Raw genomic sequence first — 92,887 nt, forward strand, 5'->3', positions numbered from 1 at the left:
GTCCGCGCGGGTCTGGGGGGGGGGGAGAGGGGAAAAAGAGACAGGCCCGTGTCCGTTTGCTCGACCTGACCCCGAATTGCTGGCTGCAAGGGAGGTGCGATGAGGCGCTCGTTTGCGGCTTGGCTGTTCCTTGCGCCGGCATTGGTGTTGCTGGCGGTGTTTGCGTTCTGGCCGGTGCTGTTTGGGTCGGTGCTGGCTTTCACCGATTTCTCGCTGGTGCGGCCTACGCATTGGGTGGGGCTGGATAATTTCCGCTATATCTTCAACAACGAGATGTTCGTCACCGGCCTGAAAAACTCGCTGGTGTTCTTGCTGATCGTCCCTTGCGTGCAACTGGGCGCGATCGCGCTGGCGGTGATGGTGAATAACCGGCTTCCGGGCATCCGCTTGTTCCGGGCTGCTTATTATGTGCCGGTGGTGACGACCGTTTCCGTGGTCGGCATCATGTGGGGATTCATGTTCCATGAGCAGGGTGCGCTGAATGCCATCCTCGGCACGCGCGTCGGCTGGCTGCAGGATGATACTTTCGCGCTCGCGGCCATCATGTTCGTCACGCTGTGGCGGGGGCTTGGCTGGTATATGGTGATGTACCTGGCCGCGCTGCAATCTGTGCCGCAGGAGATGCAGGAAGCGGCCATCCTCGATGGCGCGAATCGCTGGCAGCGCTTCTGGCACATCACTGTGCCGATGCTGCGCCCTACCATCATGGTCTGCACCATCCTGTCCGTGCTGGGCGCGCTGAAAGCCTACCAGGAGGTGGACGTGCTGACGCAAGGCGGGCCGATGAACTCCACCTTCACCGCTTTGTATTACGCCTACGACCAGGGCTTGAAGCACCTGAAGCTGCCGCGCGCCCTGGCCGCCAGCTTCATCGTTTCCCTCGTCTGCATCGGCATCGCCCTGCTTTGCCTGCGTCATCTGAAGCCGAAGCACCGATGAAAAAGACCGCACATTACCTGCTGCTGGCCGCCATCGCGCTGCTGTGCATCTTTCCATTCTGGTGGACGCTGGTGACTGCGCTCTCCACCGAAGGCAGTATCTTCGGCAATGCGCCTTCGTTCTGGCCGCAGCAGCCGTCACTGGAGAACTTCGCGGAAGTGTTCCGTGTGATCCCGATCTGGTCCTTCCTGAAAAACTCAGTCCTGATCACTGTCTTTACCGTGCTGTGGAAGCTGGTGATGTGCTCTATGGCCGCCTATCCGCTCGCACGGTTGCATTTCAAAGGCAGGAAGCTGGTGTTCGGCCTGATCGTCACGACAATGGTGCTGCCGTCGGAGGTGAATTTCCTCGTCAACTTCATTACGGTGACGGAGCTGGGCCTGGTGGATACTTATTCCGGCGTGATCCTGCCGAATATCGTGAACGCGGTCGCGATCCTGCTGCTGAAGCAAGCCTTTGAAGAAGTCCCGCAAGACCTGGTCGATGCCGCGCGCGTGGATGGCGCGTCTGAATGGGTCATCTTCACGAAAATCATGCTGCCGCTGATTGCGCCCTGGCTGGCGACGGTCGGCATTCTCACCGCCGTCGAAGCATGGAACGAATACATCTGGCCTTCGATCGTCATGAGCAAGCCTGACCAGTTTCCGCTCTCGGTCGGCGTGCTTTATCTACGGGGCACCTTTGGCAGCAGCACGCGCGTGATCGCGGCTGGCACCATCATCACCATTGTGCCGACCCTGGCGGCATTCCTTTTCACCCAACGTTACTTCATGCGCGGCATGGACGGAGCAGTTAAATGAGCACACAAGAACTACGACAAATTGCGGGACAACTGATCATGATCCGCTTTCCCGGCACTGTGCTGGACGAAGCCACGGCCGATTTCATCCGCACCAACGGCATCCGCGGCGTGTGTCTTTTCCGCGGCAATATGACCGACTCCGTGCAGTTGGCCAAGCTGACGGCCGATTTGCGCGACGTCATGGGCCCTAACGCCTTGATCGCCATCGACCAGGAAGGCGGCGCCGTGGTGCGTTCCACCTGGGTGCCTGCGCCGCCAGCCGCCATGGGCCTGGGCGCAGCCGACGATACCGACCTGGCCTACCGCACCGGCGCCGCCGTGGCGCGTGCCGCCAAATCGCTCGGCTTCAACTGGAACTTCGCGCCGGTGCTGGACTTGAACAACAACCCGAACAACCCGGTCATCGCCGAGCGTTCCTTCGGCGCCGAGCCAAATCGCGCAGTGGAACTGGCGATGGCCTGGATGGCCGGCAGCCATGCCGAGGGCGTGGCCTGCTGCGTCAAGCATTTCCCCGGCCACGGCGACACCCACGTCGATTCGCATCGCGACCTGCCGACCGTCGACAAGGCGTTGCCGGAGCTGGATGTCCTGGAACTGGCGCCCTTCCGCGCCGCCGCACCTGTGGCGCCGGCCATGATGACGGCCCATATCGTCTACCCTGCCATTGACCCTGACAATCCGGCTACCATGTCGCCTGCGATCCTGGATGGCATCCTGCGCAAGCAGTGGAATTACAAAGGCATCATCATCACCGACGGCATGGACATGCACGCCATCGCCGGCCGCTATGGCGTGGGCAACGCCGCCGTGCGCGCCCTGCTGGCCGGCGCCGACATGGTGATGGCCCTCGGCACACCCGAAACCCAAAACGAAACGCTGGACGCCATTACCGCATCCCTGGCCGACGGCTCGCTGTCGCAAGCGGCTGTAGATGAACGCCTGGCCCGCCTCAACGCGCTGGCGCAAGCCTACCCATGCCAGCAGCGCTCCTACAAGGAAGATGCCGCCGACCGCGTCATCATGGCCGAAGGCTGGCGCCGCGCCCTGACCGCACGCGGCAATCCCCAGCGCCCAGCACCGGGCAGCAAGCTGCGCCTCATCGTGCGTCAGGACGTGGTGAGCGACGGCGTATCCGAAGCTGGCGTGCCGGCAGCCTCCGTCGCCGCCTCGCTGGGCAAGCTGTTCGACGTGGAGCTGGTCACCTTTGCCGACGCCAATACCTTCGACTGGTCGGCGCTGCCGCAGGACGGCCGCTTTACGGTACTGGCCTCCACCTCGCGCCTGCGTTACGGCGACAACGCCCGCAACAACTGGACGCCGGACCTGCACCTGGCCCTGTGGAACCCTTACCAGGCGCTCGACATCCAGTCGCCCGCCCTCATGACCTATGGCTTCGCCGCGCCAGCGCTGGAAGCCGTCAACGCCTGGCTGTCAGGCGAACTGGAAGCCACCGGCCGCTGCCCGGTACCCGGCTTTGCTTGAAGCATAAGGAGACAAGATGGACGCCGCACGCCATAACCCGTTGAAGTGGATCCCCACGCTGTACCTGGCACAGGGCCTGCCCTACTTCGCAATCGCCCTGGTCTTCGGTCAGATGATGAAGAGCATGGGTATGCAAAACGCCGAAATCACGCACTGGCTGGCCTTCCTCGGCGGCGCCTGGATTTTCAAGCCACTGTGGAGTCCCTTCCTGGAACTGGCGCCGAGCAAGAAACTGGTGGTGGTGAGCCTGCAGCTGCTTGGCGGCGTATGCCTTGGCCTGGTCGCTTTGGCGCTGCACTTCCCGTTCTGGCTCAGCGCCAGCATCGGCGTGCTGTTCCTGGTGTCGATCGCCTCGGCCACGCACGATATTTCTTGCGACGGCCTGTATATCGCCAGCCTGACCAAGAAAGAGCAGGCGGTGTATGCCGGCTGGACCGGCACCTTCTTTAACGCCGGGCGCTTCCTGGCGCAAGGCGGCTTGCTGATGCTGGCCGGCTACCTGGAGAAGACGCAGGGAGTCACCTCCGCCTGGACCGTCATCTTCGGCATCCTCGGCCTGACCATGTGCGCGCTGGGCGCCTACAACTTCTGGGCGCTGCCGCTTAGCCCCAATGCACGCTTAGAGGACCACACCGTTGCCGGTGTCGCGCTCACGCTGAAAGAAGTGATCATCGACTACTTCCGCAAGCCGGGCATCTGGATCTCGATCATCTTCATTATCCTGTTCCGCGCCGGTGAGGCGCAGGTGCAGACCATCGGCCCGCTATTCCTGCGCGACGTGCGAGAAGCCGGCGGCCTGGGACTGAGCACGGCCGAAGTAGGCGCCGTGTATGGCACCAGCGGCACCATCGCCTTCATCATCGGCTCCATTGCCGGCGGCTACTTCACTTCCTGGCTGTCGCTGCGCCGCGCGATCCTGTTCCTGATCCTGGCGATGAACCTGCCCAACGCGGTGTTCTACTTCCTGTCCCATTCCCTGCCGACCGACCTGACCACCATCGGCGTTGCGCTGAGCGTGGAAATGTTCGGCTACGGCTTCGGCTTCGTGGGCGTGATCCTGTACATGATGCAGGTGGTCGCACCCGGCAAGTACACCACTGCACACTACGCCTTCTCCACCGGCGTGATGCAGCTTGGCTTTGTGCTGTTCCGCTGGATCAGCGGCGATATTCAGACCGCCCTGGGCTACAAAAACTTCTTCGTCTGGGTGCTGCTGGCGGCGATCCCTGTCGCCATCCTGTCCCAGTTCATTCCGATGGAGTCGCGCGAGAAGAGCGAAGCCGACGCCGTGCCCGAGGCGGCCTGACAGATGGCCTCTGTTTCGCTGCGCAATATCGCCAAGCGTTACGGCGACAATGCCCCGGTCATCCGCGGTATCGACCTTGATATCGCGGATGGCGAATTCACCGTCTTCGTCGGTCCTTCAGGCTGCGGAAAGTCGACGCTATTGCGCATGATCGCAGGGCTGGAAGAGATCAGCAGCGGCGAGCTGCATATCGGGGGCAAACTAGCCAATAGCGTGCCGCCGGCCCAGCGCGGGCTGGCCATGGTGTTCCAGTCATATGCGCTGTACCCGCATATGACGGTGTACGAGAACATGGCCTTCGGCCTTAAGCTGGCCGGCACGCCTACGGCCGAACTGCACGCAGCAGTCGAACGCGCGGCCGCCACGCTGCAAATCGGCCACCTGCTCGAACGCAAACCGAAAGAACTGTCCGGCGGCCAGCGCCAGCGCGTCGCCATCGGCCGCGCCATTGTGCGCAAGCCGCAGCTCTTCCTGTTCGATGAGCCACTGTCCAACCTGGACGCCGGCCTGCGCGTGCAGATGCGGCTGGAAATCGGCCGCCTGCACAAGGAACTGGGCACCACTACCATCTACGTAACGCACGACCAGGTGGAAGCAATGACGCTGGGCCAGCGCATCGTGGTCTTCAACGGCGGCAAGATAGAGCAAGCGGGCACACCGCAGCAGCTGTATAACGCCCCAGCCAATATATTCGTGGCGGGCTTCCTCGGCGCGCCGCGCATGAACTTCATACCCGCCGAAGTGATTGCGCTGGGCGCCACCCATGTAGCGGTGCTGCTGCCCGGCGGCGCCATCGTGGAAGTAGCCGCCCTGCCGGGCGAAGTCGAACGAGGAACGCGCGTGACGCTGGGCGTACGACCGGAACACTTGCAATTGCGCGAAGAAGCTTACAATGCGGCAACTGTCGCGGTCAGTCACGTAGAATATCTTGGCGACCAGTCAATTGTGTACGCCAACCTGCCCGGCATGGCGGAATCATTGGCGGTGAAACTGGCGCCTGATGCCCCGCCGCCGGCGCCAGAAACGCAGGCCGCTCTATTCCTGCCCCCCGAACGTTGCATGCTGTTCGATGCAGAAGGCTGCGCGTTCGGTCGTCCGTGAGATTTCGTTACAATTACCCCCTTCAGAAAAACGGTCCCGTGACGAAATTATGGGAAAATAGACGTTTGCCTCAACCAAAAGAAGGATCACATACCATGACCCAATTCCGTTTCGCACGTATCGGCCTGCTGCTGGCAGCCATCGGCCTGGGTGCCGTTCCGGCCCTGGTGCAGACCGCACACGCGCAAGACAAGAAAGCCGAAGCGCAACCTGAGACCGTGCGCAAGGAAATGGCCAAGCTGCTGGACGGTAAAGTTATCGGTCCACTGCTGGAAGCCAAGAAATTCGGCGAAGCTTCGGCACTGCTGGACCAGGCAGACGCCCTGCCGAACAAATCCCCTTACGAACAGTATTTCATTAACCGCATGCGCCTGGCGATTGCCTTGGGCATGGACGACAAGCCAAAGCTGATCGCGATGCTGGAAACGGTAATTGCCTCCGGCCGCCTGGAGAAAGACGAAAAAGCCAAGTTCACGCAAGCGCTGGCTGGCTATTACCAGGAGGCGAAGAACTGGCCTAAGACCATCGAAAACCTGCAGAAGTATGGCGAGATGACCGGCGACCCTAAAGCGCAGCGCCAGATCATGGCGATCCGCTTCGAATCGGGCGATTACAAAGGCGTTCAGACCGACCTGCTGAAAAAGCTGGAAGACGGCATCAAGAACAACCAGCCGATGACCCGCGAAGAGCTGCATATGCTGGCCGACGCGTCGCACCGCCTGAAAGACAAGAACAACTATCTGGTTGCCCTGGAAGGCCTGGTACGCTGGCATCCACGTGACCGCTACTGGTCGGACATGCTGTACCGCACCCGCGGCAAAGAAAACTACAACATCCGCTTCTCGTCCGACATCGTGCGCCTGCAGAAGGTCGCGACCACCAAGATGGAAGAGCAGGACTATATCGAGCTGGCAGAAGTCGACCAGCTGGAAGGCCAGTTCATCGAAGGCAAAGCAGTGCTGGACGCCGGCATCGCGAACGGTGCTGTAACCCAGAACGCCAAGGTCAAGAAGCTGAAGTCCGAACTGGATAAACAAGCTGCCGACGACATGAAGAACATCGCTTCCAGCGAATCTTCGGCACGTAAGGCCAAGAACGGCACCGGCCTGGTTAACCTGGGCTACGCCTTCGTGACCATGGGCCAGTACGATAAGGGCCTGGGCCTGATCCAGGAAGGTATCGCGAAGGGCGGCCTGAAAAACGCCGACGACGCCAAGCTGCGCCTGGGCTACTCCTACGCTATGGCCGGCAAGAAGGAAGAAGCGATCAAGATCCTGGAAACCGTGCAAGGCGCCGATGGCCGTGCCGACCTGGCTCGCTACTGGATCCTGTGGATCAACCGTCCATACCCAGCGACCGCTGGCGACGACGACAAGAAGGGTTAATCCTGCAGTCCCTGGCTTAGGGACGGCAAAAAAGGCGGGAATGGCTTTCGGGCCTTCCCGCCTTTTTTACGCCTGCTTTACCACGGTGACGGGCCATTCAATTGAATCACTCTTGCAGCCAGCGATTTTCTAGGCTGTAATGTTGGTTTGCCCCGGTTACCGAAAGTGCATCACGCCATGCCAGACTGCCAGCCAGCGGACAGGTTTCACCAAAGCTTCCGCGAGCCACTACTGCAATTCGACGTCTATCAGGAGAATTTCTGCGCCCAGCTTGAGACTTTCGAGCATGTGCGCGAACGCTTGGCACAGGCGCCGGAACTGGTCGCGCAGATTCCCCTGTTTAACCTGATGCACGCCACGCAGCGCCTTGCGACGGATGCCTGCAACCATCTGGCCAACTGCTACAGCGGCGGCCATGACATCGGCGAACTGCAGGCGTTTTACGAACAGGCGGTCGAATACTGGGAGACTTACGCCCACTACAACCAGGCATACAACGAAAGCGGCAAGCGCGATACTCCGTGGGCCCACATTGCGCTCGCGGGACCGGATTACCGCTTCGCGCTGGCCATGGTTTGCTTCGGCATCCTGCTCGGCAAACAGCATTTGGTGCCTCGGCTTGTGCCCCTGATCGACTACTGCAACGAAAAGCGCGACGCACTGCTCGAACGCCTGCTCGATCACTGCATTGGCGGACGCGATCCGGCAGCCACCATTTGCCGCCGCAACCTGCCCTATTCCAATGCGCTGCCGGTGTTTGCCGCCACTCCTTCTGAACGCCCCGCCTTGATGGCGAACTATCTTGCCGCGTGGTACCAGGCCAGCCGCCGAGAAGACTATTTCGACCGCCACACCTCGGGCTACCAGTTCGTCGGCTATTGGTCATGGGAGGCCGCCGCCATCACGCAAGTGCTGGGCATCGACGATGCGAGCTATCGCGAACTGCCCTACTATCCGAAGGACATGGCCGACTTCGCGCAGCAGGCTAATGCCTGCAAGCTGGCGGCGTATGTGGCTCCTACCGCACGATTCCCCAGTGACTTGTGTTTTGCAAGGATAGCGATTCAATTGAATCACTCTTGCCTCTAGAGAATTTCTAAGCTGTAATGGCGGTCCGTATGGTTATCGAAAACACAATGACATGCTGGATCGCCTCACCCAAGATACGCGCCTGCTGCGACTGACCACGCCGCAAGGCGCAGCGCAGTTACTGGTCGAATGCGTGCGCGGCGAAGAGGCAATCGGCAAACCCTCCGCCTTCGACATTTCGACCCTTTCCACCGACGCCTCGATTCCGCTCAAATCCCTGCTTGGCCAGCCCGCATTGCTGGAACTGGTGACTGCTGGCGGGCCAGCGGCGCTGCGCCCTTTTCACGGCCACATCACGGCGATTGAACTGAGCGCCTCCAACGGCGGCCTGGCGCGATATGCTTTGCGGCTCGAACCATGGACGGCCTTCCTCGCGCATAACCGCGACAGCCGCATCTTCCAGGACATGTCGGTGTGCGACATCCTCGACGCGGTGTTGGGCAGCTGGCAGGGCCAGGGCAAGCTGGTGCCCGAATGGCGCTTCGAACTTGCCGACCGCACGATCTATCCAAAACGCAGCCTGTGCACCCAATACCAGGAAAGCGACTGGGCCTTCGCCGAACGCCTGATGGCGGAGGAAGGCCTTTTCTACTATTACGAACACCGCAGCGATGGCCACGTACTGGTGATCGCCGACCACAATGGCGCCTTCAAGCCGAATGCGCAGGCAATGGTGCGCTTCACCCAGCCCGGCGCCGTCATGCGCGAAGACAGCATGGACCGCTGGCGCATGCAGGCCAGCCTGCTCACCGGAGAAGTCGCGCTGCAAAGCTGGGACTACCGCACGCTCGACCGGCGCGCAGCCAACGCCGGCGGCGCCGGCGACGAAGGCATTTCACTGGCCGCGCGCGATGTAGCCGGCGCATATGCCTACAGCAGCCGCGACCACGGACAACGCCTGGCCGAACGCCGCCTGCAGGCGCTCGACGTCGCCCGCGCCAATGTGACCGGCGCCGGCACCGTGCGCACCATGGCGCCGGCAACGCGCTTCGCCCTGCTTGGCGAACCGGTGACGGGCGATAGCGGCGACTTCATCGCGGTGCGCGTGCTGCACCTGATGCATAACAACCTGGCCGCGCAAATGCGCTCGAATATCCAGCGGGAGCTGGGTCACGCCGCGTTACAGCTGCTGAACGATGCCGACCTGGCAGAAAGCCGCCACGCAGTCGGCAAGGCCATCGCCGAGCGCCCGCTGTACCGCAACCGCATCGACGCCATCGAAGCCGCCCTGCCCTACCGCAGCGCCGCGCCCTGGAAGCGTCCTACCGTGCAGGGGCAGCAGACCGCCATCGTCGTGGGGCCATCGGGCTCGCCCATCCACACCGACCGCGACCACCGCGTCAAAGTGCAGTTCCACTGGCAGCGCGGCGACAATAGCCATAGCCGCCTGGCCCCATCGCTGCAAGCTGGCGACAGCGGCGCGCCCGCCGACGACAGCGCAGGCACCTGGGTGCGCGTCGCCACGCCGCTGGCGCCAATTGCCGGCGCCAACTGGGGCAGCAACACCTTGCCGCGCGTGGGCCAGGAAGTGCTGATCGATTTCCTCGAAGGCGATATCGACCGGCCCGTGATCATCGGCGCCTTGTACAACGGTGAAGGCCAGGCCGACGCCCAGCACAATATGGTTGGCATCGGCACTGGCGCCGCAACCGGGAATGCACCTGCATGGTTCCCCGGCGAATCCGGCGGTCACGCCCACCCTGCTGCGCTGTCCGGGCTGAAAAGCCAAGCCATGCAAAGCAGCCAGTCCGGCGCTGGCGCATACAGCCAGCTGGTGTTCGACGACACGCCCGGCCAAGCCCGCGTGGCCCTCCAGCGCCACGCCAAGCCGCACCAGGGCACGGCGGAACTGAACATGGGCCACCTGCGCCACCAGAGCGACAACCAGCGCCTGCATCCCGTCGGCTTTGGCGCAGAGCTGAAGACCGAGCACGCCCTCGCCGTACGCGCTGGTGATGGCCTCCTGATTTCCTCCCATACAGCGCGTGGTGCACGCGGCAACCTGCTCGATTCCCGTCCTGCGCAAAGCCAGGTAGCTACCAACCAGCAGCGCCAGCAAGCACTCGCAGAGCAGGCAAAGACGCATAAAGCCGACCTTCCGAATGAGAAGGAATCGGACAAGCTGCCCGCGATCCAGGGCATGCAGCGCACCGCCGAAACGCTCGACGCCAGTATCAATGGCGTCGATGCCTACAACGCTCCCCTTTTGCAAGTGGACAGCCCTTCCGGCATTGCGGCGGCCACGCCAGCCAATGCCATCCTGACCTCCGATGCCAGCAGCTCCATCACCGTCGGTCACGCGATCAATTTTGCAGCGCAAGCCAACTTGCTGCATTCCGCCGTCGGCGGCATTAGTCTTTTCACCTACGGCAAAGACGGCGGCATGCACCTGCATGCCGCCTGCGGAAAAGTCAGCAGCCAAAGCCAGGAAGCCGCGACAACACTGACCGCCGACAAGGCCGTCGCTTTCGCCAGCATAAACGCTGAAGTGAACATCGCCGCCAAACAACACGTGCTGCTTACGTCCCAGGGCGCCGCCATCCGCCTCGAAGGCGGAAATATCACACTGAACGCGCCGGGCAAGGTCGACTTCAAGGCAAGCAAGAAAGAGCTCTCCGGCCCAGCCAGCGGTGAAGCCAGCTTGCCCGCCCTGCCAAAGCCTGGCCAGGCAAAAAATGACATTGACCTGCTGTTCCACTACGAAGACCTGGACGCGGTACCCGGCGCTCCGTACAAAGTGCGCTTCGCCGATGGCACGATACGCGAAGGCACATTGGATAAGCAGGGCCAGGCGCGATTGCTCAGCGTACCGTACGGCGAATACACCGTCGAATTCGGCGAAGACCCGCGCGAATGGGAAGCGCCGCCGCTTCCGCCCGGCGAACACAAAGACCCGCAAGTGCGCGAGCAAGGCAGGCTCGCGGTCGAACAAGCGCGCCTCGAATATGAAAGGAAGCAAGCGTGAGCATTATCGACGACTGCGTCCAGTTCCTTGAAGACCTGATCCTGGGCGACTTCAACGAAGAACAAATGGTGTCGGCGCAAGTGATCGGCGGCCTCATTTCGCTGATTCCCGTGGTCGACCAGGTGATGGACGTACGCGATGTCAGCGGCAGCCTGTATCGCATCAACAAGGCAGGTGGCATGGCCAAGGCCACGCTGGACCAAAAGGTCGGCCTGGGCTTCGCAGCTTTCGGCGTCATTCCGGAAGTAGGCAGCGCCTTCAAGACCGTCTTCAAGCCGCTGTACAAGGAACGCAAGGCGCTCAAAGGCACGTTTAATGGCGGCGTCGCCATGATCGAACGCATGCTGGGCGCCAAAAAAGGCGGCGCCGTCAAATGGGTACGCACGCTGGACTGGGCCGGCAATACGCAAGCTGCCATCACCCAGGCGAACCTCGCACTCGAAAGCAGCATCCAGCTGCTCGAATACATCGCCATCGGCCACTGGTGGTGCCCCGACCACCTCGAACAACTCGCTCGCGACGTCGCGCCATCGATGAAATCCATGCGCGGCAAGTTCGCCGGCCCGATCAACGAAGCTTCCAAGGAAATCAGGAAGTTCCTGGAAGAGATGCTGGGCGAACACGCCGCCGCTGTCGCGATGGCAGTCGCCCAAAACGCCGCAGCTACGCCGCGCGCCGCACATGGCGGTCACACGCAAAGCCATGCCGTCACGCCATCGGCGTCACGCGGTCGCCATCATGAATCCGTATCTGAAAAACCGCGCACGCAAGCGAAGGTTACAGCTTCGAAGACAGCAACCGTCACCCAAAGGTTGGCTTACGAAGGCTATAAGGCGCTTAACTTCGCGGTCAAAGGCCTGATGGGCGAACACATAGTCGACCACTACGTCATCGAAAAAAAACACTGGGGTCTCGATTGGAACGGCCACGATATGGTTGGTAGCACCAAAAGAGGCAAAAAGCCTGGCTGGCAAGGCGAGCCTAAGAAGATCAATGACAACGAAACACCGCTCTACCTGTGCACACCGAGCGCACACGTGCTCACAAGCGGCATCGACTCAGCTTGGCTGACCAATCGCGCCAAACCACAACAATTCGCGATCGTCGAAGCGAAAGCCAATATGAATCCAGCCGTCGACTTATTGCAATTGCTCGGCGAGGCCAACGATGCAAATGCTGGTGGAAGAAGGCAACAACGTGGCCGTAAACGAGCAGGTGCTCAACAAACCGAGTCCGTAAAATCCGAAAAGGTCCTTCAGATGAGCACAGCATGGGTCGATTTCCGAATTAACCGTGATATGCGGCTTTGGAAAGCTCGAATGAATGACAATTACACACGCCACGTCTTTCTCGTCACGCCAATCCAAGCGGCCGACCATACAATTGCGATGTCGAAAATCCTGGAGGAAGGCTTGGTAAACAACCCTTCTGCCGCGCAGCGCTTCGCGAAAGATCACGCAGAACATGACGTCCAGCGTGAATTCTCGGCCGCAGACATTGATGCGGCTGACGCAAGATATCGGGAGCAAGGAAAGCCCAAGAAAAACATCCCAAACAAGAAGTCTACGAAATGATCACAAACGAATTCAATGAACGGCGCCGTCAGACATTCCTCGACGAGCAAAGTTATGAAAACACCCTTAAATGGTTTGACAACGACGAATTGATCCTACGAGAAAAACTCGAAGATCAAACAAATCGGCCTCGCGCCAAGAGCGTGACATTAAGTATGTTGGCCTATCAGCTGTGGAATACGTTCCAAATGCGCTACACGGCAGGAGACAGTGTAGAAACCCTAGCGTCAAGCTTGACTCAAGTGGTTGAAGCCTTCGAGCGCTACGTTGAGGCATGCGACGAGGTCCCAGAGTCTGATTATTATTCGCCGTTCGTTTTGGACGACATGATCGACACTTACGTCGACTATCTGAACCTACTTTCCGCCGCGATCTTGCTGCACCGCGAGGATCTTATCCCACGCATCGCGGCGTTCAACGAAGGTACTCCGTATGAGAAGTCAGATGCAGTTATTGAAGATCTGTTGAGCTTTTATCTAAATGGACGCCCTACCTTAGACAGTTGGTTTTGGAAGGCATATACGCCACTACTAAACGCGATAGATGGCGATACCTCGAGCGACAGACAGAAAGGTATGGCCAAATATGTAAAGGGTTGGTACAAGTCGATGAAAGGTATTGCCCATTTCTGGGGTAAGCACGAGCAAATTAAACCTGAATTCTCGCCATATGACGGCTATTGGGCAATGTGTGCAGCTGCCTTCAGTTACCTATACGACATTGACGATAGCAAGTACCGCGACGAAATGGTCTACCCAAAAGATATGATCGACTACGCGCGCAGCAAGCCCCGCCAGCCGGTTAAGCTTCTGGACGGCAGTCAGATTCTTCGCGTACTTGGTGGTCAGTCATGCCCTGTAGAAGGTCAGTGGTTCAGTCCAGCGAAGCCAGACAGCGCTCGGCACTTCAAAAAAGGCAATCTGATGCCGGTCTTCGAGTCCGAATACGGACTTACGGTTTGGCAGATGCAATCCTAAAACATGAACAACTTCATGCAGCGGCGCCGCCAACCTTTTCTTGACGAGCAAAGCTATAAAAATACGCTTGAACACTTCGCCGGTAGCTACGATATCCTAAGCGCGAAGATTGTCGAACAAGCAGAGAACCCCCGCGACAAAGCGGCATTGCTAAATGCATGGGCCGAGCAGTTGTGGTGCACTTTTCAGCTACGATTTACAGCTGGCGATAACCTTGAAGACCTTGCGCTATATTTGAGCCAAGTCGTCGAAGCCTACGAGCGCTTCGTGGAAGAGCTTAATGGCGTTCCTGAAAGCGAATATCGCCCCCCTTTCATCCTCGATTACGCGATAGACATCTACGTTGACTTCCTTAACTTACTGTCCGCGGCGGTTCTGCTACATCGTGAGGACTTGATCTCTCGAATATGTGCACTCAATGAAAATACCGCCTACGACAAGTCAGATGCCGTGATTGAAGAGCTATTGGGCTTTTACTTACCTGACCGCCCGACACTCGATGGATGGTATTGGAAGGAGTACACGCCATTGCTAGACGCAATTGATCAGGACTCACCCACCGACCGTGCTAAGTCGATGGGAAAGCTCGTCAAAGGCTGGTATAAGTCGATGAAGGGAGTTGCCCACTTTTGGGGTAAGCACGAGCAGATCGAGTCTGACTTCTCTCCTTACTATGGTTATTGGGCGATGTGTGCAGCAGCATTTACGTACCTGTACGATATCGACGACCGTTCATATCGCGACGAGTTGGTCTATCCGAAAGATATGGTCGACTACGCGCGTAGCTTGCCGCGTAAGGCGGTCAGGCTGGAGGGCGGCGGGAAGTAAGTATCCTGCCGCCCTCGGTCAAAACGGATCAAGCCCCTGACGCGGCTTTCTCTAACTTGCTGCGGTTGTACACGCGGCATTCGTTTTTCTTCCAGCGACCTTCGCAAACCCGGATGCGGCAAAGGGCTGCATCCTGTTTTTCCTGCTTCTTGCATTGCTCGAGCGCTTTAGGCAGCGACTGACGGGCGTTCGCGGAAGTGTCGAATTTGGCGTGGGCGACCAGTGCCGCCAGCAGTTCAACGTCGGTGTCCTGCTCCGGTGCTGCGGCTGCAATCGCCTTGTCTGGGACCCTGGACGACTTTTCCTTGACCGGTTTGCGGACCGGCTTTGCAGGCGCGGGTTTGGCTGCGGGCGGCACGCCGCTTTCCAGCATCTGCGCCAGCGATTCTTTCGGTTTGGCTTCGAGTGGTGGCGGTGCTTCGTCGATGATGGCGGCAGCCGTCGGCGCTGCATCGGGGACTTGCGCAACAGCGGGGACGGTGACAGGCGCGGGCGCTGCCGGCGCGGGCGTCGCTGCGGACACGGGCGCGGCTGCCGCAAGTGCGGCGGGTGGCTCGGCCTGGCCATCGCCGAATTGCACGACCGCGAATGCGGCGGCGATGGCCATCAAACTAAAACCACCAACCAGCCACAGATGCTTGCGGCGCGGCGCGTTCTCCTCCGCTTGCGGCAGTACCGCAGCGAGGACAGGTTGAGTCTCCAGAGCATTTTGCTGCTCGGTCGAAAGCAGGCTCGGGCGGCCTGCCGGCTTTCGGGTTTCATTGCTTTGTGACAAGGTATTGCTCCTGATTAAGGTTGTCAATACTTTACTTTATCTCTGGAAAAAGGCGCGCACTATTCAGCGGAATCCCTTTAACAGAGGGGCGCACGATTGAAATCCAAGCGAACGCGGCTTATCAGAAGTTCAAGATATACTTTCCCGCAATAATTTATTGCTAAGGCGATACACGCCTTTCGTGTTATCAATTTAGTAATTTCAATTCCTGAGGTCAACGTGGTTTTCGTCGCTGTCGTGCTGTATTTCCTGCTGGCTTGCGCATTGAGCTGGATGGTGCTGTTCCCATCCGGACGGGCGTATGTCGCACGCCGCATGGAGCTGGCCGGCACGCGCTGGCAGCGCCGCGTGCAGCACATCGCACGCCGCAGCGGCGCGCAGGCTGGCGCGCTGGGATCGGAATCGGCGATGGCGATGCGCCAGGGCGGCAACTTCCTGCGCGAACATCTTTGGGCTGCTGTGGCGGCCCTGCTCATCATGCTTTTACCGGCGGTGGTGGCCTGGATGGCGAGCAGCCGCACCATGGTTGGCGGCTTCGATGCGCCAACGCGCGAAGCGAACCAGCAGGTGGCGGAACTGCTGCATGGTGAGCAGCTGGTGCCGCCGCCTCCCCTGCCGCCGATGCTGTTCATGACGCCGGAGGTGGAAATCGTGCGTCCTGGCCTGGTATCTGCGAGCCGCGATTGGAGCCTGCTTGAAAAAGAATATTCGCAGCGGCTGCTGCAAGCCTTCCGCATCATGAAGGAGCGCCATGGTTACGACATGGCGCTGCTGGAGGGCTATCGCAGCCCTGAACGCCAGGATGCGCTGGCCGCACAGGGCAGCAACGTCACCAATGCGAAGGCCTTCCAGAGCTGGCACCAGTATGGCCTTGCCGCCGATTGCGCTTTCCTGCGTGACGGGAAGCTGGTGATCTCGGAGCGCGACCCCTGGGCCATGCGCGGCTACCAGTTGTTTGGCGAAGTGGCGGAGAGCCTGGGCCTGACCTGGGGCGGCCGCTGGAAGATGATGGATTTCGGCCACACCGAGTTGCGTGTGGACGGCGTGAGAAAGAAATAGGAGTACGAAATGCCTGGAGCACTGATCCTGTTGGGCGATAAGACATCACATAAAGGCACCGTGCTGGAAGCTTCGCAAATGAGCGATAGCGGCGGCAAGCCGATTGCACGCATGGGCGACAAGGTGTCCTGCCCTATTCATGGCGATACCACCATCAGCAGCGGCGACCAGACCATGATCGTCGACGGCAAGCCTGTGGCGCGCCATGGGGACAAGACCGCCTGCGGCGCGACCCTGATCGCGAGCCAGCAGAATTCCATGGACGCGGTGTGAGGCGGGCATGCAGAACTGGTTGAAACGCAGCTTGCTGGTGATTGGCGTATTTGGTTTATGCTGGATCGGCGCGGTGTGGTACTGGCGCAGCACAACGCGCATGCCCGATACGGGCGATTTGGCGCTGGCCATGCTGGTCACTCCCCTGACGCTTGTCGCCGGCTATTGGTTGGCGAAGAAGACTTTCGGCGGTAGCGTCGAATCGGCGCCTGCAAGTGCGCCATCAGCTCCCTCCGTGCCTGCGGCCGATTCGCAAGATGCCCCAGCGACCAATGCGCAGGCGGCACCGTGGCTGCCCTTCCGCGTCGTTGGCGCCGCACTGCGCATGGCGCACGGGGATTCGCCGGCCGAACTGGCGGCGGCCTTTGCCGAAGGCCAGGCGCGGCTTGACCTCGACCCCGAACTGACAGATGTGCAGGGCTTCCCCCTGCTCGCTGGCCGCGTGCCTGAAGTCGACCTGGCGCCGCTCGAAGAATGGCTGTCTTCCCAGCAGCCAGCGCCAAGCACGTCGGCCGCGCAGCATCTGCGCGCCATAGCGATGGGCGGCGAAATCACGGGCCAGCTGGCCGCGCTTGCATCGGATTCCGGCAGCGATGGCTTGCTGCAGTTGCTGCCGCTGATACCCGCCGATTGGCCGCAATCCACGCAGGACATGGCCGCGCGCTGGCTGGCGCACTGCGCAATCGTTGAAGGCTGGCCGCAAGAGCGCCTCAAACTGCGGCTTGCGACGCCGGCGACACCGCTTGCGGGGCTGCGGGCCTTGTCTACGCAGGCCTCAGGGCCAGCGGCTGCGGTACCGCTTCTCAGCGCAGTAATCGCTTTCGATTCCAGCATCGATGCAGATGCAGTGGAAAACCTCGCCATCAACGGCAAGCTGTATGGCCCTCGCAATCCAAACGGACGCATGCCTGCGGAAGGTGCGGCGGGCATCCTGCTGCAGCCGCCCGGCCAGCCCGGCGACGGGCTTCACCTGCTCGCGCTCGAAGCCAAGGATTCCGCGACGCTCAACGAGCTCGGGCTAGAGGCCCTGGCGCAGGCGCATGGTGCGCCGCCTGCGTATGTTGCCGCCGACACCGATCACCGCGCGGCATGCATGTCGGACCTGATGCAATGCGTCGAAGCGTCCGCGCCGGCGCTGGACACCAACACTTCGCTGGCCTGCATCGGCGCGGCCTGCGGCCACACCGGCGCTGTCGGCGCCCTGGCCGCGATTGCGCTGGCCAATGAACAAGCCACGGACAGCGGCGGCTTCGCGCTCGCCCTGTCGAACACTGAACCAACCCAACGTTTCGCACTGCTGGTCGGCCCTCTCCCGGCCCCGGCCAGCAAAGCGCCATCCCTTAGCTAACCTTGCAAGAGTAGAAAAATGATGCAAAGAATCCGGGACATCCTGACTTCGCGCACCGCCTTCCTGATTTATGGATGGACTGCCTTCGCGGCATTCCTGCTGCTGGCGGCAGCGCTGCTGGAATTGCCTTACACCCTGGCGTTCGCCGTACTAGGCGGGGCGTTGCTCCTTGGCATAATGGTCTGGTCGTGGCGGCGCTACCGCGCGCGCCGCGCCGCCCGCCAGCTGGGCGGCATGCTGGAACAGCAGGCCGTTGCGCCGGCCAAGGCTGATACCGCGCCGCGCCACGAAACCGAAGCGCTGCGCAAGCGCATGCTTGATGCAATCCAGACCATCAAGACGTCCAAGCTCGGACTGCGCTCCGGCAGCGCAGCGCTGTATGAGCTGCCCTGGTACATGATCATCGGTAATCCGGCCGCAGGTAAAAGCACGGCGATCGCCAATTCCGGCCTGCAATTCCCGCTGGCCGGCAGCCGCATCGTGCAGGGCGTGGGCGGTACCCGTAACTGCGACTGGTTCTTCACCACCGACGGCATCCTGCTCGATACCGCGGGCCGCTACGCAGTCAACGACGAAGACCGCGCCGAATGGTTCGGCTTCCTCGGACTGCTCAAGAAATACCGAAAGAAGGCGCCGATCAACGGCATCATCATCGCCGTCAGCATCGCCGAACTGACCGGCAAGCGCCCGGAGTTCGCCATTGAACTCGCCAAGAACCTGCGCCAGCGCGTACAGGAGCTGACGGAAAAACTGGAAGTGCATGCGCCGGTCTATATAGTCTTCACCAAGGCGGACCTGATCAACGGCTTCACCGAATTCTTCCACGATTGCGAAATCGGTGAGCGAGACCGCGTGTGGGGCGCTACCCTGCCCTACCGCAAGAACCAGCAGAACGAAGACCTGCTGCAGCAGTTCGACGCCCGCTTTGAAGAGCTGTACGACGGCCTGAAGGAAATGAGCCTGGCCAATATGGCCCTGCAATGGCGCGAGCGCCTGCCGTCCGGCGTGTTCACCTTCCCGCTCGAATTCAATTCGGTGAAGGCGCCGCTGCGTACCTTCATCGCGACCCTGTTCGAGGAAAACCCGTTCCAGTTCAAGCCTGTGTTCCGCGGCTTCTACTTCACCAGCGCGCTGCAGGAAGGTGAAGGCGTTTCGGCTACGTCGCACCGCGTGGCGCAGCGTTTCGATTTGAGCCTGCAACGACAGGAACATCACGACAGCGAGCAGCAGCATGGCTACTTCCTGCTCAAGCTGTTCCGCAACGTGATCTTCGCAGACAAGAACCTGGTGGCGCAATACGCCAGCCCGGCCAAGACACGCATGCGCTATGCGGCCTTCTTCGGCGCGGTAGCGCTGAGCGGCCTGTTGCTGGGTGGCTGGAGCTGGTCCTATATGGGTAACCGCCAGCTGGTGGCCAATGTGCAGGCCGACCTGGATAAGGCGGTCAAGCTGCAGAAACAGCGCCCCGACCTGGCGGCGCGAATCGAAGCGCTGGAAATCATGCAGGACCGTATCGAACAGCTGGCGCGCTTCCGCGACGACCGCCCACTGTCGGTCAGCCTGGGCCTGTACCAGGGCGGCCTGCTGGAACGTAAGCTGCGCGAGGAATATTTCGCCGGCGTGCGCGAAGTCATGCTGAAGCCTGTCGGGCAATCGCTGGAGTCCTTCCTCGGCGAAGTGAATGCCAATGCGGACCGTCTGCAACCACTGGTGCGCAATGCTCCCGCAGCCGCCGCCGGGGCGACGTCCGCTCCTGCCGTTGCACAGGCTGCGGCGCCGCAGCAGTTCAAGGATGCTTCGCCGGAAAACGTCGAAGACGCGTACAACGCCCTGAAGGCTTACCTGATGCTGGGCGATAAATCGCGCGCCGAAGCGAGCCACCTGAACGACCAGCTGACGCGCTTCTGGCGCGTTTGGCTGGAATCGAACCGTGGCAGCATGCCGCGCGAACAGATGATCCGCAGCGCCGAACGCCTGATCGGCTTCTACCTTTCCGAAATCAACGATCCATCCTGGCCGCAGATCGAGAACCGCCTGGCCCTGGTGGACCAGTCGCGCAATACCCTGCGCGGCGTGGTGCGCGGCATGCCGGCGCGCGAACGCGTATATGCCGACGTCAAGGCCCGCGCAGCGACGCGCTTCCCGGCCATGACAGTGGCGCGCATCGTCGGTGAACAGGACCGCGAACTGGTCCTGGGCAGCTATTCGATTTCCGGCGCCTTTACCCGCGCCGCGTGGGAAGGCTATGTGCGCGACGCATTCAAGGAAGCCGCCAACCGCGAACTGCAAAGCGCCGACTGGGTGCTGAAAACCGCCACCCGCGACGACCTGACGCTGGAAGGCAGCCCCGAACAGATCCAGAAAGCCCTGGTGGACGCCTACAAGAACGACTACGCCAAGGAATGGCAGAAATTCATGCAGGGCGTGGCTATCAAGGACCTGGAAGGCTTTGAATCGGCCGCTGCGGCCATGAACCGCCTGGGCGACCCGCAATCCTCGCCAATCTCCAAGCTGGTGAACACCGTCTACCAGGAAACCTCGTGGGACAACCCTTCCCTGCTGGATTCCGGCCTGCAGCGCGCCCAGCGCAGCGTCGGCGACTGGTTCCGCGAAATGATCTTGCGCCAGAAACCATCGCAAGTGAACGTCAACCTGCCGACCAGCACCACGCCGGGCGCCCCGCTGCCGCTGGGCCCTGTCGGCCGCGAGTTCTCCGGCGTTGCACAACTGGTGGTCGCCAAGGACAAGGACGCCTCGCTGATGCGCGGCTATATGGATAGCATGGGCAAGCTGCGCGCACGCTTCAACCAGATCCGCAACCAGGGCGATCCCGGCCCCGGAGCCAAGCAGCTGATGCAGCAAACGCTGGATGGCAGCGGATCCGAACTGGCGGACGCCCTGCGCTACGTGGACGAGCAAATGCTGGTCGGCATGAACGACCAGCAGAAGCAAGCGATCCGTCCGTTGCTGGTGCGTCCATTGATGCAAACCTTCGCCGTCATCGTGCAGCCGACCGAGACCGAAATCAACAAGGTGTGGGCCGCGCAGGTGCTGGAGCCATTCCGCAAGGACCTGCAAGCCAAGTATCCGTTCGCAGCCGATTCGCGCGTCGAGGCAAGCAATGCCGAAATCGGCCTGGTCTTCGGCCCGGATGGCGCCGTGGCGAAATTCTTCAACACCACCATCGGCCCGTTGGTCGTACGCCGCGGCGACGCATTGAGCGCCAAGACCTGGGCCAATATGGGCATTACCCTGACGCCTGCGGTGGCCAACGCATTCCCTGGCTGGATCGCCCCGCTCAGCGCCAACGGCGTTGCCAACCAGGCCGCCAGCAGCGAAGAAGCACAGACCCGCTTCGAACTGCAAACCGTGGCCGTCACCGGCGTCAGCGAGTACACCATCGAGATCGATGGCCAGTCCGTGCGCTGGAAAGGCCAGCAGCAGCCGTGGGTGCCGATGGTTTGGCCTAACCCGCAAGGCGTGCCTGGTTCGCGCATCACCGCCTTCACGCCGGACGGCAAGAAGGTTGTGGTGCTGGAAGAACTCGGCCACTTCGGCCTGAAGAAAATGATCGACGCCGCAGACCGCAAGCGCCGTCCAGATGGCAGCTTTGAGTTGAACTGGACCGCCGGCGGCGTGACCGTCGCTGCAAACCTGCGCCTGCTGCCTTCCGCTCCGGCAGCTCCTGCCGCAGCGCCGGTACAGGCCAGCCAGGGCTTCCGCAAGCTGCGCCTGCCGGACACCGTGGTCGGTGAGCCAGCCGCCGTGTCGGCAGCTGCGACACCTGCCATCGCCGCTGCGGGAGGTGCGCAATGATCCGCCCTGCCACTTCCAGCGCGGCCATCGGCTACTTTGGGAAGATCCCGAGCCGCGCCGACTTCGTGAAAGGCGGCAGCGACCCGAAAGTGCTGCAGGTACTGGACGACTGGCTGGCGCGCTCTATGGACATGTTGAGCACCGACGTACGCTGGAAGCTGACGTATGACGCCGTGCAGCCGCTGCATTTCGCCCTGTTCGGGCCGCGCCGCCGCGCCGCCATCGCCGGCCATATTTCGGCCAGTAGCGACCAGTCCAGCCGCCGCTTCCCCTTCCTGATGGCGGGTAGCGTTGATGTCGACGAGCCTTCGGCGTTTGCCGCCAACAGTCCGCTGGTGCTGACCCGCTTGTGGAATCGGCTGGAAAACCTAAGCGGCGGCGTGCTCGGCGCGGAGGATGCTGCCGCACCGCTGCAGGCCCTGAACGGCAATACAGTGGAACTGGACTTGCGCGCCACCGCCTACGACGCCGCCTTCGCCGACTTCCTGGAACTGCAAACGATAGGCGGGCTGGATGCCATGCTGTCGCAAGCCGGCTTTACGGGCAGCGTGCGGCAGGTGTTGCTCGCCTTGGGCATGCTGCTGCAGCCGGTCATGGCCAGCAGTTCGAGCCGATTGGAGAAAAGCCTGGTGCTGCCCTTGCCGACCGACCCGATGTACCGCTACCTGGTGGCGGCGTTCTGGATGCATGTGGTCACGCCGTTCCTGGCGCGCGCCGACTTCGAACTATCGCTGTTCGTGACGCGGCTGGAAGAGAAACCCGTGCTGGTACTGGGTTTCAGCGGCGCTTCGCCACAGACCCTGCTGGGCATCATGGACCCGCGCGTCGGCGAAGACCACCACATCAGCTTTGACCATCTCGATTGGGTCGAAGACCAGGTCAACGAGGACTACGCGATTCAAAAGGTATCCGCTTACCTCGACCAGCCCGGCCTTTCCCTGAAATCTGCGCGCGACTCGCTGCGCACTTCCTTTATTGGAAACTGATATGCGTTACCTCCCCCTCCTCCTGCTTTGCGCCGCCAGCTCGGTGCACGCGCAAATGCCAGGACAGATCGTCGCCAGCGGCACCGTGGCCGACGAGGCAAGCAAGACCGCCGTCCTGTCCAAGCTGCGCGAAATCTACGGCGCCGACAAGGTACTGGACCAGATCACCATCGGCCAGGTCACCACGCCGGCCAACTGGAGCAGCAATGTGCAAAAGCTGATCACGCCGGAGCTGAAACAGGTCAGCAAAGGCACGCTCAAGATCGACGGCACCTCCGTCAGCGTGCGCGGTGAAGTCGCCAACGAGGCGACCCGCCAGCGTATCGCCAGCGATTTCGCGACCAGCCTGAATCCAACTTACACGGTCAACAACGGCCTGCGCGTGTCGGCCGCCGACCAGGGCGTGCTGGACCGTACCCTGGCCAACCGCATCGTCGAATTCGAAAGCGGCCAGGCGGTGCTGACACCTACCGGCAAGGCCATCCTGGATGAAATGAGCGCCGCCATGCTGAAGCTGAAGGGCCAGAAGTTTGAAGTGATCGGCCACACCGATAACGTCGGTCTGCGCGCCAGCAACCAGAACCTGTCACAGGCGCGCGCCGAAGCTGTGCGCAACTACCTGTCCGGCAAGGGCATTCCCGTCGAGACCCTGGTGGCATCGGGCCAGGGTCCGGACCGTCCGATCGCCAGCAACGACACGGTGGAAGGACGCGCGCGCAACCGCCGTATTGAATTCCGCATGGCGCAATAAACGAGGAGAACACGATGTTTAACGCAGAAACCCTGCTGGCGCCGATTTCGCCGGCCCAACCGTCGGGCGCCGACCTTTCCTTCTCCAGCGATTTCGACGCCATCGCACAGGCACGCCGTTTTGACGATCCCTCGCTGGAACAGGGCGAATGGGTGACGGAACTGAAGGAGGCCGACTGGTCCTTCGTGGTAGCGCGCTGCAGCGCCATCCTGGGCGAAAAGACCAAGGACTTGCGCGTGGCTGTCTGGCTGGCGGAAGCCGCCGCCAAGCAGCATCGCATGCAGGGCCTGGGCGAAGCATTCCGCCTGCTGGCGGGCCTGTGCCGCGAATTCTGGGACAGGGGCCTGTACCCGGAGCCGGACGGCGACGATATGGAACAACGCATCGGCAACCTGGCCTGGATCCTGGGCCGCACCCCAACCCTGCTGCGCGAAATGCCGCTGACCGAAGGCCAAGGTACGGCGTTTTCCGCGATTGACTTTGAGATGGCGCGCAAGCAGGCCAGCTTGCCCGAGCATGCGCGCAATTCGGACTGGCCCAAGCTGGCGGATATGGAAACGGCACGCTCGCGCAACTCGCCGCGCTTCCGCGAACAGTTCGCGACAGATGCGCGTTATTGCATGGATGCCTTGCGGGAGCTGGAACAGGCAGCTGACGAATGCCTGGGCAACGACAGCCCCGGGTTCGCCGCTGCGCGCGACGCAGTGCAGGCAATGATCGATGCCATGCCTTCGCATGCGGGGCTGCCGGCGACAGTCAGCGCGCCGCTTGGTGCGGCGCCTGCCGGCGAGCAGATCATCATTGCGCAGCCGATGAGTGCAGGCGTCCAGGCCGGCGGGCCAGTCAACTCCCGTGCCCAGGCGATTTCGCAATTGCGCGAGATCGCCAGCTTCTTCCGCCGTACGGAGCCGCACAGCCCTGTCTCCTACTTCGCCGACAAGGCTGCGGATGCGGGCGAGCAGGACTTGCATACCTGGCTGCGCAGCGTCGTGAAAGACGCCGGCTCCCTGCAGCATATCGAGGAGATGCTGGGCATCCCCCCGAACAATTAAATGACGCTGTAGCTGAAATTCCCCTGCTGGTCGGCCGCCACTTCGATGCGGCCGATCGCACTTCCCTCCGCCATCTTCGCCAGCACCGCTTCCGCAATCTCAGGCAGCAGCGTGCCATTCAGGATATTGTCCACATTGCGGGCGCCGGAATCGACTTCCGTGCAGCGCGCCAGGACGGCTTCCACCAGCGTGTCGTCGTAGTGAAAGGCCGCTTTGTGGTTGGCGGCTACACGCTGGCCGATGCGGTCCAGCTTCAGGGTGATGATACTGGCCAGGACATCGTCGCCCAGCGGGTAATACGGCACCACTTTCAGGCGGCCAAGGAAGGCAGGCTTGAAGGCTTTCACCAGCTGCGGGCGGATGGTCGCTTCCAGCTCCTCCGGGGTCGGCATCTCTTCCGCTTCCTTGTTCAGGCATGCTTGCATCATGGTGGACGAGCCTACATTCGACGTCAGGATGATGATGGTGTTGCGGAAGTCGATTTCGCGGCCTTCTGCGTCGTCCATCACGCCTTTATCGAAGACCTGGAAGAACAGTTCGAGCACGTCCGGGTGGGCTTTTTCCACTTCATCGAGCAGGACGACGCTGTATGGGTTGCGGCGCACGGCTTCAGTCAGCACGCCGCCTTCGCCGTAGCCAACGTAGCCTGGCGGCGAGCCTTTCAGGCCGGAGACGCTGTGCGCTTCCTGGTATTCGCTCATGTTGACGGTGACCATCTTGCGCTCGCCGCCATAGAGCGCGTCCGCCAAAGCCAGTGCGGTCTCGGTCTTGCCGATGCCGGATGGACCGACAAAGAGAAAAACGCCTTTTGGCTTGTTCGGGTCGTCCAGGTTGGCGCGCGAGGTGCGTACACGTTGGGCCACCGCCTCAATGGCGTGCGGCTGCCCGATGACTCGCTCTTCCAGCGCCGGGCGCAATTTCAGCACGGCCTGGATTTCGTCTTTGACCATTTTGCCGAGCGGGATACCGGTCCAGCCGGCGACGATTTCCGCCACGACGTTCCCGTCCACCTGCACCGGAACCATCGGCGCCTCGCCTTGCAGCGCGCGCAGCTCTTTCAGCAGCGCCTGGATGTCGTGCGCCTGGCTCGCAGCACCGCCGTCTTGCGCGGCCGATTCCGCCTCGACGCTGGCGCGGGCCTCGCCGATTTGGACGGCCAACGCCTTTTCCTGCTCCCAGCGCGCTTGCAGCGCCGCCAGCTCATCCTGCGCCGCGGCGCGACTGTCGGCCAATTCCTGCAAACGCTCTTCATGCGCACCGCCCGCCGCCAGTTCACGCTCCAGCGCGCCCGTTTCGGCCGCCATGCGCTCCAGGCGCCGCTGCAGCGATTCGATCAAAGCAGGCGTCGCGCTCTGGCCCAGCGCCACCTTGGCGCAAGCGGTATCAAGCACGCTGATCGCCTTGTCCGGCAGTTGGCGTCCCATGATGTAGCGATGCGACAGGCGCACAGCCTCGGTGATTGCTTCGTCGAAAATACGCACGTTGAAATGCCGCTCCATCAACGGCGACATGCCGCGCAGCATGGCGCAAGCCAGTTCCTCGCTCGGCTCTTCCACTTTGATGACCTGGAAGCGACGCGCCAGCGCCGCATCTTTTTCGAAATACTTTTTGTACTCGCCCCAGGTAGTAGCTGCGATGGTGCGCAGTTCGCCGCGCGCCAAGGCAGGTTTGAGCAGGTTGGCAGCATCATTCTGGCCGGCCTGGCCGCCAGCGCCAATCATGGTGTGCGCCTCGTCGATGAACAGGATGATCGGCGTTGGGCTGCGGCGCACTTCGTCGATCACATTTTTCAGGCGGTTCTCGAACTCGCCCTTCACGCTGGCGCCGGCTTGCAGCAGCCCCATGTCCAGCGTGTGGATCGCCACACCCTTCAGCACGTCCGGCACGTCGCCCTCCGCGATGCGCAGGGCCAGGCCCTCCACCACCGCAGTCTTGCCGACGCCAGCTTCGCCGGTCAGGATTGGATTGTTCTGGCGGCGGCGCATCAGGATATCGATGGCCTGGCGGATCTCGGCATCGCGGCCGATCACCGGATCAACCTTGCCGGCGCGTGCGCGTTCTGTCAGGTTGGTGGTGAACTGGTCCAGTGCAGGCGTCTTGCCAGCCGGTTGCCGCATCTCGCCGACCGGATCGCCGCCCAACGCGCCGTCGCCGCCCGCCGCCGCTGCCTGCGTGGCTGCCGCAGCTTCGGATTCCTCCGAATTAGCCGCCAGTTTGTCCAGGTGATGCTTGATGTCGTCCGCCTGGAAGCGATGGAACAACGGCGAGCTGCGGTAAGCCAGCTGCGACAGCTCAGCATCCGTCAACATCGCCTGCAGCAGGTGGCCGCTGCGGATAAACACTTGCTGCCCCGCCTGCAAGTCGAGCGAAGCAATCAGCCAGGCGTGTTCGAACAGTTTTGGCAGGCGCGCAGAAAAGACCGGCGTGCGCGCATTGCCACTGCGGAAGCGGGCAATCTCGGCCTGCAGGTCCGCCTGCAAGCGGCTGGTATCGACTTCGAAATGGCGCGCCAGCAGCACCATATCGCTGCGCGGATTTTCCAGCAGCGCGAGGAGCACGTGCTCCTGGTCCACCTCATACTGGCCCAGGCCGACGCAGATGCTCGCGGCACGGGTTGCCGCGTTGCGGCAGGTGTCGTTCAGTTTCCCGATCAGGGTCTTCAGGTTGATGCTCATCGAGCTTTCCTTATGCAGTTAATCCGTGAATGAAGTAGCGGACGTCGGTGCGGTCTTCCCCCGCACTGTCGCCCGGCATGAAACTGTCCCAGCCCAGGCGCGCACCGGCGCCGAGCGAAGCGCCGCCAACGTCCTCGGCGCGCAACACCAGGCAGATTTCGTATTCCAGCGATACGCCGGTGAACATCGTCAGCAGCTTGTCCAGCGCCAGCGCCGCACTGCCGCCAGGCAGGAAGGCGTCGAAATCGCTGCGCCGCAGCGGGCCGACCGTCAGGCGCATGCGAAGGTCACGCTGCCAAACGCGTGAACCGATCATGGCGGTGGCGCCCAACTGCGCCTGCTCGCCGCCCAGCATGGTCTGCTGCTGCGCAGGCACCTCGCACCAGCAACCGACAAACTGCGTTGCAACCATCGGCACGCGGAAGTATTCGCCCAGCACACGCGCCATGGTTGTCGCCGACGCTGGACGCTGGCGCAACGCGGTGGCGAAATAGGCCAGCGATTCGTCGCGCACGGCGCCCGAAGGTCCGCCCGACCCGCCGCCCCCCAGCCTTTGCATCAGCCCCTTGCTGCCAAGCCCGCCCAGAGCCAGCAGCAAAGGCAGGAAGCGGTCCTGGCCGTCCACCTGGTATTTCAGCTCAAGACGATATTTGCGCCACGCCTCGTAAAACAACGACAGCGAGCGCGTGGAAAAAGCGTCAAGGAAGGCACGCGGCCCCTCGTCCTTTTCGTACAGCTGGTGGGCAGCAATGGTCTCGGTGTAATGCGCCGGCAAGGCGCCGGCGCTACCCAGGAAGCCCATGAAATTTGGCGTCATGCGCAGGTAGCGCAATTGCTTGCCGTGCAGCGCTTCGGCCAGCGCAGGCGCCGTCGGGAGGATTTCGCGCGGCTCCGGGCGCAGCGAATCAAGCTGGCTGGCCGGGAAACGCAGCGTCAGCGAATTCTGGAAACGCATGAAGTTCGCAATGGCGCCTTCCTGCTCCACGCCATTACGCCGCAGCCATAGCTCCACCATTCGCACCGCCTGGAAGAACTGGAAGCGGAACGGCTCGGCGAACAGGCGCTCGATTACAGCAGGCTCAAATCGCCGCTTCGCGGTGTGCATCGCAGCAGCTCCTCCCCTGACTTCGCGGCCGCCACGACCAGTTGCGTAAAGCTGTTGGCATGCACGTACAGGCCAAGGAAGCGTTCGATCACCTGGGCGAAAGCATGGATGCCGCTGCCGACGAAAGCTTCCTCATCGACCGACAGCCGTACTTCCATGCCGCGTACGACGCAAGCAAACGGATTACCCGCCAGCCAGGCATTGGCCGGTTTGTACGCCACAGCCTCCAGTCCACGGATCTGGCGCTGGGTCGCGGCGGAACGCGGCAGGTCATACAACGCCAGCATTTCCTGGAACGCTTCCAGGCCGCCGCCGGACAGCGACAAATGGTTCAGCGACAGGTGCGACACCAGGCGCCAATGCGCGCCGTGCCCACGCTCGAATCGTTGCGACAGCGTGGGTTTGCGCAGGAATGCGATGCTGCGCACGCTGGAGCCGCCCTCCAGGAACAAGTCGCCACCGCGCATGCCGTAGGCAAGCGACGCCGGCAAATCACGGTTAGTGCAGGTCAGCTGCAGGCTCAGGGTGTCTGTTTCCACGGCAGCCGGATCGAAGTCGATGTCGACAATGGTGATCTCGGTTTCATAACCCGGGCTTTTCTGCGCCATCTGTTCATCGCGCCGCATCACCCAATAGTGGCCATGCTTTTCCGGCGTCTCACCGTGGCGCAGCGAGTAGAAGGGCCGGAATTCCACGATGGATTCACCCTGCGGCGTCTGTCGCACCATGCGCACCGCATCGATGGCATACACCTCGTAGGCATAGGCGCGGCGCGCATCGGCCAGTACGGGGTAGCTGGCAGCGGTATGTGTGATGCGGATCGGCTCCCCGCGCTGGCGGAACAGGTTGACCACGGGCGTGCAGCCAAGAAGCAGGTTGTTGGTCGACAGCGTGGACAGCATTCGCGCCGCATGGGTGTCTGGACGCAGGCCGGTCATGGCGATGTGCAGCGTCAGGCGCTTGCAACCCGTAGGCAACAACGCGCACAGGGCCGCCAGGTCGATGTCGAAGAAATTGAACTTCTCGGGGAAGCAGAAATATTCCGTCAGCAGGCGATAGGCCTGATGCGAACGCGCGGAAAAGTCGATCAGCGCATCGTCTTCCTCAAAGCCCGCGGCGGCTACGGGAATACGCGCCAGCGGCAGCCAGCGTCCATTGCCGTCGCACTCGACCCAGGCCTTGGCGCCGCGCATGAACAGCGCATCGCGCAAGGCGGCGCAGAACGAAGGCTCGCCGTCGATGAACACGCGCAGGCTGGATACACCCATCGCCGGTAAGCCGATCTGCTCGGACAACGAATCAATGGTGATCGCCAGGCCGGCGCCTGCGCCCGGCGGCAATTGCACAGACTCCGGCGCCGCCAATGCGGCCGTGAACGAGGCCTTACTCAGCTCCAGCGGCGCAATGGTCACGGGATAAGAGGTGCGGAATGTGCACGCGACCCCGTTGACAGGCCGCGTATTCAGCACCGTGCCGCGTGCGATCTCGCTGGCCGCCGTCAGCTGGGCCGCGGTGGCGGCGTAGTCCATGCGCGCGATCGAGCACGATGGAAACGGCCGCAGGTAATGCGGATAAAGCACTTCGAAAAGTGCTTCGGTAAATTCGGGGTAATCGTCGTCCAACCGCTTCGACACGCGCGAATTCAGCAGGGCGAAGGACTGGATCATGCGTTCGATATGCGGGTCTTCGCATACCTCGCCGCCAATCAGCAGGCGGCCGGCAATCTTAGGATAGCGCTCGGCAAACTCGCGCGCGTAGCGCCGCAGGAAACCCAGTTCGCGCTCGTAATACGGCAGTAACTCTTCCAAATCAAGCTCCCGGCACAGCGCGGCGTGCCTTGCTAATCGTGTAATGCAGGCTGGATGGCTGCAGCACCGCGTCGAAATTGACCGGTTCCTGTGCCGCATGCAGCACCAGCAGCGCCGTAATGGCGAAATTCAAGCGGTCGATGCCGCCCTCTTGCACTTCCAGCGAAGCCCGTACATTGCGCAGGCGCGGTTCATGCCTTGCGATGGCGCGCTCCAGGCCCTGGCAAATGGCAGCGCGGTCGTCCGGGCTCGCCAGCGACATGCCGGCGAAATCGTTCAGCCCATAGCTGACGATGGAACGGCCGCACTCCGGAAAACGCTTGAGCAAATGCTCAGGGATGACGGTACGGGTATTCAGCAGCGCTTCCAGGTCGCGCGCGACGGAATCTTTCATCTCGTCGAGCGACATCCTGTACACAGCCGCACTGCTACCGGCTTCGCCAGGCTGCAGCAGCCGGTCCATCAGGCCCGGCGCGAATCCCCTCACCGTCATCAAGTCCCCGCTTAAGCTACCTTGTTGGACGACAGGTCCCAGCCGCCGGAGGTGTTACCACCGGAGCCGCCGCCGACTTTCTGCTGGGTGTACTTCCACTTTACTTTGGAGTACTTCAGAGCCACGTCTTCGGCCAGGATGTCGCCTGGCTTGACTTCTGGAGCGACGCTGGAGATCAGCACGTTTTCCAGTTCGATTTCGAAGTACTTGACGCGGTCGCCCTGGCCGTCAGCGCGCATGAATTCCAGTTTTGCTTTCGGCAGGGTTTTGCCGGAGGAGCAATTCTGCAGCAGCAGTGGCGAGGCCAGGTCGGCCAGCTTGGAAACTACGATATCGCGGTGCTCAGTGCGTTCCGCGGTGTGGCCGCCGCCGGTCGATGCGGTGGCCGACTTAGGCTGCAGGACTTCCCACTGGACGGACTTGACTTCGATCCAATCCTTGTGGGTGGTATCGGTGGACTCGCCTTTGATACCATCAATTTGCAGGTAAACGTCGATTGCCATGGTGTTCCTTTCTGTTTCAGTGAAAAAAAAATAAAAATTAAGACTTGGTCGATTGCGGCAGCTCCGCGACCAAACGGAGTGAAACGGACAGCTCGTCGAGCTGGAAATGCGGACGCAGGAAGGACACGGCGCGGTACACGCCAGGACGGCCTGGCACCTCAGACACTTGAACGCTTGCTTCGCGCAGCGGGAACTGCGCTTTTTGCTCCTGGCTGGCGTTATCGTCCAACAGCACATACTGGGTCAGCCAGCGGTTCAGGTAATCCTCGACGTTCGAAGCAGCGGCGAAGCTGCCGATCTTGTCGCGCATCATGGCCTTCATGTAGTGGGCGATGCGGGACACGGCGAAGATGTACTGCAGCTGGGCCGACAGCACGGCGTTGGCATTGGCAGCATCGGTGTTGTACTTGCGCGCCTTCTGCGCGGACTGCGCGCCGAAGAAGGCGGCGTAGTCGGTGTTCTTGCAGTGCACCAGCGAGATGAAGCCAAGGTCGCTCAGCTCTTTCTCGCGGCGGTCGGTGATGGCGATTTCGGTCGGGCACTTCAGCGCCACTTCGCCTTCATCGGTCTTGAAGGTGTGGGTCGGCAGGTCTTCCACCAGGCCGCCGCCTTCCACGCCGCGGATCGCAGCGCACCAGCCGAAATCCTCGAAGGCGCGGGTCAGGCGCACGCCGAAAGCATAGGCTGCGTTGCACCACAGGTATTTGTGGTGGTCGGTGCCGTCCACATCTTCCACGAAGTTGAAGCCTTCCACCGTGGCGCCGTCGGCCGGGTTGAACGGCAGGCGGCCCAGGAAGCGCGGCAGGGTCAGGCCGACATAGCGCGAATCCTCGGACTCACGGAAGGACTTCCACTTGGCGTATTCCACGGTGTCGAATACTTTCGACAGGTCGCGCGGCTTGCCCAGGTCGGAGTAGGTCTCCAGGCCGAACAGCTCCGGCGACGCGGCGCTGATGAACGGCGCGTGGGCGGCTGCGGCCACGTGCGACATCTGCTCGACGAAATACATGTCTTCCGGCTGGCGGGTGAATTCGAAGTCGCCGATCAGGGCGCCGAATGGCGCACCGCCGAAGGTGCCGAATTCTTCTTCGTACACCTTGCGGAACATGGCGCTCTGGTCGAATTCCAGTGCGCCCTGGAAGTCCTTGACCAGCTCCTTTTTGGTTGCGTTCAGCAGCTTGATTTTCAGGCCGGTGCCGGTGGCGCTGTTCTTCACCAGGTAATTCAGGCCGGTCCAGCTGCTTTCCAGCTTCTGGAATTCCGGCGCATGCATGATCGAGGACAGCTGCGAAGAAATCAGGCGGTCCAGCTCCGCCACGCGGGCGTCGATGGTGGCGGCCAGGTTGTCCGACACCACCACGGTGCCGGCCATGACTTGCTGCGCCAGTTCGGAGATGATGTCCTTCGCACGTGCATGCTCGGTGGTCGACTTGGCGACCTTGCTTTGCTCGACGATCTGGTCGAGCAAATTGACTTCTGCGGTGGCCAGCGCACCGCCGGCGTTCAGTTGTGCCGACATTTCATTCTCCTTTTTCTGGCTTCTGGCCCAATTCGGCCAGTTTCTCGGTGCTGCGCAGCACGTCGTTCAGCAGGTCTTCCAGCTTGTCGTTGCCGGCCAGCTTGTTGCGCAGGTCGGCCAGCTTGTTGCGCGCTTCCAGCAGTTGGCGCAGCGGTTCCACCTGCTGCACCACCGACTCAGGACGGAAGTCCGACATAGCCTTGAATTTCAGGTCGACGCCGAACTGGCCTTCGCCACCCAGCTCATTCGGCACGCGGAAGGTGGCGCGCGGTTCCACGCCTTTCAGCACTTCGTCGAAGTTATCGCGGTCGATGTTGACGAACTTGCGTTCCTTCAGGCGCTTCTGCTCCACCTCCGAATTGCCGCCGAAATCGCCGACGACACCCATCACAAAGGGCAGCTCCTTGTTTTCGACCGCATCGCCGATCTCCACGTCATAGGTCATCTGGACCCGCGGCGGACGGATTTTCTGCAGGCGCTTCTGGACGCTTTCGCTCTTGGACATGGCTTCTCCTTGTTTGAACTAGTGGGTTATTTCAGGGCGCCGAAAGGATCGGCGCTTGGGGTGGATGCCTTAGCTGCTGCAGGTGCAGCAGAAGCGGCAGGCTTGCGTGCTGCGGCGGTACGCACTGGCTTGGCCGGCTTTTCAGCGGCAGCCGGTACCAGCACGGTCTCGCCCAGGCTCTCGCGCAGCAGCTTGGCCAGGTCTTGCGATTCGGTGCGGATGGAGCCGGACAGGTTGTTCTGTCGGCTCAGGTCTGCCAGCGCGCGGGTCGACAGACGCAGGCCGGAAATGGCGATGATGCTGTTGGCCAGCTGGTCGGACGGATCGCGCACCAGGATCTCCTGTGCGCTCACGATAGCTTCGCCATACTGCCCTGCGTCATAACGGGACTGGGCGATGTTCACCCACGGCTGTTTGTCGGCCGGATAGACCTGCGCAGTTTCCTTCCACAGCGTAATGGCCTGTTCTTGCTTGCCTGCGGCCTTGGCTTCGCTGGCCTTGGCCAGCAAGTCTTCCAGCTTCGGCTTGGCCGGCACCGCGGCCACCTTGGGAGCGCTCATGGTGGAGCAAGCGGACAACGAAGCAGCGAATGCTGCGACGCACAAAATACGGGAGATAACAGTGATTTTCTTCATAACTAACCTCGTAGGACGGACAAATAGCTTTTTTACAATAGTTGCATCCGACGAACGTTAGCAGAAAAAAAATATTACCCCCGCACAATTGAATCTCTCCAAAATTCACACCCCCGCGCACGATTGAGCCTTTAAGTACAAGGTTTTTTCGGAAGTGTTATTGTTCTGGCACTTACCAGAAAACAATTATCAGAAGGATCAGAGATGGCCAGCAAGGTGTTATGGGGCGAGGGATTGTTCCTGCGCCCTCAGCATTTCCAGCAGCAAGACCGCTACCATGAGCATCGTGTGCATCGCAGCGTAAAAGCCGTGCATCCGTACGCATGGGGCGTAGACCGGCTGGCGATCGATATGGAGGCGCTGGCGCATAACACCCTGCGCCTGCTCGAACTTTCACTGGTATTGCCGGATGGGGAATTGGTCGAAGCGCCGGGCAGCGACAACCTGCCGGAGGCGATCGACCTTGGCCAGCTGGCACAATCGCAGCACAGCGTGACGTGGTATGCCGCCCTGCCCGTGTTCAAACATTTCGGCGGCAATTTCGCGCAGGCCGGCCAGCCGGTCAACGGCGCCCGCTTCGCCCAGGCGAATGTCGACACACCCGACCTGTACACGCAAGCCGCGCAAGCAGAACTGGCCTACCTGAAAAAAACCCTGCGCCTGGTGTCCGACGCCGAGCCGCGCGAAGGCTATGTGTGCTTGCCGCTGCTGCGCCTGCGCCGCCTGTCAACCGGCGGCTTCGAACTCGATCCGGCTTTCGTGCCGCCCAGCCTGACCATCCGCAGCGCACAGCCCTTGTTCCTGCAGTTGCGCCGCCTGCTCGATGCGCTGCAGGCCAAGGTCAATGCGCTGTATGGCCACCACCGCGAGCCAAGCCGCAACGTGATCGAATTCCGCAGCGGCGATATGTCGACCTTCTGGCTGCTGCATACCGCAAGCACGGCGTTCGCTTCGCTGTCGCACTACTACCATAACCCTGAGCTGCATCCGGAACGCCTGTACGAACAGCTGCTGTCTCTGGCCGGCGCGCTGATGACGTATTCGCGCAGCTGGTCGCTGTCCGACCTGCCGCCGTACCGCCACGACGATCCCGGCCCGTCCTTCACTCAGCTGTACATGATCGTACGCGAGCTGCTCGACACCGTGATTTCGTCGCGCTACTTCGCCATCGCACTGTCGCAGCCAAAGCCGGCCCACCACCGCGGCATGCTCGATTCCGGCAAGATCAGCGAAGCCACCACCTTCTACCTGGCCGTCGGCGCCGACATGCCGGCCGTCGAACTGGTGGACGTGGTGCCGCTGCGTTTCAAGGTCGGCGCGCCGGACGACGTGGAAAAACTCGTGCTGTCCGCCATGCCGGGCGTACGCCTGGCGCACGCGCCGCAAGTACCGGCAGCCGTGCCGGTACGTCCCGACACTTGCTACTTCACGCTGGACGCCAAAGGCCCGCTGTACGAACGCATGCTGCAGGCCCAGTCCATCGAAATCTACGCGCCGTCCGGCATGCGCGAATTGCGACTCGAATTGATTGCTGTGAACTCCTGAACTAGAGCAGAACATGAATACCATCGCCCCGCCTTCCCTGATTGCCGAAACGGCCTCCGCTCCCGCCAGCAATGCCACCCTGCTGGATCTGATGTACGACGGCTTCTACGCCCTTTTCATGCTGAAGAACGGCAGCGCCCCGCAAGACCATACCGAATTCCAGTCGCGCATGACGCGCTTCCTCGACGACTTCGGCCGCAACGCGCGCAAGAAAGGCGCATCGGCCGACGACATCGACGCATCGAAGTACGCCTTCTGCGCCGCAGTGGACGAGATCATCCTGCGCTCCCATTTCTCGATCCGCGACGCCTGGGAAATGAGGCCGCTGCAACTGACGCTGTTCGGCGACCAGTTGGCCGGCGAAAACTTCTTCAACCGCCTGGACGCACTGCGCACGCGCAGCAGCGAACACATTGAAGCGCTCGAGGTGTTCCATATGTGCCTGCTGCTTGGCTTCCAGGGCCGCTACATTCTGGAAGGTTCGGAAAAACTGGGCTACCTCACCAGCCGCCTGGGCGACGAAATCGCCCATATGAAAGGCCGCCGTCCAGGCTTCGCACCGCACGCCGAACGTCCGGACCAGGTCATGCACAAGCTGCGCAGCGACCTTCCGCTGTGGGTGCTCTGCTCCGTATTCGCGCTGATTTCCGCACTGGCCTATATCGGCCTGCGCACCTCGCTGTCCCACCATACCGAGCAGCAGGTAAGCGCCTATAACGACGTTGTGCGCATGGCGCCGCGCCAGGCCAATATCACCATCACACTGCCGTGATGCGCACGTTGTTCGGCACTGGCCTAAGCCAGCATGGCCGCCTGTTGACGCTCTCCAGCGCCCAGGAGTCCGGCCTGCCGGAAAGCCTGATGGCAGAGCGCTTCGTTGGCCGCGAAGGCGTCAATGAGCTGTTCCGCTTCGACGTCGATGCGCTCAGCACCTCCAGCAGCCTTGAGCTGGGCAAGTTCATCGGCGAAGAACTCACGATCCGCCTGCTTCAGCCAGACGGCAGCATGCGCTCGTGGCATGGCCTGTGCACGCAAGCGAGCTGGCTTGGCGCCGACGGCGGCGTTGCGCGCTACCGCCTGCGCCTGGAACCTGCCCTGGCCCTGCTGCGCCTGCGCCGCGACAACTACATCTTCCAGGAAAAGTCCGCGCACGACATTGCACAGGAATTGCTGGCCGATTATCCGCAAGTGCGGCTCGATTTCGACACCACGCAGGAACTCGCGCCGCGCGCCACCTGCACGCAGTACCGCGAAAGCGACTTCGACTTCCTGTGCCGCATTTTGGCCTCAGAAGGCTTGAACTGGCGCTTCGAGCATGACCAGGAGGAGCTGGCAACGCCGGACGGCCACGCGCGCCACCGCGTCGTGATCTTCGACAGCCAGGCCAGACGACCCGCAGTACAAGCGCTGCGCTTCCACGGCGTACGCGCGACGGAACGCGACGACGCCATCGACCAGTTCTCCGCCCGCCGCGCAATTTCCGCCAACGCCGTCAGCATCGCCAGCTGGGACCCGGCACAAGTGGCCGCGCCGGCCGCCGAACACGCCAGTAACCTTAATGCCGGCGAGCTGCCGTCCATGTCCATCTACGACGGCAGCGAGGAGCGCTGCTACACAGAAAACGGCGCTGCAGATAGCCATGGCCTGCTGATGCTGCAAGCGGCAGAACTGGCGAACAAACAATTCACCGGCGAAGGCTCCGCACGCCGACTGGCTGCCGGAAGCAATTTCGCGCTGACCGGGCATGAACGTTTTGATGGCGACGAATTCACTGCACTGTGGGTCGAACATGAAGCCCGCAACAACTTCACGCCATCGCTGAAGGCCGGCCCCGGCGTCGCACCCGGCACTTACCGCAACCGCTTCGCCTGCGTGCGCGCCGCAGTCCCGCTTGTGCCGCCCGCCGCAGCTTTACGCGTGCGAGGCGCAGCACTCGGCGCACAGACCGCCCTGGTAGTCGGCCTGCCCGAGGCGGCCAACACCACGCAACGCGGCCAGCAAATCCGCATCCAGTTCCCCTGGCAGCGCGGCGCGGGCGCCAATCCCGGCGGCATCCAGCACGACACCGAGGCCGGAGGCAACGCGCCCGGCGACGACAGCTCCGGCACCTGGGTGCGCGTGGCGGAAGCACTGGCCGGACCGAACTTCGGCAGCCAGTTCACGCCGCGCATCGGCACCGAAGTGCTGGTGGACTTTATCGAAGGCGATATCGACCGCCCCATCGTGGTGTCCCAGCTTTACACCGGCAGCGATATGCCGCCCTTCTCCGCCGGCGTCAACTCAGGCGCCAATCACGCTGGCGTGATCTCCGGCATGCATAGCCACGGCCTGGATGGCGGCGGCTACAACCAATGGGTGCTAGACGACACCAGCCAGCAACTGCGCATGCGTCTCGCCAGCAGCACCGCCGCCAGCCAGCTGAACCTGGGCCACATCGTGCAACAGGCGCCCGACTCCGCCATGCGTGGCGCGCATCGCGGCACCGGTTTCGAACTGCGCACCGATGCCTGGGCCGTACTGCGATCCGGCGAAGGCCTGCTGCTGACAACCAGCCGGCGCGGCGCACAAGGCAGCGGCATCACTTCCACGCAGCTCGAAGCCGACGACGCGGTGGAACGCCTGCGTGCCGGCCAGAAGCTGGCCGAAGGGCTGGCTAAGCCTGCCGAACAGCAGCATGCCCTGTACAGCGCCGACGCCATCAAGGCCCAGCAAGACCTGCTTAAACAGCTCGACCCGAAACAGGACGGCAAGTACGACAGCGTCGTCAACGGCCATGCAGCCCAACGCAGCAAGTCCGGCGCACGCGAACTCGAATCAGCCAAGCCCGTCGAACGCTTCGGCAACGCCATCGCCCTGATCGACAGCGTGGACAGCATCAACCTCGCCACGCCAGCCTCCACCCTCCTATTCGCAGGCGAACAATTGCACTGGACCAGCGGCTCGGACTTGCACCTGACAGCCGGCGCAAGCTACTCCAGCGTCGCCTCCAATGCCGCGACACTGTTCACGCGCGAAGGCGGCATCAAGGCCATCGCCGGCAACGGCGACGTCACGCTGCAAGCCAATACCGGCGAGCTGGAAATCCTGGCGGACAAGGAAGTGGTGGTCCTGTCGGTCAACGACGGCATCGAGATCAAGGCCAGTAAAAAAATCGTCTTGCACGCTGGCCAATCCTCGATTGTGCTCGAGGGCGGCAATATCACCTTCGCCTGTCCAGGCAACTTCACGGTGAAATCGGCCAAGCACGAATTCCAAGGAGGCGCGTCGAAGCCAGCTCTGTTGCCGGGGCTCCCGACCAAGCTCTCTAAATTTGCGCCAGTAGAGCCGGATAAGCCAGGCCCACACGAAATTACGATTCTGGGCTTCAGTGCCGAAGGTGAAGCATTAAATGACGCCTGCGTAACCTTTTACGACCCGAAGAACGGTTCAATTTTCCATAAGAATTCAATTGATGGTTCTGGTAAAGCGCCGGTCTTCGCTCAATCCGAAAGCAAGGCGTTCTTAGCGCTCGTCGGCTATGAAGGCTGGTCAGCTCAATTTGAGGAGATCAAGGGCGACGAGGAAAGTGAAGAAGAATCCTTTGATCCGGGCGAACTGGACGAAGATCGCAACACAGAGCATCTGTAGAAAGATTTTAAATGCGACAATATTTGGTTAAGCCACACGACACATTATGGAAAATTGCACGCAAAAAAAGCACTACCGTTGAAGCAATTGCGGTCCTAAACAAACTCAAAGGCAGGCAAATCCATTCACTGAAAGTAGACCAATTACTTTATCTACCGGATGACTCAGATAGCCAACCGGACAGCAAAGTAACACTGCATTTCCGCGGTCTGGACTTTAAGTCGATCACTCCGAAAAAAGTAAGAGCCGCGTATGACGGACGAGATCATTTTTATGATTTGCCATCAAACCACAACATCCTGCTCTTTATTGAAGACCATGCACGAGGTCTCAAGGTTTGGATTGAAGGTCTTGATAAATCGATGGAACTGGTGCTTGAACGAGACGTCCTCCCACTTGGCAATTGGAACGTCAACGTAGACTCACGCAGAGCAAAAACTGATGGCAGCTTGCAACCGAAAAAGGGGACGCAAAGCACCTCGACCGCGAGTGTCAAAGACAGTACCACCCACAATGCGCAGGTGACCAATGGGAACACCGCTGTAGAGGGCGCGCGTGTAGAAGGCGGGCAGCCCGTACAAGCACTCGCAACGATATTTACAGGTAAAAATCTTCGCCTGAGCGCCGGGAATGAAAAATATCGCCAATATCTGATTTCTTCTGCCGAGAGGCATGGGCTGACGCCACAAGCTCTGGCCGCTTTAGTCGATGCGGAAGCGGGAAAGATCGCAGGGGTTTGGGATGAGAATTCGAATAAGGGTCATCCTAAAAGGGCCCAAGGCCTCGCACAGTTCTTTCCGCCAGCGTGGGCCGACGTTTTCAACTATTCGAAGTCCCTTCTCCATCAAGACTGCCAAAAGCTGAGTGAAAGCGCTCGCTTAAATAAGCGTTACGAAGCCAAATACGCGATCGATGGCGCAGCAAGTTACGCAATCCTTAACTTGCGAAATTTCGGAAAGCTAACAAAGTACGCTATAGACAGCTTGCCTGCCGAAGAAAAGGCCAAACTCGCCTATTTCCTGCACCACGAAGGTGTCGGTGGCGCACTGTGGTTTGTTGGAAAGGCAGACCCTCCGTCCAAAAGGCAGGCTCGAGAAAAACTTTTGGGTCAGCTTAACGACGACGACAAAAGGGTTGAAAAACTGATCGCACAATATGGGGGCAACCCTATCGATGCTTACAAGGGCTGGCTATTTACGTACGTTGACTCAAAAATCAATATCAGCAATTTCGTCGTTAAGGACCAGCAGTCATTTACCTCACCAGCGAAGGGCTGTGGGGATATTCTCTCTTCACTTTCGGCAAACGGGGCTGCACCGGCAGTGCAACCAAAGCCAACTGCAAAGCCCAGCCCCCAACCGAGTCCTCAAGCCAAAACTGAAGTGCCAGAGCCTAAAGCCCAAGCTGAAACTGCGAAGCCAACAGAGGCTATCGCTCCTGCGGGGAATGCGAACGGCCACTGGCATGATCCCCTTGGCATTTGTACGCTTCGTTCAGCAGGGTTATCCGGAAAAACCGGGGCGACCTTTGGAATGGTACGAAAAAATGGGACAAAAGCACATCAAGGAATCGACTTGATTGCAGTACCAGGAACTCCCATTTATGCTGTCGCCGATGGTACCGTGCACACTGCAAAGGCAAAGAATCCGGAATATGCGTATGGCGACACGTTGATCTTAGAAGTATCAATCAATGATTTACCGCCGTCTCAGGCCGAGTACTTCCGCAAGATTAATCCCAAAGGCAACACCATTGGCTTTTTCTATGCCCATCTTAGCGATATGCCGAAAGAAAAAACTTCGATCGTTGTCGCCGGTCAGATGATTGGAAAGACAGGCGACTCCGGCAATGCCAAGGGCATGAACACTATTGAAAAAGGAGCGCATTTGCATTTTGAAGTCCGTCTTGACGCGATGAAACTCGCGACTGGCCTGAACAATCGCGCAAATCCTTTACCATTTATTCAAAATTGTACTAACCGATAGCCTCAGAATGATGAAAACACTTTTAGCCGTCTGTCTTCTTGTCGCAACGACGAGCCATGCCCGCGCATCGGATGATCCTAAGTCGAAGCCACGGTGCACCAGCACCCCTTGTGCCAACACGCTCACTGGTGAAGACCCTGGCGAAATCGCGCAGCGACATGCCGATGAACTTAACGCTACGATACGAGCCAGCGACGACGACCGAAAGCGATGGTCTCGTTTTGTGCTTTACGCGGACTCGACAGCGCCAGAGGATCTCAAGCTCGAAATACATAAGAAGAGTGGGCTGGCGATAGAACTCTCCCCGACTAAGGGAGACTTAAAATTCAGCCGCCCAGGATTAACCCAGACCTTTCATATTGCAGCACCTAGAAAAAGTGCAAACGATCCCTGCCCTGAATATGATTTGAAGGTCATGGACGCCTCGGCTGATCATGCTGTCATCAGAAAAACTTGCCCGATTTTCGAATACCGACCGGGAAGAAAGTATCGTGGCTACGAATATTATTTGTATGATCAAAAAAGTGCGACGATGCAGCAAATTTGGGCTGCGTCCGCCATGGAAAATGTCCAGCAACTGCTGCTACCAAAACCCGAGCCAGTAGTCGCGAAGACTCCAGATGGATTCAGTTTTAAATGGAAGAGCGAAACGCCAGGATCAACCGGAGCAGGAACTACCTATAACAACGTATACGCGCGCGTTCGAGCAAAAAATGGTGAGCTCTTACTCTCATGCAGAGATCTTTCCGCTCCGAAAGGTGAAGAAGCGGGTGGAACTTGTGAAGGCGGGGTGCTTCCACTAATCAAGTAGAGATTCGGAATCGGCGACCGCGTGAATCGCTGGACTGCCACGAGCAAAGTAGACATTCCTGATCTGATTTGAATCGCCATGTGATCCGAAGTTCAAAATACGAACTGATATTGCATGCGAATCTGGGAAGGCTCCTCCGCGAACAGGCGTCTATGTCGCCGGAGGCATGCCAGAAGCGGCGCTGCAATTTGCAGTTGCGGGTGATGGTGGATTCAGATTAAAGGAAACAAGCACATTTAGCGCGATCGGCAAGGAAGCTCTGGACTGGGTCGGACGGCAAAAGCTTTGGTTCGATGAGGTAGCAATGCTCGACTTCGCCACCAAGTCAAAGCAAGCTTCCCCCTTTGCGAAGTGGATCGGCATCTCCGGCGTTTTGGACGCCGAATTAGCCCCGCAAGGAGCTTGCACTGATTCGCAAAACTTGTCCGAAGTTCGAGTACAAGCCGGGGCGTTCCTTCAAATCGTATGACCACTATCTATATGACCGCGGTGTATTACCACTCGTGCCGAATTAAGACGTATCTCTCATTGTGGCAGGCGTAATGTCCTGCCATACATTCAATTCCAGATGAAGAACTCACTCATTACAATCCTGGCGGTTGCATCGCTGAATGCCCCCCTAGCGCATGCCCTCTCCCAAGGAATCAATAAATGGGACACGCCTAACGGAAAGCTGATTCTCGTGCTTGGAACTTACCAGGATGAGATCAAATACCGCCGTAACTATACTTTCTACTTCCAGCATGGAGCGTCGGATGATTGGCATCAGGTGCCAATCATGAATCAGAAAGGGATTCCAAGTATCGGATGGGACAGTGCCTCCCACGGTGAAATTACGCTCGCAGATGGCATTGTCGTACAGCGGGTAGATGGCGTGTACTTTGTGACTGCTAGCAAGCGGGCAGACAAAGGCAGTTATTATGACCCGGGAGACGTGACGGTCACTTGGTATAAATTGCTGGATGCCGGCGACAACGACCACGATGGCGCCGCGCAGCAGTTCTCCCCTATCTCAACCCGTATCGTTCACGCCGTCCCAAACGGTGTGACCGAGATTATTACGAAAGAATCTAAGCTTCCGCTGGCACAAAAACAGTCCGCGGATATTCTAAGGTTTGAGAAAATTACGCCATTGGGTAAAGTCGTCAGCGTGCAGCGCATAGTCGGAAAGGCCGACGAGAAGATCCTGGTCTTGACCGAGACGCCGACAAAATCCGCCAGCGGCCGCGTCGAGAGAATTAATCTAAACGCGACCTATTACGCCAAGGCGGGCCAGCAGTGGAAACGCGACTGGGCTATCAATGATTTCGTCAACTGCCCTGGTCTGGACAGCAAAGCATCATTCTTCCCAAATGCCACCACAATCACCGACATTGACGACGACGGCAACCCGGAAATCACCGTTGCCTATCAGTTGTTTTGCGGCGGCGGCGTTGATCCGTCAACGGTGAAGGTGATCCTTCGTCAAGGCGAAACCAAATACGCGATCAGAGGTGAATCCCTGATCCGCCTGCCGGGCCAGGCTCCGATCGGCGGGAGTCGGACTCCAGATCCAGCTTTACAGCAACCGACAAACGCGCGCTTCCTCATGCATCTTGAATCGGTATGGAATGAAGTCTACGTTGAAAAACGCTAGCATCCTGATGTTTCTCTCGGCGTGCGTATCGTCGCACGCCGCAACGCCCGCCATTGACGTTCTGCTAGGTGAATACAATCTCACATCGTCTTCCACCGCGCCAGTAAGTAACTGGGTTTATAGCAAAGCGCATGTCTCCGTCAGGAAGCTGGACGACCGGCATCTCGTGATTCTGTTCGCCTGCGAGTGGAAGCGCGAGCCCAAGGCGGCTTGCGACGACTATTACTTCGCGCAGTGGCGTGACGGCGGCCTTTATTTGCAGGATATGAATACGGACGCCCTGCGTATCTATTTCGATCCAGCCACGCGCGCATTGACCTTGATTTCCCGCGCTGTCAATGCGACGGCAAGTGTGCGGCGCGATGTATTTTCCCCAGTCAGCAGTGCGCCCGAAGACGCGGCACTTGCACGGCGTCTTAAGCGATCTGAAAAGAACTACGTTCATCCGGAGGCCATGCGCGTCTTCGGGCCATACAGTAAATGGAAGTACGAAAACAATCGCATTGAGTTCCAAAACGCTACACCTTGATGTAGATTTTCCTTTTGTCCAGCCAATAGCCAACCAGCCACGTGGCGAACAAGAACAGAAGTGCAAATTCCAGGGAGGCCGCTTTCGGGCTACCGATTGGCTCCAGCGTGGCGGCAAGCGGGCCATAGGCGCCAGCCTTATCAAGCACGATCACCGCGATTTGCGAAAGCATGTAAATGAACAAGGTGTTCTTTCCGAATACCTCGAAAAAGTACGTCCACCGGCGAACGCCGCGCATTTCGATGATCCACGCCAGAGTCGCCAGCACAAGCAGCGCGAAACCGGTTGCAAGCAGAACATAACTGCCCGTCCAGAGTTTCTTGTTAATCGGGAGAAGCGGCGCCCAGCAGAGCGCCAGCACGACAAGTGCGGCACCTGCGGCTACCAGCACACTTAAGCTGCGCATAGTTGCGCCATGTTCGCGCAGATACCGGCCCGCGAAATATCCAGCAATCACGTTCACGGTGGCGGGCAAGGTGCCGAGCAAGCCTTCCGGATCGAAGGGAATGCCCTCACCTTTGTACAGGTGTCCCGGCCCGAATACCCAGAGATCTACCGCGCGGCCTGCGTTGCCTTCCAGGCTGAAGTCGCCGAAGAGTGCCAGCACCAGCCAGTGCCCCGCCAGTGCGGCAACGCTGAACACGAGCGCGCCGCGCTCGCCCAGGTAGTGCAGAACAATTGCCGCGATGCCGAAGCACAGGCCAATCCTTTGCAGCACGCCGGGCAGGCGCACCTCGCTGAGCGGTCCGCCAAGCTTTGGCAGCAGACAGAGTAGCAGGCCGAGGCCGATAATAATTGCGCTGCGCTTGCCGATCTTGACAAGGGCGGCACGTCCTCCCATGCCTTCGTACCGCGGCAGCGTGAAGGCCAGCGCATTGCCGACCACGAACAGGAAGCTTGGGAAGACCCAGTCGGTGAGCGTGAAGCCATGCCATGGCGCGTGCAGGAGCGGCGCGTAGACGTGGCTCCAGTTGCCGGGCGTGTTCACGATGATCATCAGTGCGACAGTCAGCCCGCGCAGCACGTCAAGCGATGGATAGCGGCCAGCCGGAGCTGTCATCGGCCAGCCCCGCCTTGTGCTCTCATCGCCCGATGATAGGCCGCTGCGGGCACGCCAGGCATCGTACTGCAATTGCCATCGGCGCCCGTGACCGGCTGGCTGCACGGCTTGTCCCGGTCCAGCGACCAGAAATGCAGCCCTGCCATGCCAAGGTCTCGTACAGCTTGCGCGGTGGCCTCCGCGTCAGCCAGCGTGAAGACATTTTCCACCACATCATTCACGCCAACCATCGGCGTCAGTGCAATCTGCGACAGCGGCAGCTTGTACTTGCGTTCGACGTTGCGCGCCGCCTGGATAGCGGAGGATCCCATATCGCACCGGCCGTCGCGCAGCACGCAGGCGGACGCGCTGGCAGGCCCGTAATCCATCGCCATCAAATTCAACACGAAGTCGCGAACGCCTTGGCGACGCAGGGCCGCCAGCACAGTCTCGCCGGTTTTGTTCAGGCTATGATTGCTGCCATCCGATGCTGCGTGCGTCGCAACTGTAAAGCTGTAGCGCAGCTTGGGATACTTGCGCTGTGCATAGCGCACGCGCTTGATCAGCGACTCAATCTGCGCAAGGCTTTGTTCAGCCTCGATGTCGAAATCAAAGCCCACCAGCCGTGGCGACATATAGCGCGCTACAAAGCGCTCCATGCCCGCATCGCTGGAACAGGTGAACACCCCGCCCTGCCCGCCCGTCGAAATAATGTAGTCAGTCGCGGCGCTGGCGACATTCTCGTCGGCCACCGCCTGCCCCGGCACCTTGCCCGGCCAGGTCTCTTCCCCGCATTCGCCGTTTGCGAAAGCCCAGCTCAGTACAGTGCCCGCAGCGAACGGTTCGCCATCGGGCGCCACGGTGCTGGCGCGCGGAACGGCGCCGCCTAGCGCCAGGCCGAAAAACTGGTATGGGCCAAAAGCCGCGCGCGGCGCTGCCCCGGCCACATTAGCGACGAGCCCCAGGCAGGCCATCGCGATCAAACGTTTCATAAATTATTCCCCATAGCGGCCAGCGCCAGCACGGAAGCCTTGTCCAGCCCCGGCGCAGCCGGTGCATTCCACCAATAATTGACCATCACATTGAACACCCCGATCGACTCCACGTGGTGCCACCAGAATGAGGGAAGGTACAGCGCGTCGCCAGGCTCCAGTTCAATCACGATCGCATGCCGCATCGCCTCGAGGAAGCGCGGAAAGCGCTGAAAGTCGGGGGCACGGAAATCCACCAGGCTGATAGGCGTCGGCGTCGGCGCAAAGTCCAGCGGCCCGATATACAAATTGCTCGCCTGGTCCGGCGGGAACAGCGTAAAGCGCCGGCGGCCGCTCACGACGCAAGCCAGGTTATGCGACTCATCGAAATGCGCGGGCGTCACCACTTCGTTGCCTAGCCAAAGGCGCGGTTTCACGGTGGCATCCAGCACCGGCTGCGGATTGGCGGCAGCAAATCCAGGCAGGCACTCCTCCAGCAAGGCGCTCTGCATCGCCACCGACGGCGCGCTCTCGAACTGCGAATAGCGCGCCACCTGTTCGATTACCTGCGACACTGTGCGCTTGCTGCGTACGAAATTGAAGGCTTGCATATCCGGCGTGTAGAACAGACGCCCGCGCGCTTCCGGAGGCATCATTACAGCGTCACAAGCGCCACCGCGATCAAAGTGCATCAGGTAGTCGCACAGCGACTCCGGCCCCTGCTGCGAAGCACGCACCGCCGGCCATTCGCGCACCAGGCCGCGCAGGACCGCCGGCATCTGCCGAGCTACAATCTCTTGCTGGAAGCGCTCTGCATCCATCTCCATCCCCTCATGAAAAAACCCCGCCGTAGCGGGGTTCCGGTCTTGCATCAAGCGTTCAATACTTGAAGCGCAGGCCTGCGTAGTACTGCACGCCGTTGGCGTAGAAACGAGCCGGCTGGTCTTTATTGTAGACGTAGTTCTTCAGGATCGGGTTGTTCAGGTTTTGGCCGCTGAACGTGAAGGTCAGGTTCTTCGTGATCTGATAGTTCAACGACGCCGACAGCTGGCCGATCGCATCCATGTACAGCGGCGTGCCACGGTCCTGGGCAGCCAGGAAGGACGAACGCCATGCATAGCTCACACGCACGTTGAACTTATCGTTCTCATAGAACGCGCCGATGTTCGCAGTGGTCTTCGACGCGCCCAGCATATCGCATGGGTCAGCCGAAGTGGAGGTCTGGGTAGCCGGGCAGCTGCCAAACTTCTGCTTCGAGTCCGCGAGGGTCACGTTGGCATCCCAGCCGAAGCCCATACCCAGCGGCATCTGCAGGTTCATTTCCACGCCCTTCACGTCCGCATCGACGTTGGTCGGCGAAGTGATCACGTACTGTGCGAACACTGGCTTGCCGGTCTGCTGCGATGCGCGGCTGTCGATGAAGGTGCCGGTGCTGGAACCGTAGCCCACGTAGTCCTTCAGGCCCATGTAGAACAGGCCGACAGAAGCCAGTGCACGCGGTGCGAAGTACCATTGCAGGGTTGCGTCGATGTTGTTCGACTTGGTTGGCTTCAGAGCCGCGTTACCGCCGTTACCGGTGTGGGTTTCGTCGGTCAGCGACACGGTGCCGCCCAGGGCGCCGAAGTCAGGACGGGTCATGGTGCGCGAGATACCGAAGCGCGCCACAACATCCTTGCTCACGTCAATACGCAGGTTGGCGCTTGGCAGGACTTCAGTGCCATTGTTTTCGATACGGGTCTGCTGCACGAAACCGCCCCATGGGAAGGCTGGCAGGTTACCGCCTGGCAGTTGGTTCGGCAGGATCTGGTAGCCATTCGATTCGCCTTCGGTGCGCACGATACGCACGCCTGCATTACCGCTCCACATATCGCCTTCGAATTCACCCATGGCGTAGACGGCCTTGGTCTTTTCGGTCAGGTTGAACATGTCCGGGTAGTAGGTGCGGGTTTCGCTGCGGTTGGAGTGCACATTACCCCACTCTTGCAGCACGGAGCGATCCAGTTCCCACACATTGGTAGGGAAGTTGCCGCCCAGGTCCTTGCCGAAGTCGCTCGGATAGGTGTTGCCATTCCATGCCGGGTTGGTATTGGCGGTGCCTGGCTCGGTGTTGGCCCAGTTAGGGCCTTGCGCCACGGCGAAGTTACTGCGCTTATGGTTGGTAGCGCGGGCGCCGAACTTGATTTCACGCAGAGGACCCGCTTCCAGCTTGAACGCAGCATCCAGCTGGCCGTAGGTTTCCTCGTCCTTGGTGGTGGCAGGGCTATAGCCGAACACCCAGTCCAGGATAGTGCCGGTGAACTTGGAAGTATCGATGCTTGGGAACTTCACGGTCGCAGGCGAACCGAGGCCGTTCAGCTGGTAGCTCACGCCGGAGTTGTTCACGTCACCTTCGTACACGCCTTGCGATGGAGTCTCGCCGGTGCCCTTGGTCTTACCGATCGAACCGCTCAGGGTCAGGTCGTTAGTTGGACGCCATTTGGCGGCGATGTCGCCGAACTGGGTCTTGGCGAAGGCGCCTTCACGCACGATGTCGTCCACGATGCCGTAGCGCAGGGGAGCAGCCGCGGTGCCCTTATTCGGGAACACGACGGAAGTCAGGGTGCCGTTGCGAACGGTGTAGGACTCAGGAACCACGTTACCGCCGATGGCGCCATTGGCGTTCATGTCGGTCATGTAGTTACGGTTGTAGTTCGACGCTTCCAGCTTGGAGTTGAAGTAAGTCGCTTCCAGGGAGAAGTCGCGGCTAGGCTTGACCTGCACGCTCAGCATGCCGCCCTTACGCTTACGTTCCTGTTCGAACAGCGAGGAACCTATCAGGCGTGGGAACCATACATTTGCCAGGTCAGGCTTGGCTTTAGCCAGGTCGCTGGTCGGCGAAATCTGGGTCCATTGCAGCAGTTCCTGGCCATCGCGGCGCAGACTGCGTTTTTCGGAGAACAGCTGGACCAGGGCGCCCAGGGTGCCGGTCTCGTTCTTCCAGTTACCCAGCAGGGAAATTTGCGGGTCGGTTTTCTTGGCCAGCGTGGAGTATACGGCCTGCACGGAACCTTCCAGAACCAGCGGCTCTTTGAAGTCCAGCGGCTTACGGGTGATCACGTCCACGGTACCGGCGGCACCGCCTTCAACCAGGTCGGCGGTCGGCGATTTGCGCACAACTACCTGGCCCACGATCTCGGAAGGCAGCAGCGAGTAGGAAGCAGTACGGCCAACGGCGCCGCCCACCTGGTCCAGCACGAACCAGTCGCCCGACGAAATGCCGTGGCCATTGATGGTGGTCTGGGTCAGCGAAGGCGCAGTGCCGCGCAGGCTGACACGGTCGTTTTCGTCAAAGCCGCCGGAGCCGGCTGCGGAGGTGGAGATGTTCACACCTGGCAGACGTTGCAGCGAGTCGGCCACGTTCTTGTCCGGCATCTTGCCCACGTCTTCGGCGGTGATCACTTCAACGTTGGCGGCGGCATTACGCTTCACCGACAGCGACTGCTGCAGCGAACCGCGAATACCAGTAACGACCACCACGTTTTCATCTTTGGTTTCCTGCTGCTGTGCGTAAGCTGGGGCGGACATGCCCAGTACCAGCACGGCGGTCGCGGCTGCGATCGGCGTCAGGACGGTGAGGTTACGCGGTTTGACTGCTTCCTGATTGTGTTTCATTTACTCCCCCAATGGTGTGGATCCTTGGCGGATCCGGTCTCAACTTAAAAAGCTACTCCACTACAAAACCAATCGAGCGCCAATATACCCCGGATGAATACCAGAACACTACCAATTTTCATATTTTTTTCACATGTTGTACTGAAAAGACATACCACTTTGTAACGTACTGCGCATAGTTAACGTTACCAAAGGGGCTAAACAGGAAATGTGGTTTGCATACCTCTGGATGGAAGGTCTTTTTTTGGTATTATCGGCCGCACCACAAAGGGAGACCCAATGGCATCGCTCGCGCAGATCATGCAGGAACTGGTGCAGACCAGTAGCCAACCGCTTTACCAGCTTCTGCAACGCGCCTTACGCGAGGCGATCAATCTCCACGTCTTCGGCCCGGACGAAGCGCTGCCCGCCGAACGAGTATTGGCCGCGGACTTGAACATCTCCCGCATCACAGTGCGCAAGGCCATCGATGGCCTGGTCGAAGAAGGCTTGCTGGTGCGCCGCCCCGGCTCCGGCAATTTCATCAACACCCGCATAGAAAAGAATTTCGCCAAGCTCACGTCCTTCTCCGAGGACATGCGCTCGCGCGGACGCACGCCGCGCAGCGTGTGGCTGAAAAAGGCTGAAGGAACGGTGACGCCCGAAGAAGCGCTACGCCTGCGGCTTAGCCCCGGCGCACCGGTCTACCGCTACCACCGCATCCGCTTCGCAGACGAAGTGCCAATGTGCGTGGAATACGCGACCATCGTGGCCGATGCCCTGCCCTCGCTGGAAGCAGTTGACGTCTCAATGTATGAAGCGCTCGAAGCGGCTGGACACCGCCCGGTACGCGCGCTGCAGCGCCTGTCTGCCCTGCTGCTGACAGGCGAACAAGCCAAGCTGTTGCAAGCTAAGGAAGGCGACGCCGGCCTCGCCGTCGAACGCCTCGGCTTCCTGCGTGACGGCCGCGCAGTTGAATTCTGCCGCTCGATCTTCCGCGGCGACATGTACGACTTCGTCGCCGAGCTCAGTACACCATAGCAGTTCTTACTCCGCCTTAACCTGCAGATACGTTTACGAATCAGACCGCTTCCGCCCCAACTCGGACCTTCGCTTCTAATATCGAATTCGTCCCGGTGCGGACGTTCACAGTTCTACAAAGCGGCGTTCAACGTGCGAGTTCAGCAGGCGCCAAAGGCGATTCGCTGGAATTTAAGGTTGGGCGGAAATACCTCATGCATCAACCCCGCCAATCTTGGTGGCGTCAACCTCGGCCAAAAGGAGCAAATCTTCTAAGTTCAGAGCTACAAATTCAGCATCTTCCAACGTAAGCGAACCATAGCCTACTTTGTATATTCCGCGCTCCGGGTGCGGAAGAAAAATCATCACTTCGCCACCGCCATTATCTCCCACAGGAATTGCGCCAGGAATTCTTTTTGAAATTTCGTATGCATCGTTCATCTCAATGCATTTTGCAGGGCCATACAGCCGAAGGTACTTACCTTTGTACGACATCTCAATTTCAGTGGCTTCGGCAAGAAGCTCTGTAAAGGACAACGGCAACTCGGGGAAGCAACTTTGCAATCCCCGAATTTCTCGCGGCCTTGCACCTTCTTTTTGCGCCAGTACTTGAACTGTAGGGTGTAAGGAACTGATCATGCCTTTTGTGCATATCAAGGTTCAAAATCACCGGACTGCGCAGCTTTTCGCGCAGGTCCGGTGGATTGCATAGTAAGCGCAGTTAGACATATAGCGCCCTGACTCCTGGTGTGGCCGCCTTCACCCGCTCGGCGAAGCCTTGGTAAAAGAACGGAATATTGTCGCTCTTATCGCCCCTCAGGCGCCCCCGAACCTTATCAAAGGTGGCTAGCGCAACATGAAACTTCGGTTCGCCAACCACAAGAACAGGTTGATCACCTTGATCGAGCCATTTGAAGGAGCCCCCGTACTTGCGGCGAGCAACCTCAAGAATGTAGGAGCCGAATAGTTGAACAATCGCGTCTGTATCTTTCTTTGGCATTTGCGCTGAATAGTGGGATGCTTCATCAAGCATTTCCTCGACAACGGTCAAGCTTTTTTCAGAATAGTCTAACCGTCCACCAGCGCGTTTCTGAAACTGAGAAATAGCCAATTCGGCTTTTGCTTGAACCTGAGGAGCCATATCATTTGCAAACGAGACTAAGGGGAGCGCTAGGCCTAGCGCGCATATGAACCAACGAATTAGTGAGAGGTGTTTCATGAGTGCTAACGGGTTATATATCGCAAATTAGCAATATAACATGGGTGCCTGTGATATAACATTGGCCTGCCATCGAGGCAAGAGTCCTTGTCCCGCCTGGGTCCGTGCTATTTTTCTGTGCGCTTATCCTGTACTAACAAAACCGACAAAAACACGCAAGTGGCCAGCGTTGGAAAATGGATAGAAACAGCTGCGGTCGAAGGGCAGCTCATGGCCGGTTGCGCCCCCACCATTTGGCTAGAGCTTCGATATAGCGGATAGCACTTCGTCAGACGCATCGAAGCGTAACGCACATGCCGTCAACGCCTCTTTGTCCTCCGATGTAACGGCTGTGAGGTGAAAAACACAGTGGCTTAGCGCCATTTCCCACTCACCATGCGAATTCAAACTATCGCATGTCTCCCAGATTTTGGGCGGCAATGAACTTCGCAATTTTGACAATGCTAAGCTCATTTGTTCGGTCTCATCCATGCATTGCTTTCATTGTAAATCTGACCGGCAGCTGCTGGCCGGTAGAAGTGCTTAGCACACTATCTTACAGGCGCAGACTCCGCTGGCAGCGGAGTGCTTGTACTCGCCGATGGCGGGGGCTCTGATGGCGGACTCGGCATTGACTTAACGCACTTCCATTTCCCTGCCGTTAGCTTTCCTAAATGCTTCTTCATTTCATCAAACAAGGGATGCTGCTTATCCAGGATAAGCATCGCACCACCATGTGTGGACTCCGTCGAGAACAGGTTTAATTGAATGCTGCCGACCTCATCAACCGACGCGTATCCAATACACTGCGTGTTCTTCGCTCTATCTGCAGAATATGCCTGGGTGCACGACAGGCTCGCTACAACGAAAAACAAAATCGGCAAATACTGCATTCTCTGTTCTTCGCATTCAGGCATAACACTTGACCTTTTCATCGCTATCAGGGAACCCCAAAAACTGAAATTTTCGACCGACTCCTCTTGGCCGATTGTACTCGGTCACCTGGCTGGCGCATCCGCCCCACTGCGGAGTTTGTGCATTGTCTCCTGAGACGATTGCTTTTCTTCTATTGAAAACAGAACATCGATTCGGAAAGCTTTACCCAGCATACCCCGTTGGCCTTGCCTTATCGAACGGGTACGCAATCAGTGCCGATCTCGCGCAAGTCAATTTGATTTTCAAGGTAATTTCGCTGGCTTGCCAACGTTGGCACCTCACCTATTATCGATTTAGCTCGTTCGGAGAATGCGTGAGTGTCGAATGGCCCCATTGCCTTCTCAGCATCCAAATCAATGATCCAGAAAGCGTCATTGTTCGTGTATTTAGTGGCGATAACTGGTTTTCCATTGTGCGATTTGCATTCATATGAGATCGCAACCTTCTGAAGTACAAAGGCATAGCTGCCTACTGTCTTCTCATCGACAACCATTTGATCTATCACGACAACCCAATGCCCGTCTTTATTGTGGGAAATGTAGATATGGGAATCATCAGAATCGTCCAGGAAATAATTACTCATCCCAATCCTGCTTCCAGGGTTGCTTCGTGTACATCCCAAAAGAAGAGAAAACATGAAGAACAACGAAAATCGAATAACTTTTTCGGTCGTTCGTTGGATTCTATTTATTACCATTTTAATATTAACATGAAATTACCGAGAAGGCCGAAAGTGCAACAGCTTGCCAGGTCGGATCCTTGAGCTCGCAGCCTGAATGCCTGCGTCGGTTACCAATTCGCTTCCCATAAAGATTTGACCGACGGCAGCCGCATTTAGCCATTCAGCTTAGAGCTGAATATCGCGTTCGACGTAGGCAAGTTGCAGTCCAAAATCACATACTCGCAATCCAATTTTCGAATTCCTTTGTCATGCCAGGCGGATTTGCGCGGCAAGTCTGCATGGCAATTTCGTCATAGTATTCAAGTTCATGTACGATGATGGGGATTGGTGTAGAGAACTTTCGTTCGATTATCCCAGTTTCATGCAGCGCCTGAGCTATCCGTACACAGGCCTCAACGAAGTAGGCGGTAATCCTGCCCGCGATCTGCATACATTGATCAAAGTCAGCTTCCTCATCCTCATCCGAGTACCAGAGGCCGCTTGCTTTCAAATACTCTTCCAACAGCATTCCGCCTTGAGTCCCCGGTTCGCCAATGAACCTCAGTTCGTTCTGAAGCCAAAAAGCGAAATTCCATTTCGCTTCCTCAGCGCTTGAAGCTGACTGTGCGCATGCTCTCGCGTGTGCCAGGGTGTTATAGCCTAGCTGAAGAACGGGATATCGAGGATCGTCGTTAATGTCGAAAACATAGAACGAAAGCGCATAGATATCCGTATCAACACCTGTGTCGACATTCGCCAATACCGTGCAAATTTGGTCGTAAGCGAATTTTTCAAAATCATTCATAAGCATGTGGTGGTTACAAAGTTGCAGCAATGTTGGATGTCCGCAGTTGGCCGATTTCAGGCCGTCGTCGTCGGCTGGCTCCGCGAATTCATCATTGGCCACGCCATTCCGACCACATTGAACCCTTGGGATGATTTGCAATGCCACGTTCCACCGACTTCTCGTTCCAGCGCTCTACAGGTTCAGCAAAATCTCCCCTATGCTTCAACAATTCGGGGGTCCCGATGAGGTAAATCGCTTGGGCTTCCCCTCTCCCGAAGCGCTGTAGGACGCTGTAGTGTTCCTTCATACCAGGCATCCACACCGTGACCGTCAGTATGTCAATTGCACTTCCGTCAGGCTCCCTGTACAAGCCTTCACGCCCGAACGCCCACGAGACCTTCATTGACTTTGCCTCACCTAGACTGGCCCACCCCTTAGACACGGCTTCCTCCTGAGTTTCGGACTCAAAGTCGACTACCTGTCTCCCGTCATCACCTTCGAGAACGGCGAATGGACAAATCAGCTCACCGGCTCGATTTGAGTCAGCAATTGCTGCAGTATGGGCGAGAACGAAGCCCGCAAATTCAAGTGCTTCGTTTGAAACGAAAGACCGGAAAAGAGAACCGAACATTAAAATTCGCCTAACACGTGAGTTAAGCCGCGCCACAAATCGGCGTCGGCTGGATTCGATGGCTGCTTTTGGCCGCTAGACGTCATGGTGCTCATTGATCGAGCTTTCCAGCAGCACCCGACAAGCCACAAAGATATCATCCACGCAGTCGACGGCTGAAATTCCAACGTGTTCATGCCCAGATTGGTCATGAGCTAAAGCGAAAAATACTTCCAACGAATCGGGATAGCGAAGCTTCGCAGCGATAGATGCAATCAGTGCGCAACCAACGTTTGCATCCAGCCTGTTCGAAAGGATTTCTTGGGCCAAAAGCTTCGCGTCCTCGAGGGACTCATAAGTTCTCATTTCAACATCCAAATTCGCCGTGCCAATTTCGAAGGTCTGCATCTGGCCGATTGTACCCGGTCGCATCGATCACCAAGTCAATGCCATAGCCCCGAAGCAGACCACTATGGCGTTGATTTCCGAACGAGCTGTTTTCCCGTTTTGACGTAAGCAGAACGCATTACGTTGACTAGTCCCGCAGGGGAAACTGAATCTGAATTCAGCTTCGTTTTGCCAAAACTCTCAATCGCTTTAACAACACCTGAACTGGTATCCCAACCCTCGAATAACCAAGCAGCAGCACTGCCGCCGCTCAACTGGCCCACTAGACAAGTGTGTTCATCTGGCTGATAAGCTCCCAGCACGGCGCTGCTTTGGGCTTTTGCGATCTCCTTCACGTCCTGCGTCGCGATCACCTTTTGATCGAAATTGAGAATACAGATCGGGTGATGAGCCGAACACTTTTTTACCAAAGCCACGGACTCTGCGGGAATGAACATGTTCTCAATTTGAAACTCGGCGTCAGCAATCTCGCATGCGCGCTTTGCTGCAGAATGCGATGGCAACGAAATGAACAACGCCAAACATACAATTAGGAACTTGATTTTCATGATTCTTTAGAAGAGTTGTGCACTTGTTGTAGAGATGATCAATCAGTTCATGCGGACAATCAGCTTAGCGCTTGACCTTGGAAGCGTCGCTGGCAAGCACCACCGACAGCTTGGCCGGGTCGATGTGTTTGCGGAAGGCTGCACTCACCTGTTCCGGAGTAAGGGCCATCAGCTTCGCTTCGTACTCCTTACTCCACACGAAGGTGCGGTCCAGGTAGCGGAAATGCGACCATGCGCCGGCTACCACGTCGTCCTTGGAACGGTTCTGCACGCGCTGCTGCATCAAGCCAGACTTGGCGCCGGCCACTTCCGCGGCGGTGAAGCCATTCTTCACGGCGCGTTCAAGCTCCTGGCGGACGGCTGCTTCCAGCTTGACCATATTCTGCGGTGCTGCAATCGCTTCGATCGTGAAGCCGCCTGCATTATCGCGGTCGCCGGCATCGAGCGAGGAACCGCCGCCGTAGGACAGGCCATCCTTCTGGCGAATGCGGTCCATCAGGCGCGATTTCAGGCCGCCGTTACCGAAGATGAAGTTCGCGACTTCCAGCGCAGCATAATCAGCATCATCGGTACGCAGAGGCATTGCGATGCGCGCGGCGAACATGCCGTTCTCCTTGTCCGGCGTATCGAGCGTGATGCGATTCGCAGCCTTGTCTGCGTGCTTGTCCAGGATTGGCGCGTAGGCAGCCTTGCTTTGCCAGCCCGCCAGTTCCTCGCTCACAACCTTCACCAGTTCGGCCTTGTCGAAGTCGCCGACTACCGACAGCTCGCCGTGGGAAGCGCCGTAGAACTCAGCGTGGTAGGCCTTCAGATCTTCCAGCTTCAGCGCCTTGACTGCATCGATTTGTTCATCGAGCGTCATCACGCTGCGCGGGTCGCCTTTCGGCCAGTGGTTGAAGTATTCGGCCAGCGCGCGACCTGCCATCGACTGCGGGTCATTGCGCGAAGCCTCAATGCCAACAATCCACTGCTGGCGCATCTGTTCGAACTCCGCTTGCGGGAATGTGGCCTCCTTCAGCACATGCGCCACCAGGCGCACGGCTGCTGGCAGGAACTCGCGTGTGGTTTCGAAGTGATACAGGCCGCCCGACATCTTCAGCTTCGACATGACATCGGCCAGCTGCGCACGCGAATATTTGCTCGTGCCGCGCGCCAGCATCTGGTCGGTAGCCGCCGCCAGGACCTGCTTGCCGAATTCGTTCTTTTCATCGCCCCAGTGCAGGCGCATGTCCAGCGCCACGGTCTCGCCGCGGTTCTTCTTCGGCAGCAGCGACAGCTTCAGGCCACCGACTTCTTTAAGCTCGGTGCGCGCCATGATGTTGTCCTGGCTCGGATTGAAGTTCTCCGAAGTCAGCACACTGGCCTTGCCCTTGAAATCCTTGAGCAGTTCAGCCGCCGTCGGCGCCGCACCAATGTCCGCGCGCTGCGGGGCGTCGTCCGGAACGAATACGCCTACAGTGCGGTTATCCCGCTTCATATAGCGCCCCGCTGCTTCCGCCACTTGTGCGGAAGTGATCGCTGCCAGCCCATCGCGGCCCTGGAACAGCAAACGCCAGTCGCCCAGCGCGATATGCTCGCTCAGCGCCACGCCCACCTGCTGCGGATTATTCAGCGACTTCTCGATCGCGTTGCTGTAATCGCGGCGCGTACGCTCCATCTCTTCTTCGGTCGGAGGTGCTTTTGCAAAGCCCTCCACCGTCGCGATCAGTTCATCGCGCACCGGTTCGACCGGCTGGCCCAACTTCACGACGGCACCGAATACCTGCAGGCTTGGCGCGATGCCCGGCTGGCTGATCGCAAACACCTGCGCCGCCTTGCCTGTTTCGACCAGTTGCTTGTGCAGGCGGCCATTTGGCGTGTCGGTCAGCACCTGGCCCATGAAGGCCAGCGGATCCGCGTCGCCATGCAGGCCCGATGGAATCTTGTAACCCACCAGCACGATCTGCACGTCGCCCTTGCGGTGCACCGAGTACTGGCGCTCGCCGTCCTGGGCTGGCTCCACGGTCCAGAACTGCGGCAGCTTGCGCTTCGGTTTCGGAATCACGCCGAAGGTCTTGCCGATCCACGCCAGCGTTTGCGAAGGATCGAACTTACCGGCCACCAGCAGCACGGCGTTATCCGGCTGGTAGTAGGTGTGATAGAAGGCTTGCAGGTTCTCGATCTTGACGTTTTCGATGTCGCTGCGGTTGCCGATGGTCGAACGACCGTAGCTGTGCCAGTCGTAAGCAATGCTCTCCATGCGCTTGTACAGTACTTCGAACGGACTGTTTTCGCCGCTCTCGTACTCATTGCGCACCACGGTCATTTCCGAGTCCAGGTCCTTCTTCGCGATGAAGGACTTCGTCATGCGCTCAGCTTCCATATCCAGCGCCCACTTCAGGTTTTCCGGACTGGCCTGGAAAACCTCGTAGTAGTTGGTGCGGTCCATCGACGTTGTGCCGTTGAACTCCATGCCGCGTTCGGAAAACTGCTGCGGAATATTGCGATGGTTCGGCGCGCCCTTGAACATCAGGTGCTCCAGCAAGTGCGCCATGCCGGTCTCGCCATAGTTCTCATGGCGCGAGCCAACCAGGTAGGTGACGTTGACGGTCACCGTCGGTTTCGACGCATCGGGGAACAGCAGGACTTTGAGCCCGTTGGGCAGTCGGTATTCGGTGATGCCTTCTACAGAAGGTCCTTTGGCGACACCGGCAGGAAGAGTTTGCGCGAACGCAGAAGAAGCGGTCAGCAGCAGCGCTGCGACATATCGGATTTGCATAGGATTCTGCTCACGTTGGCAAAACCCTATCCTACCACTTAGGACTTTTCGTCAGGTAGCAGGCAAGCCTCTACGACCTGCAACTTGTTATCCTTGGCGAACTCTTTAACGAAGTTATAAGCCATCGGCTGGATTTCGCGCAGGCCTTCGTTGACCACGACGGCTTTTACGCCATTGACGACGGTGGGGGTGACATAGGGCGAGAACTGCAGATGGGCATGGCGCCCGCCGGAGCCTTCCGGGCGGAAGCACGCTAATACACCGGCCAGTCGTTCCGCCCAGTCGCTTGGACGGAATTGTTTGCCGTCGGTCGTAAGCCCAAGAATGAAGAACTCGCTGGCCATATACCTGAAACCCAGTTGCTGTGAGGAACCCCAGTATTATATCTTATAGAAGACTTGAACGGGGCCCCGGGATCAGGTCATTTTAGCCGAGCCACACTGCTCCGGACAGCAGCAACAGCAACATCATCCACAACAACAACGCGCGCCACACCAGGCCGATCGTGCTTTGCAGGGCGCGTACGCCCGGCTCGTCACCCGGCAACTGGTCCACTTCCATATCGCTGATATCGACCGTGGCAGCATCCGAAGGAATGATCTTGGCCGCATTTTCATTCGGGGTGCCCAGGCGCACGCCCATGGCGCCGCCGCCGGCCGCCAGGATGATGCCGGTCGCCTCATCCTTCCAGCGGTGGGCGAAGTTACGCCAGGCGTAGATCGCGTCTTCGAAATTGCCGACCACGGCGAAGGCCACGGCCGTCAGGCGGGCAGGAATCCAGTCGATCCAGTAGAAGGCCTTGGCGGCGAACTCGCCGAACGCCTCCTGGCGCATATGTTCAGGCTCATTCCAGGCGCGGGCCAGGTATTCGGACACACGGTACAAGATGGCGCCGCAAGGACCCAGCGGCATCAGGAACCAGAAGAACACGCCGAACACATTGCGGTGAGTCGTGACCAGCGCCTTCTCCACGGCGATACGGGAAATCTCGGTCACTTCCATGCCCACGGTGTCGATCTTGCACCATTCGGCCAGCAGTGTGCGTGCCTGGCTTTCGTCGCCGGCATTCAGTGCCAGCTGGATCGAGGTGAAATAATGGCTGTAATGGCGGAAGCCCAGCGTCAGGTAGACGATCAGGACATTCCAAGCGAACGCGGCCAGCATGAAGTTATTGCGCACCAGCAGCCAGTACACCAGGCCGGCCGGCAGCGTCAGCGCGCCCACCAGCAGGAACCAGCCCATGCGTCCATGGCTCGCGTGCCCGGCGTTGAACCACTGCTCCATGCGTACCGCCAGGCGCTTGAACTCCGCCCAGATCGGGTTGTCCGCGCGCAGGGGCTTCAGTTGCTCAAACAGCAAGGCGACGAGAATAGAGAGAAAAGTCATCCAAATCCTTTGATTAGCAGTACCACAATGCCCGCTACGATAGCTTATGCGCGCAAGAAATGAAACAGGTTGCGCAGCATGCCGGCTGTTGCACCCCAGATAAAATAGTTTTGGTATGGCATTGCGTAAAAAGTGCGCCTGCCATTCGGCAGCTCGGCTGCCAGGCGCTGGTGGTTGGCGCCGTCCATCAGGAACTGGAACGGCACTTCGAAGATCTCCGCCACCTCAAACGGGTCGGCCTTCATCTCAAACGGCGGCGTAACCAGGCCCACCACCGGAGTCACCGCGTAACCGGTGCCTGTGTAGTAAATAGGCAGTGTGCCGATCACGTCGATGTGGCGGCGATCGAGGCCAATCTCCTCCTCCGTTTCGCGCAGCGCCGTATCGACCGCATCGACATCGGTCGGCTCGGCGCGGCCGCCGGGGAAAGCCACCTGCCCCGCATGATCGTTCAAATGCGCGGTGCGCATGGTCAGCAGCAGGTAGATGCCGTCTTCACGCAACACAAGCGGCACCAGGACGGAAGCCGGCGTCGGCTCGCCGCGGTGCAAGCCAAGCGATTGCTCGGATGGTTCGGGCACCCACTCAGGCGGTTCGGCGAAGCGCCGGCGCAACCATTCCGGCGCGAGATGCTCCAGCAGGACGGCGGCTTCGCCGGCAATCGCCTCAATCGGAAGCAGGGTCGGGTCAAAAGCAGTTTTTGGCATAGGCGGCATTGTACCAAGCTGAAAAAAAAGGACGCCCGAAGGCGTCCTTTCCGAATCCGATACCGAAGTATGGATTACGCTGCGGTTGCCGCAACTTTGCGGTTTGGCAGTTTTTCCTTGATACGTGCGGATTTGCCCGAACGCTCACGCAGGTAGTACAGCTTAGCGCGGCGAACGTCACCACGACGCTTCACTTCGATCGAAGCGATCAGTGGGGAGTACAGCTGGAAGGTACGCTCAACGCCTTCGCCGGACGAGATCTTACGAACGATGAAGTTCGAGTTCAGGCCACGGTTACGACGGGCGATAACAACGCCTTCGTAAGCCTGGGCGCGCTTGCGGGTGCCTTCGACTACGTTCACGTTGACAACCACGGTATCGCCAGGGGCGAAGTCAGGGATGTTTTTGCCCAGGCGAGCGATTTCTTCTTGTTCCAGTTGCTGGATCAGGTTCATTTTAAAACTCCTATTACCATCTTGCCGGCGCCAAAAAGATGCCCGGTAGAGGATGGGGTTGAAACACGGCAGGCAACATGCCTGCCACGGTACTACAACGGGTTTACAAACCCGCCAAAAACTTTTCGTCCTTCTTCGAGAGCAGGCCGGCTTCGCGGGCCTTGACCAGCAGGTCGGGACGCTTGCGCGCCGTCGCTTCCAGCATGCGCTCACGGCGCCACTTCTCGATCTCGGCGTGGTTGCCGCCCAAAAGCACGGGTGGCACGGCCTCGCCTTCGTAAATCTCTGGCCGCGTATAGTGCGGCGAATCCAGCAAGCCGTTGACGAAAGAGTCTTCGACTGCGGAAGCATCGGTATTCAGCACGCCTGGCAGCTGACGCACCACGGCATCCATCAGGGCCATGGCAGGCAGCTCGCCGCCGGACAGCACGAAATCGCCGAGGCTGATTTCTTCATCGATGCAGCGATCCAGCAAACGCTGGTCCACCGCTTCGTAACGGCCGCACAGGATCACGAGGCCGGGTTCCTGCTTCAGCTGCATCACGCGTTCGTGCGTCAGCTGTTTGCCTTGCGGCGACATGTACACCACGCGCGGCGCCGGCAAGCCCGAAACCACCTGGCGCTGTTTAGCGGCCGCGATGGTCTGCTCCAGCGGCTTGGCCAGCATCACCATCCCCGGGCCGCCGCCGTAAGGGCGGTCATCCACGGTGCGGTGGTTGTCGGTGGTGAAATCACGCGGATTCCACAGCGACAGGCCCCAGCGCTTCTGCTCGAACGCACGGCGGGTGACACCGGACTGCGTCAAAGCAGCGAACATCTCAGGGAACAGGGAAATAACGTCGAATTGCATTGTGCGGTTCCGGATTAGTAATCCAGGCCCCAGTCCACGATGATCTGCTTCGCGTCCTTGTCCACCTTGATAACAAACTGGCTAACAAACGGGATCAGGCGCTCTTGCGCCTTTCCATCAGCCTCGTACTCGACGCGCAGGATGGACTGAGGTCCATTGCTCATCATGTCCGCGACTGTTCCAAGGCTTTCGCCCTGCTGATTCTCAACTGCCAGGCCGATCAAGTCGCCCCAGTAGAATTCATCTTCTTCCAGCTGCGGGAAGTCGGCGCGCGACACGAATACCGATGCGCCCTTCAGCGCTTCTGCTTCGTTACGGTCCGTCATTCCAACGATAGTGGTAACGACGTCGCCACCATGCAGCTTAGCCCGCTTGACTTCTACGTCACGCAGGCTTGGCTTGTCGAGCCACCATTTGGTGGCATGCAGCAGCGCATCTGCTTCGGAGTTGAAGGGCCGGACACGGACCCCGCCAGTGATGCCATAGGCACCGAAAACAAAGCCAACCTGAACCAGGTCAGCCGGGGCTTGCGCCCCAGATGCGGTCTTGCTGCTCAAAGCTTGAATTAAGCTGCTTTCTGGGTAGCAACCAGCTTGGCAACAGCTGGGGACAGCTGTGCGCCAACGCCTTGCCAGTAAGCCAGACGGTCAGCAGCAACGCGGAAGGTTTCTGCTTGGCCGGTAGCCATTGGGTTGAAGAAGCCGATACGTTCTACGAAACGGCCGTCACGACGATTGCGGGAATCGGTTGCAACGATGTTGTAGAAAGGACGCTTCTTGGCGCCACCACGAGCTAAACGAATAACGACCATAATATTTCCAAAAAAGAGTGCTGAGTCGGATAAAGCCGCAAATTATAGCGCGCTTTCAATCCGACCTGCAAGATTAATCAAATTGGTGGGGACTTGGACAATCCGAAATTATCCCCTGAACCAGCCTCGGCGGCAACAGCTTTGTTATGCGATACTGCCGGTTTTTCGGACTTTACGGCAGCAATCATGTCTGTTTTACACAAGAACAAAACTTTCGCCGCCCTGCTCGCCGTTGTGACCGGCGGCATTGGCCTGCATCGCTTCTACCTGCGCGGCCTGGCCGACAAATGGGGCTGGCTTCATGCGTTCAGCCTGCTCGGCTGTGCCGCCGTGTTTGCGCTCTGGCCGAAAGCCGATCCCTACTTCCTGTTACTGCCGCTGATCCTGTCGATCCTGGTCGGCACACTCGAAGCCCTGGTCCTCGGCCTGATGCCCGATGAAAAATGGGACGCCGCCTTCAACGCCGGCTCCGGCAAACAATCCAATTCAACCTGGCCGCTGGCGATCGTCCTGGTCGCCGGCCTGATGTTCGGCGCCTTCAGCCTGATCGCCACGATCGCCCGCCTGTTCGACCTCCTCTACACCGGCGGCATCTACGGCTGACCTCGTGTCAACCTTGGGGTCAGGCTCTTTGGTTGCCACGCGTGGCAACCAAAGAGCCTGACCCCAAGGTTGACACGAGCTCGACCGCAACGTCTTGTCACAAATTTTCATTCCATTCGGAAACTATTGACCTATACTCACTGTTACTACAACCGTTTTTGGAGAACCCATATGAAAGTAATTAAATTCCTCTTGCCAGCCATCCTGGCTGTAACGGTTACCGGCGCTTATGCGCAACCGAAAAAAGTTTGCGCCGATTGCGGCACCGTGACTGCAGTGAAGGTCGTTGAGAAAGATGGCGAAGGCGGCGCGACTGGCATGGTTGCCGGCGGTGTAGCTGGCGCCCTGCTGGGCCACCAGGTTGGCGGCGGCACCGGTAAAACCCTCGCCACCGTAGCCGGTGCAGCGGGCGGCGCTTACGCCGGCAAGAAGATCGAAGGCAAAATGAACAAGGTCAAGGAATGGCACGTGACCGTTCGGTACGAAACCGGCAAAACCGGCACCGTCGTACTGAAGAACGATCCTAACCTGCGCAACGGCGACCATGTACGCCGCGAGAACGGCGGCCTGGAACGCTACTAAGCTCTCCGCGACAGCAGTAACCCCATCCCAGCGCCGGCCAGCAGGCCGGCGCAACTCCGGTTAAAAATCCTCTTTCCGCGCGGTTGCGCGAACCACTTCTGCATGCGTACGCCCATCCAGGCGTAGGCCGCCAGCGCCACTAGCTCCAGCAGCAGGAACAATACCCCCAGCACGAAGAACTGCGCACCCACCGGGCCGGCAGGGTCGACGAACTGCGGCAGGAATGCAGTGAAGATCAGGATCGCTTTCGGATTGCCTGAGGCGACAAAGAACTCTTGCCGCGCCAACTGCCACCAGCCTGCAGCGGGCGCCGCGCTCGCCGCCTGCTCACCGGGCTGCGCGCGCCATAGCTGCCACGCGAGGTAAAACAAATACACCGCGCCCGCAGTCTTGATGATCGTGAACAGGATTTCGGATGTATGCAGCACTGCCGCCAAGCCGGCGGATGCCAAAGCGATCATCCCCGCAAACGCCACCAATCGCCCCGCACCTGCCAGGCAGGAACGGCGGAAGCCATAGCGCGTGGCGTTGCTGACGGATAGCAGGTTGTTCGGCCCTGGCGCCAAATTCAGCGCGAAGCAAGCGGGCACGAACAACATAAGGGTTGAAGCGTCCATGGTCGGCTCCATATTGAAATTTTAGTTAATATACAACGCGCCAAGCTCTCAAGGAGATACCGTGACAGACATTACCACGCCCCGTTTTCCGCCACAGTGGCAGCCGCTGGTCGACCGCGCCTCAACTGCCCTGCGCGAACTCGCCGTCAACGAAGACGCCAAGGCGCGCTTCCTGAAAGACCCGATGCTGCGCCCGTTCATGGAGCGCGTGTCGCAGCGTTACGTCGCCGGCAGCACGGTAGCGGATGTGATCGGGCGCGCCAACAAGATCAATCAGAACGGTCATCGCGCCTCCGCCGAGTACATGGGCGAGAGCGTACGCGACGCAGGCTTTGCGAACGCGGAGACCAGCGTATTCATGCAGCTGGTGCAGGCAATCGGCGAGCAAAAGCTCGATTGTTCGATTTCCTTCGACCTGTCGCATGTTGGTTCGCTGGTCGATCCGGAGCTGGGCTACCAGAACGCGCGCCGCATCGCCCGCGCTGCGGCGGGGATCGGCCAGGAGGTGATGATCTCCATGGAAGCCTCGGATCGCACCTCGGGCATCTACGAAACCTACGCTCGCCTGCACGAGCAAGACGGCTTATTCAACGTCGGCATTACCATGCCGGCCAAGTTGCACCGCACGGCGGCCGACTTGCCAGTATTGATGCGCCTTCCCGGCCGCATCCGGCTGGTCAAGGGTGCCATGTTCGAGCCGCCGGAAATCGCCTATGCTCGCAACAGCCCTGAACTGGCATCAGCCTATCGACGCTTCGCCGCCCTCCTCCTGCGCAGCGGCCACAAATGTTCGATTGCTACGCACGACCGCGCGATCCAGAACGAACTCGCAACCATGATCCGCGCCGAAGGCATCCCCCCAGGCCCCTATGAATTTGAATCGTTGATTGGCCTGGGCGAGCAGAATATCGCCGACCTGCGCGACGCTGGCTTTGCGACGCGCGAGTATGCAGTTTTTGGAAAGGAGCACTTCTTGTACGTATTGAACCGCATCTCGGAAGAACCAGTTCGCGTCTACCAGGCGATCATCGACGCGCTGGGTGCCGCATGATCCGTCGCCTTCTCGCAGTTTCCTCACTGGCGGTTTCCGTCCTCGCCGCGACTGGCGCAGCACATGCGCAGACCGTGGCGATCACCATGGATGATGGCCCCAATGCGGAAAGCACGCCGCGCATGACCGCCGTCGAGCGCAACCAGGCCATCCTGGGCGCACTCGCAAAACATCACGTACAGGCGGCATTGTTTGTGACCTCGGGCTACGGCGCCACCACGCCGCAAGGACTGCCGCTGCTGCAGGCCTGGAGCAAAGCCGGCCACGCAATTGGCAACCATACTGTGACGCATCCGGACCTGGAAAAAGTATCGCTGGCCGAGTACCAGCGCCAGGTGCTGGAATGCGATCGCTTGATCAGCACCCAGCCTGGCTATCAGAAGTGGCTGCGCTTTACCTATCTCCGCGAAGGCAATACGCCGGAAAAGATTGAGGGCATGCGCAAGTTCCTGCAGGAGCATGGTTACCGCAATGCTTACGTCAGCGCCGATACCAGCGACTGGCGGCTTAATGAAAAACTGGTGGAAGTGCTGAAGAAAAATCCCAACGCTGATGTAAGCGCGATACGCAGCGCCTACCTGGCCCATATCAAACAGCGCTTACTGGCCTACCGCGAACTGTCGCAGCAATTGCAAGGACGCGATATCGCGCAGGTACTGCTGATGCATCACAACCTGATCAATGCGCTATGGCTCGATGATGTGCTGAGCGAGATCGAGGGGATGGGTTGGAAGATTATTTCGCCTGCGGAGGCTTTTGCCGATCCGGTCTACAAGCTGGATCCGGTGCGCAAGGTTGCGGGGCAGAGTTTGTTGCTGTCGCTGGGGCGCGTGCTGGGACTGGGGGTGATGCCCGGGGGCGAGCGCCTGGTGGACGATGGGGATTACGAGATTGCCGAACTGGCGAAAAAGGGGCTCTAAACCGGAAGAACCGGAAAACCGGGGTACGGCCCTTGGGCCGGACCCCGTCGCTCTTTAGAACTGCTCGACGCCCAGGCCCAGCACACCGGCGCTGCCATCAACGATGGCGGCGCGCATGCCGGTGGAGCCGGACAGGATGTGGTCCGCGAAGAAGCGTGCGGTCACGATCTTGGCGTGGTAGAACGATGCATCGCCCTCGCCTGCCGACAGCTTCGACTGCGCCACCAGCGCGGCACGGCCCATCTGCCAGCCGCCGAACACGATACCGGCCAGCTTCAGGTACAGCACGGAACCAGAGAACACGCCCTTGATATCCGATTTGGCGTGGCCAACAACGTAGTCCACCACGGCTTCCAGGTCATCCGCACCCTGCACCAGGTGCTTGCGCATCGCCGCGAAGTCCGGCGAATTCACGGCGCCCAGTTCTTCGGCAGTCTTGCGCACTTGAGCAATGATCGACTTGGCCAGCGCGCCGCCGTCACGTACGGTCTTACGGCCGATCAGGTCATTCGCCTGGATCGCGGTAGTGCCTTCGTAGATGGTCAGGATCTTCGCATCGCGGTAGTGCTGCGCTGCGCCGGTTTCTTCGATGAAGCCCATGCCGCCGTGCACTTGCACGCCGTCGCGGGTCACGTTTTCGGACATCTCGGTCGACCAGCCCTTCACGATCGGCACCAGGTATTCATACACAGCCTGGTTGGCCGCGCGGACTTCCGCATCAGCGTGATGGTGAGCCACGTCGTGGATACCGGCAGCCACGTACGCCAGCGCGCGCGCCGCTTCGGTCTGGGCGCGCATCGACATCAGCATGCGGCGCACGTCCGGATGGTTGATGATCGCCACGCCGGCTGGGGAGCCATTCAGGTCGCGCGATTGCACGCGGTCCTTGGCGAAGGTCACAGCCTGCTGGTAAGCGCGTTCCGCCAGGCCGACGCCCTGCATGCCGACACCGAAGCGGGCCGCGTTCATCATGATGAACATATATTCCAGGCCGCGGTTTTCTTCGCCCACCAGGTAGCCAACAGCGCCGCCGTTGTCGCCGAACTGCAGCACGGCAGTTGGGGAAGCCTTGATGCCCAGCTTGTGTTCGATCGACACGCAGTGCGCGTCGTTGCGGTCGCCCAGCGAACCATCTGCATTGACCATGAACTTAGGTACGATGAACAGCGAGATGCCCTTCACGCCGGCAGGTGCGTCCGGAGTACGCGCTAGCACCAGGTGAATGATGTTCTCGGCCATGTCGTGCTCACCGTAGGTGATGAAGATCTTGGTGCCGAATACTTTGTAGCTGCCATCGCCCTGCGGCACGGCGCGGGTGCGCACGGCGGCCAGGTCGGAGCCTGCCTGAGGCTCGGTCAGGTTCATGGTGCCGGTCCACTTGCCGGTCACCAGCGGCTCCAGGTAGGTCGCCTTCTGCTCGTCGGAACCTGCGGTCAGCAGCGCTTCGATCGCGCCGTCGGACAGCAGCGCCACCAGCGCGAACGACAGGTTGGAACCGTGCAGCATTTCCACGCACGGGGTGCCGATCAGCTTCGGCAGGCCCTGGCCGCCGAATTCAGTCGGGTGCTGCAGGCCTTGCCAGCCGGCTTCCGCGAACTGCTTGAAGGCTTCCTTGAAACCTTTGGAAGTGGTCACCTTGCCATCAGCCCAGGAACTAGGCTCTTTATCGGCAGGCTGGTTCAGTGGGGCGATTACGCCGCTCACGAACTTCGCATTTTCCTCCAGGACGGCTTCCGCGGTTTCCGCGTTTGCATCTTCACAGCCTGGCAGCGCGGATACGCCTTCCAGGTTTGCCAGTTCGTTCATCACGAACAGCATGTCTTTCATTGGTGCTTGATAAGTCATGAAATCTCTCCAAGGTAGTAAAAGGGCCACTTGCGTGGCCCCGGTACTCAGTCCTTTTGCAGGACTCTTTTTTGATTAACCCAGTTCCTTGACCAGCTGAGGCACTACCTCGAACAGGTCGCCCACGATGCCGTAGTCGGCAACGGAGAAGATAGGAGCTTCTGGATCTTTGTTCACTGCGACGATGACCTTGGAATCCTTCATACCAGCCAAGTGCTGGATCGCGCCGGAGATACCAACGGCGATGTACAGGGAAGGAGCAACGATCTTGCCGGTCTGGCCAACCTGCCAGTCGTTCGGCACGAAGCCAGCGTCCACTGCAGCGCGCGATGCGCCCATGGCGGCGTTCAGCTTGTCGGCCAGCGGTTCCAGGATCTTGAAGGCGTCAGCAGAGCCCATGCCGCGGCCACCGGAAACGATGATCTTGGCGGCGGTCAGTTCTGGACGGTCCGACTTGGCCACTTCACGGCCGATGAAAGCGGACTTGCCGAAATCGCCGGCAGCAGCCACGGTTTCCACAGCAGCGGAACCGCCTTCGGCAGCAGCAGCGTCGAAGCCGGTGCTACGTACGGTGATGACTTTGACTTTGTCCGACGATTGCACGTAGGCGATCGCGTTACCAGCGTAGATTGGGCGCTCGAAGGTGTCAGGCGCGTCAACCTTGGTGATTTCGGAGATCTGTGCCACGTCCAGCTTAGCTGCTACGCGTGGCAGGATGTTCTTGCCGTAGGCAGTTGCTGGAGCCAGGATGTGGGTGTATCCGCCAGCGATCGCCAGGATCTGCTCGGAGACGTTTTCGGCCAGGCCGTCGGCGAAGTGGGCTGCGTCAGCGTGCAGCACTTTGGTGACGCCGGCGATTTTAGCGGCAGCAGCGGCGGCGGCGCCGGCGTTCGAGCCAGCGACCAGCACGTGTACTTCGCCTGCGCACTTGGCGGCGGCGGTAACGGTGTGCAGGGTGCTGCCCTTCAGGGATGCGTTGTCGTGTTCTGCGATGACGAGTGCGACCATGATTGAGTTCCTAGAGTATGCGGTGAATTAGATGACTTTAGCTTCGGTGCGCAGCTTGGACACCAGGGTCGCTACGTCAGGCACTTTGATACCAGCGGAACGCTTGGCAGGCTCGGCCACTTTCAGGGTTTTCAGGCGCGGGGTCACGTCGACGCCCAGATCTTCCGGCTTGACGGTATCCAGCGGCTTCTTCTTCGCCTTCATGATGTTAGGCAGGGTCACGTAACGTGGCTCGTTCAGGCGCAGGTCGGTGGTCACGATCGCTGGCAGTTGCAGTGCCAGGGTTTCCAGGCCACCGTCCACTTCACGGGTCACGGTGACTTTGCCGTCGCCCAGTTCAACCTTCGAAGCGAAGGTCGCTTGCGGCCAGCCCAGCAGCGCTGCCAGCATCTGGCCAACCTGGTTGGAGTCGTCGTCGATTGCCTGCTTGCCCAGGATGATCAGTTGCGGTTGCTCTTTGTCGGCAACGGCCTTCAGCAGCTTGGCCACAGCCAGCGGCTCCAGCTCAACGCCGGTTTCGATCAGGATGCCGCGGTCGGCGCCGATCGCCATACCGGTACGCAGGGTTTCCTGGCACTGCGCCACGCCAGCGGACACGGCAACCACTTCGGTCACTTTGCCAGCTTCTTTCAGGCGGGTCGCTTCTTCCAGTGCGATTTCGTCGAACGGGTTCATCGACATTTTGACGTTGGCGATGTCCACGCCAGTGCCGTCGGATTTGACGCGCACTTTCACGTTGAAGTCGACGACGCGCTTGACAGGTACCAGGACTTTCATAGGTGTGCCTTTGAAAAAGTGATAAGTAAAATTAATGGGCTAGATTATATTGGAATTCGGTATCACTTACCGAATAAAAGCACGATCGTGCGTTTTTTAAGTACAATCCGGCGCCGAAAATCAGCAACCGGTAGCATACCGCAAAAATTATTTGCGGCGCATCAAAAACGTAAATTCAGTTCCCTGCTGGACGTGGGACAAGAGCGCATTGCCGGTCTGTTTGGCAAACGCCTGGAAGTCACGCACCGACCCTGGATCAGTCGCCACGATACGCAATACCTGGCCGCTTTCCAACTCCGCCAAGGCTTTCTTGGCTTTGAGGATAGGCAGCGGGCAATTCAGGCCGCGCGCATCGAGGTCCTTATGAAATTCCATGGTCTCGGACTCGAGAGTAAGAGTTTCGCTCATCAATATCTCGCTTCTGTACAACTGGTTCCGACATACTACTCCAATTTTGTGCGTCTGACGCACTGCACCAAAATAGTTAATGTTGCGTTGCAAAATCCCAACGACATTTCAATGCCGGAAAGGCCCGCCCTAGCAAGAGCGGGCCTTGGCAGCTCTTAGATACGCGACTCCACCCATGCTGCAACGCCACCGAGCGCACCTGGCAGTGCTTCCGGATTGGTGCCGCCGGCCTGCGCCATATCAGGGCGACCACCGCCCTTGCCGCCCACTTGTTGTGCAACGAAATTGACCAACTCGCCTGCTTTGACCTTGCCGATGGAGTCAGCAGTGACGCCGGCGATCAGGCTCACTTTACCGTCCGAGACGGAAGCCAGCACGATGGCGGCGGACTTCAGCTTGTCTTTCAGCTTGTCCATGGTTTCGCGCAGTGCGGTAACGTCGGCGCCTTCCATGGTCGCGGCCAGGACCTTCAGGCCCTTGACGTCGACAGCCTTGTTGACCAGCTCATCGCCCTGGCCGGAAGCCAGCTTGGACTTCAGTGCAGCCAGTTCTTTTTCCAGCGACTTCACCTGGTCTTGCACGGCGCCGATTTTGGCAGTCAGTTCTTCCGGGTTCGATTTCAGTGCGGCAGCAGCTTCGTTCAGCTTACGGGCCATCGACTGCACCAGCGCCAGCGCGCCTTCGCCGGTCACGGCTTCCACGCGGCGGATACCGGCAGCAACGCCGCCTTCCGACACGATCTTGAACAGGCCGATATCGCCGGTGCGGTGCACGTGCACTCCGCCGCACAGCTCTTTCGAGGAACCGATGTCCATCACGCGTACTTCGTCGCCGTACTTCTCGCCGAACAGCGCCATCGCGCCGTGCTTCACAGCGTCATCGAAGGACATATTGTGCGATTGGGTCGCAGCGTTAGCCAGGATCTCGGCGTTGACGATGGCTTCCACCTTGGCGATTTCCTCGGCGGTCATCGGCTGGGTGTGGGAGAAGTCGAAACGCGCCTTGTCCGGATCAACCAGCGAGCCTTTCTGCGCCACGTGGGAACCCAGCACTTCGCGCAGGGCTTTGTGCATCAAGTGGGTCGCCGAGTGGTTACGGATGGTGCGGCCGCGCGAATGCTGGTCCACTGCCGCGCCGACGGAGTCCCCGACTTTCAGGGAACCCTGGGCAACCACGCCATGGTGGCCGAATACGTCCGCCTGGATCTTCAGCGTGTCTTCCACGTCGAAGCGGCCGGTCGCGCCTGTGATCAGGCCCTGGTCGCCCACCTGGCCGCCGGATTCGGCGTAGAACGGGGTGGTGTCCAGAACTACGATGCCCTGCTCGCCGGTTTTCAGTTCCTGCACCGGTGCGCCGTTGGCGTACAGGGCGATCACTTTGGAATCGTGCAGCAGCTGGTCGTAACCGACGAACTTGTTCTTTTCGCCTGCGTATTCAACGTTGGCAGCCATCTTCTTGAACTTGCCGCCTTCGCGCGCCTTCTGCTTCTGCGCTTCCATGGCGACGTTGAAGCCCGCTTCATCCAGCGTCACTTCGCGTTCGCGGCAGATGTCGGCGGTCAGGTCCAGTGGAAAACCATAGGTGTCGTACAGGGTGAAGGCGGTGCCGCCGTCCAGGTTCTTAGGATCCTTGGCCAGCTGCGCTTCCAGGATCTTCATGCCGTTTTCCAGCGTCTCGCCGAAGCGCTCTTCTTCCGCTTTCAGCACCTGGGCTACGCGGTCCTTGGCTTCAGCCAGTTCAGGATAAGCGCCGCCCATTTCTTTGTTCAGGTCTTCCACCAGCTTGTAGAAGAATGCCTTCGACTGGCCCAGTTTGTGGCCGTGGCGCAGCGCGCGGCGGATGATGCGGCGCAGGACATAGCCGTGACCCTCAGGGCCAGGGATGATGCCGTCGACGATCATGAAAGCAGCAGCGCGGATATGGTCAGCGATCACGCGCAAGGATTTGTTCTCCAGGTCGGTCGCGCCGGTTTCGCGGGCAGCAGCCTTGATCAGGGCCTGGAAGGAATCGATCTCGTAGTTCGAGTGCACATGCTGCAGCACTGCAGCCAGGCGCTCCATACCCATGCCGGTATCCACGCAAGGCTTCGGCAGCTTATGCATCACGCCCGCTTCGTCGCGGTTGAACTGCATGAACACCAGGTTCCAGATCTCGATGAAACGGTCGCCGTCTTCTTCAGCGGAGCCTGGAGGACCGCCCCAGATGTCGGCGCCGTGGTCGTAGAAGATCTCGGTGCAAGGACCGCATGGGCCGGTGTCGGCCATCTGCCAGAAGTTGTCCGAAGCGTAGCGCGAACCCTTGTTGTCGCCGATGCGGATGATGCGCTCTTTCGGCACGCCGATTTCGTTCGCCCAGATATCGTAGGCTTCGTCGTCTTCAATGTAGACGGTCACGGTCAGCTTTTCAGCCGGCAGGCCGTAGACCTTGGTCAGCAGCTCCCAGGCGTACTGGATCGCATCGCGCTTGAAATAATCGCCGAAGCTGAAATTGCCCAGCATTTCAAAGAAGGTGTGGTGACGCGCGGTGTAGCCGACGTTTTCCAGGTCATTGTGCTTGCCGCCGGCGCGCACGCAGCGCTGCACGGTGGTGGCACGGGTGTATGGGCGGGTATCCTGGCCCAGGAACACATCCTTGAACTGCACCATGCCGGAGTTGGTCAACAGCAGGGTTGGGTCGTTGCCTGGCACCAGCGGGCTGGAACGGACAATCGTATGACCCTTGGATTCGAAGAATTTCAGGAACTTTTCGCGAATTTCAGCAGATTTCATGTCGTAAAAGGTAGGTTGCAGGCTGGTGCAAAGGGTTGATTATACGTGAACAGCCCGCCGTTGCGGTGGGCTGGGGCCTCTAAGCCGCTATGTGAAGTCCGGCCCGATCAGGTCGATGCGGTCGGTGCAGAAGCCGTCCACGCCCAGGGAGAAGACTTCCCGCGCACGTTCCGGCGTATTGACGGTATAGCAAAACAGTCCCAGGCCAGCAGCCTTTACCGCATTCGCCTGCTCCGGCGACAGGTATTTATGGTTGGTGTGGATCGCCACAGCGCCCAATTCGCGCGCCGTTTCCAGCCAATTCGCCGGGATTTTATCGAAAAGACAAGCCCGAGGCAGGTCAGGCGCCGCATCGCGAGCTGCCGCCAGGGCCGGCATGCTGAAGGACGACAGCAAAGGCATCTGGGCCGGATCGCCCGTCGCCACCTCCTCCGCAAAGCGGGCCCGCGCAGTTTGCGCCACCCAACGGCCGGTCGCCTCGTCATGGCCTTCCGCCGGCTTGATCTCGATATTCATCCAGATCTTGTGCTCTTTGCAGTAATCGACCCACTCAAGGAACAGCGGCACAGGCTCGCCACGGAATTCTGGACCGAACCAGCGTCCCGCATCCATCTTCGCCAATTCCGCAGCCGTAAAGTTAGGGACATAGCCATCGCCAAACACTGTGCGGCCAAAATGCGGATCGTGCATCACCACGCCGATACCATCGGACGACAGCATGACGTCGAATTCCACCGCGCGAAAACCATAAGCCAGGCCCGCACGCAAGCCGGCGATGGTGTTCTCCGGAGCCAGCGTGCCGCCTCCGCGATGCGCAACGATTTTAGGGTATGGCCACATGGATTAAGACACTAACACGGTTGGATGCGTTAAGCTAACGCTCCCTGAAAACAGTAGGAAGAAGACAACATGACCCCGAAGGCCCTTGGACACATTCGAGTACTGGACTTAAGCCGCGTACTGGCCGGCCCCTGGTGCTCGCAGAACCTCGCCGACCTGGGAGCGGACGTGATCAAGATCGAACGGCCTGGCAGCGGTGACGACACTCGCGCCTGGGGTCCTCCCTACGCCAAGGACGAAAACGGCGCCGATACTACCGAAGCGGCCTACTACCTCTCCGCCAACCGCGGCAAGCGCTCGGTCACCTGCGACATCTCCAAGCCGGAAGGCCAGGCCCTGATCCGCGAACTGGCCAAGCATGCCGACGTGGTCCTGGAAAACTACAAAGTCGGCCAGTTGAAAAAATACGGCCTGGACTATGAATCGCTGAAGGCAGTGAAGCCGGACCTGGTGTACTGCTCCGTCACCGGCTTCGGCCAGGACGGACCCTACGCCCACCGTGCCGGCTACGACTTCCTGATCCAGGGCATGGGCGGCTTGATGTCCGTGACCGGCGAACGCGACGACCTTCCAGGCGGCGGCCCGCAAAAAGCCGGTGTCGCACTGACCGACCTGATGACCGGCATGTACTCCACCATCGCCATCCTGGCCGCATTGACCCACCGCGACCGCACCGGCGAAGGCCAGTACATCGACATGGCGCTGCTTGACGTTCAAGTGGCCATGCTTGCCAATATGGGCTCCAACTACCTCAATAGCGGCAAAGCGCCCAAGCGCTGGGGCAACGCCCACGCCAACATCGTCCCCTACCAGACCTTCGCCTGTGCCGACGGCTACATCATCGTCGCCACCGGCAACGACGGCCAGTACCAGAAATTCGTCGAAGTCGGCGGCCGTTCCGATTTGGCATCGCACGAACGCTACGCCACCAATCCCCTGCGCGTAAAGAACCGCGACGAACTGGTGCCGATCCTCGCCGAGATGGTGAAGCAGAAGTCGCGCGACTGGTGGATTGAAAAACTGGAAGCGGTTGGCGTCCCCTGCGGCCCGATCAACGACCTGCACGATGTATTCAAGAACCCGCAAGTGCAAGCGCGCGGCATGATGATCGAAACGGCCCACCCAACGGCCGGCAAAGTCAAACTGGTACGCAACCCAATGCGCCTGAGCGCCAGTCCTGCCGAAACCGACATGGCCCCGCCCCTGCTCGGCCAGCACACAGACGAAGTTCTGCGCGAAGTCCTCGGCCAAAGTGACACCGACATCGCCGCCCTCCGCGCCAAAGGCATCCTCTAAACTCTACGGCCCAGCTCGTGTCACACCTTGGGGTCACACCCCAAGTGTGACACGAGCTCGACCATGGCATGGCTAAGCTCGTGTCACAGTTCGGGTGTGACCCCAAGGTGTGACACGGGCTCGAGTGGTGCGCTTTTAGTGCAGGTGCTGTTTGAACTCCATTAACTCGCGGTGCATGTGGTTGACGACGGCTTTCATTTCGGGCGTCACTTGCATGCGGTCGCTGGCGCAGACGCGGCGCGCGCGGGCGCCGAGCACTTCCATGTCGTCGACCAGTTTGGGGACGTTGGCGTAGTCTTCGCTCGCCAGCATTTCACTGATGTCGTCGGAGCGGCGGTCCAGCTTTTGGATCGTTTCGCGCAGCTCGCCGGTCAGGTGACGCTCGGCTGATAAGGCTTGTGCGGCCTGGCTGACGGCGATTTGGACGTTGCTAAGCCTGATCCGGATTTCCCTGTCGTGCATCATGATCTTCTCCTTGCTCCAAACGGCACCCAATGTGCCGGTCGGACTTGGAGATTCGATGCGCCGGGTTGTTCAATCAGCCTGCCTCGGCTTTGATCTGGCTCAACAAGGGTGCGATCGGTGTCAACCGCCTGAGGTGTAACGCGATGGCAACCGCGCCGAGCAGGCAAGTGCCTAGCAGCATGACGACGCCGGCCCAGCCCGCCGTTCCCCACAAAATGCCCGCGGCCCAGCCAATCACGCTCGATCCAAGGTAGTAGAAGAACAGGTATAGCGCGGATGCCAAGGCGGCGCCACGTGCTCGGCGGCCGACCCAGCTGCTCGTCATGGAGTGTGAGGCGAAGAAGGCGAACGTGAACAAGGCGAGGCCAGCGATAACCAGCGGCAGCCAGCTCGACAGCGTGAGCACAATGCCACCCAGCATCAGGCTCAGCACGAGATACAGCACGCCTTTGCGGCCGTAGCGGTCGGCCAGCTTGCCGGCCCAGACTGAGCTGAAAATCCCCAGCAGGTAAAGGAAGGAAATGCCGCCCACCACACTCTGGCGCAACTCGAACGGTGCTGCCAGCAGGCGATAGCTGATGTAGTTGTAGGCGCTGACCATGCAGCCCATCAGTAGGAAGGCGAGCGCGAACAGCCATGGCAGGCCTTCGTCGGACAGATGCTTGCGTGCATTCTCCGGCAGTGCGCGCCAGCCGCCGACGGCGGCGCGGAAGCGGCGCGATTCGGGCAGGCTGCGCCAGAATTCGGCGGCCGCGAGCACGCCTGCCACGCCCATCGCCACCAGCGCCACGCGCCAGGAGAAGAAATCGCTCAGCACGGATGTCACCATGCGCCCTACCATGCCGCCGAACGCGCTGCCGCTGATGTACAAGCCCATCGACAATCCCAGCGATTCGGGTTCAATTTCCTCCGCGAGGTAGGCCATGGCAACAGCGGGCATGCCGCCCAGCGCTACGCCAAGCAGGACGCGCGCTGCGAGCAGTTGCGCGTAGCCGTCAGCCAGTGCGCATAGCAGGGTCATCACGGCGGAAATGGCAAGCGCGGCGACCATCAGCGGCTTGCGGCCGTAGCGGTCGGAGATGGCGCTCGATGCCACCAGCGATATCGCCATGGCGGCCGTCGCCAGCGACAGGGAAAGACTGCTCTGCGCTGGCGTCAGCGCGAATTCGTGGGATAGCAGCGGCATCAACGGTTGCACGCAGTACAACAGTGCGAAGCAGGAGAAGCCGCCAAAGAACATGGCGCGGTTGGTGGGGTGCAGGAGGGCTTTCATGGTGAATTCATCTTAGGATTGCCCTGTATTACTGTCCAATATATATTTGAGGCGTTATTAATCGCTTTTAAATATTATGGAATTGCGTCACCTGCGCTATTTCGTGGCCGTGGCTGAGGAGTTGAGTTTCACCCGCGCGGCTGAGCGGCTGCATATCGGCCAGCCGCCCCTTTCGCAGCAAATCCAGGCGCTGGAGGCCGAGGTGGGTGCGCGCCTTTTCGACCGCAGCAAGCGCTGGGTGCGGCTGACCGAGGCGGGCAAGCTGTTCCTGGAGGATGCGCGGGCGATCCTGGCGCAATCCGATCGCGCTGCGGAACGGGCGCGGCGGGCGCAGCGCGGCGAGGCGGGCGAGCTGCGGGTGGGCTTTACTTTCTCAACGCCTTTCACGCCGCTGTTTTCGCGCACCATCCGCCGCTATCGCCAGCTTTATCCGGACGTGGCGCTCACCTTGCATGAAATGACCACGCTGCACCAGATCGATGCGCTTGAGGCGCGCAAGCTGGACCTGGGCTTTGTGCGTCCGCCGGAAATCGCGCTGCCGGAACAGCTGTCGCTGACGACCTTGCGGCGCGACGCGCTTTTGCTGGTTTTGGCGAGCGATTCGCCCCTGGCGCGTAAGCGCAAGGTGAAGGTGGCGGATCTGGCGGCGCTGCCGTGGGTGATGTATCCGAAAGAATCAGGCGTTGGCATCAACCACGCGATCATGGGCATGTGCCGGGCGGCGGGCTTCGTGCCGCAAGTGGCGATGGAGGCGGGGGAGGCGGCGACGATTATCGGTCTGGTCGCGGCGGGGATTGGGGTGTCGGTGCTGCCTTCGCCGTTCCAGTCCATGCATCTGGAGGGGGTGGTGTATCGGCCGCTGGATGATGCGGCGGCGACTACTTCGCTGCAGCTGGCGCAGCGGCGGGCGGATGGTGGGGCGTTGGTGGAGGCGTTTGTGCGCGTGGCGTTGGAAGAAAACCGGTAGACCGGTGTCTGACCCGCAGGGTCAGACACCTTCTGCTCGCCGGCCACTTGCACCGGCTTGAACCACGGTCTGGGAGACCGTACAGTGTCTGACCCCGTGGGTCAGACACTGGTTTACCGGGTTTCAGTCGTAATCGGCGTCGAGCTCGGAGCCGGCGTAGTTTTCCAGCTCGGTCCACAGCGTCTTCATCGCGAAGCGGCCCGGCAGCTTTTGCAGCACGGTGCACGTGCGGCGATACAGTTCGATGCGGTTCAACAGCACGGGACGATGCTGCTCCGGCACCGCAGCCACCAGCGCTTCATAGCCCGCCTCGTAATCCGGCTTGGCCTTGCGCACAGCTTTCACGAAGCGTTCGAACTCCTTCTGGCCGGTGCGGGCAACGATTCGTCCGCCGCCTTCGACCGCGAAGATGATCGCCAGCGCAATCACGCCTTCCGCATTCAGGTCCGGATCCTTGATCGCGCCTTCCGCATTATGGCGGCGCAACCAGTTCGCCAGCCGAACCACGGCCTGCACTTCCTGCCGCTGCTTCAACTGGGTCTGGTACTTGGAAGGGCCGTCCCAATTGGCGCTTGGCTCGGTGAAGCAGATGTCGAAGAACAGGTCGCGCAAGCGGCGCTGTGAATACATCGGGTCATTATCGTATTCGCCGATCAGCGTATCTTCCGGCATCGCAGCCAGGTCTTTCAGCTGGCGGAAGCCAGCCTGGAAGGCCATCTCCGCGCCCTGCTCCACCAGGAAGTCCAGCGCCAGCTCGTCGGAATCGACGGTCAGCACCTGCTCCAGGCCGAGCGACACGCCGCCAACGGTCAGGTTGACCGCCTTCTGGATGCCCTCCGCCGTGCGGTTATTGGTGAACTTGTCCGCGACCATGGCCGTGATGCCGCTCAATTCTTCTGCCAGGATGACGGCCGCATCTTCGCGGTCGTCGCCTGGCAGCAGTTTGATGGCGCGGGTCAGTCGCGGCAGGCTTTCTTTGACGAGTGCGGGCAGCATCAGCCGAAGATCCCCGTACCGATCGAGCGGCGTGCGCGTTCGCGGCCGGTGCCACTGCGGGTGGTCGGCACTTGCTTGCGCAGGCGGTACAACAGCTCTTTGGTGGAACGCTGCAGGTGCTCCGGTTCTTCGTCCGGGTCGTCGCTGAATTCCGCGTCGGCCAGGTCGGCGCTGTGGCGGAATTCCGGGAACAGTTCGAACAGGGCGCGGTCCCATCCATCTTCATTGGCTTGCGCCAGTGCGACGGCAACCGGCACGATGTCGTTGTCGGACGCGGTCTGCCCGGTCAGGTAGGCGCCTTTGGAGATCACCTCGCCCGCCACTTCCAGCACTTCTTTCGGCGCCAGCGAGAACAGGATGGCGAAGGCGGTGCAGCCCCAGTCGGTGGCAGACGCTTCCTTCAGCAGCTCGGCGCGGCGCTCTTCGTCTTCAGTGCCGAAGACGACGCCGTGGATGTGGGCGAACAGCGATTCGGCGATGCGCTCCGGATCGTCTTCGATCATGTCGTCCGGCCAGGTGGCGGCCAGGTAGGCCAGGCTTTCAGCCCACTGCTTCGGCGGCACCAGCAGGGTCGCCAGCGACATCTTGCCGCCGTCGAAACCGGACATGTGCAGCGCGGTCACGTGCGGCGGCAGCTCTTGCAGCACTTCCACCACGGCCAGGTCGCCGTGGGTGTCGGCCGCTTCGGCAAAGGCGCGCTCGGCGTGCTCCAGGGAGCCGGCCAGCACGAGTTCAGTGACCTGCTTGCGAATAGCTGGCAGATTCTTGTCGGTCATGCTTAATCCTCCTGCTGGTCAAAGATGCCGGTGAAGTCGTCGGTTGCGACATCATCCGCGTAATCGTCTTCATCATCGCCCTCGTCGCCTTCAGCCAGGCGGTCAAGCGAAGTGTCCTCGTCGTCCCACATGCGCGGATGCTTGTGCAGCAGCGCGGTGATGATGGCCTGGCGCGCCAGGTCCGGGTGGTTCTCTTCCAGCGCTTCCAGCAGCCCAGCCGCTTTCGGGCAGGTGGCTGCGCCGAACACGCGCGCCGGGTCGCCGTACTCGAAGTCTTCGGCGTCGGCAAAGGCAGCCTTCGGGTCGTGGAATTCAATCACGTCGACCAGGGCGAAAGCCATCATATTTAAATCGTCGATGCCGCCGCCGCTCAGGTATTCGTTGCGCAAGGCTTCGACCATCTTCTTGTAGTTCTTATGGTCGGGCGGATCGCCGAGGATGCCCTCGATCTGCCCTTCCAGTTCGCGCGCCTGGTAGGCGAACTCTGGGTGTACTTTTCTCATTTGCTGCTGCTTTCTCTTGAATCAGGCGGCGGGGATCGTCACGCCGTTGACGCTGAAGACGGAACGCCACTGTTGGTAGGCTTCCGCTTCAGGGTCGATGATGATGCGGTGGTGCACACTCTGGTTGTATTCTTCCCGTTTTTCGGGATCGGACAACACTTCGTAAGCTTTGACGATGGCCTTGAAGCGGGCGTCTGCACCCGGTTCCTGGTTGCGGTCCGGGTGGAAACGCATGGCCAGGGAACGGTAGACCTTCTTGATTTCCTCGTCAGAGGCATTGGGCGCGACACCGAGCACATTATATAAATTTTCCATATTGCAACTCCGGGCCGGTTTTTAAACGCGTAAGGACGAATTATCCTATAAAATGCCCTGTTTACGCTGAATATCACCCTAAAACCGGTAAACCAGGGTACGACCCAAGGGTCGGACCCTGTCTAATCAACAGCCGAGGGATTTGGTTTAAGGCTTTTGATCTTCGACGAAAGTCAAAGGCTCTAAACCCAAACCCCTGGCGGCGGAGCTGACTGGGTCTGACCCTGCGGGTCTGACCCAGGTTTACCGGGTTTAAAGAACTAAAACATACATGAGCAACGACAAAAAAACTGCTGCCCCGGCCCCTGCGCCGAATTTCCTGCGCAATATCGTTGAAGCCGACCTGGCCTCCGGCGCGCATACCCGCGAAGGCCTGCCTCCGGTCATCACCCGCTTCCCGCCGGAGCCAAACGGCTACCTGCACGTTGGCCACGCCAAGTCCATCTACACCAACTTCGGCCTGGCGCGCGATTTCGGTGGCCGCTGCCACCTGCGTTTCGACGACACAAACCCTGAAAAAGAAGAACAGGAATACGTCGATTCCATCATGGACAGCGTGCGCTGGCTCGGTTTCGACTGGGACTTCAAAGGCCCGGTCGGCGCCGGCAACCACCTGTACTTCGCGTCGGACTACTTCGACAAGCTGTACGAGATGGCCGAATACCTGATTAAAGTGGGCAAAGCCTACGTCGACAGCCAGAGCGCCGCCGACATGGCCGCCAACCGCGGCAACTTCACCACCCCTGGCACCAACTCGCCATTCCGCAACCGCTCGGTCGAAGAAAACCTGCAGCTGTTCCGAGATATGAAGGCCGGCAAATACAAGGACGGTGAACACATTCTGCGTGCCAAGATCAGCGAAGACGCCATGTCCTCGCCGAACATGAATATGCGCGACCCGGCGATCTACCGTATCCGCCACGCCCACCACCACCGTACAGGCGACGACTGGTGCATCTACCCGATGTACGACTACACGCACCCGATCTCGGACGCGCTGGAAAACATCACCCACTCGATCTGCACCCTGGAGTTCCAGGACCACCGTCCATTCTACGACTGGCTGCTGGAAGTGCTGTCCGAGGGCGGTTTCTTCGCCAAGCCGGTGCCGCACCAGTACGAATTCGCGCGCCTGAACCTGACCTACATCGTCACCTCCAAGCGCAAGCTGCGCCAACTTGTGGAAGAAGGCATCGTGGACGGCTGGGACGATCCGCGCCTGCCGACCATGGCCGGCATGCGCCGCCGCGGCTTCACCCCGGAAGGCATCCAGCTGATGTGCGAACGCACCGGCGTGACCAAGTCCGACGGCTGGATCGACTTCGGCGTGCTGGAAGGCGCCGTGCGTGAAGACCTGGATCCAAAGGCTCCACGCGCAATCGCCGTGCTGCGTCCACTGAAGCTGATTGTCGAGAACTTCCCGGAAGGCCAGTCGGTCGAGTGCACCTCGCCGGTCCACCCGCACCATCCGGAACTGGGCCACCGCACCTTCCCGTTCACCCGCGAACTGTGGATCGAAGAAGAAGACTTCATGGAAGTGCCGACCAAGGGCTATTTCCGCTTTACCCCGCCCGTGGGCGATCAGCCGGGCGCGCGCGTGCGCCTGAAGTACGGCTTCGTGGCCGAATGCACCGGCTACGACAAGGATGAAAACGGCAAGGTCACCGCGGTACGCGTGAAGTACTTCGAAGATTCCAAGTCCGGCACCCCGGGCGCGGACACCTACAAAGTCAAAGGCAACATCACCTGGGTCAGCGCCGAAGCAGCCCTGGAAGCGGATGTTCGCCTGTACGATCGCCTGTTCACCGACGAGAAGCCGGACGCCGGCGGCAAGGACTTCAAGGAATTCCTGAACCCGAAAGCGCTGGAAATCGTGAAAGCCTACCTGGAGCCTGGCCTGAAGGACGCAGCCCCGGAGCAGCGCTTCCAGTTCGAGCGCCACGGCTACTTTGTCGCCGACCGCGTACTGTCGCAGCCAGGCAAGCCGGTCTTCAACCGCATCGTCACCCTGAAAGACAGCTGGACCAAATAAACCAGCCTGTTTGTGGTCAAAAAGCCGCCTCCGGGCGGCTTTTTTTCATGTTGGTTTGATTTCAATCAAAGTGGTATTTTTGCAACTTGACCTTGAACTGGGGAAATTCTTATAGTCAGGCAATGTCCCGCCTCCAGTTCAGCTTGCTCGCCCCCGCCAAGCCCTTGTGGTGGCTGGGTGTCGCGCTATCGCTGGGCGTTGGCGCCAGCCTCTACACCGTAGCGACCCGCTCGGTGGAAAGCGAGGCACGCGAGCGCTTCCAGAACCAAGCCCGCAATACCCAATTCAATATTAATGCCAGCATCAAGGCTTATACCGACGTGCTGCGCGCCGCCGCCAGCTACTTCCAGGCCGGCGGCGAAGTGACCCGGGAGAGCTTCCACCGCTACGTGCGCGGCCTGGACCTCGAACACAATTACCCGGCTATCGACAATATCAACTTCGCCGAGTATTACACGCAAGCCCAGCGCCCGGCGGCGGAAGCACACCAGCGCCAGCTGAACGACAGCCTGTATCCGGAATACCGGCTCCATCCCGGCGGCCAGCGGCGCGAATACGCGGTGCTGACACTGATCGAGCCGCTCGAAGGCTTTGGCGACCGCTATGGCCTGGACATCGCGGCCCGCCCCGGCGTAGCGGAGGCGCTGTTCACCGCCCGCGACCAGGGCATCATGAGCAGCTCCGGGCAACCCATCCCACTGCGCAGCGCCCCAAGCCATGTCGGCATGGCCATGCGCATCCCGATTTACCGCAACGGCATGCCGATGGCGACCATCGCCGAACGCCGCGCGGCCTGCGTTGGTTCGGTGGGCCTGGGCTTCAGCGTGCCGCGCCTGGTGGAATCGGCGCTCGGCGAAATGCCGGTGCGTGCGGTGCGCGTAGCCCTGCGCGACGGAACCAGCGACGGCAAGCCGGGCACATGGCTGTTCGACAGCCAGCCCGGCGCAGTCAGTGCGAACGGTGAGCATTTCATCACGGCCCTGCCGGTGCAATTCCATGGACGCACCTGGCAAGCCCAGTTCAGCGTACCGAAACTCGCGCTGTATTCGCGCTTCGACCAGTTCCTGCCCATGCTGGCGGCGAGCATGGGCTTTGGCGCCAGCGTACTGATTTACGCGCTGTTCGTCACGCTTGCTTCATCCCGCCGCCGCGCCCTGAAAATGGCGCGGGCCATGACGCGCGAACTGCGCGACAGCCAGGCGCGCTTGCAGCTGTCGCACCATCGGCTACGCCGCCTCGCAGCCCACGCTGACCATATCAAGGAAGAAGAACGCAAACGCATCGCGCGCGAGATCCATGATGACCTGGGCCAGAACCTTCTGGCCCTGAAAATCGAAGCCGACATCCTCGCCACCCGCACCGAAAAGACCCACCCTCGCTTGCACGCGCGGGCGCGCGCCACGCTGCACCAGATCGACAACACCATACGCAGCGTCAGGCAAATCATCAACGACCTGCGGCCGAACGTACTGGACTTGGGCTTATCGGCGGCAGTGGAATGGCAGATCGCGCAGTTCCGCCTGCGCTCCGGCATCAAGTGCGAATTCGTGGAAGATGCGGTAGCCGACCATGGCGTTGATGACCACTGCGCCACGGCCTTCTTCCGCGTGCTGCAGGAGTCTTTGAGCAACATCCACAAGCATGCCGGCGCCAGCGTCGTGCATGTTGAACTCCATCAGTCGCACGGCATGCTGCGCATGACCATCAGCGATAACGGCATCGGCATCAACACGGCCAGCCGGCATAAGGCTGGCTCCTTCGGCCTGGTCGGCATCGAGGAACGCATCAGCCTGCTTGGCGGGAATTGCACTATTAATAGCCTCACCCACGGTGGCACCACCGTCAGCATTGCCGTCCCCATCGGCTATCGCATTGCCCCGGCCGAAGACATGCGTCTGAGCGCTTAGGCTCTTATACCACTCGGTAGGAAAAGACCGCGCCGTTGTTGATCCTTATCAAACTCTCTTTCCCCCGCTCAGCAAAAATGCATTTGTAACATTTGACGACGCGACAAGCTATTGATTTAAAAGGAGCTTATGCTGTGTTGTTTATGCCGCGCACGCTTAAATTGTTACTTGCATTGGCGGGGGCGAAGTCTATACTTGAGCTAGTTGATCTACATCAACACGCGTTCCCAACTCCGAACGCCACAGATGCCCTGGCAACAAATACCAGCCCCCTAGAACGGCGTCTTTTCTCTCTCCTTCGGTCTTAAATACGTTCACTTTAAAGGGATGTCACTCATGATTTCAGCTGAAAGCTTCAAGGCTATTGCCGACCTCGATCTGGAACCTATCAAGGTGAAATTGATGCATGTGGAATCTGGCGAAGGCTGGTCGCTGGAAAAGGTCAATGCTGTTGAATTCGAATACCGCCGCTTCCTCTACCTGATGAAAACCTTCCCCAACGAGCAGACTGCTCCGTTGATGGATGTCGATATTTTCTGGCATTACCACATCCTCGATACGATGAAGTACTTCATCGATTGCGAGAATGTGTTCGGGTATTACCTGCACCACTTCCCATACATTGGCCTGCGCGGCGAAGATGACGAAGAGGCGCATGAGCGCGTCGGGAATCGCATGAAGGAATTGTATGAAGAGACCTTCGGCGAGGATTATTTGCGTAGCGCAGTCGCCTACTCGGGCCGCGTTGCAGCACCAGCCGACGAGGCGCAAGTGGCTTACTCTGGCCGCGTAGCCGGCGAACAAGTCGCTTACTCGGGCCGTGTCGCCGCCGAAGCCGGCGCGCAAGTCGCTTACTCGGGCCGTGTCGCTGCCGAAGCGGGACCACAAGTCGCTTACTCCGGCCGTGTCGCCGCGAACGCCGCGCCTCAAGTTGCGTACTCGGGCCGTGTCGCTGCCGAAGCCGCACCGCAAGTCGCGTACTCCGGCCGTGTCGCCGCGAACGCTGCACCGCAAGTGGCCTACTCCGGTCGCGTAGCGGTCGCTTACTCTGGCCGCGTGGCTGTCGAAGCCGCGCCACAAGTCGCGTATTCGGGCCGCGTAGCCGCAGAAGCGTCGCCGAAAGTCGCCTACTCGGGCCGCGTGGCAGCCGAAGCACAGACCGCCTACTCGGGCCGCGTAGCAATTGACGCGAAAACGGCCTACTCCGGCCGCGTGTCCACTGAAGCGAAAACCGCCTACTCCGGCCGCGTCAGCGCCGAAGCCCAGGCTGCATCGCAAAACCTGTTCTATTCCGCCCGCCCACGCCTGGCAGCATCCTGATCCCGGCTATACGAGCAAATAAAAACGGCCGCCACCTGCTAGCAGGTGCGGCCGTTTTTACGTCCGGGCGAAAACTTAGTGCGCCATCAGGTCGCGCAGTTCGCGGATGCTGAAATCGCTGATTTCATGCATACGGATCAGGATGGTCGCGCCGATAGGCAGGGTGTTGTGACGGATCTTGGAGATCACAGGTGGCGCAACTTCCAGGGCACGGGACAGAGCGGCATCGTTTTTCAGCTGCAGCTTTTCAATGATGGCGTCCAGAACGCGGTTTGGATTGTAAGACGACGAGGCAGTAATTTCTTTCAGAGAGCTCATGACTAGTACTTTTTCAATATGTTGCGCAGTCGCAACAAAATTATTGGCGGAATTTTCGACAAAGAGCGCCAGAAAAAGCCGTTATTGACGCAATTTTCGGCACACGGACGTAATCATACACCGTTTTATTGCCGTTCGCTTAATGCGGGGCAACTGTCGTGAGATTTTGATAGATTCTAGCGCGCAAAGCTGTGCTAGGAATTAAGGTAGTTTAACAAAAAGGCTACTTTTGGTCGTTTCTTGCCAAAGTAAAAGGCAAACAGAGCCAGGCAAACGTGACCCAGACCAGGGCCGGAGGGAGATACATCAGGGCTGCCGGCATGGGAGTGTACTCCGGACGCCAGTCAAGGCGGCGCCTGATTTCCTCCGGCGAAGGCGGCGGCAGATGGGCATGGCCGCGCTGGGAAAGATAAACGCGGACTTGCTCCTTGGTGGGGTGGCTATACATGGCGGCCTCCTTGGCAGACATTGGCACAAGATAGCGCCTGCAGCATCACAAGCGCTTGATGCAACTCAAAGCTGCTGCAACATCCGGATACAGCAGCCGTACCTGTAATTCTTCTTTCAGGCGCCGATTTGCCAGCCTGCGCGACTCCGACATGAAGGACAACAGTGTCGGCGCCACCGCCTGCGCCAATGCGGCACGATCCAGGCGTGGTGGACGCGGCAAGCCGAAATGATCGGCCACCATGTCGAAATAGTCCCCCATTTTCAGTTCCGTGTCATCCACGGCGTGATAGATCCGGTTCGCCGCGCCACGCCTCAGTGCGGCAAGCACCACCCGCGCCAGGTCGTCGGCATGTATATGGTTGGTATAAACATCATCTTCCGCCCGCAAGGCCGGTGTGCCCTGCTCCAGCCGTTTGATAGGAAGGCGGTCAGACGCGTAGATGCCCGGCACCCGCAGGATCGACAGGCGCCCCTGGGAGCGGCGCGCCCAGCTCCGCAGCACGCTTTCAGCATCGACCCGCCGCAGCGCCCTGGCATTGCGGGGCGCCACCGTCTGGGTTTCATCCACCAGCCGCCCGTCCAGGTCGCCGTACACCCCTGTGGTGCTCACATAAACCACTTGCGCCCGGTCAGGTAAAATGGCGGTCACATTGCGGGTGCGCCTATCAAGCTTGCCCTCGCCCGGCGGTGGAGCCAGGTGCACAATATGTTGCGCCAGCCCGGCCAGGCGGCGCAGCGATGCAGGCTGGTCCAGGTCGGCCAGCAGCGGAACGGCGCCCGCCGCACGCAATTCGGCAAAGCGCTCACGCTGGCTGGTGACGGCAAATACGCGGTAGTGATCGCGCACCAAAGGCAGCAAACGCATGCCCACATCGCCGCAACCGAGGACCAGCAGGCGCGGCTTATTGAATTTTTTACTGATTTCCATTTTTAAGATTGTATGTCTTTCCAAATTACTGTTCAGCCTAGCGGCCACCAATTCAGCTGCGAAGAAGACGAAACCGTCCTGGCCGCGGCCATGCGCGCCGGCGTCGGCCTGCCATACGGCTGCAAAAATGGCGCCTGCAGCTCCTGCAAAGGCAAGGTGGTGTCGGGCTCCGTCAGCCACAAGGCGCACCAGCGCCGCGCCCTGAGCGAGGAAGAAGAAGCGGCCGGCATGTCCCTGTTCTGCTGCGCCATCCCGCATTCGGACCTGGTACTGCAGGCGCGCGAAGTGGTGGGCAGCGGCGAATTCCCGATCAAGAAGATGCCGACCCGCGTCAACGCGCTGGAAAAGATGGCGCCGGACGTGATGGTGCTGACGCTGCAACTGCCGGCCAACGAAACCTTCCAGTACAAGGCCGGCCAGTACCTCGAATTCCTGCTGCGCGACGGCAAACGCCGCGCCTACTCGATCGCCACCGCACCGGAAGGCGGTGCGATCAGCCTGCACATCCGCCACATGCCGGGCGGCCTGTTCACCGACCAGGTGTTCAGCACCATGAAGGAGCGCGACATCCTGCGCTTTGAAGGCCCGCTGGGAACCTTCTTCGTGCGCGACGATTCCGACAAGCCGATGGTGCTGCTGGCATCGGGCACCGGTTTCGCACCGATCAAGGCGATTGTCGAACATGAACGCGCCAGCGGTTCCAAGCGCCCGATGACGCTGTACTGGGGCGGCCGCCGTCCGCAGGACTTGTATATGGATGCCCTGTGCCGCCAGTGGGAGCAAGAGATCCCGCACTTCAGCTACGTGCCGGTGGTTTCCGACGCGCTGCCGGAAGAAAACTGGACCGGCCGTACCGGCTTCGTGCACCAGGCGGTAATTGACGACCTGCCGGATATGTCGGGCCACCAAGTCTACGCCTGCGGCGCCCCGATCGTCGTTGAATCGGCCAAGCGCGATTTCGTCAAGGATTGCAAGCTGCCGGAAGAAGAGTTCTTCGCCGACGCCTTCACCTCCGAAGCAGACCTTCAACAACCTTAAGTTCCACCCATGCGCCGCGTGCCATGGGGCGCGCAGCGCCTCATAGCACGCCAAACGTATGCCATCAAACGGTTTCGCAGTCCTCCGCCACCGCAACTTCGCCTTCTACCTGTCAGCCCGCTTGCTCGGCACCATCGCCGTGCAAATGCAGAACGTCGCCATCGGCTGGCAAGTCTACGCACAGACCAAGAACCTCTACTACCTCGGCCTGATCGGACTGGCGCAGTTCGCGCCCTTCCTGCTGCTGATCCTGTACGCCGGCCATGCGGCCGACCGCTACAATCGCCGCAACATCATTGCCACCTGCCTCGGCGCCCAGCTGGTATGCGGGCTGGCGCTGCTTGGCTACACGCACAGCGGCTTTGGCGCGGTATGGCCGATCTTTGCCGTGCTGGCGCTGTACGGCAGCGCGCGCGCCTTCATGATGCCGGCTACCCAGGCGGTCGTGGTGAATATGGTGCCGACCGAAGAATTCAGCCGCGCCGTCGCACTCGCAAGCTCCACCTTCCAGGTCGCCGTGATCCTCGGCCCAACGCTGGGCGGCCTGCTGTACATCTACGGCCCCGCCGCTGTGTACACCGTCACCTCCACCATGCTGCTGCTCGCTGTGCTGCTGATGATGCTCACGCGTCCCGCCCCTCAAGCGACACGTAAGGAACCTGCCACCTGGCACAGCGTGATGGAAGGCATGCGCTTCGTCTGGTCGCGCCCCATCATGCTCGGCGCGATTTCGCTCGACCTGTTTGCCGTGCTGTTTGGCGGCGTCACCGCCCTGCTGCCCGCCCTGGCGCATGATGTGCTGCACACCGGCCCCACCGGTCTTGGCTTGCTGCGTACCGCGCCAGGCGCCGGCGCCGCAATCTGCTCGATCGCCCTCGCCTTCTGGCCGATCACGCGCCGCGTTGGCGCCTGGATGTTCGGCGGCGTTGCTGTCTTCGGCGTCTGCACCGTGATGCTGGGCTTTACCACCAGCTTCAGCGTCGCACTCATATGCCTGCTGCTGCTCGGCACCGGCGACATGATCAGCGTCTACGTGCGCCACTTGCTGGTGCAATTCGAAACACCGGACGAAATCCGCGGCCGCGTCAGCGCTGTCAACGCCGTGTTCATCGGCGCCTCCAATGAGCTGGGCGAATTCGAATCGGGCATTACCGCAGGCTGGCTGGGCCTGACCCGCGCCGTGATCTTCGGCGGCGTAGCCACGCTGGCCGTGACCGGTATCTGGGCATGGCGCTTCCCCATCCTGTCGCGCATGGACCGTTTCCCACACCACGACAAGTAGTACTATAAGAACGACATGGCCTACCACATGATCCGCAGCCGTCCCCACCTGAGCGCCGCTATCGGCGTCGGCATCGTGGCGGGCGTGCTGCTGCCCTCATCGCTCAAGCCGCTGGTGCGCGCCCTGTCGGCCTGGGATATCGCGGTCTGGACCTATCTGATTTCCATGGCCTGGATGATGATGCGCGCCGACCACCGCACGGTAAGGCGCATCTCGGCGCAGCAGGATGAAAAAGGATCCGTCATCCTGGCCAGCCTGGTGGTGGCGACCGTCATGAGCATGGCCGCCCTCAGCACCGAACTGGCCAGCCTGCGCAATATGGCGGTCAATGAGCGCGGCCCGCACTATGCCTTCGTGGTGCTGACACTGGTGGGTTCCTGGTTCCTGGTCGGCACCTTGTTCTGCTTCCACTACGCCCACCTGTACTACAGCGCGCGCGGCCACCAGCGCCCACTGTCCTTCCCCGGCGGCGAAACCCAGCCGGACTACTGGGACTTCCTGTATTTCTCGTTCACGATCGCAGTCGCCGCCCAGACCTCGGACGTATCGGTAGCCTCGTCCTCCATGCGCCGGTTGGTGCTGGCCCAGTCCGTGCTGAGCTTCTTCTTCAATCTTCTTATCCTGGGTCTATTTGTGAATATGGCGGCTTCGCTGATGTAGGCGTATGATGAAATCGCGTGGCAACACGTTTTGGTTAACAAACGGGAGCTGTATATGCAAATCAGTGTGAACTCCGACAAAACCATCGAACGTACTGCAGGCCTGGACGACCATGTGAAAGAAGTGGTCAAAACTGCACTCCACCGGTTCGGCGAGCACATCGGACGCGTCGACGTCCACCTCAGCGAAGGCAATGCCCAGAAGTCCTCTGACGGAGATATCCGCTGCATGATCGAGGCGCGCGTCAACGGCTACCAGCCGATTGCCGTCACCGACCACGACGCAACCCTGCATCAATCCATCCACGGCGCAGCAGACAAGCTGCAACGAGCCATCGACAGCGCATTGGGCCGCCTGAACGATGGCAAACGCCATACCGCACAGCCCAACTTCGAAGAGGCTGAGGAATAATCCTTAGCCCGCGGCGGCCAGGCCTTTCAGGTATCGGATACCTTGCAAGGCACGGCTGCCGTACCAGGACATCATCTCCCCATCCACCAGTTGCACCGGCTTGCCGATCTGGCGCTCCAACGCATCCACGTGTTCTTCAGTGAAGCGGTAAGGCTCGGACGACAGTAGCACCTGGTCGATATCGCGCAGCAGCGCCTCGTCCCAGATGAAGCTTGGATAACGCTTGTCGCCCAATTCCGGAATCGACCAGCCGATCATGGACAGCATGCGGGCTATATAGGTATCGCGCGACACCGTCATCCACGGGTCTTTCCAGATGCAGTACAGCACGCGCTGTGCACGGCCCGGCTGCACCTGCGCCAGCTCGCGCTCGAATTCCGCACACCACGCATCCGCCTTCTCCTGCGCGCAAAACACACCGCCCATCAACTGCACCAGCGCCAGGTTATCGCGCGGCTCGATCGGATGCGTGACCACGATATTCGGCACAAACTCCGCCAGCTTATCTACCGTAGGCTTTTCGTTCTCATCGATATTCACCACCAGGTGGGTCGGCGCCAGCTTGCGGATCTTCTCGATATTGACGTCCTTGGTGCCTCCCACTTTCGGGATATCGCGCACCACGTCCGCGGGATGGATGCAAAAACCAGTGCGGCCCACCAGCTGCGGGGCCAGTCCCAGGTCGCAAAGAAGCTCGGTAATCGAAGGCACCAGCGAGACGATGCGGGCGTTTGGATCGGCCGCGTGTTGCGTGCCAAGGATATCGGTGTATTTCATGGCCGATATTGAACCACACTTAGGCTATCATTAACACCTGTTGATACCGCAGTAAGAAAGTTCACCTTGAAACCGATTGGCGCCTTCGGCGCATCCGCTTACCAGATCCAGTCCTTGCAACTGTTCCGCGGCGCAGACAGCGTCCGCGTCGCACCGCTGCTGAAAGACTGCCCGATCGTGCAAGTCGAACAGGGCGAGGTAATCACCGACCCGCAACGCGCCCGTCTTTTCATCGTGCTGCGCGGCGCCCTCTCGGTTGCCGCCGACACCAGTACCGGCATGTCCGACGGCACCACGATCAGCAAAATCCTCCCCGGCGAAAGCGTAGGCGAACAGGCAGTGCTTGACGATGAAGCCAACCAGGCCGCCATCACGGCGCTCGAGCAAAGCGAACTGCTGGTGATCGAATCCGAGCTCGCCTGGCAATTGATCGACGCAGCGAATGGCGTCGCCCGCAACCTCCTGCGCATGCTGTCCTTTCGCATCCGCGCCGCCAACGCCCAGCTGCGTCGCCGCCAGAAGCTCGGCGAATTCTATCGCCAGCTGTCGATGGTGGACGGCCTGACCGGCCTGTATAACCGCGCCTGGCTGAACGACTTCCTGCCGCAGCTGGTCGCCAGCGCCCAGGCCACCGGCCAGCCGCTGACGCTGATCATGCTCGACATCGACCACTTCAAGAAATTCAACGACAGCCACGGCCACCTGCAAGGCGACCAGGCCCTGCGCACCGCAGCGCAAGTGCTGACAGGCGCCCTACGCCCAAGCGACTTCGCCGTACGCTACGGCGGCGAAGAAATGATGGTGGTGCTGCCCGACACGAACGTACAGGTAGCCGAAGCGGTCGCCGGCCGCCTATGCCAGCGCATGCGCGAAGCCGTCGTGTTCAGCGACATGCGCCAGCCCCTGCCGCACATCACCAGTTCCTTTGGCGTCGCATCGCTAAGCCCTGCCCAGGACGAAACCGCCCTCATCGCCACCGCCGACGCCGCCCTCTACCGCGCCAAAGAAGCCGGCCGCAACTGCGTCGAAGTATCGAAATAAAAGTCGGGGTCAGGTCGAGCAAATGGACATTTTGCTGCGCAAAATGTCCATTTG

Annotated in this window: 85 protein-coding genes; 41 read left to right on the top strand and 44 right to left on the bottom strand. The window is 60.0% G+C overall.

Translation table 11 applies throughout. The features are described 5' to 3' along the window. The first annotated feature begins 99 nt into the window (after positions 1-99). From AC1RTP_RS13045 to AC1RTP_RS13095, 11 genes are all read left to right on the top strand, one after another. Positions 100-939, top strand: coding sequence for a carbohydrate ABC transporter permease (locus tag AC1RTP_RS13045; RefSeq protein WP_498608058.1), 840 nt, complete (start codon positions 100-102; stop codon positions 937-939). Further along, positions 936-1,739 (top strand): carbohydrate ABC transporter permease, encoded by an 804-nt coding sequence (locus AC1RTP_RS13050; protein ID WP_498608059.1) that lies wholly within the window; start codon positions 936-938, stop codon positions 1,737-1,739. Before AC1RTP_RS13045 ends, AC1RTP_RS13050 begins: the two co-directional genes overlap by 4 nt. Next, the gene (locus AC1RTP_RS13055; RefSeq protein ID WP_498608060.1) at positions 1,736-3,223 is read left to right on the top strand and encodes a glycoside hydrolase family 3 protein; all 1,488 of its coding nucleotides are present in this window, start codon (positions 1,736-1,738) and stop codon (positions 3,221-3,223) included. Before AC1RTP_RS13050 ends, AC1RTP_RS13055 begins: the two co-directional genes overlap by 4 nt. Before the next feature lie 16 nt (positions 3,224-3,239). After that, positions 3,240-4,529 (top strand): MFS transporter, encoded by a 1,290-nt coding sequence (locus AC1RTP_RS13060; RefSeq protein ID WP_498608061.1) that lies wholly within the window; start codon positions 3,240-3,242, stop codon positions 4,527-4,529. A gap of 3 nt (positions 4,530-4,532) precedes the next feature. After that, entirely contained in the window at positions 4,533-5,630 is a 1,098-nt protein-coding gene (locus AC1RTP_RS13065; protein WP_498608062.1) for an ABC transporter ATP-binding protein, read from the top strand. A 95-nt stretch (positions 5,631-5,725) separates the two neighbouring features. Beyond that, positions 5,726-7,015: a tetratricopeptide repeat protein gene (locus AC1RTP_RS13070; protein WP_498608063.1), complete on the top strand. Its 1,290-nt coding sequence runs from the start codon at positions 5,726-5,728 to the stop codon at positions 7,013-7,015. Between the two features lie 177 nt (positions 7,016-7,192). Further along, positions 7,193-8,104 (top strand): PoNe immunity protein domain-containing protein, encoded by a 912-nt coding sequence (locus AC1RTP_RS13075; protein ID WP_498608064.1) that lies wholly within the window; start codon positions 7,193-7,195, stop codon positions 8,102-8,104. 52 nt (positions 8,105-8,156) lie between these two features. After that, complete coding sequence (locus AC1RTP_RS13080; RefSeq protein WP_498608065.1) at positions 8,157-11,069, top strand: type VI secretion system Vgr family protein; 2,913 nt, start codon at positions 8,157-8,159, stop codon at positions 11,067-11,069. After that, positions 11,066-12,643 (top strand): hypothetical protein, encoded by a 1,578-nt coding sequence (locus AC1RTP_RS13085; protein ID WP_498608066.1) that lies wholly within the window; start codon positions 11,066-11,068, stop codon positions 12,641-12,643. Before AC1RTP_RS13080 ends, AC1RTP_RS13085 begins: the two co-directional genes overlap by 4 nt. After that, entirely contained in the window at positions 12,640-13,620 is a 981-nt protein-coding gene (locus AC1RTP_RS13090; RefSeq protein WP_498608067.1) for a PoNe immunity protein domain-containing protein, read from the top strand. The genes AC1RTP_RS13085 and AC1RTP_RS13090 overlap by 4 nt, the downstream gene beginning before the upstream one ends. Positions 13,621-13,623: 3 nt before the next feature. After that, positions 13,624-14,448: a PoNe immunity protein domain-containing protein gene (locus tag AC1RTP_RS13095; RefSeq protein WP_498608068.1), complete on the top strand. Its 825-nt coding sequence runs from the start codon at positions 13,624-13,626 to the stop codon at positions 14,446-14,448. A gap of 28 nt (positions 14,449-14,476) precedes the next feature. On the opposite strand, the gene AC1RTP_RS13100 is transcribed toward AC1RTP_RS13095, so the two are convergent. Next, a complete protein-coding gene (locus AC1RTP_RS13100; RefSeq protein ID WP_498608069.1) occupies positions 14,477-15,223 on the bottom strand; it encodes a hypothetical protein in 747 nt (248 codons plus the stop codon). 219 nt (positions 15,224-15,442) lie between these two features. On the opposite strand from AC1RTP_RS13100, the gene AC1RTP_RS13105 reads away from it, so the two are divergent. Genes AC1RTP_RS13105 through tssA form a run of 7 tightly spaced genes read left to right on the top strand, consistent with a single transcriptional unit; the run spans position 15,443 to position 24,508 of the window. Beyond that, positions 15,443-16,282, top strand: a complete 840-nt coding sequence (locus AC1RTP_RS13105) for a M15 family metallopeptidase (protein WP_498608070.1) — start codon at positions 15,443-15,445, stop codon at positions 16,280-16,282. 9 nt (positions 16,283-16,291) lie between these two features. Next, complete coding sequence (locus tag AC1RTP_RS13110) at positions 16,292-16,555, top strand: PAAR domain-containing protein (protein WP_498608071.1); 264 nt, start codon at positions 16,292-16,294, stop codon at positions 16,553-16,555. A gap of 7 nt (positions 16,556-16,562) precedes the next feature. Next, on the top strand, positions 16,563-17,903 hold the full coding sequence (locus tag AC1RTP_RS13115; protein WP_498608072.1) for a hypothetical protein: 1,341 nt from the start codon (positions 16,563-16,565) through the stop codon (positions 17,901-17,903). Positions 17,904-17,924: 21 nt separating this feature from the next. After that, positions 17,925-21,719 (top strand): type VI secretion system membrane subunit TssM, encoded by a 3,795-nt coding sequence (gene tssM / locus AC1RTP_RS13120; protein ID WP_498608372.1) that lies wholly within the window; start codon positions 17,925-17,927, stop codon positions 21,717-21,719. Beyond that, positions 21,716-22,705: a type VI secretion system-associated protein TagF gene (tagF, locus tag AC1RTP_RS13125; RefSeq protein WP_498608073.1), complete on the top strand. Its 990-nt coding sequence runs from the start codon at positions 21,716-21,718 to the stop codon at positions 22,703-22,705. Before tssM ends, tagF begins: the two co-directional genes overlap by 4 nt. A gap of 1 nt (position 22,706) precedes the next feature. Further along, the gene (locus AC1RTP_RS13130; protein ID WP_498608074.1) at positions 22,707-23,456 is read left to right on the top strand and encodes an OmpA family protein; all 750 of its coding nucleotides are present in this window, start codon (positions 22,707-22,709) and stop codon (positions 23,454-23,456) included. A gap of 14 nt (positions 23,457-23,470) precedes the next feature. Beyond that, positions 23,471-24,508, top strand: a complete 1,038-nt coding sequence (gene tssA, locus AC1RTP_RS13135; protein ID WP_498608075.1) for a type VI secretion system protein TssA — start codon at positions 23,471-23,473, stop codon at positions 24,506-24,508. Here tssA and tssH read toward each other — a convergent pair. Genes tssH through AC1RTP_RS13175 form a run of 8 tightly spaced genes read right to left on the bottom strand, consistent with a single transcriptional unit; the run spans position 24,505 to position 33,751 of the window. Continuing rightward, positions 24,505-27,183, bottom strand: coding sequence for a type VI secretion system ATPase TssH (tssH, locus tag AC1RTP_RS13140; protein WP_498608076.1), 2,679 nt, complete (start codon positions 27,181-27,183; stop codon positions 24,505-24,507). The genes tssA and tssH overlap by 4 nt on opposite strands. A 10-nt stretch (positions 27,184-27,193) precedes the next feature. Further along, positions 27,194-28,288 (bottom strand): type VI secretion system baseplate subunit TssG, encoded by a 1,095-nt coding sequence (gene tssG / locus AC1RTP_RS13145; RefSeq protein ID WP_498608077.1) that lies wholly within the window; start codon positions 28,286-28,288, stop codon positions 27,194-27,196. Next, on the bottom strand, positions 28,252-30,096 hold the full coding sequence (tssF, locus tag AC1RTP_RS13150; RefSeq protein WP_498608078.1) for a type VI secretion system baseplate subunit TssF: 1,845 nt from the start codon (positions 30,094-30,096) through the stop codon (positions 28,252-28,254). The genes tssG and tssF overlap by 37 nt, the downstream gene beginning before the upstream one ends. A 1-nt stretch (position 30,097) precedes the next feature. Further along, entirely contained in the window at positions 30,098-30,583 is a 486-nt protein-coding gene (gene tssE, locus AC1RTP_RS13155) for a type VI secretion system baseplate subunit TssE (protein WP_498608373.1), read from the bottom strand. Between the two features lie 17 nt (positions 30,584-30,600). Further along, a complete protein-coding gene (locus AC1RTP_RS13160) occupies positions 30,601-31,092 on the bottom strand; it encodes an Hcp family type VI secretion system effector (protein WP_498608079.1) in 492 nt (163 codons plus the stop codon). A gap of 37 nt (positions 31,093-31,129) precedes the next feature. Further along, complete coding sequence (gene tssC / locus AC1RTP_RS13165) at positions 31,130-32,611, bottom strand: type VI secretion system contractile sheath large subunit (protein ID WP_498608080.1); 1,482 nt, start codon at positions 32,609-32,611, stop codon at positions 31,130-31,132. A gap of 1 nt (position 32,612) precedes the next feature. Then, the gene (tssB, locus tag AC1RTP_RS13170) at positions 32,613-33,116 is read right to left on the bottom strand and encodes a type VI secretion system contractile sheath small subunit (protein WP_498608081.1); all 504 of its coding nucleotides are present in this window, start codon (positions 33,114-33,116) and stop codon (positions 32,613-32,615) included. 26 nt (positions 33,117-33,142) lie between these two features. Next, positions 33,143-33,751, bottom strand: a complete 609-nt coding sequence (locus AC1RTP_RS13175) for an outer membrane protein assembly factor BamD (RefSeq protein WP_498608082.1) — start codon at positions 33,749-33,751, stop codon at positions 33,143-33,145. 204 nt (positions 33,752-33,955) lie between these two features. Between AC1RTP_RS13175 and tssK the strand changes: the two genes are divergently transcribed. From tssK to AC1RTP_RS13215, 8 genes are all read left to right on the top strand, one after another. After that, positions 33,956-35,296 carry a type VI secretion system baseplate subunit TssK gene (gene tssK, locus AC1RTP_RS13180; RefSeq protein ID WP_498608083.1) on the top strand — a complete coding sequence of 447 codons (1,341 nt, stop codon included), beginning with the start codon at positions 33,956-33,958 and terminating at the stop codon, positions 35,294-35,296. A 13-nt stretch (positions 35,297-35,309) separates the two neighbouring features. After that, positions 35,310-36,068, top strand: coding sequence for a type IVB secretion system protein IcmH/DotU (gene icmH / locus AC1RTP_RS13185; RefSeq protein WP_498608084.1), 759 nt, complete (start codon positions 35,310-35,312; stop codon positions 36,066-36,068). Next, positions 36,068-38,923 carry a type VI secretion system Vgr family protein gene (locus AC1RTP_RS13190; RefSeq protein WP_498608085.1) on the top strand — a complete coding sequence of 952 codons (2,856 nt, stop codon included), beginning with the start codon at positions 36,068-36,070 and terminating at the stop codon, positions 38,921-38,923. The genes icmH and AC1RTP_RS13190 overlap by 1 nt, the downstream gene beginning before the upstream one ends. Positions 38,924-38,934: 11 nt before the next feature. After that, the gene (locus AC1RTP_RS13195) at positions 38,935-40,908 is read left to right on the top strand and encodes a peptidoglycan DD-metalloendopeptidase family protein (RefSeq protein ID WP_498608086.1); all 1,974 of its coding nucleotides are present in this window, start codon (positions 38,935-38,937) and stop codon (positions 40,906-40,908) included. A gap of 7 nt (positions 40,909-40,915) precedes the next feature. Continuing rightward, positions 40,916-41,719 (top strand): hypothetical protein, encoded by an 804-nt coding sequence (locus AC1RTP_RS13200; protein WP_498608087.1) that lies wholly within the window; start codon positions 40,916-40,918, stop codon positions 41,717-41,719. A 166-nt stretch (positions 41,720-41,885) separates the two neighbouring features. Next, positions 41,886-42,188 carry a hypothetical protein gene (locus AC1RTP_RS13205; protein ID WP_498608088.1) on the top strand — a complete coding sequence of 101 codons (303 nt, stop codon included), beginning with the start codon at positions 41,886-41,888 and terminating at the stop codon, positions 42,186-42,188. A 99-nt stretch (positions 42,189-42,287) separates the two neighbouring features. Further along, a complete protein-coding gene (locus tag AC1RTP_RS13210) occupies positions 42,288-43,355 on the top strand; it encodes a M949_RS01915 family surface polysaccharide biosynthesis protein (protein WP_498608089.1) in 1,068 nt (355 codons plus the stop codon). Continuing rightward, positions 43,342-43,884, top strand: a complete 543-nt coding sequence (locus AC1RTP_RS13215) for a hypothetical protein (RefSeq protein WP_498608090.1) — start codon at positions 43,342-43,344, stop codon at positions 43,882-43,884. Before AC1RTP_RS13210 ends, AC1RTP_RS13215 begins: the two co-directional genes overlap by 14 nt. On the opposite strand, the gene AC1RTP_RS13220 is transcribed toward AC1RTP_RS13215, so the two are convergent. Genes AC1RTP_RS13220 through AC1RTP_RS13235 form a run of 4 tightly spaced genes read right to left on the bottom strand, consistent with a single transcriptional unit; the run spans position 43,874 to position 49,545 of the window. After that, a complete protein-coding gene (locus AC1RTP_RS13220) occupies positions 43,874-44,944 on the bottom strand; it encodes an acyltransferase family protein (RefSeq protein ID WP_498608091.1) in 1,071 nt (356 codons plus the stop codon). The genes AC1RTP_RS13215 and AC1RTP_RS13220 overlap by 11 nt on opposite strands. Then, positions 44,941-45,915 carry a glycoside hydrolase family 18 protein gene (locus tag AC1RTP_RS13225; protein ID WP_498608092.1) on the bottom strand — a complete coding sequence of 325 codons (975 nt, stop codon included), beginning with the start codon at positions 45,913-45,915 and terminating at the stop codon, positions 44,941-44,943. Before AC1RTP_RS13225 ends, AC1RTP_RS13220 begins: the two co-directional genes overlap by 4 nt. Beyond that, positions 45,912-46,715, bottom strand: a complete 804-nt coding sequence (locus AC1RTP_RS13230) for a cupin-like domain-containing protein (RefSeq protein ID WP_498608093.1) — start codon at positions 46,713-46,715, stop codon at positions 45,912-45,914. The genes AC1RTP_RS13225 and AC1RTP_RS13230 overlap by 4 nt, the downstream gene beginning before the upstream one ends. Before the next feature lie 58 nt (positions 46,716-46,773). Further along, the gene (locus AC1RTP_RS13235) at positions 46,774-49,545 is read right to left on the bottom strand and encodes a TonB-dependent receptor (RefSeq protein WP_498608094.1); all 2,772 of its coding nucleotides are present in this window, start codon (positions 49,543-49,545) and stop codon (positions 46,774-46,776) included. Positions 49,546-49,824: 279 nt separating this feature from the next. On the opposite strand from AC1RTP_RS13235, the gene AC1RTP_RS13240 reads away from it, so the two are divergent. After that, entirely contained in the window at positions 49,825-50,565 is a 741-nt protein-coding gene (locus AC1RTP_RS13240; RefSeq protein WP_498608095.1) for a GntR family transcriptional regulator, read from the top strand. Positions 50,566-50,757: 192 nt separating this feature from the next. Here AC1RTP_RS13240 and AC1RTP_RS13245 read toward each other — a convergent pair whose 3' ends face one another. The 15 genes from AC1RTP_RS13245 to rpsP all read right to left on the bottom strand — a co-directional run bounded on the left by AC1RTP_RS13245 (position 50,758) and on the right by rpsP (position 62,659). After that, positions 50,758-51,183: a hypothetical protein gene (locus tag AC1RTP_RS13245; RefSeq protein ID WP_498608096.1), complete on the bottom strand. Its 426-nt coding sequence runs from the start codon at positions 51,181-51,183 to the stop codon at positions 50,758-50,760. 82 nt (positions 51,184-51,265) lie between these two features. Continuing rightward, complete coding sequence (locus tag AC1RTP_RS13250; RefSeq protein ID WP_498608097.1) at positions 51,266-51,685, bottom strand: hypothetical protein; 420 nt, start codon at positions 51,683-51,685, stop codon at positions 51,266-51,268. Between the two features lie 1,183 nt (positions 51,686-52,868). Next, positions 52,869-53,261: a DUF3997 domain-containing protein gene (locus AC1RTP_RS13255; RefSeq protein WP_498608098.1), complete on the bottom strand. Its 393-nt coding sequence runs from the start codon at positions 53,259-53,261 to the stop codon at positions 52,869-52,871. Positions 53,262-53,571: 310 nt separating this feature from the next. Further along, complete coding sequence (locus AC1RTP_RS13260; protein ID WP_498608099.1) at positions 53,572-54,246, bottom strand: hypothetical protein; 675 nt, start codon at positions 54,244-54,246, stop codon at positions 53,572-53,574. After that, a complete protein-coding gene (locus tag AC1RTP_RS13265; protein WP_498608100.1) occupies positions 54,236-54,757 on the bottom strand; it encodes a hypothetical protein in 522 nt (173 codons plus the stop codon). The genes AC1RTP_RS13260 and AC1RTP_RS13265 overlap by 11 nt, the downstream gene beginning before the upstream one ends. Before the next feature lie 75 nt (positions 54,758-54,832). After that, entirely contained in the window at positions 54,833-55,144 is a 312-nt protein-coding gene (locus AC1RTP_RS13270; protein WP_498608101.1) for a hypothetical protein, read from the bottom strand. Between the two features lie 62 nt (positions 55,145-55,206). Then, on the bottom strand, positions 55,207-55,692 hold the full coding sequence (locus tag AC1RTP_RS13275) for a hypothetical protein (RefSeq protein ID WP_498608102.1): 486 nt from the start codon (positions 55,690-55,692) through the stop codon (positions 55,207-55,209). Positions 55,693-55,756: 64 nt separating this feature from the next. Further along, a complete protein-coding gene (locus tag AC1RTP_RS13280) occupies positions 55,757-58,450 on the bottom strand; it encodes a M16 family metallopeptidase (protein WP_498608103.1) in 2,694 nt (897 codons plus the stop codon). Positions 58,451-58,488: 38 nt separating this feature from the next. After that, positions 58,489-58,794 carry a DUF3579 domain-containing protein gene (locus AC1RTP_RS13285; RefSeq protein WP_155455913.1) on the bottom strand — a complete coding sequence of 102 codons (306 nt, stop codon included), beginning with the start codon at positions 58,792-58,794 and terminating at the stop codon, positions 58,489-58,491. A gap of 82 nt (positions 58,795-58,876) precedes the next feature. Further along, entirely contained in the window at positions 58,877-59,836 is a 960-nt protein-coding gene (locus AC1RTP_RS13290) for a CobD/CbiB family protein (protein ID WP_498608104.1), read from the bottom strand. Between the two features lie 44 nt (positions 59,837-59,880). Then, on the bottom strand, positions 59,881-60,543 hold the full coding sequence (locus tag AC1RTP_RS13295) for a CoA pyrophosphatase (RefSeq protein WP_498608105.1): 663 nt from the start codon (positions 60,541-60,543) through the stop codon (positions 59,881-59,883). 74 nt (positions 60,544-60,617) lie between these two features. Next, positions 60,618-60,998, bottom strand: a complete 381-nt coding sequence (gene rplS, locus AC1RTP_RS13300) for a 50S ribosomal protein L19 (protein WP_431479126.1) — start codon at positions 60,996-60,998, stop codon at positions 60,618-60,620. A gap of 103 nt (positions 60,999-61,101) precedes the next feature. Further along, the gene (gene trmD / locus AC1RTP_RS13305) at positions 61,102-61,848 is read right to left on the bottom strand and encodes a tRNA (guanosine(37)-N1)-methyltransferase TrmD (RefSeq protein ID WP_498608106.1); all 747 of its coding nucleotides are present in this window, start codon (positions 61,846-61,848) and stop codon (positions 61,102-61,104) included. A gap of 14 nt (positions 61,849-61,862) precedes the next feature. Further along, positions 61,863-62,405, bottom strand: coding sequence for a ribosome maturation factor RimM (rimM, locus tag AC1RTP_RS13310; RefSeq protein WP_498608107.1), 543 nt, complete (start codon positions 62,403-62,405; stop codon positions 61,863-61,865). Positions 62,406-62,413: 8 nt separating this feature from the next. Next, positions 62,414-62,659, bottom strand: coding sequence for a 30S ribosomal protein S16 (gene rpsP / locus AC1RTP_RS13315; RefSeq protein ID WP_055936763.1), 246 nt, complete (start codon positions 62,657-62,659; stop codon positions 62,414-62,416). A 186-nt stretch (positions 62,660-62,845) separates the two neighbouring features. Between rpsP and AC1RTP_RS13320 the strand changes: the two genes are divergently transcribed. Then, complete coding sequence (locus tag AC1RTP_RS13320; protein WP_498608108.1) at positions 62,846-63,262, top strand: NINE protein; 417 nt, start codon at positions 62,846-62,848, stop codon at positions 63,260-63,262. Between the two features lie 171 nt (positions 63,263-63,433). Continuing rightward, positions 63,434-63,844, top strand: coding sequence for an outer membrane lipoprotein (locus AC1RTP_RS13325; protein WP_498608109.1), 411 nt, complete (start codon positions 63,434-63,436; stop codon positions 63,842-63,844). Here AC1RTP_RS13325 and AC1RTP_RS13330 read toward each other — a convergent pair. Then, positions 63,841-64,461 carry a LysE family translocator gene (locus AC1RTP_RS13330; RefSeq protein WP_498608110.1) on the bottom strand — a complete coding sequence of 207 codons (621 nt, stop codon included), beginning with the start codon at positions 64,459-64,461 and terminating at the stop codon, positions 63,841-63,843. The two genes, AC1RTP_RS13325 and AC1RTP_RS13330, sit on opposite strands and share 4 nt — an antisense overlap. A 61-nt stretch (positions 64,462-64,522) precedes the next feature. Here AC1RTP_RS13330 and AC1RTP_RS13335 point away from each other — a divergent pair, with 61 nt between their 5' ends. Both AC1RTP_RS13335 and AC1RTP_RS13340 read left to right on the top strand, forming a co-directional pair. Continuing rightward, positions 64,523-65,512, top strand: a complete 990-nt coding sequence (locus AC1RTP_RS13335) for a proline dehydrogenase family protein (RefSeq protein ID WP_498608111.1) — start codon at positions 64,523-64,525, stop codon at positions 65,510-65,512. Next, entirely contained in the window at positions 65,509-66,432 is a 924-nt protein-coding gene (locus tag AC1RTP_RS13340) for a polysaccharide deacetylase family protein (RefSeq protein ID WP_498608112.1), read from the top strand. The genes AC1RTP_RS13335 and AC1RTP_RS13340 overlap by 4 nt, the downstream gene beginning before the upstream one ends. Positions 66,433-66,486: 54 nt before the next feature. Here AC1RTP_RS13340 and AC1RTP_RS13345 read toward each other — a convergent pair whose 3' ends face one another. The 6 genes from AC1RTP_RS13345 to ugpQ form a co-directional block, all read right to left on the bottom strand. Further along, complete coding sequence (locus AC1RTP_RS13345; protein WP_498608113.1) at positions 66,487-68,277, bottom strand: acyl-CoA dehydrogenase; 1,791 nt, start codon at positions 68,275-68,277, stop codon at positions 66,487-66,489. 75 nt (positions 68,278-68,352) lie between these two features. Beyond that, positions 68,353-69,285, bottom strand: a complete 933-nt coding sequence (locus AC1RTP_RS13350; protein ID WP_498608114.1) for an electron transfer flavoprotein subunit alpha/FixB family protein — start codon at positions 69,283-69,285, stop codon at positions 68,353-68,355. Between the two features lie 27 nt (positions 69,286-69,312). After that, complete coding sequence (locus AC1RTP_RS13355; RefSeq protein WP_426170206.1) at positions 69,313-70,062, bottom strand: electron transfer flavoprotein subunit beta/FixA family protein; 750 nt, start codon at positions 70,060-70,062, stop codon at positions 69,313-69,315. A gap of 147 nt (positions 70,063-70,209) precedes the next feature. Continuing rightward, the gene (locus AC1RTP_RS13360; protein ID WP_090443023.1) at positions 70,210-70,437 is read right to left on the bottom strand and encodes a sulfurtransferase TusA family protein; all 228 of its coding nucleotides are present in this window, start codon (positions 70,435-70,437) and stop codon (positions 70,210-70,212) included. A 188-nt stretch (positions 70,438-70,625) separates the two neighbouring features. Further along, on the bottom strand, positions 70,626-73,238 hold the full coding sequence (gene alaS / locus AC1RTP_RS13365) for an alanine--tRNA ligase (protein ID WP_498608115.1): 2,613 nt from the start codon (positions 73,236-73,238) through the stop codon (positions 70,626-70,628). Positions 73,239-73,325: 87 nt separating this feature from the next. After that, positions 73,326-74,078, bottom strand: coding sequence for a glycerophosphodiester phosphodiesterase (gene ugpQ, locus AC1RTP_RS13370; RefSeq protein WP_498608116.1), 753 nt, complete (start codon positions 74,076-74,078; stop codon positions 73,326-73,328). Positions 74,079-74,147: 69 nt separating this feature from the next. On the opposite strand from ugpQ, the gene AC1RTP_RS13375 reads away from it, so the two are divergent. Continuing rightward, positions 74,148-75,374, top strand: a complete 1,227-nt coding sequence (locus tag AC1RTP_RS13375) for a CaiB/BaiF CoA transferase family protein (RefSeq protein WP_498608117.1) — start codon at positions 74,148-74,150, stop codon at positions 75,372-75,374. Between the two features lie 135 nt (positions 75,375-75,509). Here AC1RTP_RS13375 and AC1RTP_RS13380 read toward each other — a convergent pair whose 3' ends face one another. Together AC1RTP_RS13380 and AC1RTP_RS13385 are read right to left on the bottom strand one after the other, a co-directional pair. Then, on the bottom strand, positions 75,510-75,839 hold the full coding sequence (locus AC1RTP_RS13380; RefSeq protein ID WP_498608118.1) for a hypothetical protein: 330 nt from the start codon (positions 75,837-75,839) through the stop codon (positions 75,510-75,512). A gap of 73 nt (positions 75,840-75,912) precedes the next feature. Further along, a complete protein-coding gene (locus tag AC1RTP_RS13385; RefSeq protein WP_498608119.1) occupies positions 75,913-77,112 on the bottom strand; it encodes an MFS transporter in 1,200 nt (399 codons plus the stop codon). Positions 77,113-77,188: 76 nt separating this feature from the next. On the opposite strand from AC1RTP_RS13385, the gene AC1RTP_RS13390 reads away from it, so the two are divergent. Further along, positions 77,189-78,079: a LysR family transcriptional regulator gene (locus tag AC1RTP_RS13390; protein ID WP_498608120.1), complete on the top strand. Its 891-nt coding sequence runs from the start codon at positions 77,189-77,191 to the stop codon at positions 78,077-78,079. A 123-nt stretch (positions 78,080-78,202) separates the two neighbouring features. Here the strand turns inward: AC1RTP_RS13390 and AC1RTP_RS13395 are convergent, their stop codons facing one another. The 4 genes from AC1RTP_RS13395 to AC1RTP_RS13410 are packed head-to-tail and all read right to left on the bottom strand — an operon-like array spanning position 78,203 to position 80,669. Further along, complete coding sequence (locus tag AC1RTP_RS13395; RefSeq protein WP_498608121.1) at positions 78,203-79,075, bottom strand: hypothetical protein; 873 nt, start codon at positions 79,073-79,075, stop codon at positions 78,203-78,205. Beyond that, positions 79,075-79,851 (bottom strand): hypothetical protein, encoded by a 777-nt coding sequence (locus tag AC1RTP_RS13400; protein WP_057261586.1) that lies wholly within the window; start codon positions 79,849-79,851, stop codon positions 79,075-79,077. Before AC1RTP_RS13400 ends, AC1RTP_RS13395 begins: the two co-directional genes overlap by 1 nt. Before the next feature lie 2 nt (positions 79,852-79,853). Next, positions 79,854-80,354 (bottom strand): hypothetical protein, encoded by a 501-nt coding sequence (locus AC1RTP_RS13405; RefSeq protein WP_498608122.1) that lies wholly within the window; start codon positions 80,352-80,354, stop codon positions 79,854-79,856. Positions 80,355-80,375: 21 nt separating this feature from the next. After that, positions 80,376-80,669 (bottom strand): DnaJ domain-containing protein, encoded by a 294-nt coding sequence (locus AC1RTP_RS13410; protein ID WP_055936718.1) that lies wholly within the window; start codon positions 80,667-80,669, stop codon positions 80,376-80,378. A 271-nt stretch (positions 80,670-80,940) separates the two neighbouring features. Between AC1RTP_RS13410 and AC1RTP_RS13415 the strand changes: the two genes are divergently transcribed. The 3 genes from AC1RTP_RS13415 to AC1RTP_RS13425 all read left to right on the top strand — a co-directional run bounded on the left by AC1RTP_RS13415 (position 80,941) and on the right by AC1RTP_RS13425 (position 85,928). Next, on the top strand, positions 80,941-82,701 hold the full coding sequence (locus AC1RTP_RS13415; RefSeq protein ID WP_498608123.1) for a glutamine--tRNA ligase/YqeY domain fusion protein: 1,761 nt from the start codon (positions 80,941-80,943) through the stop codon (positions 82,699-82,701). Between the two features lie 122 nt (positions 82,702-82,823). Further along, positions 82,824-84,608 (top strand): CHASE domain-containing protein, encoded by a 1,785-nt coding sequence (locus AC1RTP_RS13420; protein ID WP_498608124.1) that lies wholly within the window; start codon positions 82,824-82,826, stop codon positions 84,606-84,608. A gap of 336 nt (positions 84,609-84,944) precedes the next feature. After that, a complete protein-coding gene (locus AC1RTP_RS13425) occupies positions 84,945-85,928 on the top strand; it encodes a glycine-rich domain-containing protein (RefSeq protein WP_498608125.1) in 984 nt (327 codons plus the stop codon). A 75-nt stretch (positions 85,929-86,003) separates the two neighbouring features. Here the strand turns inward: AC1RTP_RS13425 and AC1RTP_RS13430 are convergent, their stop codons facing one another. Further along, positions 86,004-86,246 (bottom strand): hypothetical protein, encoded by a 243-nt coding sequence (locus tag AC1RTP_RS13430; RefSeq protein WP_055936706.1) that lies wholly within the window; start codon positions 86,244-86,246, stop codon positions 86,004-86,006. A gap of 493 nt (positions 86,247-86,739) precedes the next feature. Then, the gene (locus tag AC1RTP_RS13435) at positions 86,740-87,624 is read right to left on the bottom strand and encodes an SDR family oxidoreductase (protein WP_498608126.1); all 885 of its coding nucleotides are present in this window, start codon (positions 87,622-87,624) and stop codon (positions 86,740-86,742) included. A gap of 12 nt (positions 87,625-87,636) precedes the next feature. Between AC1RTP_RS13435 and AC1RTP_RS13440 the strand changes: the two genes are divergently transcribed. The 4 genes from AC1RTP_RS13440 to AC1RTP_RS13455 are packed head-to-tail and all read left to right on the top strand — an operon-like array spanning position 87,637 to position 91,015. Next, entirely contained in the window at positions 87,637-88,662 is a 1,026-nt protein-coding gene (locus AC1RTP_RS13440) for a CDP-6-deoxy-delta-3,4-glucoseen reductase (protein WP_498608127.1), read from the top strand. Between the two features lie 58 nt (positions 88,663-88,720). Next, entirely contained in the window at positions 88,721-89,944 is a 1,224-nt protein-coding gene (locus AC1RTP_RS13445; RefSeq protein ID WP_498608128.1) for an MFS transporter, read from the top strand. Between the two features lie 15 nt (positions 89,945-89,959). Further along, a complete protein-coding gene (locus tag AC1RTP_RS13450; protein WP_498608129.1) occupies positions 89,960-90,604 on the top strand; it encodes a DUF1345 domain-containing protein in 645 nt (214 codons plus the stop codon). Positions 90,605-90,658: 54 nt separating this feature from the next. Beyond that, positions 90,659-91,015, top strand: coding sequence for an HPF/RaiA family ribosome-associated protein (locus AC1RTP_RS13455; RefSeq protein ID WP_498608130.1), 357 nt, complete (start codon positions 90,659-90,661; stop codon positions 91,013-91,015). A gap of 3 nt (positions 91,016-91,018) precedes the next feature. Here AC1RTP_RS13455 and AC1RTP_RS13460 read toward each other — a convergent pair whose 3' ends face one another. After that, on the bottom strand, positions 91,019-91,792 hold the full coding sequence (locus AC1RTP_RS13460; RefSeq protein ID WP_498608131.1) for a helical backbone metal receptor: 774 nt from the start codon (positions 91,790-91,792) through the stop codon (positions 91,019-91,021). A gap of 66 nt (positions 91,793-91,858) precedes the next feature. Between AC1RTP_RS13460 and AC1RTP_RS13465 the strand changes: the two genes are divergently transcribed. Next, positions 91,859-92,833: a GGDEF domain-containing protein gene (locus tag AC1RTP_RS13465; protein WP_498608132.1), complete on the top strand. Its 975-nt coding sequence runs from the start codon at positions 91,859-91,861 to the stop codon at positions 92,831-92,833. Positions 92,834-92,887: the final 54 nt, after the last annotated feature.

It is taken from the genome of Pseudoduganella sp. GW821-FHT11H04, from assembly GCF_058807935.1.

Coding starts and splice junctions, on each gene's coding strand:
- rplS (WP_431479126.1), bottom strand. CDS start 60,998: ATGAACCTGATCCAGCAACTGGAACAAGAAGAAATCGCTCGCCTGGGC.
- ugpQ (WP_498608116.1), bottom strand. CDS start 74,078: ATGTGGCCATACCCTAAAATCGTTGCGCATCGCGGAGGCGGCACGCTG.
- AC1RTP_RS13435 (WP_498608126.1), bottom strand. CDS start 87,624: ATGGAAATCAGTAAAAAATTCAATAAGCCGCGCCTGCTGGTCCTCGGT.
- icmH (WP_498608084.1), top strand. CDS start 35,310: ATGAATACCATCGCCCCGCCTTCCCTGATTGCCGAAACGGCCTCCGCT.
- AC1RTP_RS13375 (WP_498608117.1), top strand. CDS start 74,148: ATGACCCCGAAGGCCCTTGGACACATTCGAGTACTGGACTTAAGCCGC.
- AC1RTP_RS13110 (WP_498608071.1), top strand. CDS start 16,292: ATGCCTGGAGCACTGATCCTGTTGGGCGATAAGACATCACATAAAGGC.
- AC1RTP_RS13350 (WP_498608114.1), bottom strand. CDS start 69,285: ATGGTCGCACTCGTCATCGCAGAACACGACAACGCATCCCTGAAGGGC.
- AC1RTP_RS13355 (WP_426170206.1), bottom strand. CDS start 70,062: ATGAAAGTCCTGGTACCTGTCAAGCGCGTCGTCGACTTCAACGTGAAA.
- AC1RTP_RS13190 (WP_498608085.1), top strand. CDS start 36,068: ATGCGCACGTTGTTCGGCACTGGCCTAAGCCAGCATGGCCGCCTGTTG.
- AC1RTP_RS13340 (WP_498608112.1), top strand. CDS start 65,509: ATGATCCGTCGCCTTCTCGCAGTTTCCTCACTGGCGGTTTCCGTCCTC.
- AC1RTP_RS13280 (WP_498608103.1), bottom strand. CDS start 58,450: ATGCAAATCCGATATGTCGCAGCGCTGCTGCTGACCGCTTCTTCTGCG.
- AC1RTP_RS13285 (WP_155455913.1), bottom strand. CDS start 58,794: ATGGCCAGCGAGTTCTTCATTCTTGGGCTTACGACCGACGGCAAACAA.
- AC1RTP_RS13445 (WP_498608128.1), top strand. CDS start 88,721: ATGCCATCAAACGGTTTCGCAGTCCTCCGCCACCGCAACTTCGCCTTC.
- AC1RTP_RS13080 (WP_498608065.1), top strand. CDS start 8,157: ATGCTGGATCGCCTCACCCAAGATACGCGCCTGCTGCGACTGACCACG.
- tagF (WP_498608073.1), top strand. CDS start 21,716: ATGATCCGCCCTGCCACTTCCAGCGCGGCCATCGGCTACTTTGGGAAG.
- AC1RTP_RS13360 (WP_090443023.1), bottom strand. CDS start 70,437: ATGGAATTTCATAAGGACCTCGATGCGCGCGGCCTGAATTGCCCGCTG.
- AC1RTP_RS13420 (WP_498608124.1), top strand. CDS start 82,824: ATGTCCCGCCTCCAGTTCAGCTTGCTCGCCCCCGCCAAGCCCTTGTGG.
- AC1RTP_RS13455 (WP_498608130.1), top strand. CDS start 90,659: ATGCAAATCAGTGTGAACTCCGACAAAACCATCGAACGTACTGCAGGC.
- tssK (WP_498608083.1), top strand. CDS start 33,956: ATGGCCAGCAAGGTGTTATGGGGCGAGGGATTGTTCCTGCGCCCTCAG.
- AC1RTP_RS13060 (WP_498608061.1), top strand. CDS start 3,240: ATGGACGCCGCACGCCATAACCCGTTGAAGTGGATCCCCACGCTGTAC.
- AC1RTP_RS13320 (WP_498608108.1), top strand. CDS start 62,846: ATGTCTGTTTTACACAAGAACAAAACTTTCGCCGCCCTGCTCGCCGTT.
- AC1RTP_RS13250 (WP_498608097.1), bottom strand. CDS start 51,685: ATGGCTCCTCAGGTTCAAGCAAAAGCCGAATTGGCTATTTCTCAGTTT.
- tssC (WP_498608080.1), bottom strand. CDS start 32,611: ATGTCGGCACAACTGAACGCCGGCGGTGCGCTGGCCACCGCAGAAGTC.
- AC1RTP_RS13065 (WP_498608062.1), top strand. CDS start 4,533: ATGGCCTCTGTTTCGCTGCGCAATATCGCCAAGCGTTACGGCGACAAT.
- tssA (WP_498608075.1), top strand. CDS start 23,471: ATGTTTAACGCAGAAACCCTGCTGGCGCCGATTTCGCCGGCCCAACCG.
- AC1RTP_RS13265 (WP_498608100.1), bottom strand. CDS start 54,757: ATGTTCGGTTCTCTTTTCCGGTCTTTCGTTTCAAACGAAGCACTTGAA.
- AC1RTP_RS13345 (WP_498608113.1), bottom strand. CDS start 68,277: ATGACTTATCAAGCACCAATGAAAGACATGCTGTTCGTGATGAACGAA.
- AC1RTP_RS13295 (WP_498608105.1), bottom strand. CDS start 60,543: ATGCCAAAAACTGCTTTTGACCCGACCCTGCTTCCGATTGAGGCGATT.
- AC1RTP_RS13275 (WP_498608102.1), bottom strand. CDS start 55,692: ATGAAAATCAAGTTCCTAATTGTATGTTTGGCGTTGTTCATTTCGTTG.
- rpsP (WP_055936763.1), bottom strand. CDS start 62,659: ATGGTCGTTATTCGTTTAGCTCGTGGTGGCGCCAAGAAGCGTCCTTTC.
- AC1RTP_RS13245 (WP_498608096.1), bottom strand. CDS start 51,183: ATGATCAGTTCCTTACACCCTACAGTTCAAGTACTGGCGCAAAAAGAA.
- alaS (WP_498608115.1), bottom strand. CDS start 73,238: ATGAAATCTGCTGAAATTCGCGAAAAGTTCCTGAAATTCTTCGAATCC.
- AC1RTP_RS13390 (WP_498608120.1), top strand. CDS start 77,189: ATGGAATTGCGTCACCTGCGCTATTTCGTGGCCGTGGCTGAGGAGTTG.
- AC1RTP_RS13075 (WP_498608064.1), top strand. CDS start 7,193: ATGCCAGACTGCCAGCCAGCGGACAGGTTTCACCAAAGCTTCCGCGAG.
- AC1RTP_RS13385 (WP_498608119.1), bottom strand. CDS start 77,112: ATGAAAGCCCTCCTGCACCCCACCAACCGCGCCATGTTCTTTGGCGGC.
- AC1RTP_RS13410 (WP_055936718.1), bottom strand. CDS start 80,669: ATGGAAAATTTATATAATGTGCTCGGTGTCGCGCCCAATGCCTCTGAC.
- tssH (WP_498608076.1), bottom strand. CDS start 27,183: ATGAGCATCAACCTGAAGACCCTGATCGGGAAACTGAACGACACCTGC.
- AC1RTP_RS13425 (WP_498608125.1), top strand. CDS start 84,945: ATGATTTCAGCTGAAAGCTTCAAGGCTATTGCCGACCTCGATCTGGAA.
- AC1RTP_RS13400 (WP_057261586.1), bottom strand. CDS start 79,851: ATGACCGACAAGAATCTGCCAGCTATTCGCAAGCAGGTCACTGAACTC.
- AC1RTP_RS13045 (WP_498608058.1), top strand. CDS start 100: ATGAGGCGCTCGTTTGCGGCTTGGCTGTTCCTTGCGCCGGCATTGGTG.
- AC1RTP_RS13095 (WP_498608068.1), top strand. CDS start 13,624: ATGAACAACTTCATGCAGCGGCGCCGCCAACCTTTTCTTGACGAGCAA.
- AC1RTP_RS13430 (WP_055936706.1), bottom strand. CDS start 86,246: ATGAGCTCTCTGAAAGAAATTACTGCCTCGTCGTCTTACAATCCAAAC.
- AC1RTP_RS13050 (WP_498608059.1), top strand. CDS start 936: ATGAAAAAGACCGCACATTACCTGCTGCTGGCCGCCATCGCGCTGCTG.
- tssG (WP_498608077.1), bottom strand. CDS start 28,288: ATGCACACCGCGAAGCGGCGATTTGAGCCTGCTGTAATCGAGCGCCTG.
- AC1RTP_RS13055 (WP_498608060.1), top strand. CDS start 1,736: ATGAGCACACAAGAACTACGACAAATTGCGGGACAACTGATCATGATC.
- AC1RTP_RS13380 (WP_498608118.1), bottom strand. CDS start 75,839: ATGATGCACGACAGGGAAATCCGGATCAGGCTTAGCAACGTCCAAATC.
- AC1RTP_RS13195 (WP_498608086.1), top strand. CDS start 38,935: ATGCGACAATATTTGGTTAAGCCACACGACACATTATGGAAAATTGCA.
- AC1RTP_RS13160 (WP_498608079.1), bottom strand. CDS start 31,092: ATGGCAATCGACGTTTACCTGCAAATTGATGGTATCAAAGGCGAGTCC.
- AC1RTP_RS13240 (WP_498608095.1), top strand. CDS start 49,825: ATGGCATCGCTCGCGCAGATCATGCAGGAACTGGTGCAGACCAGTAGC.
- AC1RTP_RS13255 (WP_498608098.1), bottom strand. CDS start 53,261: ATGAGTAATTATTTCCTGGACGATTCTGATGATTCCCATATCTACATT.
- AC1RTP_RS13235 (WP_498608094.1), bottom strand. CDS start 49,545: ATGAAACACAATCAGGAAGCAGTCAAACCGCGTAACCTCACCGTCCTG.
- AC1RTP_RS13450 (WP_498608129.1), top strand. CDS start 89,960: ATGGCCTACCACATGATCCGCAGCCGTCCCCACCTGAGCGCCGCTATC.
- AC1RTP_RS13220 (WP_498608091.1), bottom strand. CDS start 44,944: ATGACAGCTCCGGCTGGCCGCTATCCATCGCTTGACGTGCTGCGCGGG.
- AC1RTP_RS13115 (WP_498608072.1), top strand. CDS start 16,563: ATGCAGAACTGGTTGAAACGCAGCTTGCTGGTGATTGGCGTATTTGGT.
- AC1RTP_RS13460 (WP_498608131.1), bottom strand. CDS start 91,792: ATGAAATACACCGATATCCTTGGCACGCAACACGCGGCCGATCCAAAC.
- AC1RTP_RS13200 (WP_498608087.1), top strand. CDS start 40,916: ATGATGAAAACACTTTTAGCCGTCTGTCTTCTTGTCGCAACGACGAGC.
- tssM (WP_498608372.1), top strand. CDS start 17,925: ATGCAAAGAATCCGGGACATCCTGACTTCGCGCACCGCCTTCCTGATT.
- AC1RTP_RS13090 (WP_498608067.1), top strand. CDS start 12,640: ATGATCACAAACGAATTCAATGAACGGCGCCGTCAGACATTCCTCGAC.
- AC1RTP_RS13290 (WP_498608104.1), bottom strand. CDS start 59,836: ATGACTTTTCTCTCTATTCTCGTCGCCTTGCTGTTTGAGCAACTGAAG.
- AC1RTP_RS13225 (WP_498608092.1), bottom strand. CDS start 45,915: ATGAAACGTTTGATCGCGATGGCCTGCCTGGGGCTCGTCGCTAATGTG.
- AC1RTP_RS13070 (WP_498608063.1), top strand. CDS start 5,726: ATGACCCAATTCCGTTTCGCACGTATCGGCCTGCTGCTGGCAGCCATC.
- tssB (WP_498608081.1), bottom strand. CDS start 33,116: ATGTCCAAGAGCGAAAGCGTCCAGAAGCGCCTGCAGAAAATCCGTCCG.
- AC1RTP_RS13130 (WP_498608074.1), top strand. CDS start 22,707: ATGCGTTACCTCCCCCTCCTCCTGCTTTGCGCCGCCAGCTCGGTGCAC.
- AC1RTP_RS13415 (WP_498608123.1), top strand. CDS start 80,941: ATGAGCAACGACAAAAAAACTGCTGCCCCGGCCCCTGCGCCGAATTTC.
- AC1RTP_RS13175 (WP_498608082.1), bottom strand. CDS start 33,751: ATGAAGAAAATCACTGTTATCTCCCGTATTTTGTGCGTCGCAGCATTC.
- AC1RTP_RS13395 (WP_498608121.1), bottom strand. CDS start 79,075: ATGCTGCCCGCACTCGTCAAAGAAAGCCTGCCGCGACTGACCCGCGCC.
- AC1RTP_RS13405 (WP_498608122.1), bottom strand. CDS start 80,354: ATGAGAAAAGTACACCCAGAGTTCGCCTACCAGGCGCGCGAACTGGAA.
- AC1RTP_RS13230 (WP_498608093.1), bottom strand. CDS start 46,715: ATGGATGCAGAGCGCTTCCAGCAAGAGATTGTAGCTCGGCAGATGCCG.
- AC1RTP_RS13325 (WP_498608109.1), top strand. CDS start 63,434: ATGAAAGTAATTAAATTCCTCTTGCCAGCCATCCTGGCTGTAACGGTT.
- AC1RTP_RS13440 (WP_498608127.1), top strand. CDS start 87,637: ATGTCTTTCCAAATTACTGTTCAGCCTAGCGGCCACCAATTCAGCTGC.
- AC1RTP_RS13270 (WP_498608101.1), bottom strand. CDS start 55,144: ATGCAGACCTTCGAAATTGGCACGGCGAATTTGGATGTTGAAATGAGA.
- trmD (WP_498608106.1), bottom strand. CDS start 61,848: ATGCAATTCGACGTTATTTCCCTGTTCCCTGAGATGTTCGCTGCTTTG.
- AC1RTP_RS13210 (WP_498608089.1), top strand. CDS start 42,288: ATGAAGAACTCACTCATTACAATCCTGGCGGTTGCATCGCTGAATGCC.
- AC1RTP_RS13330 (WP_498608110.1), bottom strand. CDS start 64,461: ATGGACGCTTCAACCCTTATGTTGTTCGTGCCCGCTTGCTTCGCGCTG.
- AC1RTP_RS13205 (WP_498608088.1), top strand. CDS start 41,886: ATGCCAGAAGCGGCGCTGCAATTTGCAGTTGCGGGTGATGGTGGATTC.